This window comes from Halomonas sp. DP5Y7-2 (genome assembly GCF_019802025.1).
Taxonomy (GTDB): domain Bacteria; phylum Pseudomonadota; class Gammaproteobacteria; order Pseudomonadales; family Halomonadaceae; genus Halomonas; species Halomonas litopenaei_A.
In genome coordinates this window covers 514,882-628,426 of the sequence record NZ_JAHVHY010000003.1, presented here as the reverse complement: position 1 = coordinate 628,426, position 113,545 = coordinate 514,882, and the positions used below count along the sequence as shown (strand labels likewise).

The following is a 113,545-nucleotide window of genomic DNA, read 5'->3' as shown; positions in this document are numbered from 1 at the left end:
TTCAGGGTGATGCCCCCGCGCCGGCAGCGCTCGAGTTCTGCGGCACCCTGGCGCTACCCGGCGAATGGCAGCCGCTTGATGATGTCGCGCCGGTGCCCCTCGGCGGGCTGTCCGCCATGGCCTGGGACAACGATGAACAGCGCCTGTATCTGCTATCGGATCGTGGACGCCTGCACCAGGCGATTCCCGTATTTCGTAATGGCAGGCTGGTTGACCTCACGGCGCTATCGAGCCACCGACTGACGGACCGAGACGGTCGCCGCCTGGAAGGCAAGGCGGCAGACGCCGAGTCCCTGGTCCTGATAAATGATCGCGACAACGTTGCAGGCAATACGCAGCTGCTGGTGGGCTTTGAACAGGATCACCGTGTCGAAGGCTTCACCACCACGGGGGTATCAAGCGGACGGATCATACGCTCCCCTTTGACGGCCAGCGCTGCTGACAACCAGAGCCTGGAGGCGCTTGCCTGGGTGCCCGGCCTTGGTCTGGTCGCGGGACTGGAAGCCCCACCGACCGACATGCCACAGCCTCCCTCCGACGACGTCTCAAGCCGCCATACGCTGCTGTTCAGCCTGCCCGGCGACGACACACCGGTCACCCGCTGGCACTACCCCTTGGCATCGGCACCTGGCAGCGCACTGACAGAGCTACTGACACTCGAAGACGCTGCCAGCACTCGCTCGCCCCGTCTGCTGGCCCTGGAGCGGGCGTTCTCCCCACCACACCCTCTGACCATCACCCTGAGCCTGGTCGAACTGCACCAACCCCCAACCGTCGACGTCACACGTCTTGCCAGCCTGTCTGCAGGAGACGGCTGGCGAATCGACAACATGGAAGGACTGGCAAGCCTGCCAGAAGGCAGCATCCTGATGGTCAGCGACGACAACTTCAGTGCACTTCAGCGCAATCTGCTGAGCTGCTTCCGCCTGCGGCAGGACCTCGCTGACACACCCCTTCCAGCGGGACCACCAATGTCTAGCGACGGGCCACCAGCAGGTGATGATTGAAGCCCTCTGGCCCCCACAACCAAGCTGACTCGGCATCAGGAAATCGCAACGGCTCGCGCCGGACCTGCGAAAAGCCCACGCGTTGCAGCGTTTCGACCACGGTTCTGCCGGGAATGGCTACATGGTCCACCGGCAACCAGGCAGACCCCGAGCGCACCTGACCCGCCACGCGACTCCAGGGAGCCGGACGCTGCCCCGGCGCCACCCCAGGGTCATAGCGATAGCTGGTCAAGGCTTCCAGCCGCGCCATTCGCTCTGGATCGAACACATAGTCATGGGTGATATCCAGCCACACCAGCAGGCCGCCAGGCTTCAGCGCCTCGAAGAGATTGCGACACGCACGAGCCAACTGCTCTGGATCCTGAATGAAATGAAAGGCAAAGACGCTGACCAGGGTATCGAAGGGCGCCTCGGGCAGGGCTAGCGGCTGATAGGCATCCTCCACACGGAACGTCGTGCCGAGCCCACCATGGCGCTGTCTGGCCAGGGCTATCTGCGCGGGGCTGATATCGACGCCCACCACCTCACTCGCACCCTGACGACGCATATCTGCCGCCAGGTCGCCGTTGCCACACCCCACATCGAGCACCCGCTTGCCGACAACCCCTTCCTCCAGCCCCAGGTAGTGCAGCACCGACCCGGTAAAAATACAGTAGCGGGGATCTTGAGCCAGCTGGTCGTAGCGCTCGGCCAAGGCGTCGGAAAAACCGTCGCCAGATGACGCCATGGCTAGCCCACCCGCATCAGCCACGGAAGAAGAGGGTGCAAATGACTCTGAGTCAGTGGCTGGGCCTTGCTCTGGCTGTCGGTTTTTAAAGGAAGAAGAACAAATACCTGACATGACGAGCTCCATGGCCAAAACCGCCGATGAGCCACCTTTTACCGCCCGCCAGAGATAACGTCACGTCACATTTAGATACACAGAAACACAAAAGCTAGATTTGCGCATTACCGCACAATAATCGAAGTGTACTTACCCCATTCGACATCCCGGCTCCGCATCCGTCCTGGGCACTGCGTGGCGCCGTTGGCGCATGTCCCGCCGCAACAGCAGCACAATGGCGGCAACGACCAGCACACTCCCAGGCAACCACAGCCAGGATATGCGCGTCGGCATCTGCACGAATAGCAGCCACATCGAGACAAACGGCACGAGATAGCCATAGGCAGTGACCCCTGCTGGAGTCAGCGTGGCCGTAGCATACTGCTGCAGCCAGAACGTCATGCCACTGGAGAACAGACCAAGATACACCAAGATCCCGAGATCTCTGGAGGTCATCTTTAGCAAGGCGGTCGAATCCCCGGCCGCGACACCCAGCATGCCGATCAGCAGCGCCCCCAGCACCAGGCTCCACAGCGTTCGCACCCCCGCATGGGGCGACAGCCAACCTCTGGCCAAGCCCAGTTTCGACAGCACCGGATACAGCGCAGAGGCGATGCAGCCCAGGAAGAAGACCAGCTCCCCCGTGCCTAGGCGCATATTGGCAAAGGCCCCCCCTGCCTCGGCCCACGCCAGCGCGATGGCGCCTGCCGCCCCCAGCAGCAGCAGCCCCAGCAGCGATAGCGCAGGATCCTCGACGCCGACCAGTCGCCCGAGGGTGTACGCCAGCAGCGGCACGCTCACGAACAAGGTGGCCATGGACAGGGCACTGGTCAGGTGCGCCACCCAGAACATGGCGCCGAAGAAACCTGCCAGACACAGCCCCATCAGCCCATACAGCAGCAGCCCGGGACGACTGGGGCAAAGGCCTGGCGCCCGCCACACCAGCGGCAACACCGCAGCCGCTGCAATCACGAAGCGTAACGATGTCAGCGCAAGCGGCGGCAGTCCTTGACTGAGCAACCCGACGGCCGGGAATGACAGCCCCACCAGCAAGGCCCACAACACCATGCCAAGATGGGCAGGCAAGGCGCCAGCCCTCCAGGAAGACCGGGCTAGCGAGCTCATTGGCGCTCCTCCAATGTCAGCAACAGTTGACGCAGCCCATTGGCCAGGGCATCTGCTTGCTCATCAGCGAGCCCTGAGCGCATCTGTGCCAGCGACTCCAGGTAGGCATCGAGCAGGCCGGGGATCATAGCTCTACCCGCCTCGCTCAGCCTCACCAGCACGCTTCGGCGATCGCTGGGATGCGCCACCCGCTCCACCAACCCCCGCTCCACCAGGCGGTCGAGGCGATGTGTCATGGCCCCTGAGGTCAGCACCACAGCCTCGCACAGCTCATTGGGTGTCAAACCGTCAGGAGCATCACGTCGATACAGAGTGGCGAGCAGGTCGAACTCACCCTCTTTCAGGCCGTGCTCGCGAAACACCGCATTCACTCGTCGATCCACGTGCTTCAGCACTCGGTAAAGGCGCGTAAAAATCCCCATATCCACGGGATCCTGGGCAGGTAGCGCGCGTCGCCACTCGTCCTGAAGACGGTCTATGGCATCTTTTTCGCCCGCAACACCAATGTTGGCCGAACCTGCCGCTGGACCGATGCCTCTGTTGCCACCTGATGGCCCTGTCTTTGTCTCAGCCTCTGTCATGACCGCTCTCCCTCGCCGCTCGAACAGCTATCTTTATACAAAGTATCTTTATATAAAGATAGATAGTCCAAGCCGTTTTGCCAAGGGACCGTCACCACGTTGTTGTGCCTCGCACTGCAAAGACGGATGACCAGCGACAGCACCAGCTACCTTTTCAGCAACGACATCTCGATCGCACGGGGGAGGTAGCCATGATCATCAACTGCGTAGCCTATGAAGAGGGGCGTCGGCTCTGCGACATTGATGCCAGTGAGGTGGCCGTCCACCTTGCCCACCCCCATCGCTTCGTGTGGGTCGCCCTGCATGATCCGGACGCAGACGAACTGGCCACCTTCCAGGAGGTATTCGGGCTTCACGAACTGGCGGTGGAAGATGCCCTGGCAGGCCACCAGCGCCCCAAGGTGGAAGAGTATGGAGATGCCTTGTTCGTGGTGACCCAGATGATGTCGGCGCTACAGGAGGAGATCCAGTTCGGCCAGCTGGCCATCTTCGCGGGACCTGGCTATGTGCTGTCGGTGCGCCAGCACCACCATCGCGGTTTTACCGATGTCAGGCACCGGTGCGAGCGAGAGCCAGAACTCCTCAAACAGGGGCCGGCCTTCGTGCTGTACGCGTTGATGGATGTGGTGGTCGACCGCTATTTTCCGATTCTCGAGAGCCTGGAGGCAGAGCTTGAAAGCATCGAGGAACAGATGTTCGTCAAAGGCAACGCAAGAACCAGCCTGAAACGTCTCTATCAGCTCAAGCGCAGCATCATGTGCGTCAAGCATGCGGTGAACCCGCTGGCCGAAGCCAGTGCCCATCTATTTGGCGGACGCGTGCCCGCGCTCTGCAAAGGCACCCAGGATTACTTTCGTGACGTCTACGACCACTTGCATCGCATTGAGGCTGCCGTCGACACCATCCGCGAGACAATCACCACCGCCATTCAGGTCAACCTGGCCATGATTGCCATCGACGAAGGAGAGGTGCAGAAACGCCTGGCGTCCTGGGCGGCCATTTTCGCCGTGGCGACCATTCTTGCGGGCGTCTGGGGAATGAACTTCACGCATATGCCAGAACTGGACTGGCGCATGGGCTATCCCATGGCACTGGGGGCCATGGGACTATGCTGCGGCGCGCTTTATCGTCACTTTCGACGAGCCGGCTGGCTATGACACCTTACTGCCAGTGAATGCTCAGCGTCTCCTTGCTGGCCATACGCTCCAGGTGGCTGGCCACCACACCCTGCAAGCGTGCCAGCTGCTCCGCGTCCTGCGCCTCAAGGTCCACCTTGAGCTGCGTCTCTGACGCGCTCATCAGGCACTCGCCACCAGGGAAGACCACTCGCCCCGACGCCGCATCCACCTCGAGCTTGTGCGCCCAGTGCTTGCACAACCGATTGATCAAGCGCTGCCCGGATGACGTCTCGACGATAGCCTGGGAATCCACCATACTGTTCACCGTTTTTACGAATACGAATACGTCGCAGTAGAATAGCGCCGACTCACGCGCCACGTCAGGCAACGCAGCGTTGCCTTTTCTGCGACGGAAGACACCTGGATCGCCCCAAGCCATGTATGCAGGGCACTCGGCCGTCCTTCACCACCTGAGAACCCAGTCTCGATGAAACCTTTCATGATGTTTGGCCTAGCGGCCCTGTCCCCGTTCGCGGCTGCGGCCGCCATGGCCGATACCACTACTGTCACGGATGTGGCCGGACGCCAGGTCACCCTCGAGACCCCGGTTGAGCGAGTCATTCTTGGCGAAGGCCGCCAGATCTATCTGCTGGGCGCACTTCAGCCCGACGCTCCCTTTGCAGGCGTGGTGGGATGGCGTGAAGACTTCTCCCAGGCCGACCCGGACAGCTACTCCCGCTACGCCGAGAAGTTTCCCGAGTTGCTGGAGCTGCCGACGTTCGGCGGCTTCAAGGACGGCACCTTTGACGTCGAGCAGGCCGCCTCGCTGTCTCCCGACGTGGTCCTGATGAACCTGGAAGCTCGCGCCGCTACGGAAGACGCAGGCTACGATGACAAGCTGGCAGAGCTCGACATTCCGATCGTCTACGTGGACTTCCGCGAGGATCCGCTGGCGCATACGATCCCCTCCATGCGCCTGATGGGCGAGCTGCTCGGCAAGCAGCAACAGGCCGAGGCCTTCATCGACTTCTCGGAAGAACAGCTGGCCAAAGTGACCGATGTGATCGCGGAAGCGGATCCCGAGCGGCCCAGCGTGTTCATCGATCGCGCCGGTGGCTACTCGGATGACTGCTGCATGAGCTTCGGGCCCGGCAACTTCGGTGAATACGTCGAACTGGCGGGGGGCAGCAACATCGCCGACGGCATCATCCCCACCACCTTCGGCACCCTCAACCCGGAGCAGATCATTGCCGCCAATCCTGACCACGTGGTGGTCACCGGTGGCAACTGGGATGCCTATGTGCCTGGCGGCAACTGGGTTGGCATGGGCCCTGGCGCTGACATGGACGCGGCTCGCACCAAGCTGGAACGGCTGACGCAGCGCACTGCAATGACCGGCATCACTGCCGTGGAGCAGGGTCAGTTCCACGCCATCTGGCACCAGTTCTACAACAGTCCCTACTACTTTGTGGCAGTACAGCAACTGGCCAAGTGGCTCCACCCCGAACTGTTCGAGGACCTGGACCCCGAGGCGACCTTCCAGGAGCTGCACGAGCGCTTCCTGCCCACCGACTACGAGCCCGGCTACTGGATCACTCTGGATGAGCAATGACAGTACGGCGGTCGTCGATCACAGCGGTCGCGACGCCTATCGTTCACTGGTCCTGCGCCGCCAGATCATTCTGGCGGCGCTGGTGGCAGCCCTGGCACTCAGCCTATGTATCGACCTGGCACTGGGGCCAGCCCGCTTCACGCTCGCCGAGGTGGTCGCGGCTCTGCTGACGCCTGACCAGGTCGAGGCACAGGCGCGGGTCATCGTCTGGGAAATACGCATGCCTGTCGCGCTGATGGCCCTGGTCGTCGGTGCCAGCCTGTCCATTGCCGGCGCCCAGATGCAGACCATCCTCAGCAATCCTCTGGCCAGCCCCTTCACCCTGGGTATCTCTGCCGGTGCCAGCTTTGGCGCGGCCCTGGCGCTGGCCTTCGGCGTTGCCATCATCCCGGCAGCACTGGACTACGTCATCCCCATCAACGCCTTTGTCATGGCCATGCTCACGGCGTTCCTCATTCATGCGCTTAGCCTCAAGCGTGGCGTCACTATCGAGACCATCGTGCTGCTAGGCATCGCCATGGTCTTCATCTTCAACTCCCTGATGGCGCTGATTCAGTTCTTTGCCAGCCAGCAAGCGGTATCTGCCGTCGTCTTCTGGACCATGGGCAGCCTGACCAAGGCCACCTGGCCCAAGCTATGGATCGCCCTCGGCGTCTTGCTGCTGGTGGTGCCGCTGCTGGCCCGTCACGGCTGGGCGCTGACGGCGATGCGTCTGGGCGACACCAAGGCGGAAAGCATGGGGCTGAAGCCTCGGCGGCTGCGCCTCGAAGTGCTGGTGCTGGTATCCCTGCTGGCAGCGGTCTCCGTCGCCTTTGTCGGTACCATCGGCTTTATCGGTCTGGTCGGGCCCCACATCGCCCGCCTGCTGGTCGGTGAGGATCAACGCTTCTTCCTGCCAGGATCCGCCTTGTGTGGCGCCCTGATCCTGTCCATTGGCTCAGTGCTGTCCAAGGTGATCCTGCCAGGCACGGTCATACCCATCGGTATCATCACCTCGTTGGTGGGAATCCCCTTCTTCCTGTTTCTCGTGCTCAACCATAAGAAGGCCTCATGGTAAGCCTACGTCTTGATCGTCTTTCGGCGCGCTACGGTCGGCGCCAGATTCTTGCCGAGATCACTACCCCGACCTTCCATGGCGGCCAGGTCGTGGCGCTGCTGGGCCCTAACGCCGCTGGCAAGTCGACCCTGTTTCGTCGCGTCTTCGGCGTACTTAAGGGATCCGGACAGGCCATTGTGGAAGGCGCGCGGCAAGATCGCCCGATGGCCTACATGACCCAGGACAACGGCGCCAGCGCAGTGCTGACCGTCTATGAAGCGGTGTTGCTGGCTCGCATGCAAGGGCGCGGCATGAAGGTGCAGCCACAGGACCTGACCCAGGTCGAACGAGCCCTGGCGGAGCTCGGCATCGCCGACCTGAGTGAGCGGGATATCGGGGATTTGAGCGGTGGCCAACGCCAGATGGTCAATGCGGCACAAGCCTTGGTGCAGGAACCCGAGGTGCTGCTGCTGGATGAACCCACCTCTGCGCTGGACCTGCATCGCCAGGTCGGGCTTCTGACCATCCTGCGGCGTCTGGCCAGTGAGCGCGAGATGCTCATTCTCGTGGCCATTCACGACCTGGGACAGGCACTACGCTTCACCGACCAGGCCATGCTGCTGGAACAGGGCCGTCTGGTCGCATGTGGTGCCACCAAAGACGTTGTCACCAGCGAGCTGGTGGAGCGGGTCTACCGCGTCAGAGCCAGGGTTGAACCCTGCTCCATGGGGGTACCGCAACTGATTGTCGAAGACGCTATCTAGGGAAGTGCTAGATTCGCCCGGCTAGCCTACTTCAACGTGTCAGGGCGCCTGCGGCGAAAGCCTAGGCGGCGCCCTTCCATCGCCGCCAGAGCCGCCCCGCCCAGCATCAGAGGCAGCGCCAGCAGAAAGCCCGACGATAGCGGCTGGCCAAATAGCCAGACGTCTGCCAACACGGGCCAGATCAGCGCAATGTATTCAAAGGGCGCCAGTCGCGACACTTCCGCGAAACGCAGCGCCAGGGTCATGCAGATATGGGCCGCGCCACCGAACAGTCCCGACAGGATCAATAGCGTCAACGTTTCCGTCGGCAGCGCCACCCAACCCAATGGCCACGTCGCCAGTCCCGCCAGGGTGCACGCCAGCACGAAATAGAACGCGATGGCACCAGCGCCTTCAGTGCGCGAGATACGTCGCACCGTCACCAGCGCAGCAGCCGTCAACGACGCCCCCAACACGCCTAACGCATAACCGGATAGCTGGCCGGCCTTGTGGCTGTCACCGATATCCGGGACAACCAGCACGGCGACCCCAGCGACAGCCAGCATCAGCGACAAGGCCCGCGGAAGGGTGAAGCGCTCCCCCAGCATCACGACACCGCCGATGGCCATCAGCACGGGGGCGAGCTGTGCCAACAAGGTTGCCTCTGCCACCGGTAATCTGGCCAAGGCAGCGAAGGTGGCAAACATCGACGCAGCGCCAAGACTGGAACGCAGCAGGTGTCCACCAGGGCGGCGAGTGGCCAGTCCTTTAGGAAATTCGTGACGCCAGGCCAGGAACACCACGATAGGCAGTAGCGCGAAGGCGGAGCGGAAGAACACCACCTGTCCCAGCGGCACGTCGTCACTCACCCATTTCACGCAAATCAGCATCGCCGCAAACAGCAGGCCGGAGCCAATCCGCAGCACAATGCCCGCAAGCGGCCGGTCCTGATTACCCATGGCTTATGCCTTGGTGAATGCGCAGGCTCATGCCCTGTTTTAAGCGCTGGTTTAAGCCCTGATTCAGGCCCTGGCTCATGTCCTGGTCCATGTGTCCCCACGTCCTTTTGTGCCTGTCTGACAAACGCCAACCCCCAGCGCATGGCGCCGGGGGTTGGCGGGTCACATCAGCCCGGGTAGTCCCGGGTCGCTGGCCAGCAGCGACTTACAGCTTCATATCTTCAAAGAACTTCTTCACACCGTCGAAGAAGCTCGACTTCTTCGGCGAATGCTGGGCATTGCTGCCACCGAGGCTGTCCTGGAAGCTGCGGAGCAGGTCTTTCTGCTCTTCGCTGAGATTAACCGGTGTTTCCACCACCACGCGGCACAACAGGTCACCCGCGGGGCCTCCGCGAACCGGCTTGACCCCCTTGCCACGCAACCGGAACAGCTTGCCTGTCTGGGTTTCTGCCGGAATCTTCAGCTTGACGCGCCCATCCAGAGTGGGCACTTCCAGCTCTCCACCAAGGGCCGCATCAACAAAGTTGATCGGCACTTCACACTGCAGGTGACGGCCATCCCGTTCGAAGATATGGTGCGGCTTGATCGCCACCTGCACGTACAGATCGCCAGGCGGGCCACCGTTGACCCCAGCCTCGCCCTCACCGTTGAGGCGAATGCGATCACCGGAATCGACGCCAGCCGGAATCTTGACCGACAGGGTGCGGGTCTCGCGCACGCGCCCTTCGCCATGGCACTTGTGGCACGGCACCTTGATGTGCTGGCCGCTGCCATGACAGGTCGGACACGTCTGCTGCACGGCAAAGAAGCCCTGCTGCATGCGTACCTGACCATGACCGTGACAGGTGGGGCAGGTCTCCTTGGTGGAGCCGGGCTCCGCACCATCACCGTCACAGCGCTCACACTCGACGTGGCGAGGCACGCGAATGTCCACACTGGTACCGGCCACGGCACTTTCGAGGTCGAGCTCCAGGTTGTAGCGCAGATCGCTGCCGCGCTGCGGGGCGTTGGGGTTGCGACGACCGCCGCCACCGCCAAAGATGTCACCGAAGACATCCCCGAAGATATCGCTGAAGCCGCCAGCCCCGGCGCCGCCGAAGCCACCACCGCCCTGACCGTCGACGCCGGCATGGCCGAACTGGTCATAGGCCGCGCGCTTCTCGCTGTCGGTCAGTACCTCGTAGGCCTCGGACACTTCACGGAATTTCTCCGCCGAGGTGTCATCGTCCGGGTTGCGGTCCGGGTGGTACTTCTGTGCCAGCCGCCGATAGGCCTTCTTGATGTCCTTCTGATCGGCACCGCGCTCGACACCCAGTACCTCGTAGTAGTCTCGCTTGGACATGGGTCTGTCCGCCTCCGTAGCGATCCTCAGCAACACCAACGCGGGAGGCAGGCTCCCGCGCTGGTGTCATCCGAGGTTCAGATGTCGTGGTTACTGCTTTTTCTGGTCGTCGTTGACTTCTTCATACTCGGCGTCGACCACGTCATCTTCCTTCTTGGCGCCAGCGCCTGCCTCGGCGTCGCCCGCCTGCTGGCCGGCATCTGCCTGCTCGGCGTACATCTTCTGCGCCAGGTTGCCGGAGGCCTCGGTCAAGGCATCAAGCTTGGCCTGGATGGCGTCCTTGTCATCGCCTTGCAGGGCTTCTTCGAGTTCCTTGATGGCGCTCTCGATAGCCTGCTTCTCTTCCTCGGACGCCTTGTCACCGGCTTCCTCGAGGGTCTTGCGCGAGGCGTGGATCATGCCATCGGCCTGGTTGCGCAGTGCGACCAGTTCTTCGAACTTCTTGTCCTCATCGGCATGGGCCTCCGCATCGCGGACCATCTGCTCGATCTCGTCATCGGACAGGCCGCTGGAGGCCTTGATGACGATGGACTGCTCCTTGCCGGTCGCCTTGTCCTTGGCGGACACATTGAGGATACCGTTGGCATCCAGGTCGAAGGCGACTTCGATCTGCGGTACGCCACGCGGTGCCGGCGGAATATCGGACAGGTCGAAGCGGCCGAGTGACTTGTTGCCGCTGGACTGCTTGCGCTCACCCTGCAGCACGTGAATGGTCACGGCTGTCTGGTTGTCATCGGCAGTCGAGAACACCTGGGTCTTCTTGGTCGGAATGGTGGTGTTCTTCTCGATCAGCGCCGTCATCACGCCACCCAGGGTCTCGATGCCCAGGGTCAGCGGCGTCACGTCGAGCAGCAGCACGTCCTTGACGTCACCGCCAAGCACGCCACCCTGAATCGCAGCACCCACGGCCACGGCCTCGTCCGGGTTGACGTCCTTGCGAGCGTCCTTGCCAAAGAACTCGGCCACCTTGGACTGCACCATCGGCATGCGGGTCTGGCCACCGACCAGGATCACGTCGTCGATCTCGGAGGCAGACAGGCCAGCGTCCGACAGAGCGGTCTTGCACGGTGCCAGCGAACGGCTGACCAGCTCTTCCACCAGTGACTCGAGCTTGGCGCGGGTCACCTTGACGTTGAGGTGCTTCGGGCCAGTGTTGTCAGCGGTGATGTAAGGCAGGTTGACGTCTGTCTGCTGCGCGCTGGACAGCTCGATCTTGGCCTTCTCGGCAGCTTCCTTCAGGCGCTGCATCGCCAGGTTGTCCCCGGACAGGTCGATACCGCTGTCGGCCTTGAACTGATCGACCAGGTAGTTGATCAGCTTGAGGTCAAAGTCCTCACCACCCAGGAAGGTATCGCCGTTGGTGGCGAGCACTTCGAACTGGGTTTCGCCGTCGACGTCAGCCACTTCGATGATGGAGATATCGAAGGTACCGCCACCCAGGTCATAGACCGCGATGGTCTTGTCACCGCGCGACTTGTCCATGCCGTAGGCCAGGGCAGCAGCGGTCGGCTCGTTGATGATGCGCTTCACTTCCAGACCGGCAATGCGGCCGGCGTCCTTGGTAGCCTGACGCTGGCTGTCATTGAAGTAGGCCGGCACGGTGATGACCGCCTCGGTCACGGCTTCGCCCAGATAGTCCTCGGCGGTCTTCTTCATCTTCTTCAGCACTTCAGCGCTGACCTGGGGCGGCGCAAGCTTCTTGCCCTTCACCTCGACCCAGGCGTCACCGTTGTCGGCTTCGGCGATGGTGTACGGCACCATCTTAATGTCCTTCTGGACAACGTCGTCCTTGAAACGACGGCCAATCAGACGCTTGATCGCGTACAGGGTGTTTTCCGGGTTGGTCACCGCCTGACGCTTGGCCGCCTGCCCCACCAGAGTCTCGCCATCATCGGTGTAGGCGATGATGGACGGAGTGGTGCGTGCGCCTTCTGCGTTTTCGATTACCTTGGCGCTGTCGCCGTCGAGCACGGCCACACAAGAGTTAGTGGTACCAAGGTCAATGCCGATGATGCGTCCCATAGGAAATCCTCGAATTCGTGTATTGCGTAACTAAAGTTCGTGTTGCGGCGTTAACCGCGGGGTTGCCGACTATCTGGGGGGCGTTATCGCCGTTTTCAAGTCCCCATCCGCTTTCCGGCGCGACAACCCTTAACGTTTTCGGGCGTCCGGCTTAGCCGGCGGCCTGGCTGACGACCACCATGGCCGGGCGCACCAGTCTGCCGTTGAGCACATACCCCTTTTGCATCACGTCCATGACGGTGTTGGGCTCAAGTTCGGGGTTGGGCACCATGGCCATGGCCTCGTGGAACTGCGGATCAAACGGCTCGCCATGGGGTTCGACAATGTCGACACCAAACTTGCCCAGCACGTCGAGCTGCATCTTGAGGGTCATGGAAACCCCTTCGCGATGCGCTTCAGAGGCATCTTCGCCCATGGCCTCAAGGGCTTTCTCGAGACTATCTACCACCGGCAGAAGGTCCTTGATGAACTTCTCCAGCGCGAACTTGCGGGCCTTTTCAGCCTCGGCTTCTGCACGGCGGCGAACGTTCTGCGCCTCTGCCGCTGCACGCAGCGCCTGATCCTTGGCATCGGCCACGCTCTGCTCGAGCTCTTCGACCCGTGCGGCCAGCACCTCAGCCTCAGGATTGTCACTGCCTTCCACGGCGTCGCCCTGGGCGTCATCCTCAGCCAAGTCGATGATGTCATCCAACTCGCCTTCGATCGCTTCGGCAGTCTCTGCAGACTGCTGCGGATCGCCTTCCTGTTCCTGGCGTGCGAGTTCGTCATCCAGCGGGGTCTGGGGATCTTTGGCCATGTGCAGCCTCCTGAAGCATTCCAACAATCGCGGTGGCACCGCCTGTAAAGTGATTGACCGCAAGGAAGCGTGACATCGCCTGCTTCCCTCGGCCGCAAACTGCAGGGATATATGGGGCTGGCCAGGACAATCTCAAGGGCCCCGAAGGCTGATCTGACTCACACGAACAGCCATTTGCCGATGACGGCGCCGACATCGGCACGTCGGCGTGCATTGTCGGCGTGCCTCAACTACTGTATAAAACACCAAGTCATGGATAGATAACCAGTACCCGTCTACCGCCCTCCCGGCACGGATGCGTCCATCCTTCCATCCTCACCGGGATCAAGCATTGAGCACCTACCGCTACCTGCTCCAGGTAGCGTCACCCGGAGGCCCGCATGCTGACCGAACTCTCGATCCAGGATTTTGCCATCGTCGACCACCTCGAGCTTGAGCTTGACGGTGGCATGACCGCTATTACCGGGGAAACCGGTGCAGGCAAGTCCATCCTGCTCGGCGCCCTCGGGCTCTGCCTGGGTGAGCGTGGCGACGCGGGCAGCGTCCGTCACGGGCAATCTCGCGCCGACCTGAGCGCACGCTTCGATATCAGCGGCCTACCCAATGCACGCACCTGGCTGGAGAGCCGAGAGCTGTCTGCCGATGACTGCCTGCTGCGTCGTGTCGTGACCAAGAGCGGTCGCTCCAAGGCCTGGATCAATGGTCAGCCGGCCACCATCGCCGACCTGAAGTCCCTGGGCGAGACCTTGATCGAGATCCATGGTCAGCATGCCCATCAGGCGCTGCTGGCAGAGGACACCCACCTCAGGCTGCTGGATGACCTGGCCGGCCACCGCGAGTCGGTGGCACGCCTGGCCGAGCTCTACCGTGAGTGGCAGGCCACCCGCCGCCAGCTCAAGCGCCTGGCCGACGACAGCGACGACATTCGTGCGCGTCGGCAGCTGTTGCGCTACCAGGTGGAAGAGCTCGACCAGCTGGGCCTGGGCGAGGAGGAGCTCGACAGCCTGGAACAGGAACAGGAACTGCTCGCCCACGCTGAAACGCGCTTGGCAGAGACCCAGTTTGCACTGGATTGCTGTGACAATGACGAGGGTGGCGCACTGCCGTTGCTGCACCAGGCCACCCAGCGCCTTGCGGCCTTGCCGGGCAGCAACCAGGGGGCACTGGCTAACGCTCTGGCGCTGCTGGGGGATGCCAGCATCCAACTGGAAGAGGCTGGAAGAGAGCTTCACCAGGTCATGGCAAGTGTCGAACTCGACCCTGAGCGCCTGGCATGGGTCGAGCAACGACTGGCTGAAACCCACCGAATCGCCCGCAAGCATCACGTGTTGCCAGAGGAGATCGTCACCCTGCATCAGCGCCTGTCCACCGAGCTGGAAGGCCTTGAGGGTGGCGACGAGGACCTGGAAGCACTGACCGAAAAGGCCGATGCCCTCAAGGCAGAGTGGCGACAGTTGGCGGAAAAGGTCAGCGGTGAACGCCACAAGGCGGCGAAGCGCTTTGGCAAGGAGGTTCAGCAGCAGCTGGCCTTCCTGGCCATGGGCAAGGCGCGCTTCGAGGTAGAAGTCAGCCAGCGAGATGCCGCCGCCCCCGAAGGCATGGACAGGGTGCGCTTCTTGATTGCAGCCAACCCCGGCCAGCCACCCAGGCCCCTGGCCAAGGTCGCCTCTGGGGGTGAGCTGTCACGCATCAGCCTGGCGATTCAGGTCATCGCGGCACAGCACTCGACCATTCCTTGCCTGGTGTTCGATGAAGTGGATGTCGGGGTATCAGGCGCCACGGCCGAGATCGTGGGGCAGCTACTCAAGCGTCTTGGCGAAGGTGGCCAGGTATTGACGGTCACACACCTGCCACAGGTCGCCGCACAGGCGCACCACCATCTGCATATCGAGAAGAAGGCCCGCAAGGACAGCACCTCGACGCATATGGCGCTACTGGACGAGGCCGGACGAGTTGGCGAGCTGGCTCGCATGCTGGGAGGGGTCAAGCTATCCGATCAGACGCTCGCCCATGCCCGCGAGATGCTCGACGCCAGCCAGCGCGCCCACCATTGACCGACGGACACACTGCACACATCCGTCGACAAAAAACAGGCAGACACAACAAAGCCTCCACCCTAGGGCGGAGGCTTGTACACCTAAGCTCAGGCAAGGAGCGCCAATCTTAACGCTTGGCGATACCTTCCTGACGAGTGGCCTTGGAGCCTTTCGGTCTGACGTAGAGGACCAGCGCATGGTCCACGAGCTCAAAACCGTGCTCTTCCGCAATTTCTTGCTGGCGACGCTCGATGGTTTCATCGAAGAACTCGATGATTTCGCCACTTTCCAGGCACACCATGTGGTCATGATGCTCTTCCTGAGAGAGCTCAAAGACCGCATGGCCACCGTCGAAATTGTGTCGTATCACCAGGCCCGCTGACTCGAACTGAGTCAGGACACGATATACCGTGGCCAGGCCTACATCTTCGCCAGCTTCGAGCAACGTCTTGTACACGTCCTCGGCACTCAGGTGGTGCTGATCGGTGGCAGATTCGAGGATCTGCAGGATCTTAACGCGCGGCAGGGTGACTTTCAGTCCGGCCTTGCGCAATTCATGGTTCTTGTCGGCCATGGTTGCTCTTCGCAGTATCAGGTAGGGTCGGGTATGATCGACCGACCCCACGATAGTGAAGAACAGGCGCAAATGCAAAAGCTGACCGGAATTGTCACCCTTTCACTGGCCCTGGCACTGACCAGTGGCTGCACCTATTTCAGCGTGTACAAGCGCGACCTGGCCCAGGGCAACCTGGTGACCAACAATATGGTCGAACAGCTGCGCCCAGGCATGTCACGCCAGGAGGTCATCAACCTGATGGGCTCTCCGCTGCTGGAGGCGCCGTTTAACGCCGAGCAGTGGGACTATGTCTATCGACTGGATGAAGCCTACGGAGATGTGATGCAACGACGCGTCACGCTGACCTTTGCTGGCAACAACTTGGTCAACATCGAGCGCGATGGCGACTTCAGCATGGACCCGGACGTCGCCGGCAAGCATAGCTACGGTGTCGGACCGACCAGCGGCGGGGCCGATGACAACCCCGACGGCGAGGCCAACATCGAACCTATCTACAACCGCACCGTCGATCCCGAGCGGGAGTAAGCCCTCGAAAGGATCGGCTGCAGCCCCGACGCACAGGCCCGCGACCGCTGATCATCTCAGCGGTCGCGGGCTGCGCGCTGCGCGCGGGCCTGTTTCGGATCAATCTTCAGCGGGCGATAGACTTCGACACGGTCTCCGTTACGCAGCACGTGCTGCGACGGGTCACGCAGCGTCTTGCCAAAGATGCCAAGGCTGGCATCGGTGAAGGTGTCTGCAGGCAATTCAGGAAACAGCGCCGGCAGATGTGCCGCCGCCACGGCTTGAGTGGCCGTCGTCCCAACCGGAAGTCGCAGCGCCACCAGCCTCTGCTTGTGCGGCAAGGCAAAGGCGACCTCGACCGTGATGCGCTCCTGTGCCGTCGCGGGAGCGTCAGCGTCCATACAGCTCATCAGCACGACGAGTGAAGGCATCTACCTGCTGGCCGGCAATCTGCTGAAAGACCTTGCCGAACGCCATGCCCAACAGCCGACTGGAAAACTCGAAGTCCATTTCCAGGCTCACCTTGCACACGTTGTCGCCCATAGCAGTGAACTTCCAGCGCCCGCTCATGCGCTTGAACGGCCCTTTTACCAACGACAGCTCAATCCGCTCCGGCTCGTGAAGGTCATTACGGGTCACAATGGTCTGCTCGATCCCGGCCCTGCCCAGGGTCATCTCCCCCACCAGGTGTGAAGGCTCTTCCTCCACCAGGCGGGCACGGCGACATCCCGGCAGGAACTCAGGATAGCTTTCGAAATCGTTCACCAGATCGAACATCTGCTTGGGAGTGTGCCGCACCATGGCGGATCGATTGACGGTTGGCATTGACCTCTCCGCTGACTTCCAGAAGCCCAGGGCGTATCATGAGCGGTTGTTTCGGCCTTGAATGGTATCACGCTTCCACCGCCGGACTGGACTCCCTCTTCGAGGAGCAATGCCGAGGAGTCATCCAGCCACCAGGCTCGACGGTGCCGTCGTCGCCTTGCTGCAGCGGCAGGAATGGACAGATGCATCAGAGGCCACCCCGATGACGATAACGTCCTCGGGACCGACTCAGAGATCAAAGAGGTTCCATGGCCAGCAAGAAGGGAAAGGACAAGGGTCCTGGCAACAACACCATCGCCCAGAACAAGAAGGCACGCTTCGAGTACCACATCGATGAGACCTTCGAGGCCGGCCTGGCGCTGGCGGGGTGGGAAGTCAAAAGCCTGCGCGCCGGCAAGGCCCAGCTCACCGACACTTACATCCTGGTCAAGAATGGTGAGGCATGGCTGTTGGGCAGCCATATCATGCCGCTGAACACGGCCAGCACCCACGAAGTGGCAGACCCCACACGAACACGGAAGCTACTGCTGCACCGCAAGGAGATCGCCAAGATCTTTTCGCGCACCCAGGACAAGGGCCACACCTGCGTCCCACTCAAGCTGTACTGGAAAGGCAGCCGGGTGAAATGCGAGCTTGCGCTGGTAACGGGCAAGAAGCTGCATGACAAGCGCGCTACCGAGAAAGACCGGGACTGGCAGCGGCAGAAAGGTCGCGTAATGAGGGAACAAAATCGCGCCTGAAGCGTCAGATCTGGCACTTCCCGCAGTATCTTTGGTACACTGGCGGGGCGTTACGGGGGCGACATGGTTTCGACGCCGATGACAACCCCTGAGGTGCATGCCGAGAGCGTGATGTATCTCGTAAATCCAACATCACGATTAAATAGTCGCAAACGACGAAAACTACGCTCAGGGCGCGCTGGCAGCTTAAAACCTGTTAGCTTCTTGTCCTACCCGGCGGCGACGCGCTCATCCGTTGCCAATGGGCTATGAGCCAAGATAGGTGAGATCGCGGTTGGCGCTGTCCTCTCGTCAATCGCTAAACTTACGAGGAATCGCGTTTCAGGATCCTGCCCGTCGGAGCCTGAGGCGTTAAACAAAATGACGGAACTAAGCATGTAGAGCCAATGGGCGAGTGTCGGCGGACGCGGGTTCGATTCCCGCCGCCTCCACCAACACCGACGAAAGAACCTCCCACCGGGAGGTTTTTTTGTATCTACGAGCATCAGAGACAGACCCCAGGGCGAGTGTCGGCGCTTTCTACACACCCCGGGCTCGATTCCCGCCGCTTCCACCAGCACCGACGAAAAAACCACCTCATCAGCAGGTGGCTTTTTTGTGTCTGTAGGTATCAAAGACCGCCCCCTGGGCGAGTGTCGGCGCTTTCTACACACCCCGGGTTCGATTCCCGCCGCCTCCACCAACACCGACGAAAAAACCACCTCATCAGCAGGTGGCTTTTTTGTGCCTGCAGGTACCAGAGGCAGACCCCAGGGCGAGTGTCGGCGCTTTCTACACACCCCGGGCTCGATTCCCGCCGCCTCCACCAACACCGACGAAAGAACCTCCCACCGGGAGGTTTTTTTTGTATCTGCAAGGCGAGTGTCGGCGCTTTCTACACACCCGGGCTCGATTCCCGCCGCCTCCACCAGCACCGACGAAAAAGCCACCTCATCAGCAGGTGGCTTTTTTGTGCCTACAGGTACCAGAGGCAGACCCCAGGGCGAGTGTCGGCGCTTTCTACACACCCCGGGTTCGATTCCCGCCGCCTCCGCCTCCACCAACACCGACGAAAGAACTTCCCCCAGGGGGGGGCTGCAGGCATCAGAGACAGGCCGAGGGAGAATGTCGGCACGTACACGCCCCTTCCTATGCCCTGAGTTCGTCTGTCAGCGCTTCTGCCAGGCATTACACAGGGCCCCGCTTGTGTGGCAATGCCAAGATCTGCAGAATCTCGCTTTATTTCCCATCATCAGGAGCCTACCGATGGACCGCCTTTTTATTTACGGCACGCTGGGCCCAGGGCGCCCCAACGAACATGTGATGCAGCGGATTGGCGGGCAATGGGTGGCTGGCACTACCCGCGGACGGCTGCTGGAAGCCGGCTGGGGAGCCGCCATGGGCTCTCCCGGCATGGTGCCGGACGCACAAGGTGAGCTGATCAGCGGTCATGTCTTCGAATCAGACAATTTGCAGCACCACTGGCAGGAGCTCGATGAGTTCGAGGGACCTGAGTACCAACGCGTACTGGTCACCGTCACTCAGCAAGACGGCAGCCAGGTTGACGCCTACATCTACGCACTTCGCGACCACGACTAAGTCATCCCGAAGCCTGCCTCTTTAGACCTCTACACCATTGACGGATAGCGAGCGCTCCCCAATGGAGCTCGCGTGGAAAGATTTGCAATGAGACACCTGTCCCCAGGTCAATAGATGGCCAAAACTTAAGACTGCCTTAAGGCCACCTCCGTCATACTGACGACGTTGGCGACGTGCCGGGCGAGGATCTGGGGTATGCGAGCATTATTGGTGGAAGACGACCCGTTGCTGGGTGACGGCATCAAGGTCGCGCTGGAGCGTGAGGGCTACGCCGTGGACTGGTTTACCCAGGGCTCTCAGGCGCTCCGGGCCATGGCGTGCGAACCCTTTTCGGTCATGGTTCTGGACCTGGGTCTACCGGACTGCGATGGGGTCGATCTACTGCGTCGCCTGCGCCTTACCAGCTCTCTGCCCGTTCTTATCTTGACCGCTCGAGATGCCATCGAGGACCGCATTCAAGGACTGGACGCCGGTGCCGATGACTACGTGCTCAAGCCATTTGACCTGCAGGAGCTGCTGGCCCGCCTGCGTGTCATCACGCGGCGCGCCGCCGGGCGCGCCAGCTCGACCGTCGACATTGGTTGCCTGTCCATCGATGAAGCTCGACACCTTGTGGACTGGCAGGGACACCAGGTCACCCTGAGCCGACGCGAATTTGCCCTGCTGTCTGAACTTGCCAGGCACCCTGGCCAGGTGCTGTCGCGGCCCCGGCTGGAAGGACTGCTGTATGGCTGGGGCGAGGAGCTCGAATCCAATGCACTTGAAGTGCATGTCCACCACCTTCGCAAGAAGCTTCACAAGGAAATGATCACCACAGTGCGCGGCATCGGATACCGCCTCAACACCGATTTCCTGGCGCCTTCCCCATGATGTCGATTCGTCGCTACCTGTTCAGAACCCTGGCGCTGACGCTGACCCTGGTGACCATTCTTTCGGTCATCGCCGCCTGGCTGATCTCGCAGAACGAGCTGGAAGAAATTCTTGATGCGCAGCTGGCCATCACCGGTCGCGGGTTGATGAGCATGCTCCCCGCCGAACCTGAAGCGGAAGATTACGAGCGCCTGGCACAGTGGATGGATCAACGTAAAGCAAGCACCAGGCTCTACGCCGAAAGCGGTGCGGTGCGCAGCCTCGACCAGGCTGACGGACAGATCTTTCACCATGAAGAACGCAAGGTCGGCTTTGGCCTGTGGAACGATGCCGGCAAGCCCCTGCTGATCGGCCCAGGCTGGCATGATGCCAAGGCTCAGATGACCGCGCCCGTCGAGCAAGGCTTCCGCTGGCGCTCGCTGGAGGAATCGCGTTGGCGAGTGTTCGCCCTGCACGATGACTCCCGTGGGCTATGGTTGCAGATCGGCATCGAGCGGGAGTTTTTCTCCGATATCATCGAGAGAATTGCCCTTAACCAGCTGTGGCCGATGGTCTTGCTGATGCCCCTTTGCCTATTGCTGGTGCTGCGCCATATTCGCCGCGGCCTGACGCCGATCCGTCGCTTGTCCGAGCAAGTCGAGCACCGTGATTCCGGCGACCTGGGCGAAATCCTGCTCGACGTACCCGATGAATTAAAAGGCTTGAGGGGCGCCCTGAATGACTTTCTGAAACGCCTGAAGGCCGCCCTGGAGAAGGAGCGACGGTTCACCGCCGATGCGGCGCACGAGCTACGCACCCCGTTGGCCGCCATGAAGATCCACCTGGACAATGCCATCGCTGGCGAGAGCAACGCCCTGCCCAAGGCACGTCAGGGCGTCGAGCGCCTGCAGCGCGTGGTCGAGCAGCTACTGGTGCTCGCCAGGGTCGATCGACACTCGAGTGCAGCACATGAGCAGGTGGATCTCCGCGCCCTGCTGCAGGACCTGGCCGCGGAGCTCTGGCCGCTGGCCCAGGCCCGGAATCAAATCATCGAGCTGGTCGATCTGCCCCACGTCTTCGTTGCCGGTAACGCCACAGAGATTGGCATCATGGTGCGCAACCTGATGGACAATGCGTTGCGCTATTCTCGCGACAACAGCACCGTTCATGTGACCCTGGAATCGGCGTCCTCCGGCCCGATACTGTGCATTCTCGATAGTGGTCCAGGCATCGCCGAGAGCCACCTCAATCGCGTGAGCGAACGCTTCCACCGTGCCAGCGACTCATCGGTGACCGGCAGTGGTCTTGGGCTCTCCATCGTCACCGCCATGGCACGTCAACAGGGCGTGAGCCTGTCACTCTCCAATCGGTCCCAGGGCGGCTTGTGCGCTCGCCTGGCGTGGTCTTAGGTCAGCACAGGGGCGCACCATGGCGCCCCCGTCCCAACGGATAACACCGCACTATTAGACGGTGAAGTATGTAAGGCATTCCTCCCTTCTTGAGCGGCACACAGCGCCCGTTTTCTACAAAAATGTGCACGATCCCCGCCTCTCCTGGCACGTCCTTCGCTCAACAAGTCTTTGCCCTACGCGCCAGGCCATGCTAATCAATGAGGGTGTGTTCGAAGGCTTTCCTACAAGAGACCGCCTCTACCTCATGCCTCCCCTTTTCATCAGCTACCCACAGGTAGCCCAGGCCATCCAGGGTGAACATATTCCCTGGCTTGTGGTGCTGTCTTGCCTGGTGGCGCTGGTGTCGGTCTACTCTGCCATGGCCGTGGCAGAAAGGGTCAATGCCTCCCGCTGGAAGCACCGCCGTCAGATCTGGTGGCTTGCCGGGGGCACCATGATGGGACTTGGCATCTGGAGCATGCACTTCACCGGCATGCTGGCCTATCGCCTGCCCTTTCCTGCCCATCATAGCCTGGGCCTGACCCTGGTCTCTCTGCTGCCCGCTATAGCAGCAGGGCTCATTGCGGTTGCTGCCATGGCACGCAAGGGACTTTCCACCGCTCACAAGGTGGTCGCAGGCTGCATTCTCAGCGCGGGAATTGCCACCATGCATTACACCGGCATGGCGGCCATGCAGCTACCTGCGAGCATGCGCTTTTCGCCGACTCCGCTGATCTTGTCTCTGCTGATTTCTCTGCCGTTCGGCATCGCCAGTATTCATTGCTTTCACGCCGCGAGAGACCTGCCCCGCTTTCATGGCATTCGTCTCGGCAGCCTCATCGCGGCAACCTTGGCATCGCTGGCCATTTGCAGCATGCACTACTCGGCCATGATGGCCGTGCACTTCTTGCCCGAACCAGGCTGGGAGGCGATTCCCCACAGTGCTGGCCATGACGCTATCGTGGCGATCGCCGTTATCGTGCTTGCCTCATTGTTCGCATTGACGGCGCTGGCGTCGGTGCTGGTCGATCGCAAACTCCAGGACAGCGCCGCCCGCATGCAGGTGTCCCGGCGTCAGCTGGTGGATGTCATCGAGTCGATGCACGATGGCGTCGTGCTGCTCGACCAGCGCGCACGTATGGTGATGTGCAACCACGCCTTCGAGACGTTGACCGGGGTGCCGCACACCGATCTCCAGGGCCACTCGCTGCTGCGCCTCAATACCCTGCTGCGCTTCGATCACTATCGCGGCAACATTCTGCGTTCGCTGAAAGAGAACGGCGCCTGGATCGGCGATGTGGAGGTTCGTCATCGTGCCGGCCATCGCTTTCCCGCACGCCTGAGCATCAACCGCGTGCGCGCCGAAGAAGACAGCGCAGGCCACTTCGTGGCGACGCTAAGTGATACCACGGCGCACCACAATGCCCAGCAGCGCATCCGCTATCAGGCCTATCACGATGCCCTGACGACACTGCCCAACCGCAGTTCGCTGCAAGAACGCATCCATGCGCTGCAGCTGGCCAGTGATGTCAGCGGGCGCCATATCATGCTGCTGCTTGTCGATATCGATAACTTCAAGGGCATCAACGACGCCCTGGGGCAGGCCACCGGCGATCGCCTGCTCAAGGCCCTGGCCGCCAGGCTGAAGCCCTGGGCCAGACAGCCGAGCGATCTGGCACGCCTTTCCAGCAACGAATTCGCCCTGCTCTATGACGGACTGTCGGTGACGCCAGAGAGTGCCATGGACCAAGCCCGCAGCAAGGCCCGGCAGGTGCTGGAAAGCCTCAACGGCGACTACTCCCTCGCCGGAGAGCGTCACAGTTGCCACGTCAGCGGGGGCTTCCTGCTGTTTCGCGGGGGAGAGCTTGGCGTCGGCGAGCTGCTCAAGCGGGCAGGACTGGCGCTTCTTGAAAGCAAGTGCGAAGGGGTACAGCGCCCCTGTGCCTTTGAAGCCTGCATGGTTGAACGACTGGACGCCCGCCTCAGGCTGGAGCGACAGCTCAAGACCGCCGTCGAGGAAGATCAGCTACGACTTCACATGCAGCCACAGGTGGATGATCTGGGCAACATCCTCGGCGCCGAGATGCTGCTGCGCTGGGAACACCCCGAACGCGGCCTGATCTCCCCCAGCACCTTCATCAGCCTGGCGGAGGAAACCGGCCAGATTGTCGAGCTGGGCAACTGGGTGCTGCACCAGACCTGCCAGCTGCTGGCCGAGTGGCAGCAGCATGAGCGCCGACGACATTGGACCCTGTCGGTCAATGTCAGCGCGAGAGAGTTTCAACGCGCTGATTTTGTCTCCGGGGTCAAGGCAGCCTTGGCCAAGACCGGTGCCCCCGCCCGCCAGCTCACCCTGGAGCTCACCGAATCGCTGATGCTGGGAGAGGCCTATCCGGTGATCGATACTCTGGGCCAGCTGCGTGATCTCGGAGTGCGCTTCGCCATCGATGACTTCGGCACCGGATACTCTTCTCTGGCGTATCTCAAGCGGCTTCCCCTGGATACGCTCAAGATCGACGTTGCGTTTGTTCGCGACCTGACCGAAGACCCTACCGCAGCCCCCATCGCCCAGACCATTATCGCCCTCGCCCAGACCCTCAAGCTGGGCGTCATTGCGGAAGGCGTCGAGACCATTGCACAACAGGAGCGACTGCTGGAGCTTGGCTGTCGCTCCTTTCAGGGCTACCTTTACTCGGTCCCGCTTCCGCTCAAGCAGTTCCTGGCACTCGCGACACGCCCCTGCTTGCCGATGACCGAACCCGCGCCAAGTCAACAATAGGGCAGCCTAACTGGCATCACGGCAGCGCCAAACTTGCAATACTGTCACCAATTGGCAAGATGGACACCTTGACCCGAGGCGATACCATCCCCCATGAACGACCCCCTCAACCACGACGAACGCGCATCGCTGATCTCTCCTGAAAGCCACGTCGAGGGGTTTCGCAAGGCAAGGGATGCTCGCCGCACCGAGCTCATCGAAGACTATGTCGAGTTGATCTCAGATCTGATCACCGACGGCGGTGAAGCGCGTCAGACGGATATCGCCCGTCGCCTGGGCGTGGCCCAGCCCACGGTGGCCAAGATGCTCAAGCGCCTCGACGAGGAAGGCCTGATCATCAAGCGGCCCTATCGCGGCATCTTCCTCACCGAGAAGGGGCAGGCCCTGGCGGATGCCAGTCGCGAACGCCACCAGATCGTCGAAGCGGTGCTGATCAAACTCGGCATCACTCCCGAAACCGCCAGGGTCGACGCCGAAGGCATTGAACATCACGTCAGCGCAGAAACGCTGGCGGCCTTCGAGCGCTTCCTCGAGCCCTGACAGTCTTCAACGCTGCCAAACCCTGCGCCCACGCCTGGCGTCGGCCCAAATATAGTCAACGTCCATTGATGCGATTGAGGCGCGCCTCTTGACGATTGCCCTGTATCTCGCCAAAACTTAGCCTTGTCTATAAATGATAGCCAAATGGCACGTTGGCGCGATACTCGCGCTTGCCCATCATCAAGGGAGTCCTGTTCATGCATCGTTCGGCCCTTCTGCTTCCGCTGCTGACGGCTACCAGCCTGTCGAGTATCGGCCTTGCCCATGCTCAGGATGACACCGCTGGGGAGGTATCGCCCCTCGCCACCGTCGTGACCATCGGGATGCTCAGTGATCTGGTCGAGCAGGTGGGCGGAGACTGTGTTGCGGTCAATACCATGATGGGTCCGGGCATCGATCCACATCTCTACCAGGCGAGCGCCCGGGACGTGCACGATCTCGATGAGGCTGAGCTGATTCTTTACAGCGGCTTTTCGCTGGAGGGTCAGCTGGGCAAGGTCTTCGAGCGATTCTCGCGCATCAAGCCCACCGCTGCCGTCAGTGAGCAGGCGATTACCGACGATCAGGTTATCCACACCCAGGACGCCTACGGCGTGGACCCCCACCTGTGGATGGATGCAGCGCTCTGGGCCCAGAACATCCCGACCATTGCCGCCCTGCTCAGCGAGCAGCGCCCTGACTGCGCTGCGGCGATCGATGCGCGTGCAGAGGCCTACCAGGCATCGCTGCTCGCGCTCGATGAGTGGATCCAGGCCAGTATCGACAGTATCCCAGCCGATCAACGCATCCTGCTGACCGCCCACGATGCGTTTGGCTATTACGGCCGCGCCTATGGCATCGAGGTTGCCGGCATTCAGGGGCTTTCCACCGCCACCGAGACCGGTGTCGCCGATATTCGGCGCATGGCAGACAAGGTCGTGGCCCAGGGGGTACCCGCCATGTTTGTGGAGAGCACCATCAACCCACGTACGGTGCAGGCGGTCATCGATGCGGCTGCCGACCAGGGTCACCGTATCGCTATCGGCGGGCAGCTTTACTCTGATGCCATGGGCGACGAGAACACCCCGGAAGGGACCTATATCGGCATGCTGAAGAGTAATACCGAGCAGATTGTCGCGGCACTCGGTGGCCACACCGTTGCCTGGCCAGACAGCCTCGCCGACTGGACCGAGCGAGTGGCACAAGCCACCCAGATGCCCAGCGAACCTTAAGTATGTAGCGCGCGTCGCCCTGCCAGACGGGGCGACGGCGACAGGAGCGACCCCATGAGCCAGCAGCTGCACGAACCGAACCTTGCCCTGCACGTAGAGGACCTGACCGTCAGCTACCACGGCAAGCCCGTATTGTGGGACATCGACTTTGACGTGCCGCCCGGCGTGATGGCCGCCATTGTCGGGCCCAACGGCGCCGGCAAGAGCACGCTGATCAAGAGCATCCTCGGCCTGGTCCCGAGCATCGCTGGCCACGTCACCCTGCACGGCCATCCCTACCGCCAGGCCCGGCGCCGCGTCGGGTATGTGCCGCAGCGCTCGACGGTGGACTGGGACTTTCCCACCACGGCGCTGGACGTCGTCACCATGGGACTTTACGGACGCCTGGGATGGCTCAGGCGTCCGGGGCGACGCGAGCGACGTGAGGCCATGGCGGCGCTCGAGATGGTGGGCATGGAACGCTTTGCCGAGCGCCAGATCAGCCAGCTCTCCGGCGGCCAGCAGCAGCGGGTGTTCCTTGCCCGTGCTCTGGTGCAGAACGCCGATGTCTATTTCCTTGATGAGCCCATGGCCGGCGTCGACGCGACCACGGAGCGCGCCATCGTCGATATCCTCAGGCGCCTGCGCGATCAGGGGAAGACGGTCATCGTGGTGCATCACGATCTGCAGACGGTTCGCAGCTACTTCGACTGGATGCTGATGCTCAATGTCAGAGTGATCGCCCAAGGTCCGGTGGACGAGGTCTACACCGCCGACAACCTGCGGCGTGCCTATGGGGGCCAGATTGCCCTGCTTGACGATGTCACCAGTGCCATCCCCGGCCCACGCGCCCCGGCCAATTCTGAGGAGGTGCCGGGATGAGCCTGGCCAGCCTCCTCGGTGACTACACCCTGCAGAATGTGGTGCTCGGTGCTGCCATGCTGGGACTGGTGAGCGGCGTGCTGGGCTCTTTTGCGGTGCTGCGCAAGCAGAGCCTGCTCGGCGATACCCTGTCCCATGCAGCGCTGCCAGGGGTCTGCCTGGGCTTCATCATCGCCGGGGGTCGTGAAATGGGCAGCATTCTTGCTGGCGCGCTATTTACTGGCTCCCTGGCTGCCCTGGTGATGCTGCTGCTGACCCGCATGAGTCGGCTCAAGACCGACGCCGCCCTGGGCATCTCGCTGAGCGTCTTCTTCGCTATCGGCGTAGTGCTGCTGACGTACATTCAAGGCACGGGCAACGCCTCCCAGGGCGGCCTGGATGCCTTTCTGTTCGGCCAGGCGGCGGCCACGCTGAGAAGCGACCTGTGGATCATGGCTGCCGTGGGCGGCGTGGCCCTGGCCTTGGTCGCCGGCCTGTGGAAAGAGTTCAAGCTGGTGTCCTTCGATGCCCAGTTTGCCGCGACCCAAGGCATGCCAGTGTCGCTGCTGGATGGGTTGATGACGATCATGATCGCCCTGGCGGTGGTCATTGGCCTGCAGATGGTCGGCGTGGTGCTGATGGCTGCCATGGTCATCGCCCCTGCCGTTGCCGCCCGTCAGTGGGCCAACCGGCTCGAGTCGATGGTGGCATTGTCGGCGCTGTTCGGCATTCTCGGCGGTGTCGTGGGCGCCGTCATCAGCGCCACGGGCCCCGGCCTTGCGACGGGTCCGCTGATCATCCTGAGCCTTTCCAGCGTGGTCCTGGTGTCCCTGCTATTCGCCCCCAGACGTGGCTTCTTGTGGGAGATCCTCAAGCTGCGACGTGACCGACGCCAGCTCCGCTACCAGCGCGTGCTGACCACGCTTTACCAGCTGGCAAGCCACCACGCAGACCGCCACTATCGCTCAGAAAAACGCATGCTGGACACCTATCTGGGCGCAGATAGCCGCAGGGCTCTTGCCCGCCTGATGGCTCGCGGACTGATCATCGAGCAGGATCCTCCCCCCCATGAGCCCGGCAACAACAAACGCTGGGTACTGACGCCAGCAGGCTGCCAGGAGGCAGAACGCATTCTGGCGACGCTCGGGCAGGAGCAAGCACACTAATGGCCACCCTATTCGACAACATCCCACTGATGATCATGCTGGTCGGGGCGCTGGTGGGCATCGCCTCTAGTCTGGTCGGCACCTTTCTGGTGCTGCGCGGGACCAGCATGCTGTCAGACGCCATCGGTCACTCTATCGTGCTTGGCATCGTGGTCGTCTGGCTGGCGACCCATCAGGCCAACGGCCCGGTGCAGATCATCGGCGCAGCGCTGACCGGCATCCTTACCGTCTTCTTGACCGAACTGCTGGTCTCGACGCAAAGGGTCAAGAAGGATGCCGCCATTGGTCTGGTGTTTCCCGTGCTGTTTTCGCTGGGCGTGCTGCTGATCAACCTTTACGCCAGCGACGTGCATATTGACGCCCATACGGTGCTGCTGGGGGAAATCGGCTTCGTCTGGCTCGATACCCTGACCATCGGAGGCGCGGAGGTGCCCCGCGCGCTGATCTCCATGGGCGCCATGACCTTGCTCAACCTGCTGTTTGTGGCGGCCTTTTACAAGGAGCTGAAGCTCGCCACCTTCGATGAGGCCCTGGCCAAGGCATTAGGCTTCGCCCCCACGGCACTGTTCTATGCCTTGCTGATGTTGACCAGCGGTACCGCCGTCGCAGCCTTCGATGCTGTGGGTGCGGTGCTGTTCGTGGCATTCGTCATTGTTCCGCCATCCGCGGCGTATCTGCTCACCGACCGGCTATGGAAGATCTTTGTCTATGCCTCGCTGATCGCGGCCGCCTCCAGCGTCTCCGGCTATATGCTGGCGGTGGCATGGGACGTGTCGATTGGCGGCATGATGGCCGTCATGACCGGCGTCTTCCTGGCTCTGGCCTTTCTGCTCGGTCCGCGCTATGGCCTGTGCGCCCAGTGGCTGAGCCGTCGCCGCCAGCGAGACCTCAACGAAAGCCGTACCCTGATGGTGCACCTCTATCACCACGAAGATGGCCCCGAAAAGGCGGTGGAAAACGTAACCCAGGCGCTGCGCGAGCATCTGATGTGGACACCTGCCAGGGCGCGTCGCGCGGTTGAGTTATCCCGCCAGCGCCAGCTTGTCGTGCAGGAGGGTGAGCGCTTGCACCTCACCCAGGCGGGCCGGCACATGGCGCGAGAGATTCTGGAGCCAGGCGCCAAGGACGGCAGCTGATACCAGGCAACGACGTCAACGGGGCAGCCAGAGGCTGCCCCGTTGACGTTAAACTGGCAGAAGCACAGCTCTTGCCTCAGATCTTGATATCGTAGTCCACGTACTTGTGCATCAGCTCGTCGTAGGTGCCGTCTTCCTTGATCTCGGCCAGGGCCTGATTGAACTGTGCGGCCAGGTCTTCGTCGCGAGGACGAAACGCCACCGCCACACCGTGGCCAAAGTAGGACTTGGGCTCACGGATCAGCTCGGAGCTGACCACTACCTCGCTGTCGGCCTCGTCCACCTGCAGGTTGGCCAGCGCCAGCGGGTAGTACATGAAGGCACTGTCCAGGCGTCCGGTCTTGACGTCCAGCGCCAGGTCCTCGGCGGTGGCATAGCGACGCACTTCCATGATGTCGCCGTAGGTATCGGTGATGAAGCGATCACGAATGGTGCCGCGCTGCACGCCAACGGTCAGGCCCTCCAGGCTCGCACGGTTGTCGGGATCCACTTCACTGCCGCGCAGCGTCACCCAGACGCTGGGGTTGGAATAGTAGGGCTCGGAGAACAACACCTGCTGGCGACGCTCTTCAGTGATCGCCATGGACGACATGATGGCGTCGTACTTGCGGGCCATCAGCCCCGGGATGATGCCATCCCAGCTTTGCTCGACCCATTCACATTGACGCTGGATGCGCCGACACACTTCTTCCCCAAGCTCTACCTCGAAGCCCGTCAGGGTGCCATCAGGCAAGCGGTACTCGAAGGGCTCGAACGGGATATCCACCCCCAGCTTGAGCGGCTCGTCGGCCTGGGCCGTTGTCACCAGGGTCGAAGCCGACAAAGCGGTGAGCCCCAGCAGGGCACTCAATAGCACAGGACGAGAAAACGATCGCATCCGTAAGTTCCTTTTTGCGTTATGGTTATTGGTCTATGCCTTGTGGGCACAAAGAGTCTGCCACTCTCTGTCACCCTCGCCAAGTTGCCTGCGACATGCTGACAACCACCGGTCATCATCGATAAGGAACGACAATGCTCAACGGCCGCGCTCTGGCGTATCTGTGCGAAGTACAGCGACGTGGTTCCCTGCGGGGCGCAGCCATCCACCTGAATGTGGACGTCTCCGCCATCAGTCGCTTGATCCGTCGCCAGGAAGAAGAGCTTTCGATCCCATTGCTGACCCGCCACCCAGATGGCGTCACCCTGACCGAAGCCGGCCGCCTGCTGGTGGAACACCATCGCGCTCGATGCGATGCCGAAACGGCAACGCTGTCGCGTCTGAGCGCGCTTCAGAGCCTGGATAGCGGTGAGGTCAGAGTGGCCGTCGGCGAGGGCTTTATCGCTGATCTGGTCAATGCCCCCTTGCAGACCTTCATGACGGCGCATGCTGGCATCGACATTGTGGTGGTCATGGCCGGCGTCAACGAGGCCATGGCGTTGGTCCGTGACCGCGAGGTGGATCTGGCCCTGCTGTACGCGCCACCCATGGACCCGCTGCTGCGTTGTCATGTGGAGCGCCGCCACCCTCTGGATCTGATCGTGCCTGCCGACCATCCACTGACTCGGCGCCAGGCACCATTGACCCTGGCCGAAATCAGCGATTGGCCACTGGGGCTGATGGACAGCCCCTTTGGCATGCGCCAGATGGTCGACCAGGTCGCCCATCAGGAGCGCCTCCATCTGCGTTCACGGCTGCATACCAACTCGGTCACCGTCCTGAGGAATTTCGTCAGGTCCGGTAGCGGCGTCACCTTTATGCCCGAGTTGACCGTCGCCGATGACATCGCCCAGGGGTTGATTCAGGTGCTGCCGCTGGCACATCCGGTGCTCAACGGGGCCCGCGCTCAGATCGTCAGTCGTCAAGGCCGGCCATTGCCGGTGGCGGCAGAGGCCTGCCTGGCGCATCTGCGTCGCGGCATGCGCTTCTTTGCCGATGATGCGCCACGCCTGCTGGCCCCACATCGCCAGAGCGGCGTTGCCTGAGGGCCCGTCCGACGTGCTGCCAAACGCCAGACCATGCTGGCGTTGCGAAAAGATCAACGCCTTGGGGTTTGATTAGTCAACGCGACAACGCCTAGTCTCGTTATCGATAGACAGCGTTGCCGCACAATAACACCACAACACCGGAGTCCTTCATGAGCCTGTTTCGTCCACTGCCCCTGCTTGCTGCCCTGACCACCGCCACGACAATGGGGTTGACCGCCGCCTCAGCGCTGGCTGCAACCACCGTCAACCTGAGCTATAACGGCGCTCCCGACCCGGACAAGAACGCGGTGCACGTGTTCGCCACCAACTTGAAGGAACTGGTCGAGGAGAAGACCGGAGGCGAGCTTGAGCTCAAGCTGTACCCCAACAGCATGCTGGGTGAAGAGCAGGAACGCATGGAGCAGACCATGGCGTCGCCGAGCCTGAACATTGCGTCCTTCGCCGGCATGTCGCCCATCGTCCCCGAAGTGTTCGTCAGCGCGATCCCCTTCCTGTTCCAGGATTTCGATGACGCTCGCCAGTTCTTCGACGAAGGCAGCTACTGGAAAGCGGTTCAGGAAGACCTGGAGGGCCGCGCCGGACTGGAACTGCTGGCGGTAGTCGAGGAAGGCGGCTTCCTGGCCTTCACCAACGACAAGACGCCAATCGCCGAACCGGCGGACTTCGAAGGGCTGCGCTTCCGCGCCATGGACCCCAGCCAGGTCGCACTTTATGAGGCCTTCGGCGCGTCCGGCACGCCCATTCCCTGGACCGAAGTCTACATGGCGCTGAAAACCGGCGTCGCTGACGGCCAGATGAACCCGCCGATGTATATCATCCTCGGCAGCCTCTATGAGGTTCAGGACTACCTGACGCTAGCCAACATCCAGTACTCCGACCAGTTCCTGGTGGGCAACACCAGCATGATCAATGGCTGGGACGAGGCGACCCAGACTGCCTTCCGTGAGGCGGTCGCCGAAGCCAACCAGCTTGCTCGCGAACAGAACCAGGCCAAGGTCGATGAGCGCATTGCCTACCTGGAAGAGCAAGGCATGGAGGTCATTCGTCCTAACCCAGAGCAGCTGGAAGCCTTCCGCCAGCAGGGCCAGCCGGCTTATCTTGAGTGGCTGAAGGACCAGAACATCGAACAGCGCTATATCGACATGGCGCTCGACGACGCCGGACTTCAACTCAGCGCCCAGTAGCCCTGAGCACTTAGTACTGAACACCGGGCAGCGTCGACGACCGTCTGGCTGCCCGGCACACAGTGCACTGACCCAGACTCTCTTAACACGTGCTCTGAACAAGTGCTCTGAATAGGTGCTCTGAACAAGCGCTCTGATATTAGCGGCTCAACGTTAAGCGCTCTGATATCGGTATGGCGACATGAGTGCTCTGACGTGAGTGCGCAGGCCTGAGCGCAAGACGAAGAATGCTCCAGCACGTACAACGGCCTCCGCTCCAGGAGGCCGGTTCATCCTGTTTCACCAACCTGTGGGAGAGCCTCCCCATGTCCTGGTCCCTTGCCCAAAGCCGGCCCGTCATGGCGCTGCGGCGACTATCGCTATGGAGCGCGAGTGCACTGCTGCTCATTGATCTGCTGGCCATGCTGTATGGTGTGGCCGCGCGTTATCTAGCCGGCGGGGCCCCCATCTGGACCGATGAGCTGGCCCGCTACCTGATCATCGGCGCGGTCATGCTGGCCCTTGGCAGCGTCTGGATCGAAGGCGGTCATATGCGGGTCGCGCTGATCGAGCGGCTGATTCCACGCACCCTGGGGCGCATCCTCTCTGTCTACCAGTGGCTATTGACCCTGGCACTTGCCGCTGGCGGAGCCTGGTTCAGCTTTCACTACGCGCAATCAGTGGCGATGTTCCAGAGCCAAGGCCTGGGCATTAGTCGGGCCGTGCCGGTTATGTCCGTGCCGCTCGGCTTTGCGCTGCTGACGCTGATGGCGCTGTGCCATGGTCCATTCCCGCTACCGACCCAGGACGGCGACGCCGACGCCGCTCAGCACGACCGGGGGGCCACATCATGACGCTTGCCATGCTGGCGGTCTTTGTCGTCCATGTGCTGCTGGGCCTGCCTCTGTTCATCTCGCTGCTGGCCACCGCCGTGGTCGGTTTCGCCTTCGTCGACCTGTCGATGATTCCCCGCATGATGCCCCAGCAGTTCTTTGGCGGCATCGATGCCTTCTCATTGATGGCCATCCCACTGTTCATCCTCGCCGGCAACCTGATGAACGCCTCGAAGCTGACCGACCGGCTGATGGCGCTGGCGCGTCTGTTGGTCGGCCATCTGCGCGGCGGCATGGGCCACGTCAATGTGGTGTCCAGCGTGTTCTTTGCGGGGGTCAATGGATCGGCGGTCGCCGATACCTCGGCACTGGGCTCTCTGCTGGTCCCTGCGATGCGCAAGGAAGGCTATTCGACGGCCTTCGCCGCTGGCCTGACGGCGGGCAGCTCACTGATCGGGCCGATCATCCCGCCCAGCATCTTCATGATCCTCTATGCCTCGCTGACCAACACCTCGGTGGGCGATCTGTTCCTTGCCGGCGTGATTCCCGGGCTGTTGCTGGGTGCCGCCTTCATGGCCATGAATGCTGTCTACGCGCGTCGCAAGGGGCTGCCCAAGGGTGATGGCTGGCCCGGTGCGCGCCAGCTGGGGGTGGCTGCCCTTGGCGCCTTGCCTGCCCTGATGGCCCCCTTCCTGATTGTCGCCGGCATCGTCATGGGATTGGTCACACCCACGGAATCAGGAGCGCTGACCGTGGCCTACGTGGCCCTCTATGGGGTGCTGGCTGGCAACCTGAATCTATTGGCGCTGTGGCGTGCGTTTGTCGACACGACCCGCCTTACCGCCGCCATCTTCGTCATCATGGCCGCCTCCAGCACGGTCAGCTGGCTGCTGTCCTACGCCCAGGTGCCCTACCAGTTCGTCGAGCTGTTGACCCCCTACGTCGATAGTCCGGTGATCATTCTGCTGTTGCTCAGCCTGATCACCTTCATCACCGGCATGTTCATGGAAGAGGTCTCGGCGCTGATGCTGCTGACACCGATCTTTGCGCCGGTGGCCATGATGGCAGGCATCGACCCGGTCCACCTGGGTATCATCATCACCCTCAACATCACCATCGCGCTGATCACGCCGCCGATGGGCGCCTGCGTATTCGTCGCCGCTGCCGTCAGCCGGCTGGAGATCACCGCGCTGTTTCGTACCATCTGGCCCTTCGTGGTCATCGCCCTGCTGGTCCTGGTGGCACTGATCCTGGTGCCCTCCCTGACCCTATGGCTTCCGACCGCTCTGGGATGAGAACCTCCATGACCTCCAACGAAGGCTGCAACGAGAGCTGCAACAACGGCATCAATAACAGCGGTGACGACCGTCATCCCTGTGCACATCCCGAGACCCCAGCCATGGCGATTCCTCTATCCGCTGAGCCTTCCTGGGCCCAACTGCGCCAGATTCCCATTCAGGGGCTGGATGAGCCCCTGGTGCCCATGAGCCTGGCCCCATCACCGGTCAAGGTATTTCCCGCCTACGCCCGCCTGGGAATTCCTGGCGCCATCAACGAGTGCTATCTGCGTGAAGGCGTCTATCGCCGCGTGCTGGCGGCGGCGCGCTCGCTGCCTGACGGCGTAGGTCTGATCGTGCTGGACGGCTGGCGTCCGTGGCGAGTTCAGCAGTACCTGTTCGACACCTTGATGGAAGCCATTCGCGGCAACCATCCAGACATTGATGAGGCTGAGCTGCTAAACCGTACCCGTGAGTTTGTGGCCGAACCCAGCACCCGTGCCGATGCGCCGAGCCCGCACCTGAGCGGCGGCGCCGTCGACGTGACCCTGTGCGATGCCGATGGCCTGCCGCTGCCCATGGGCACCTTGTTCGACGAAGCGTTGCCGGCCTCCCACACCGCCTTTCTGGAACACAAGGCCACACTGACCGATGACGAGCGCGCGGCGCGGGACAACCGTCGCCTGCTGTACCACGCCATGACCGCTCAGGGATTCACCAACCTGCCGAGCGAATGGTGGCACTTCGACTTCGGCGACCAGCTGTGGGCCCACTACGGCGGCCACGACCAGGCGCTGTACGGACCCGCCGAACTGGACACCATCGAGAATCGCTGGCGGCGGCAGTTGTAGCGAAAAGCGGTAAGGGAAAGGGAGAGTGGGCAGGAGAAAGGAAAACGTTGAGGGGCAACACGGGATAACTGGCTGCGCTGGACATCTCGAACTGTGGCGCTGACGATGCGCTACTTCAGCGGCTCAGCCGCCCCTCATCATCGATCACCCTGACCTTGGTCGGACGAGAGCGAGACCATTTCCAGAACACCAGGTTGACGTCACGGGCACCGGCCCCCGTCGCCTGCGACGGTACTCGTATGCCGACAATGCCTTGCCGAATCAGCTCGTCGGCAATCTCCCAGGCGAGCACGCTTTGACGTGCGAGCCTCTGCGCCAGCCAGGCCTCGTGCACCCAGCTGTCCACGTCGGGATGGACGAGGGCACAGACATCCCGATCACATAGGTCAAGCAGCGGACCACAGTCGACCTCATAGGTACACAGCGTCAGCGGCTGTGTCTTGAAGGGCATTCCCTGTTGCGCTTCCAGCCAGGCGGTCTCGAACCGCGCTGAGGTGTAGAGTGCGGGCTGGCCAACACGGTTCCAGCGCCCGCCATTCAGCGCCGCCCCATCTCCGGATTCAGGTGCGTGCTGCCAGAGAGGGTTGTGCCCTCGATACACCAGCCCGTTGAAGTGAAAGCCGTGACTCCGCAGGCTCACGCATAGCCCCCCTCGGCGATATGCGACAGATACGCGCGTACATCATCGGCTCGACCTCGCCTGACCAGTTCTTCCGCCGTCATATCGCCCAGGGCCGCAATCGGGTAGCTGCGAAACCACGACCAGGCTGCGCTGATCGAGCCAGCCCAGGGCTCGATGCGTTTGAGTATTTCATAGGCCTGGCGCAACCGCTGTTGCGTCGAGACGGCCTGCAGTCGCTCCTTGCGAACGATGGCGCTCTGGCTGAGCCCGATGGCGCGAGCAAATTCGCTTTTCGTTATATGAAGCGCCTTGGGCAAGGCATCGGCGCTGATATAGCCCTCGGCATTCACCGCTTCACGAATCTCAAAGGACATATCTGACACCCATTACGACATAGATATATGTCAATTTAGGTGACAAACAGGGAAGCGTCAAAACCCGCCTGCGTTCTCCCCGGCCACCCGCATTGAGCTCGCGTCTCGCCGACGCCATCGCCCGCTACACCGCCAGCACCAGGCTGACGTCGTGAATCAGCTGGACGTCATTGAAGGGACCTGCCGGGCTTTCCTCGGGGATCAGCCGAAACGCGCGCTGCTCCTCCCGCGGCAGCCCCTGGTACTCGGCGATAACCTGAAACAGCCAGATTTCCTGATCCCATTCGAGCTCGCTATCGGCCAGGTACTCAAGGGCACTGACATCTCCTGGCCTCCCGTCTGGCGCGGCACCGCGGTCCACCACGTCCAGGTAGAAGCGCTCTACATCCTGCTTCAGCGCCTGCTGGCGGGCCTCTACCAGACTTGGTTCCTCCACCTGGGCGGGGCCGGCGGCCTCGACGATCTCGGGGCGGTGAACCGCAACCGGCAAGGCGTGCAGCAGGCTGGCGATCGTGTCGCTGTCGTGATGGTGGTCCAGGGCCACCGAACCCGCTGCCTGCAAGGGGCTTGCCCGATTGAACAGCTCTGGCACCTCGCTTCTGCGGGTGTAGTTGCCGGGAATAAACCCCGGATGCTCGCGCAGGAAGGCGGCCATACCGGCCACCAGTCGGCTCTGCTGCTGCTGCTGGCGAAAGCGCGCCATCAGCTCGATCAGCCGCCCCTGCACCTCACGCAGGTTGGTGTAATGCAGACTCAGCTGCTGTTGCAGCTGGCTGATCAGCAGCTTGCGCAACGACCCATCACTGCCCACCAGTTCGATCAGCTCTTCGAAGTCGATCAACGCCATGCCGTCGAGCAGACGCACGATCTGCTTCTGGGCACGGTCGTTCTCGCGGATCTTGTCGTTAAGGCGGCTGACAAAGCCAAAGTCGCTGTTGAGGCGCTGCCATAGACTGTCGATGGCGTCGGCGAAGCGACCGTTGAGGTCGTCCACCTCCTGGCGCAAGCGCAGCATCAGGGGCCCTTGCTGGTAGTGCTCACCGCGATTGACCGCTTCACGATAGCTCTGCACCAGGTTGCGAATCTGCTCAAGGGTCTCACCGACGTCGGCGTTGACGTGGCGGCGGGTCTCATCGGCCAGCATCTCGGCGATCAGCTCGCGCACCTTGGGGGTCAGCTTGACCGCTCCGTGTTCGTCTGGGCGCCACAGGATGCGCGCCGCCAGCAGCTTGCGCAGGGCGCCGTCAGTCAGCGGCTCCAGCGGCACCTCGTCACGGGAGTAGCCCTGCATCAGGACGTCGGCGTAGCGTCCCAGCAAGGAGAGACGCTCGGTGCCGGTGGCCATCAACCGGCTTTCGAGCGTGTGTTCCTCGCTCATAGCAGGGACTCCTGACGGGCCGGTGCCTCATCATCCACCGGCAGGCTTTCTTCGTCGCGAATGAAGCGTACCAGCTCGACCAGATAATCGATCTTGCCGGTGACCAGATAGACCTGACGATCGGCGTGGGGCTGCAGCAGGTAGCCGTGTTCCTTGAGTCGCTTGAACACCTGCTTCATCTGGGCGTCGAGCTGCTCGCTCTGGGAACCGAAAAAAGGATCGGTGGCAAGGCGCTCCAGGCGTTCGCGCAGGCTCTGGTTGTCCTCGCAGCGAGCGCTGAACTCCGCCGGCTTGAGCACATCGCCAGGCGCCGCCAGGGCATCCTGGCCCAGCGCTTCCTGTACCAGTTGCAGCCACTCCAGCAGCGGCAGCAGGCTGTTGACGGTATCGCCCAGCTGGCGCGACAGCTGCTCACGGGCGTCTTCGTTAAGCTGCCGCCAGGCCAGGAAGTGGACGCTGCGGTCCTCGTTGCTGGCCAGACGACGATTGAGCGGACGCAGGTAGGTGTCGATCTGCTCGCGAACGTCGTCGTCTTCAAGTTTGCGAAAGGCGCTCTCGTCGCTGATCGCGCAGATGAATTCGCCGGCCAAGAGGCGCTCCAGCAGGGGGCCGTGTTCGATCATAGGGTGAGCTCCTCTTCACTGCGCTGCTTGAGTCGCTGGGCCAGCTTGCTGAGCCGGGGTTCGATGCGCTTGAGTCGACGGCGGCGAGGATCACTGGCGTCACGGTCGATGAGGTAGCGGTTGTGGAACAGCAGCAGCACATCGGACTCCGGGTTGGGGAAGGCGCCGACGATGTGAATGTGATTGCTGTCACAGGCCTCGAACAGTTTTTCGACGTTGTGATAGGCCAGGGTGCCGATCTCGTCGATGGGCCAGTGCACGCTGATCTCGGCCTGGCCGCGCAGCAGGCGGGTGAAGGCCAGCAGGAACTTGCACAAGATCAGGTAGGCCATGCCGTGGCTCGACGACTCGAGCAGCTGGCGGTCGTTCTTGATCACCAGGTCGGTGCCGCCTTCATTAAGGTGCAGCTCTAGGCGCAGCAGACTCTCGAAGCTGTACTGCTGGTCGCTGCGCAGCAGGTCGACCACATCGGCCAGGGCATTGAGGTAGTCGTCTCCGGGCAGGCCACCGGCGTCCTGCCAGTCACGATAGTCTTGGGCGAAGCGCTTGAGCGGCTCCCAGAAACCCAGCTCGTCGATGGTGGACTGGATCTTGACCTCGGCCTTGGTGATGCCTTCCAGGCGCAGGTCGTCGGCCACCTCCTCGGATAGCCGCCGGCTCTGTGCGCTGATGCGTCGGTTGAGGTCACGAAAGACGGTGAAGAACTTGTCGAGGTCCGCCCCCAGGTTGCGTCCCTGCTGCACCAGCTGCTGTTGCTGGTCTTCGAGCAGGGTAAGCATCCCGCGCAGCAGCGGCAACAGCTGCCGAGGACCGACGTCGGCGCTACCCTGGAGCTCATCGCGGAGCTTGTCGCGCTCGGCGCTCAGGGTATCGATAAAGCCAGCGCTGGCGCCCTTGATCAGCTCCCCCTCGACCTGCTCGCACCCCTTGCGCAGGGCATCCATTTCGGTGGCACGCTCGCTTAGCGCTCGGTGGGCTCGCTCGATACGCTCGTGCACATCCCCGGGTGCCTGACTCTGGGGCGCCGGAGCGGGGTCCAGCGGCAGCTGCTCGACCTGCACCAGCAGCGGCTTGAGGGCGTCGATGATGCCGCTCTCGGTGCTGCGCCGGGTGGACAACTCCGCCAGCGCCTGCTGGTGGGCGCTGCGGGCAGACTGGAACTCGGCCTTGCGCTGCTCGCGCTCGCGCTCGGCGGTCTCCTTGTCACGAATCAGACGGGTTTCCTTCTCCACCAGTTGCGGCTTGCGCTGCCCCCAGTCCAGGCGCATGAAGCGGCGATAGTCCTCCAGCTGCTCCTGACGGCCGGCGGTGTCGCGGATGCGCTGATCCAAGGCGGCAAGCCGCGCCTTGGTATCCCTGAGTGAGTCCAGGTCCACGCCCTGCTCCTGCAGCTCACGATCGAAGGCGGCCTCGAGCTCCTGGCGCTGGCGCTGGTGCTCCTGCTTCTGGTCGCTCAGGTACTGCTTGTGCTGGCGGATCTGGTCGTCGATGCCATCCAGGCGGCTCTGGGCATCGGCCTTCACCTCCAGTAGCTGCGCCTGATGGGTCTTGGCCAGAGTGTCGAGGGCATCACCTTTTTCCTGCTTGAGGTCATCATGACTCGCCTGCTGAGCGGCCAGTGACTCCTCCAGCGCCTGACGCCGAGTCTTCTGCTGGCGCGCATGGCGCTCCTGCAGCTGGCTGCGCGCATCCCGGGCGTAGTCCACCTCCGACTCGGCACGCTTGACCTCCATACGCGCTCGCCGCACGGCATCCTCGGCAGACTGTACCCGCTCGTTGCAGGCCTTCATCTGACGCTCGGCGGCCTGTTCGGCGTTCTCGGCGCGCACCAGCGCGGCCTCGGCCTGCTCGATGGCGACGACCAGGCTCGCCTCATCCTGGGCGTACTCCGGCACGTCCACCGCGGCCAGGTCGAGCCCGACGCCGAACAGCTCATCGTGGTCGTGTTCGCCGACCTTGGGTGACAGGTCGCGACGCTCCAGCAGCTCAGGCGCGATCACCTTGCCCAGACGTTGTTCCCAGCCCGGTCGGTGGTAGCGCAGGAAGTGGCGCAGCGTGCCTTGCGCGGGATCACGCTGCTGGTGCAACGCGTGGCAGTGTGCCTCGGCCTTGGCCAGCTGGTGACGGGCGTCGTTGAGCTCCTGCTCCGCCTGGTCTCGACTGCGCTTGAGCGTGTCGTACTCTTCGCGCAAGGCACTCAGGGTTTCCCCGCTGGCGTCACGATCGCTCTGGGCCTGGTCGAGGCGCGCCTGGGCGAGCTCCGCTTCCTGCATCTCTTCTGCTGTGGCGGCACTGGCCGACAGCTGCGCCTTCAGTTCGGCTACCCGCTGAAGCCCTGCGTCGAGGCGTTCACGGTAGCTGTCATCGAGCTCCTGGCGCTGGGACTGGTAGCGTTGCTCCAGCTCGCTTTGCTGCTGCCACTGCTGATTGCGCAGCTCTTCCCTGGTCTCGCCCAACTCGTCGATGCGGGCCTGGGCCTCCTCCTGCTGGCGGGCCAGCTCATCGGCCAGCTCGCGCAGCCGGCCCTCAAGCCGTGACTGGTGCTCCTGAAAGGCGGACTGCATCACCGCCAGGTGCTCGCGCAATTGCTGACTCTGGTCGCGCCACTGGGGCAGCGACTGGACGTCTCGCTCAAGCGCCGGCATGTCGGCTTCTTCGAAGGCCTCGAAGGTATCCTGCAGATCCGACAGCTCCCGCTGAGTCTGCTCGAGCTCGCTGGTCATCTCGCTAAGGCGGTCATTCAAGGCGTCGCGCAGGTGGCCATATTCCGCTTCACGCTCCTGAAACTCCTGCTTGCGGCGAGCGATCTCCGCCTCGGTGTCGGCCAAGGTGCGCTCGGAGCGGTGGCGGTCAGCCTCAAGCTGAGGCTTCAACTGCCACAAGATGGTCTCGCGCTCGGCAACCTCATGGTCCAGCTCATCCAGCTTCGCCAATGCCCGCTCCAGCGGCTCCAGGCGTTTGGACTGACGCATCTGAGCGATCCACTCCCGCGCCTTGGTGCTGCGGATGCGCGTCACCGGCAGTTCGACGCCGTCCTCCTCGAAAATCGCCGCCAGCATGGTCTTGAGGGTGTCCATCTTGCCCTCTTTGGCGTGCACCGCACTGATCAACTTCTCCATATGGCGGATACGACGCTCAGGCTTGACCAGGCTGAACTGGGCGGCCATCTGGCGCAGTCGCAGACTGTCCTTGCGGTTGCCCTGCTGATGGGTGAAGTCGTTCTGGATGACGGCGCGGTACTCCGAGGTGGCCGTCAACTTGGCGGACATCGGCACGTTATCTCGCCTCAACTGGCTGGCCCAATCGCTGTAGCCGAGTGCTGTCACGCCACCGTTGGCTTCCACCAGATAATGACCGGGCTGATACGGCGCGCCGATAAAGCGGTACTCGATGCCGCCATCGGACTTGCGCGTCAGCACCGCCTGACAGACATTGCCGGCCTCGCGACGATACTCGTAGATCAGGTAGCTGTTGCCGTGGGGTAGATAGAAGGCGTCGAACTTCTTGCGGGTCTTGGGTACCACCTTATTGGGCAGCTCACCGTAGAACACCGGCACCAGACGCTGGAGCGTGGTCTTGCCCGAGGCATTGGTGCCACAGATATTGGTGTGACCATCGACATCCAGTTCGACCACCCCTTCCAGGTGGCCGTGGATCATCACGATGCGCAGCAGGTGAGCCATGGAGTTTCCTTGTTCGCTTGTCCGTCAGGGGGAGTATTCTGCCAGAGACCGCCCGCCCTGACAGTTCGACCAGAGTTGCCCCGGAGCAAGCTTTCGCCTAAAAGAAGTACCCCCACTATCGTCTGCCCACTACCGGAGCCCCCATGAACTTCGCCACCCTCGGCCCTGAAGACAGCAACCACGCCTTGATCCTGGCCCGCTATCTTGAGCTCCGGCGTCAGGATCTTGGCGGTAAAGACAGCCCACTCTCGCCGACCGTCCAGCTGGTAAACGACTTCCCCCAGGCCTTTCAGGACCTGGTGGACGGGCATCACGACTATGTGTTGCAGGTCAGCGCCCATTTCAGTCACGCCGACTGCGTCGGACGCTTCATGCACCGCGCCTTTCCCGTGGATAGCTTCATTGCCCCAAGCCGGCCCTTGGCACTGGTCGCGCGCAAGGACGTCGCCAACCCTACAAGCGTCCTGCGTCAACCGGCGACCCGTCACTACACCGACCTAACGGGACTGGAGCAACGCGACGCCCCCACCATCGTCGCCGCCCTGGAAGGCCTGCTCGACGGCCAAGCCGACGCCGCCATCGTCGCCGAACAGGCCCTGGCCCTCTACCCAGATCAACTGCGACTGTTGCGCCCTCTGGGACCAGCACTGGACACCTGGATTCTGTACGCCAACCGACCGCTCATGGATGAGGTGCAGCAAGAGCCGGCATTGGGAAACAGTGGCGCCCTACGGGAGCATTTCAGAACGACGTTTGCGCGAAAAAAACCGGCATGATGCATCAACCTCGATAACGTAAGCGGTGTGGCAGGTACTTGCTGCCGCTTTCCCGATGGAAGCGCTGACGTCATCAGCCGAGCGGAGCCAGACGCCCACAGCGCAGAACCCGGAGCCTATGCGGTATAGGTGAGGAGTTCGAGCAGCGCGCAACGCAGCGAATCGGCGGCGCAAGCATTTATTCAGTGTTTCCTTATGGTGGAGAGTCACACAGGGGAAGGGCCCGCTTCACCACTACCATCCTCCGAACTCCCAAGCCCCGTCGTTGAGTTAGAACTCCTTCAGGCCACCGATACGTGTCGACGCTTAGTCCCCACTTGTCCCCACCTGACCAGCCATGACGCCCCCCTAGGAGATAGGGGAACCCACAGATCGGAATAATTTGTGGGAAATCGCTCACAAGGCACTGTCAGGCCGAATGGTAAGCTTACTTTGCGCACACCTTTGTCGCACAAGTATCGTAATGGAGCCAAACCATGGAAAGGTTTTATCGACTCAGCATACCCATTATTGCTTGCGTCGTGATGACCGGGTGTGACGGAAGTGCTTCAAAGGAAGAAGCCGCAGGCCTCAAGGATGCCGACTCACCGGTCAACCAAGAGGCCGTTATGGCGCTCATCCAGAAAACCATGGACAACATGATCTTTGTTGAAGGCGGCAACTTCCAGATGGGAGATTTTGGGCCGATTGACCCCAAGGCCGAAGGCCTGTTTTACACAGCGGACACTGACGATGAGCCAGTACACGAAGTGACGCTAGACAGTTACTCCATCTCTGCAGTCCAGGTGTCCTACGCCGACTACGATATCTATACAGAGGCGACAGGGCTGCCAAAGATCAACGTCGAAGGTAGAAACGTCGAATATCGGGCGCCCGATGTTCCTGCCGGTGTGGACTGGTTCCAGGCAAGAGACTACTGCGAATGGCTCGGCGAACAGACAGGGCTTCCCTTTTCACTTCCTACCGAGGCGCAGTGGGAATACGCCGCACGATCCCGGGGGCAATTTCTTCCTTTTGCGACCAATAATGGTTATATAACAATAGGTGAAAACTTTCCTACCCGGGAAGAAATTATTGCAAGTACTCCTTCCCCCCTATTAGGGCCGCAGAAAATTGGACTTATTCCGCCAAACCCTTTAGGAATATATCAAATGGGACTGAATGGCTTCGAATGGGTTAGTGATTGGTATGATGGAAGATATTATATAAAATCCGCTAATATCAACCCAGAGGGGCCAGCATCCGGAGAAGAAAAGGTGATTCGAGGTAGTGAATTTGGAGAGGGAAATCGGTCGAACCTGGTCATAAATCGCAGTAAAACCCCACCTGATTTGGCGTACGAAAAACCTAGAGGGAGTCTGACACACAGATCTCCGACTATTTATACATTCCGTTGCACCCACGACCAAAAATAAGACCATAGAACTTAATAAAACATCTAGAGCGCGCTGCCCAAGGCGTTTTCCTCCAACCATGCTCCATCAATAAACTACGCAATCGGACATGTTTTCGCACGGCTTTCGAAAATTACTTGAAACACTTGCTTGAGTAAAATAATCCCGACTATCATTTCTATAAACTTCAGTACCGATAGAAGCATTCTCGCGCAATCTGGCTCGAAGATATAAAAAATCACTTTCGTAATGACTAGATAGAGGTGGAGGTAAATTTTTCTCACCCTTTGCAAGAAACGCTTCGACAATACGCTGACCTTCCCGCAAATCAATCACTTCTCCTACTCTTGGCACTACCCTCTTCATTACGCTCCTTAATTCGCTTTTCGACTGTATCAAGCGAAGAACATTCATCACAGCTTCCTTTCGGTCATTCATGAATCCAAAAAGACTTGGGCTTTCCCACCATCCCTCTAGATCACGATTACCAGGATACATTCTATCAAATGCATTAGTTTGCATTAGCCAGTAAATAATCATCCCTTTGGCATCGGGCGTTGTATGTTTCAATATCATCAAATCTTCATTAATTTTTTCCGAGAAATCTCCCCTTCGTGCGGCTAAATTTGCACCATCAACTATTCCATAGAAATATTCCTGAACAACATCTGATACTTCCTTAACTCTGTCTTCAAGGTAGTTCCAAACTGCCTCACCACTAACAGATGAAGCCGCTACTATATTTGATAAAGCGTAGTACGCGCCATCGTCTATAAAAATCAATTTGCCATAATCAATGTTCTTTAGTTGGTACACCACCCACTTAACAAACTCCATCAACAAATCTGTATCGACCTCGAAGTCGATCTTCCCCTTACTGCCAAAACCTAAGCACGCCCCTGCCCTAGCGGAGATGCGAAATTTCCCCTCTTCATAGCGAACGTGGAAGTCTACGGTAAAACCAGCCCCGGCCAAGACCCCTCGACCAGCCACAGCCTTGGCGAACGGTTGGAAGGTATTGCCTTCTTCGGGGCTCTTCCACTCGAGCTGAACGCCCATTGAGGCATCCATTTTTCCTCCGGCAAAGGCTTCCATGCCAACAGATACCTCGTTATTAGCGGCATGATTGCTGTCATTTTCTCGGAGTATTACGCGCTGCTCCCCAGGAAGGCCGAAGCTTACCAATTCACCAGGCACGCCATTGGCCTGCAGCCGTTCCTCGCTCACTTCAATGTTAAGATTAAGTTCAGCGGCGATACTCGCTCCGACACCGCCTGCACCGGCGATTAAGGTTCGACATCTGATCATGCCCAGGTCCATGACCTGCCCACCCGGCAGTTCGCAGGCCAACATCAGGCCGCCAACGGGTGTATAGAAATCCACCGTTGCCTTGGCCTGTGCCAGTACCAGTTCGGCCTTAGCATCGGCTTTAAGAAATGCCGTGCCTTCAAAGGGATTGATCTCGCCAGACAGCCCGCTAGCCCCCGATGTCCAGCGCATCAACTGGGCTTCGGCAGATAGCTCAACACGATAGCTATCACGATCATGTTCCTCGCCACTGACAATGCTATGGCTGTACTTCAAGTTTTCGTTTAGCGCCTTGGACCATTTGAACAGGTCAATGGTCGTCTCTTCCTTTTTCAGCCAGTCATCGAACCAGGGAAAATCGATCTGTATCTTGCCGGTCGTAGCAAATTCTTCCAGCTGAGATCTCAGCTTTTCCCAGTCAACAAGACCATCTGTCATAACGCTTTCACTGGCGTCGACGTTCCCCCTTGGGAGAAGGATCTCTTCGGCAAAGGCCATGATGATGTGCGAGCGTACATAGGCCAGGCGAAAATATTCGGCGCTTGACTCCCCTCGACGAATGGGTATCAGCTCCATGACCTTGTTGGTATCGCTACTGAGGTTGGTCAAAGGCTCAATTACGCTCTTGAGTACTCGGTTCTTGTCCTCCACCTTGTGCTGCGCCTGTACTATTGCAGTCTGAAGAAGTTGTTTGTCCATCAGAAAACGATGATCACGGCGGGCCGACATCATCAGCGCCACATAGTTGCTGTTGGCCGCTGAAAGTTCGGCAAGGGCACTCTGGTGGTCCTCTACGACCATCTCCATTAACCGGCACTCCTCAATAAAGTGCGCAGCTCCCTCGGGTGACACGCTCACCAACTTATCTCGCCCCACCGCATAGAACAGCAGCGGCGAGCCTCCAATCGCAACATCACGTCCTTGCGGCATCAGGCGGGTTTGGGCATTACCATCTTCCGTATCAGCGGGTAGTGTCGAAGCCTCTGTCATGTCACACGCCTCCCTGCGCATCAAAAATGTCATCCAGGTCATCAAGCCGGTCTAGAACCGTGATGCTCAGGCGCTCTGGTTGACGGGTAACTACCTTCTGCGTCCGCCCCTCTTCGTCACTACGACCCTCGATAGCCCTGCCCTCTGCAGTCACGATCCGGTACTTTGCGAAACGCAGGGGCAAATTCGTCTTCTTGTCACGCAGAACGAAAAACTCGGAAAATATTCCTTGAGGCTCGGGCAATGAAGCCAGCAACTGCTGCAAGCTTGTCGGCCCCGCAAAGCTATGCTGCGCGCCCTTCAGGTCCACCAGTCCCGGCCCGTGGATCTGAATATCCCCATCCTTGAGGCGGATATAGCCTCCGCCGCTGGTCAGCAGGATTTCCTCTTCGGCAGCGATGTGTACGCTGTCCTCGGTGGAGGTGATGGTCAGCTGCTTCTCGGCGGTCAGGGCCATCTCATCTGACTGGGCCTGGATATCGACCTTGCCTTGGGCGGCGAACAGCTTGATGCCGGCGCGCTGCACGAACAGCGAGAGCGCCTCCGATATCGCACCCAGCAGGCTCCTGCCCGTGGCCAGGTTGATGTCCTCACCGCTAGTGACACTCAGCGACTTACCCTGGACAAAATGGGTCGACTGCGGGGTGCTCGCGGCGATGCCCGCAGGAGACGCCAGGTGCAACCAGGACTGCTTCAAACTCCCGGCCTGGCCGCGTCCGCCAAGGCTTGCCGTGCGTGCGCTGCCGCCGTCGAACGCGTTGGCCTGGGAGGCCTCCCCCGCCACGCCCTGGGTGTCGTCGGCGGCTTGCTTCAGGTTGGCGCGGGCGGCCAAGGCGTCGGCATGGTGCTCCTCCGCACTCTGGCTAAGGCTGTCGGTGAGTTGCCAGGCGCTGGCGAGCTCTTGATACGCCGGGGCCAGGGCGAGCTGTTCACCGCTCGCGCCCAGTTGCCCCCAGGTCGTCAGCAGCAGTCCCTGATGGGCGCGTACAGCGCCAAAGGCGTCGCTTCTCAGCTCGAAGCCGGTACCGCGAAAGTCGCCGCGGGTGTTGCCCTGCTGGTGGATCAGGTAGCCCAGGTTCAGCTGAGTCTTGGCGTGCTCGGAATTAAGACGAACCCGCTCCTGGTCGGTGGCGTCATCGAATACCAGCTCGTTGTACGTGTTACCCCGGTAGGTCTTGGACTTGAAGCCGGATAGCAGACCGTTGGAATGCCACTCGGGCTGTTCATCACCGTTATAGACGCGCCCGGTGATCAGCGGGCGGTCCGGGTCTCCTTCGAGGAAGTTGACGATCACTTCCTGGCCGATACGCGGGACAAAGACACCGCCCCAACCGGCGCTGGCGTTGGCCTCGCTGACTCGCAGCCAGCAGCTCGACTGGGAATCCCGCTGCCCCAGCCGATCCCAATGGAACTGCACTTTCACCCGGTTGAGCCAGTCGGTGTGGATTTCCTCACCCTCGGGTCCCACCACGATGGCGGTGTGGGGCCCCCCCATGACAGGTCGAGGATGATCCAGCGCCGAGCGGTAGGGCTGGGTCAGGCGCTGGGCCTCCAGGTCCATCAGGTAGTGGCCGATACCGGCACGCTGGTAGTCGTCACGATGAAGACTGTCGTCATCAAGTCCGTGGGCCCGGCGGGCATCCAGCAATTCCTGTTGCAGGCTGCCGGGCAAGGTGTGGAGGTGGGCCGAGACCGGCAGGGCATTCTCGGCGAACAGGCTGAGGCCCAACACCAGGAATTCGCGTTCGGTAGTCTCGCCGCGGTCATGTTGAGCGTGCTGGGTCAGTTCGAAGAAGCGACCGACCTGAAGCTGGCGGGCGCCGCCACTGCCAAAGAAGCGCTTGGCGCGAGATTCCAGGGCCGCGAGCCGATGCTCGGTCAGCCGCTCGCCGTGATAGTGGTCATGGTAGTAGTACTCGCCGGGGGCGTCGTAAACCTCCTCGTCCGAGAGGTTACCCTGCTTGTCGCGGGACAGCAGGTCAGTGCGCTTGACCAGGCGAGGCTGCTTGTAGTCGTAGGTGGCAAGGCTGACCCTTGTCGCCTGCTGCTGGCGACGTCCGCCCCATTGGGTAAGCGCGTCTTCGGTCTCGGTGGCGGCCTGGCGATGAAAGCGAATCTGGCGCGGCGCGACCGCCTGGCAGGTGGCCACATCGTCGGTGATCACCAGACGGTGAAGAGCGGTCTCACCGCTTGGGCTACCGGCGTTCTGGCTGTTGTTGAGGCTGCTGTTGTGGCTATCGTTGTGGCCAATGTGCTGGCCATCGCCCTGAGAATGCTCGAAGTAGTAGAACAGGCCTTCCTGTTCCATCAGGCGGTTGACGAAATGGTAGTCGCTCTCGCGGTATTGCACGCAGTAGCTGCGCGCCAGGTAGTCGCGACGTACGTCGATGCGCCAGCCGCCCCGGGCGATATCATGGCCAGAAAAGACGTCTTCGATGATCTCAAGGATGCTCTTGTCCTGAAAGATGCGGCTGTCGCGTCCCAGGTTCAGCATCGCAAGCCAAGGCACCAGGGTCAGCTGGTAGTAGAAGACGCCGCCATCCTCGCCCAATAGCGCCGCGGTCTCGACCAGACCGGACAGCGACCGGTAGCGCCCGTCGGCCTGACGAATCGCGATGGTGGCGGGCTGGGCCATCAAGGACTTGAGCTCGATATCGCCTCGCTGGGCGATCACATCGAGGCGATAGCAGAACGGGCGTGACATCTGCTCCTGCCCGACCAGACGGTGGGGGATCAGGGCTGGGCCCGCTAACGTGGCACCGTGCAGTTCAAGCTGGAGCAGCCGCTCGTTCTGTAACAGCGGAATATCGAAAGAGGCGCGTAGCGCCTTCCACCAGGAGGGATCGCTCATAAATGCCAGCCTTGCTGGCATCGGCACAGCGTTCGATGGCAGGCCATCGACAAGGGATCAATATCCAATCTAGCGCACGTAATGGGCATGAAAGATCCTCTCCTGGCAACATCCATGTAGTCACAGGAGAATCCTACCCAAGCCCTCGACGTGAGCCATCACATCGCAATGACTTTCCGATAAAGCGACAATTTTTTATTAGAAGAACCTACAAACTTAACAATAAAACGCACGGAATAGCCGCTCATGAAAAGCAGCTATTTATCCTTTTTTGCGCTCCCGTCGCTCACTCATCATCACATCATCGATGCAGGAATTATCGTCTAACGACCACCGTTTTTTCGATGGCCTTGCCCCCGTCGTAACAGCCAGAGAACGGCTCAGAGTACAGACCAGAGCACCGGACAGAGTACAGACCAGAGCTCCGGTAAGAACACCGGTCAGAGCACAGGCCAGGGCACGAAGATCACGCCAAGCCCCAACGCCACCAGCACCAGCCTGACCCACCAGCGGAAGCGTCCGATCAGTCCGTAGGACGTCATCCCAAGGCCAAGCAGCACGCCAAGGGTCGTGCCCAGGGCAAGGACAATCCCACCGCCAAGATCCAAAAGCGCCGGATGCGCCACCATGGCCAACGGGATCAGGTACAGACCGACCCCCAGCGCCATGGCCTTGGCCGCGACCTTGAGCCAGTTTTCATCGGCCATGCCAGCAGCGATGAACACCGCCCCGCACACCGGCGGGGTGATGGTGGAGAGCAGCGCGAACCAGAACACGAACAGGTGAGCCGTCAGCAATGGCAACCCCAGCTCGGTCAGCGCGGGGCCAGCCACCGACACACAGATGACATAGGCCGCAGTGGTCGGCACTTCCATACCCAGTACCAGGCAGGCAAGCGCGGTCAGCAGCAGCGCCGGCCATAGCTGCCCACCGGACAGCGACAGAATGGCAGAGGTCACCTTGACCCCCAGCCCGGTGAGCGCCAGCACACCAATGACCAGGGAGGCGCACAGAATTATGGCGCCGATGACCGCAATCTGGCGACCAGCCGTCAGCGCAGCCTGGGCCAGGCGAGCGCGGAATTCTCTCCCGGACACCTTGAGCTCGGCATTCATGGCCAACAGGGCAAGCCCTGCGAAGATCGCCACGCTGGCAGCATACTGGGGCGTGTTGCCGCCGTGAAAGATACGTTCCAGCAGGATCGCGAAGGGCACCGCAAAGAACAGTGCCGTCGTGACCACCTCACGCAGCGCCGGGCGATCTTCCGCAGCCACAGGTTTCAAGTCATGGCGAGTCGCGAAGGCATTGATACCGATCCACACGGTGGCGAAGTAGAGAAACGCCGGCAGCAGCGCCGCGCCCATGATCTCGGTGTAGGGAGTCCCGGTCAGCTCGACCATGACGAAGGCGCCAGCCCCCATCAACGGCGGCATGATCTGGCCACCGGACGAAGCTACCGCTTCGACCGCACCGGCCAGCGAGCGCGGGTAGCCAAGCCGGGCCATGGAAGGAATCGTGATGGCGCCGGTGGAGGCCACATTGGCCGAGGCCGAGCCCGAGATCGACCCCATCAAGGCGCTCGAGATCACCGATACCTTGGCGCCACCTCCGGTCAGACGACCCGCCGCGGCACCTGCGAGGTTCATGAATCCTCGACCCGCGTCACCGGCATTCAGCACCGCGCCGAAGATCACGAAGATGGCGACCACCGACACGCTGACCCCGGTCAGCTTGCCCCACAGGCCACCCTCAGCAATGGTCAGCGAGCCCACTAGGCTTGCCATGGGCAGCCCCGGATGACCGAACTCACCGGGTAGATACTGGCCCAGGGCCGCGTAGCCCAGCGCCAACGCCGTCACCAGTGGCAATGGCCAGCCGATCGCACGCCGCGCGGCTTCCAGCGCGACGACGATCAACAGCACGCCCACCGCCATCTGCAACGGGGTATCGATAAAGCCATACTGGCCGCTCAGGGCATCCTCGTTGATGACGATGAACAGACAGGCAGCGACACCCAGCGCCGTCAGTGCTAGGCCGCTGGCATGCTGCCAGCGAGTGCGGGCGGAAAACACCAGTACCCATGGCAGCACCAGCGCCATGTGCAGAGGGCGACTGATCAGCGCCGGAGTCAGGCCATGGAAGATCAGGCCAAGGTGGAACACCACCGACAGGGTACCCAGGCCCACCCACACAGGCGTGAGGGTGCGTCGGGCGTCGTTGTCGGTGGCCGAGCGGGCGGCATCGCTTGAACTCATGACATCACTATTTCAGCAGGGACGGTGCCATTACCCGAAGTGATCTTCGCGGCAGTGGCCAGGCCAGTTTTACGGAAAGACGATAAAGAGGAGCCAGGAAAACGCGTATTCGCCACGCAGCCGGGAATGGCATTCATGGCGAATACTCTGTCAGCTCAAGGAATGATCAGCGCTGAGCGTCAGGAATCTGAACGCCGGATTCCTCGTAGTAGCGAAGCGCTCCGGGATGCAGAGGTCCCTCGAGGTTAGCCAGCATCTGAGGAGAAATGGCCTGCCACCAGGGGGACGTCTTGGCCATAGCCTCTCGCCGTTCCCAGAAGGTCTTGGTGAGGGTGTAGGCGGTCTCTTCATCCATCGCGCTGGTGGTATAGGCCACCACCGGTAGTGACGTGGTCAGCACGTCTTCATCCACACCCGCATAGGTACCGGCGGGAATGATCTGAGGCGCAGCTCCGGTTGCCTCCACCTCGGCCTCGCTGAAGGACACCAGTCCGACATCGTGGCTCGCCGCTGTCTCGATCACATTGGGCGCGGGGAAAGAACTCGCGGTGGCAAAGGCGTCGATCTGGCCATTCTTGAGCGCGTCGGGAGCGCTGCCCACGTCGGCGTCGTCGACCTCGACCTGGTCGGCAAGCTCGAACAGGTCCAGATAGCGCGCAGCCTCTCTGGCGCCGAAGGAGCCCTGGCCGATCAACAGGTGCTTGCCAGCCAGTTCATCCAGCGACAGGGTGTCCTGCTCGCCGGCCACCACAAAATGCATGGTCAGTGATGGAATCGGGAACAGCGCGCGAATCTCCTGGAAGCGCGGATGGTTGCGGTTCTCGAACGGGCCGCTGGATTCGCGTGCCTTGCTGACCAGGCCCGGGGGCGAGGTGAAGACATAATTACCGGGCCGCGCCATCACTTCCATGACGTTCTGCACCGATCCCTGGCTTTCTTCCAAGGTGAGGGTGACCTCACCCTCGGTACCGGCCTTGATGGCTTCGGATAGCTCGACCCCCATCTGGTAATAGGCGGTGCCGGCAGACGCCGACTTGTAGGTCAGGCGAGTCTGCGCACTGGCGGTGCCAGCCGCTAGACCGCTCAGCAGAAAGGTACCGGCCAGCACGGCCGTCAAGGCCCTGGAGCCTCGGCTACGAAGATGACGCATGGGGTGGTGTCTCCAGTCGACAATGGGCGGGGCCAGCACCTCTTCTTTCCTTTATAGTGCCGCGCCAGGTACACACCTGCCGGGCTTGGCCGGCCAACAGCATATTCGACTGACGCCCTTCTCGCCATGGCAGGGCCAAAATGCCGACCACGCCTGACTAAGAGACACCTCTGAATCACGAATGAGCGAGACACCCTACGGAAACGCGCATCAGAGCTTTTTGCAGAATCAGGCATGTCGAGTAAGCCTGCTATCGCTCACCAGACTTAAGCAGGTCTCTCTCTTTCCCCCACCTCGGTGGGGTTTTTTTTGCATGTCATCGATGAGCCTAGCCGGATTTCCTGGAAGTCCTCGCGCAGCGCCAGCCCACCACCTGCCTCGCCCATAAGGCGCCGCTGGTGGCCAACGCTGCCGCTACGGCAAGGCTGAAGGCGGTCGTGGGGGGAAGAGTATCGGCACTGAGTGCGAGGACGGCGCTGAAGGCCACCAGGCTCAACATGCCCAGCTGGGTGCTGGCCAGGGTGGCACGCGCTGCCGCTGCTCCGTAGCGCTGGTGCAGGGTCAGGGCGATGGTAAGCATACCGATCGGGAAGCTCAGGACCATGCCCGATACCGCGGGTGCCCAGGTGCCGACCAACAGCGTGGCGAGACACACGATGGCGCCCGCCAGAGAACCCCGAAGCAGTAGATCGACCCAGCGTACCGGCGCCGATACCGACACCGATGCCAGGTGAAGCGAGCGCAGCCGTCGCATGGCCATGGCCAGACAGGCAAGAAACACGATCAGTGCCAGTCCCACACCACCGGGTAGCGCATTGGCGACCGCTGCTGCCACCCACCACAGGCCCGCGGAAATACCGGCGCTGGCCCAGGCTCCAAAGCGACCCGACGCCAGCACAAAAGCCAGACAGAAGGCCAGGGTGGCCAGCATGGCGTGCAATGACCCCAGCGCGGCATCTGCGACCAAGCCACCTGGCTGCTCACGCAGCATGAAGAAGTAACCTGGTCCCAGCACGATCGGGGTGCCGGCCAGTACCCCGCCAATCCCGGGGCCCAGGCGGACGGCGGCCAACGAGACACCGATCACCACTGACGCGGTCGCCAGCCACTTGATCAGCAGCAGAGTCACCATGAAGGGGCTCCCGTGGACGATGGCTACATCACGTCGCCACTGTTGGGCCCAAGCGTCTGGCCAAGATACAGATCACCGTCCGGCGACGCCGCCAGCATCAGCGCCGAAGGCGCCACCTCCTCGGCTCTGCCGAAACGCCCGAGGGGCAATTCGGCTTCCTTGTCGGCGATCCATTCCGGGCTCAGCCCTTCCAGCATCGGGGTCAGGATAGGGCCAGGGGCAATCGCATTGGTCAGCACGTTGTAGGGAGCAAGGTCCCGGGCCATGGACTTGGTCAGCCCCAGCACCCCGGCCTTGGCCGCGCAGTAGTGGGACAGCCCCGTGCCGCCCTTGAGCGCCAGCTGTGAAGCCACATTGATGATGCGTCCGTTCCTGCGCTCCACCATGTGTGGCGCCACGGCTCGGCTGACCAGAAAGACCCCGCGCAGGTTGATGCCAATCATGCGGTCAAAGGTGTCCGCACTCATCTCCAGAAACGGCGTTTCGTCGAGTATTCCGGCGCTGTTGACCAGCACGTCGATGCGTTGATGGCGGCCGATCACCTCATCGACCATGGCCGCCACCGAGGCCTCGTCGGAGACATCCACGCGGTGGACGCTGGCCCGCGCATCGAGCTCATCGGCCAGCTGAGCGCAGGCATCGGCGTTACGATCCGCCAGCGCAACGACGGCGCCCTCGGCGTGAAACAGCGAGGCAATGGCGCGACCGATACCGCTGCCACCTCCCACCACCAGAGCCACCTTGCCTTCAAGCTTGAGTGTCATGCAACGATCCTCCTCTGGGGAAAGTCGGGGGTGAGCTGGCCCACCCCCGCAAGGGTGTCAGCTGGGCCAGCGCACGGTCAGGCCGCCGTCGACAATCAGCTGCTGTCCGGTGACGTAAGAGGCGTCATCGCTGGTCAGAAAGCGCACCGTGCGGGCGACCTCATCGGCGTGCCCAACACGTCCAGCGGGAATCACCTTGCCTGCCGCCGCCAGGCCTTCCGGCCCCAGGGAGTTGACCGGGTCCAATGACTGCGGGGTCTCGATCAATCCGGGAATCAGGGTGTTGACGCGAATACCTCGTGGGGCGAGCTCCACCGCCAGAGACTTCACCAGCCCCACCAGGCCACTCTTGGCGGCGGCATAGTGGGCATGGTCATCCCAGCCATACACGCCCCCGGCGATGGAGGACACCGCGACCATGGCGCCAGGCCCGGTCATCACCCTGGCGGCGGAGCGGAAGATCCGCATGACCCCGGTCAGGTCCACCGACAGCATGTCATTCCAGGCATCGTCGGTGAGGTCTTCCAGCGCGGCCTGGCGCAGGATTCCCGCGCCTGCAACCGCAATATCCAGTCGCCCAAAGTGCTCGACGGCGGCCTGGGCGAGCGCATCACACTGCTCGCCATCACGTACGTCCACCGCCACCGCCAGGCACTCGCCGCCGGCTTCTCGCACCGCGGCAACGGTGGTCTCGACATCATGGGGGTCGCCCGGATAATAGCCAGCAACCACCTTGACCCCCGCCTTGGCATAACTGACCGCCAGGGCTTGCCCGATGCCACTGGCCGCACCAGAGATCATGGCGACCTTGCCTTCCAGTCCATCGTCACGAATCAAGCGACTCATGCTGCCACCTCCTTGAGAACATCCTCTTCGCGGTGATCGACCTGACGCGTACCGAACATCAATAGACCACTAAGCAGCAGCGGCAGTGAGCCGGCCAGAATCGCCGCCCAGGTCATGCTGACACCAGCGGTCAGCAGCAGTGACACCAGCCCGGAACCGATGATCGCTCCCACCGGCGCCATGACGTGGGCGACGTTGGCGCCGGTGCCACGCACGTGAGCCGGAAAGGACTCCCCCATGTAGAACAGGATGGCGGCGAACGGGCCGAGCAGGAAGAACAGGGTGACCGCGTACATGGCATAGACGAAGCCATCGGTCGCCGGCCCCAGCAGCATCAGCATGCTGGCGATGCCCCCGAGCAGAAAGCCCAGCAACACGGTATTGCGACGCCCGATACGATCACCTACCCAGCCATGACTGAGGTAGCCGACAAAGCCCACCGCGTTCGCCAGGATCAGGACATACAGGGAACTCTCGAAGCTGACACCCTTGGCCTCGACCAGCACTGTGGTACCCAACACCGCAAACACCTGGATCGCCATCCAGCTGAACAGCCAGACCAGCGAAAGGGAGATGGTGTGGCGACGCAGCTCTGGCGAGAACACGCCCTTGAGTCCCAGGTTCTCGCCATTGTTGACCTCGATGTCGTGTTCGGCCGCAAGGCTCGCCGCCCCGCTGTCGTCACCCGCCTTGCGCCGGCGCTCGACTTCCTTGATGGCGGCAAAGACAGGGGATTCCGGCAGCTTGATCGCCATCACGATGACAATGATCGAGGCACAGGCGGCCACGAAGAAGCTGCCGCGCCAGCCGACGATCGGCAGCAGTAGCGAGGTCATGCCGGCGGCCAGCAGGGCACCGACCGGCCAGCCACTCTGCACCAGGCTGTACATGAAGCCACGGCCCTTGGCCTTCTTGTAGATCTCGTTCAGGTAGACGGCATTGACCACCTCTTCAGAGACCGCAAAGCCAGAGAAGGCGCGGATGATCACCATGGACGCTGCACCGATGGCGATCCCCGACAGACCCGAGCTCACCGCGCCCCCGATCACCAGAAAGATCAGGGTCTTCTTGCGACCGAAGCGATCGAGCATCGTGCCGACCACCAGCGAGACCAGAAAGACCCCGATGGTGGCCCAAGTATTGACGGCAGTGGCCTTGGCGGTGGTCCAACCGAAGTCCTCGGCGATCACCGGCAGCAAGGTGCCAAACAGGGTGTAGTCGTAGACCGACGCCACCCAGGCGATAAAGCAGACCAGAGAGGCATAGCCAATCTGTTTCTTGGTTATGACCGCGTTCCAGGGGGCTTCTGCGTCGGCGGGAGCCGTGCCAGGGGCACTGGAGGACACAGTGGAGGTTGGTTCAGTCATCGACGTCACCCTTTGTTCGTTATCGTTGTGGTGTGAAGGTCAGGCGGGGCGAAACGTGAAGGCTTGGTGGCTCGCCCGGCAACGGCGCCGAGCGAGAGCATCCCTTCGGTTCGTTCAGGTTCTGGGGTGGCGCTTGGCGAAGTCGTCGGCGATTTCGTCGAAGGTGCAGAAGCGCACGCCCTCGTGGCTCTGCATGTGCTCGATCAGTCGCTCGAGCATCATCAGCACCTGAGGACGGCCGGAGACGTCGGGGTGAATGGTCATGGTGAATACTGCGTAGTCATTCTCGCGGTAGACCCAGTCAAACTGGTCCTGCCACATCTCGCCCAGCTGCCGCGGGCTGACAAAGCCGTGGCTGTTGGGAGACTTCTTGATGAACATCATCGGCGGCAGGTCATCGAGGTACCAATTGGCGGGAATCTCGATCAGATCCGTTTCCTCACCCCGCTCAAGGGGCTTCATCCACTCCTTGGCGGACTTGGAGTAATCGATCTTGGTCCAGGAGTCGCCTACACGCACGTAGTACGGATGAAAGTCATTGTGCATCAGGCTGTGGTCGTACTTGATGCCCCGCTCGAGCAACAGCTCGTTGGTCACCGGACTGAACTCCCACCATGGAGCGACATAGCCAGTGGGGCGCTTGCCGGACAGCTTGGTCACCAGCTCGATGCTGTGATCAAGGACATCGCGCTCCTGCTCGCGGGTCATGGCGATGGGGTTCTCGTGGCTGTAGCCGTGCACGCCGACTTCATGACCCGCGTCGACCACTGCCTTCATCTGCTCGGGGAAGGTCTCGATGCTGTGGCCGGGAATGAACCAGGTGGTCTTGAGGTTGTAGCGTTCGAACAGCTTGAGCAGTCGGGGGGCGCCGACCTCGCCAGCGAACAGCCCGCGGGAGATATCGTCCGGTGAATCTTCGCCGCCATAGGAGCCGAGCCAGCCGGCCACGGCATCCACGTCGACACCAAACGCACAGAGAATTTCTTTCTTGGCCATCGTGTAAACCTCGTCTTGTCACTTGGAGTTATTGAGATCTGTTGGCGAAACCGGCCACGCCATGGGCATCTGGACACGGGATAGAGCGCAGCTCACCTCTCCAGAACATCGCCTTTCAATTGAAGACTGGATACAAAGGTCATTTTTGTCAAGACAGTGGCTTTCCGCTTGAGAGGCTTAAGGGATCCATCGAAAGACGCTCTCATCCACCGCAAAGAACGCACTAACGCCTTTTTTCTCAACAAAATAGAAACAACAGGAAAGAAGCACCGGGAATCTTGGGACTCGCAAGAAATACAACTAAAGTCGAAAAAAGAGAAAGCGCAGGAACGGATAAAAACGCAGAACGTCATTTTTTTGATCATCGCATTCCGATGACATTTTTCAGTGCCCCAGCATGACGCAGCCGCGGCAAGCATCAGTGGAAGCAGAAGGGGGATAGAGGGAGAGGGAAAAGAGAGAGGGAAAGCCACAGGGGCTGAGCCACAGCCCCAGAAGCGCCAGCGCCAGCGACAGCGACAGCGACAGCGACAGCAGAACGAGAGGTCAGCGGCTGCCGGTCATGCTAGAGAGATAGCGACGCCGGAGACCCGACGTCAGCAGCAACAGGGGAGATCGCCACCGCCAGGGATCATACGATGCGCTGCAGGTAAGGCGGCAGTTCAGGTTCAGGAAACACTGACAGCACCTTGAGGCGACGCCGGGTACGCTCAGCGGCGGCCTGGAGGTGTGATTGCAGGCTGGAGGCGGCAGCATCGAAGGCGCCATATAGCAGGTGATCGATGACAAGCTTGTGCTCTACCAGCAGCGGCTCATCGCTTGGCACCCCCAACACCTGGAAGAACATGCGATTGACCATCACCGGCAGCTGGCTCTGGGCAATCATCTCGCCGGCCTTGCGATTGCGGTAGTGACGCAGGCAGTGCTGATGCAGATCCTGCTCCAGCCGCGCAAGGGTCGCAGCGCTCTGTTGTTCAGGCGCATCGATCAGCTGCTGCACCCGTGCCTGCATGGCCTCGAGCTCGTCACGCGCCAGATGCGGCCCCGAAGCCTTCAGTGCCGCCGGCTCAAGCAGGATCCTGATCTCGTAGTCCTCGGCCACGGCCTGTGCCGTCAGCGGGCCTGCCAACCAGTGCGAGTGGCGATCCTTCTCGATCAGTCGCTGGCTACGCAGCCGCCCCAGCACCTCGCGTGCCACCGTCCTGCTGACCCCATAGTGCTCGCTGAGGGTGGTTTCCACGATGCGAAAATGGCCAAAGGCGAGGCACGTCGCCACCGCCTCTTCCACTGCAGCGTAAATCCGCTCAGCCGCGGGCCTTGTGTCTACCACCGGCGCCTGGTCGTCACACAGCCCCAAGCGCTCAGCCGTCAACGGCTCCCGGGCGGGGGACACGGCCCCAGGGTGCGGCGTTGCCACAAAGCCACGCCCTTCAAAGCGGCTGATCACCCCTTGTTCGTGCAGCAGCTCCAGCGCCTTGCGTACCGGCCCGCGACTGGTCCCGAACAACCGTGCCAGCGGTCCTTCCAACAACACCTGATTGGGCGCGACACGGCCTGAACGTATGGCGTCCCGCAGCGAATCCTGAATCATTGCATAGCGCGGCGGGCGCCCCCCACCGTGCGTGCTGGTCTTTTCTGCCGTATTCAGACGTCGCCCTCCCTGTCATTGGCGATCCACCCTGCCGCAAGGCAGCCCCATAGTCTGGCAGCTCATGCCACCCCTTTCGACCCGCTCAAAATGACACCTGTCGACGAAAGCAGCCCGGCCATCCACGCCCGATCCCATCTGGAGCGCTCGCGCCGGGGCTCTACTATGCCGAAAAAACAGCCTATTGCATTTACTTTCCGTACCAAATGCGGCTTAAGGCTAGAGGCAAAGCTTGTCAAAAAATGGTTTTTGTATCCATACTGCATTTACGCGACCTTGAGAGATCTCCTCCCCTCTCCGGCGCTATCGCTCCCAACAACAACCTTTCACACCCAGGTGCGATACCATGACAAGCACTCAACACACATCGCCGCCCCCTGCCCCTTCGACGCGCTCCGGTACGTCATCTCAAGCGACGACGCCCTCCTCGGCCAACGCCAGCGATCATCTGCTGGAGGCGGCGATCCTGCCGGTATGGCTCAATCAGCGCACCATCGGCTTTCTGGGCTTCATCTGGCTCTGGATCGGCATGGCCGTCATCATCGCCACCTTCCAGCTAGGCGCTGGCGGTGTCGCTGGCCTGCCACTGGTCCAGGTGGTCGCCATCATCTTCCTGGCCAACCTGGTCCTGGGCGTGGTGATGAGCCTGACGGCCGATATCGGGACCGAGCACGGCCTGTCGTTCGCGGTCTATCTGCGCGCTCCCTTCGGCCTCAAGGGCACCCACCTGCCCGCCGTATCACGCGGCATCGTCGCGGCTATCTGGTTCGGCGTCCAAACGTACCTGGGGGCGCTGGCCCTCAACGGCATCGTCGAATACCTGTGGGGCCTCGACAACTGGGTGCTCTGGTACCTGCTGTTCGCCGTCGTGCAGATCGTCAATACCGCCCTCGGTATCCGCGCGGTAGAGCTGCTGGCGTCGATCGCCGCGCCCTGCATCGTGGCCATCTCGGTATGGATGTACTTCACCCTGGACGTACTGGCCGAGACCCAAGGCATCAACATCTGGACCTTTGCCGGCGATCAGGACGTGGCGGCGCTGGGACTGTTCTTCGCCAACATGGCTTTCTGGTCGGCGCTCGCCGTCGATATCCCCAACCTCACCCGCTTTCTGAAGACCGAGGCGGGTGCCAGAAGCTTCTTCCAGCGCAACCGCAACGTCTTCGTGGCGCAGTTCCTGGCGCTGCCCGCCACACAAGCCTGGATTGCACTGATCGGCGGCGTCTCCTTTATTGCGGCGGGCGACTGGAACCCGGTCACCGTCATCCAGGGCCAAGGCGGCGGCTTCACCCTGATTGCGCTGCTGGCCATGGTGATCCTGGCCCAATGGTCGACCAACAATGCTGCCAACCTGATTCCGGCGGCCCTGACCTTCGTCAATGCCGGGGCGCCAAGGGTCAGCTATCCGGTCGCGCTGGTCATCGCGGGGGTGGTCGGCACCGCGTCAATGCCATGGCTGATTCTCGATAACCTGTTCACCTTTCTGAGCTACTACGGCGCCGTGCTGTCTGCCGTCGGGGGCATCATGGTGGCTGACTACTATCTGCTGCGCCGGCGTCGCCTCAATGTACCCGCGCTGTTTGATCCTGCAGGGCAGTTCCGTTTCTGTGGTGGCTTCAATCCCGCAGGGCTGATTGCCTGGCTCGCCGGTGGCACTCTCGCGCTGATCTTTCTCGAGTATGCCTACGCCGTGGGTTTCGTCACCGCCCTGGTGGTCTATGTGGTACTGATGAAGGCCTGGATCCTGCGCCGGTACCCTCAGGAGGAGATCCGCTCAGGCTTTGATGACCGCTTCCTGGCCACCTCGGTGGGACGCAACTGGGTCTATACCGAGCAGGGACGCTTCGAACGCCTGGAAACCGGTGACATCCCCGACTCCGCGCTCAAGCGCGAGGATCGCTGAGTCGTCGTCTGGTGCCGCCCGCGGCGGCGCCCACCAACCGCAACAGGAGACGTGCATGCCTGCCTCCCCCTTCACCGCCCTGGCCATCGGCGAGGCCATCCGACGCGGCGAACTCGATCCGGTCGCGCTGACCCGCCAATGCCTGACCCGGGCCGCCGACAGTGACGCCGTCTTTATCTCGCTGACCGAGCAACGCGCTCTGGTGGAGGCCGAGGCCTGTGCCCAGCGTCAGCGCTCGGGCACCCTGCGCGGACCGCTCGACGGTGTGCCGCTGGCCTGGAAGGATCTGTTCGATATCGTCGGCACCGCCACCACCGCCGGCGGCAAGGTGCTGGGCAAGACGCCGGCCGCGCGCGACGCCGAGGCGGTACGCCACACAGCCGGCGCGGGCATGGTCGGCATCGGCAAGACCAACCTCACCGAGATCGCCTACTCGGGGCTGGGCCTGAACCCGCACTTTGGCACACCGCACCATACGCCAGCCGGCGCCGAGCCACGGGCGCCCGGCGGCTCGAGCTCAGGCTCTGCGGTGGCGGTCGCGGCAGGCATCGTGCCCGCCGCCATCGGCACCGACACCGCGGGCTCATTGCGCGTCCCGGCGGCCTTCAATGGGCTGGTGTCCTATCGCCCCTCCCAGGCCCGCCACTCGCGCCAGGGCGTGACACCGCTGGCCGACAGCCTGGACACCATCGGCGTCATCGCCACCACCCTCGAGGACTGCCTGGCCATCGACGACACGATGCGCGGAAGCGCGCCGCTGGCCCGCGCCGCCGCCGCGCCCGAACAGTCGGTGATCGTGCTCGATACAGGCTGCCTCGACGACCCGAGGGTATCCCGCGCCGTGGGCGACAATCTGGAGGCCTGCGCCAGCCGCCTTGAGGACGCCGGCTTCCACATCATCCGTCGCCGCGTGGCCAGCGTCGCCGGCACCCTGGAGGCCATCGCCCGCCACGGCTGGCTGGGGGCGGCGGAGGCCTACACCGAGTATCGCGCCTTGCTGGAAGGCCCCGATGCCGAGGCCATGGACCCTCGGGTACGCAAGCGCCTGGCGGCCGCCCGCCAGATGCCCCCGGACAGCGTGGTCAGCCTGTACCGCCTGCGCCAGGCGCTCAAGACTCGGCTGCGCGAGGAGCTTGCCGGCGCGACCCTGCTGACGCCCACGGTGGCGCATGTGGCGCCCTTGCTCGCGCCGCTGGAAGCCGACCCCGAGCACTTCGCCGAGGTCAATCTGGCGACGCTGCGCCTGAGCATGGTGGCAAGCCTGCTCGACTCGCCAGCGGTGGCGCTGCCCAGCGGACGTGACGACGACCGCCAGCACACCAGTCTGCAGCTGAGCGGACCCTGCGGCGAGGACGAAGCACTGCTGCGGGTGGCCCTTGCCGCCAGCTCGGCGCTGACGGCCTAAATCACATTCATTCGGCGCCGACGGCGCCATCGGAGGTTGGCATGTGCGGACTGTGCGGACTGTGCGGTGCATTCGGCGGCGAAAGCCACTGGAGCACCACCATCGAGGACCCCGAGCAGGCCCACTTCGCGCGCAGGCGCGCCCGTGCCTACCGGGTCACCCTGATCAATCGGGTACTTGCGCCGAGTCGTATTACCATCGAGGACTTCCAGGCGGCCAGCTTCGTGTTGGCAAGCGCCACCGGCAAGCGCGATATCGTGCAGGACCTGGGTGGCGTCTGGCAGCAGGCCGAGCAGATGTGCGGTCGCCAGCTGGACCCGTTGGATGCCGATTTTCTGGCGTCTCTTGCCTGACACCATCGCGCGACACGAGACTCCCTTATGAGCGAGAACACTCCCCTGCTCCCCGTCCATGTGATCTCCGGATTTCTCGGTGCAGGCAAGACCACCCTGCTGAAGTCGGTCCTGGCCAGTGAGGCATTTGGCGATAGCGCAGTGCTGATCAACGAATTCGGAGACGTGGGGCTCGACGACCGGCTGATCGGTGATATTGCCGAAGATGCCGTACTGCTCTCCAGTGGCTGCGTCTGCTGCACCATCCGCGGCGAGCTGTCCGAGGCGCTCAGGCGCTTGCTGACTCGACGCCAGGACGGCGACATACCACCGTTCAAACGAATCATCCTGGAGACCACGGGCCTGGCCGATCCTGGTCCGATCGCCTCCACCATTACCGCCGATCCGGTCTTGCGACACCACCTGCGTCCCGGCACCAACCTGACGCTGGTGGATGCCGTCAATGCCGTCGACAGCCGCGCCGCTCACCCGGTCTGGGAGGCTCAGGTCGCCGTGGCCGACAAGCTGGTGATCAGCAAGACCGACCTGGTGGAGCACCATGCGCTGACACAGCTCGAATCACTGCTGGAGGCGCTCAACCCCGCTGCTCAACGGATGGGCAGGGAAGCCCTCGATCAGCCTAGTGATAGCCTGTTTGCCAGCGGCCCACACCTTCAGCGGTTCACCCCTGGGCAGGTCAAGGACTGGCTGGGGCCATGGCGCAACCCCGTCCGGCATGACCCCGACCACCTTGGCAACATCCGCTCCTTTCGACTGGGCCTGGAAGGCGACGTGGACTGGACGTGCCTCGGTATCTGGCTGTCCATGCTGCTTAATCGCCATGGCAGTGACATCCTCAGAGTCAAGGGGGTGCTTCACGTGCACGGCGATGACCGCCCGGTCGTGCTGCATGGCGTCCAACACACGATTCATCCGCCTGAGCATGTCGAGACGTGGCCGGCGCACGACCGTCACTCGGAGCTGATCTTCATTACCCGCGACATCGATGCCGAGCGCGTGACACAATCGCTGACGACCTTCATGGAGCGCATCAGCGATCACCCCAGCCCAAGGATTCAGCATGCCTGACACCCAGCACGACGCCCCCTATGTGCAACGTGGCCCCGTGACCCTGCGTGTGCTTGGCACCTCAGTGACGCTGCTCGAGAGTATTCGCGAGCGCGCCCGAGAAGATCTCGGTCTGCGCCTGGAGTTCACGGTGATGGACGGCGTAGCCGCCCAGAGAGCCGGCGTGCTGGCCCCCGACAGCTTTGATATCTACGATCAGTGGTTCCACAACGTCGACTTCGTATGGCCCGCGGGCGCCATTCAACCGATCGAGCTGAGCCGTCTGGAACACTGGGAGTCCATCAACGACCTGCCCAAGACCGGCCGCCTGACGCCCCATGCCCCAAGAGGTGCCGGTGGCAATCCGGTGGACCGCCTCTACGTCCAGCCCGACGGCAGCTGTGGCCCACGGCCGACGGAACACATCACCATGTTGCCCGTCAGTCACAACGTCGACAGCTTTGGCTACCGTCTAGACATGCTGCCGGAGGGGCTCTCCGACGCAGAAGAGAGCTGGGCCTGGCTGCTGGACCCGCGCTGGCGCGGCATGGTCAGCCTGCAGAACGATAGCGCCATCGGCGCCATTGACGCGGCTCTGGCCGCCCAGGCAGCGGGCTTGGTGACCTTCGAGGATCTGGGCAACCTGAGCGTCAATGACATCGATACGCTGATTGACTGCCTGATCACCCTCAAGGGAAAGCAGCACTTTCGCACCTTCTGGAGCAACCAGGATCAGGCCTCCTCGGATATGGTGCGCGGCCGCGTCGGCATCGAGAGCCTGTGGTCGCCAGCGATGACGGCGCTAAAACAGCGCCAGATCAAGGTGCGCATGGCAGCGCCACGGGAGGGGTACCGCGCCTGGTACGGCGGTATGTCGCTATCTCGAGGTGTCACGGGCAGAACCCTGGACGCCGCCTACGACTACATGAACTGGTGGCTCTCTGGCTGGCCCGGCGCGGTGATGGCCCGTCAGGGCTACTATATTTCCACGCCGGAGCTGACACGTCCTCACCTGACCACCGCCGAGTGGGACTTCTGGTATGCGGGCAAGCCGGCGGCAGAGGAGCTCGCGGGCCCTTCAGGGCCGTGCGGCATGATTCACAAGGGCGAGGTCCGCGACGGCGGAGATTATCTGACCCGCATGAGCCGTATCGCCGTCTGGAACACGGTCATGGACGAACACAACTACCTGGTCAGACGCTGGAACGACTTTATGTCGGCGTGAGCCCACAACAGCCCGTCGCCAGGCGCTGCCCGAAAAGTCGACGAGCGAAGGTTAGACAAGGCAAAAATCGGTGAGAAAGCGCAGTTTACGGGGTGTAAATGAGCATTTCGGTCCGGTTTTTAACGCCGTATTACCGAGCGCAGGCACTTTTCAAACAAGCCCTAGCCCAGCGCCTTGACGATCAACTGAACCCCCACCACCGCCATGGCTAGCACCACCAGGCGATAGAACAGCCGCTCGTTGACCCGATGCTGCAACCACAGACCGCTCTTGATGCCGAACCAGGCCACGGGCACCAGCGCCAGCGACGCCCAGATGCTGGTGAGGTTGATCTCGCCCAGCCACAGGTAGGGTGGCAGTTTCATGGTGTTGACGGCGGCGAACACCAGAGTGGTGGTGGCGATGAAGGTGGTCTTGGGCAGTCGCCTGGGCACCAGGTAGAGGTTCATCGGCGGCGCCCCGGCATGGGCAATAAAGCTGGTGATGCCGGTGGCAATGCCCGCAGGCCAGGCCCAAAGGGGGGCGATCGGCTTGGAAGCCGCCGGCTTGAGCACCATGTAGACCACGAACAGCAAGGAAATCACCCCGAGCAGCAGCCTGACGTGATCCTCATCGAGACGGCCCGCCACCAGGGTCGCCACTACCACGCCGATCGCCATGCCGGGTATCAGCCGCTTCACCTCGGCCATATCCTGGTGTCCCCACCAGGCCTTGACCGCCAGCCCATCCATCACCAGCAGCAGGGGCAACAACAGGCCGGCAGCAGCGATGGGGTCGATGGCCAAGGCCATCAGCGGTACCGACAGGGTGCCGAACCCTCCGGCAAAGCCGCCCTTGGAAATACCGGTCAAATAGGTGGACAGGATGATCAGGCCCCAGGCGAGCCAGGAGTAATCGGGAAGCATAGCGATCCTTGCGCACGACGACGCCGAAGCAAGCCTGCTTCGGCGTCTTTATCAGGGGTCGGGGTAACCATGCACCCCAGGCCCCAGCATGCCACACCATGCTCACCTATGGCAGCGGGCAGCGGCGTTTCGCTTGCTGGCTGAGCTGCGAGGCGCTTGCCTGCTGGCGTTACTTGGCGGCCTGCATCGCCAGGGCGGTATCCAGCATGCGGTTGGAGAAGCCCCACTCGTTGTCGTACCAGGCCATGACCTTGACCAGGCGGCCGTTGACGCGGGTGTGGTTGGCGTCAAAGGTCGAGGAGGCTGGATCGTGGTTGAAGTCGATCGACACCAGCGGCTGGGCGTTGACGTTAAGTACCGGAGAATTGGCCGCCGCCTTGGCGACGATCTCGTTGATCTCTTCCTTGGTGGTGTCGCGTGAGGCAGTGAACACCAGGTCGACCAGCGACACATTGATGACCGGCACCCGCACCGCCAGGCCATCCAGCTTGCCATTCAGCTCCGGCAGCACCTTGCCCACCGCCGCCGCGGCGCCGGTCTTGGTCGGGATCATGGAGTGGGTAGCACTGCGCGCGCGGTAGGGGTCCGTGTGGTACACGTCGGACAGGTTCTGATCGTTGGTGTAGGCGTGAACGGTGGTCATCAGACCGTTCTCGATGCCCACGGCATCATTCAACGCCTTGGCCACCGGCGCCAGGCAGTTGGTGGTGCACGAGCCATTGGAGACGATGATGTCGCTGGCCTTGAGCACGCTGTCATTCACGCCGAAGACAATGGTGGCGTCGCCATCGGGGCTAGGCGCCGACACCAGCACCTTGGCGGCACCAGCGTCAATGTGCTTGCCGGCATCGGCACGCTTGGTGAACAGCCCCGTGCACTCCATCACGATGTCCACGCCAAGGGTTGACCAGGGAAGGCTGGCGGGATCACGTTCGGACAGGATAGCGATACGATCGCCGTCGACGCTCAAGCTTTCCTCGTCATGTTCTACCTTGAAAGGAAAGTGTCCATGGGCCGTATCATGACGCAGCAAGTGGGCGTTGAGGGACGGATCGCCCAGGTCGTTGATGGCCACGACCTCGATACGATCCCGGTAGCCGTTCTCGTAGAGCGCGCGAAGCACATTGCGGCCGATGCGACCAAATCCGTTGATGGCAACCTTGAGAGTCATAGCGAAAATCCCCCTGAGCGGCGAAAAACAATCTTGCGTGAAGGCCATAGAGCTCGACGGTAGGCGGGATTGATGAAGTTGCACATCCCCCGCAAGGACGTCGTCAGTGGGCACCAATGTGGTACAGACAGCGCCGGGACTCAAGCACTATTTTGCTAAACTTACAACATTTTCAGCAGAACATTGATAGAGGACACTCTAATAGTTCCCGTAATTCGCCAACTTGCTTGCGATTCAGCTCTGGAGCCTTAGCGGTTCATACCTTAGTCGCACGGCATCTTCGTAGTAATATTACCTTCAACACTCTATGGTATCCCTGAACATGGTGACACCATTCACCCCGCCTTTCATCGGAGGCCTCGCATGTCTCAGCCCGTCAAGGAAGTCAGCCGTGTACTCCCGGCTCGTAAACGCATCGCTCTGGTCGCCCACGATGGCAAGAAGCAGGAGCTGATGGACTGGGCCTCACGCTGGAAGGACACCTTGACGGCGCACCAGCTGGTCGGCACCGGGACCACGGCCGCCCGTCTCAGCCACACCCTGGGACTGGACGTGGAAGGGTTGATGAGCGGTCCGCTGGGCGGTGACCAGCAGATTGGCGCCAGGATCACCGAACAGGCGTTAGACCTGCTGATCTTTTTCTGGGATCCGTTCTCGCCGCAGCCCCACGACCCTGACGTCAAGGCGCTGCTGCGCCTTGCTGCCCTGTGGAACGTGCCGGTGGCCTGCAATCCCTCCAGCGCCGACTTCATGATGAGCTCCCCCTGGCTCGGCCAGGACTACGAGATGAGGATACCCGACGCCCAGGCGTGGATTTCTTCTCGTAGTGACAACAACTAATTCGTATCGAGGATTCATCCGTGTTCCAACTGACCCGAAGCGTGACCTGGCAATCGCTGCTGAAGCTGCGTGAAGAAACCGCCAACGACCGCATCCGTGACTACTTTGCCGCTGATCCCAAGCGATTCGACAAGATGAGCCTGCGCGTGGGTGGGCTCTTTCTCGACTACTCCAAGCATCAGATCTCCGACAAGGTGCTCGACAAGCTGATGGAGCTGGCAGAACACTCTGCCCTGGTGCAGCGGCGCGCGCAGATGTTCTCCGGCGATATCATCAACGTCACCGAGGACCGGCCGGTCCTGCATACCGCATTACGCAACCTGGGCGACACGCCGGTCATTGCCGACGGCAAGGATGTGATGCCCGAAATCCACGCCACTCGCGAGCAGATCAAGCGCTTCTCCGAGGAAGTGCGCAGTGGCGCCTGGAAGGGCTACAGCGGCGAGCGTATCCGCGACATCGTCAACATCGGCATCGGCGGCTCGGACCTGGGGCCCAACATGGCCAGCCGCGCGCTGCTCAAGTACCGACAGGCGGACCTGAACTTCCATTTCGTCTCCAACGTCGATGGCGCTCATATTCAGAAGGTACTGAGAAGCCTTGATCCGGCGACCACCTTGTTCATCGTCTCCACCAAGACCTTCTCGACCCAGGAAACCCTGCTCAACGCGCGTACTGCCCGTCGCTGGTTCATCGAGAATGCGGGTGATGATGCCGACATCGGCGCTCACTTCATCGCTGCCTCGACCAACCGTAAAGCGGCCATGGAATTCGGCATCCGCGAAGAGAATGTCTTTGAGTTCTGGGCCTGGGTCGGCGGACGCTACTCGATGTGGTCGTCGATCGGCCTGCCTATCGCGCTGGCTATCGGCTACGACGGCTTCATCGAGATGCTCGAAGGCGCCTACGAGATGGACCAGCATTTCCTGTCCGCGCCGCTGTCCGACAACATGCCGGTGCTGATGGCGCTGATCGGCATCTGGTACATCAACTTTGTCGGCGCCGAAACCCAGGCCATCGTGCCCTACGACCAGGCGTTGCATCAGCTGCCCGCCTTCCTGCAGCAGCTCGACATGGAATCCAACGGCAAGTCGGTGGATATCTTCGGGCGTCCCGTGGACTACAAGACCGGGCCCATTGTCTGGGGTCAGACCGGCTCCAACGGCCAGCATGCCTTCTTCCAGCTGCTGCACCAGGGCACTCGCTATGTGCCCATCGACTTTATCGCGTCGCTCAAGCCGGAACCCGGCGTCGAGGACCACCACTTCGCCCTGCTGACCAACATGCTGGCTCAGGCCAACGCCTTCATGGAAGGCAGTAGCCAGGGCGGCGACCTGGATCCTTACAGCTGTCCAGGTAACCGACCCTCCAGTGTGCTGCTGCTCGATGAATTGACGCCGCGCAACCTGGGCGCCTTGATCGCTCTTTACGAGCACAAGGTGTTCGTCCAGGGAGTGATCTGGAACATCAATTCCTTTGACCAGTGGGGCGTCCAGCTCGGCAAGCGGATTGCCGGTGAGATCAGCGAGAAGATCGACGAGCGCAGCCAGGACTTCGACGCCTCGACCCAGGGACTGCTGGGTCTGGTAAGAGAACACTTCAGCGCGGCAGAAACACCCAGGAACAAGCACGCTGACAAAGCGACCAAGACGTCCCGCAAGGGCGCATCGTCCAAGCACGACGCAGCAACAAAACCCTGACGACAGCTGACCTTCAAGCTCGCTCCAGACCCCCTGTGGGGCGAGCTTGGCTGCGTTCAGTCTTCGCCGCGCTTCGCGCCAACCGCCGCCGTGCGTCGGGCCAATACGCTGCGTGCACGGGCATCTCCTGCCCAGGCCGCCCCAAGCCACAGTGGAACACTCACCGTCAGGTAGGCCAAGGCCAGGCCGGGGCGCCCTGCGATGACCAGTTCAGCCACTTCCAGGCTGAACAGGGAAAAGGTAGTAAAGCCACCACAGAAGCCTGCCACCGCCCAAGGGTGCAGACGCGCCAGACGCCGGCTGCCACTCAGACCCGCGTGGGTGGCAAAGCGGGCGATCAGCCAAGATCCCAGCACATTGACCAGCAGGGTCGCCCAGGGAAACGGAGAAGCGACAAGCCCTGCCACCATCATGCCGACGCTGAGGCGACACACCGCGCCCAGGGCGCTCCCCATCCCGACGGCCAGATACAGCCATGCCACTTCGCGTCGGATCCTCATGGGAGCGCCTCCCGGCCCAACAGCAGGCCATCGATGAGGCTACCCAGCATCCATCCGGCGGCCACCGCCGACAAGCCGACGATCAAGGTCACGCCCACGTTTGCGATGGCCGCCATCAAGCGCCCTTCTCGCAACAAGTCGAGGGTTTGCAGGCTGAACGAAGAGACCGTGGTGAAGCCACCCATGACCCCAGTGAGCAGCATCAGCGCCAGCGTTGAACCGGCCTCCAGCAGGCTTGCCAGCAGACCTATCACCAGGGCACCGAGCAGATTGACCAGCATGGTGCCCCAGGGAAACCGGCTGCCCCAGGCCGAGGCTGCCCAGCGGCTGACGAACAGCCGCCCCATGCCACCCAAGGCTCCTCCCAGCGCCACACTGGTCAGCGTCCACCCATCCATCGCCTTGCGCTCCGACAAAAGCGTCATGGTAAGCCAGTGGCTGCCCTTTGTCGTGGCGACACACCAGCAGATCCGGGGAGCGATTTGCTACGCAAAACCGGCACGGCACAGAACGTTTCTGTCAAAGCAGGCTCTCAATGCAGGTGCCCGCCTGGCAGGGACGCGAAAAAAAACGCCGCCCGGGAGGGCGGCGAACTTGTGCTTGCCTAGCAGGGATGAAGCGCATGGGATGCGTTCACCGTCAATATGGCACAGAATTGGCAATACGTACAAGTTTTGTACATCATTGATGACGTACAAGCGCTGATCGAACATGTTAGCCTGCGCCAGAATCGCTCGATCATGCCCTCGCCTGTCCTCAGGCTCCATCAATTACAGGAGAAGGTTTGCGTGATGCCCTCACGACTCTGCTCTCGACTCTCACGCGTGCTGCTGCTCGCCCTGATATTGTTCGCTGGCCCAGCCTTTGCTCAGCAAGCGGATGGAGATGGCACCGCAAACGCTTCTGGCGACGGCCCAGCCTATTCGACCCTGGCTGACCTGCTGGAAAACGAGCAGTCTCGTAGCCAACTGATCCAACAGCTGCGCCAGATGGCGGAGAACGCCCCGGAACAGGCTCAAGCTGCCGGCGGCGCGGCCATCGATACCGCGGCCGATGCGACCTTGCCAAAACAGCTGGCCGATATGACCAGCCGCGTCGTCACCGAATTTGGCTTTCAGTTCGAGAACCTGGTCAATATCTTCGGAGCCATGGTGAATGGCGCCTTCTCGGAAGGTGAGCTCAACTACGAGCTCTTCACCGAAGCGGCCATCAATCTCGGACTGGTGATTCTGGCCACCTTCGTCATGTTCGTGGTCATCCGACGACTGGTCAGGCCGCTGTTCACCCGCCTGAGCCAGTATTCACAGAATGGTCAGACGCTGAATCCGACCATTCGGCTGGTGCTGTGTGTGGTCCTGGCCGTGATCGTCGACGCCGCTGTGGTCGGGCTTGCCTACGTGGGCGGCAACCTGGCCGCCACCTTCGCGATTGGTGAAACCGGAAGCCTGTCGACAAGGGCATCGCTGTTCCTGAACGCCTTCCTGGTCATTGAGCTGCTGAAGGCGGCTGTCCGGATGTTGTTCGCCTCCCGCTACGAGGGGCTACGCCTGCTGCCGATTTCCGCCGATAATGCGTCCTACTGGAACCGCTGGATCGCGCGCCTGATCGGGCTGACCGGCTACGGCCTGATGGTCGTGGTGCCGCTGATCAACACCTATCTTTCCTACAGTGTCGGCGAGGGCATTGGCGCCCTGATCATGATCGGTGCCTACCTGTATGCCATCACCGTGGTACTGATCAACCGCACCAAGCTGCGGGATGCGCTGTTCGATTCTGCGGTGCGTTCCAGCCTGGCCGCCTCCGGCGTGGCACTGCGTATGCTGGGTCGTACCTGGCACCTGTGGGCCATCATCTACTTCTCGGTGGTGCTGGTACTGACCCTGACACGTCCCGAGGACGCTCTGCCATTTGTCTTGATGGCCACGCTGAAGACCCTCGGCATCGTGCTGGCGGCCATGCTGATCTCGCGGCTGCTGGTACAGGCAGTAGGACGCCGCATTACCCTGTCCAGCGAGCTCAACAAGAAGCTGCCGCTGCTGGAAACCCGGCTTAACTCTTACGTGCCCACCCTGCTGCGCATCGTCAACGTATTGATCCTGATCGTTGCCGCCATGGCGCTGCTCAATGCCTGGGGCGTGTTCGACATGGCCACCTGGTACGCGTCAGAAGCCGGGCGCCTGCTGGTCAGCCAGGTCATCAATGTGGTCATTATCCTGGTGGTGGCTGCCGGCACCTGGATCGCTCTGGCCAGCTTCATCGAGCACAAGCTCAACCCCTCCACTGGCCGTGGCATGCCATCTGCCCGGGCCCAGACCTTGCTGTCGCTGTTCCGCAATGCCCTGGCGATTGCCATCGTCACCATGACGGCAATGATCGTGCTGTCGGAGATCGGCATCAATATCGGGCCATTGATCGCCGGTGCCGGTGTGCTGGGTCTGGCTATCGGTTTCGGTGCGCAGAAACTGGTTCAGGACATCATTACCGGTATCTTCATCCAGGTAGAGAACGCCATGAATACGGGTGACGTGGTGACCCTGGGCGGTATTACCGGTACCGCAGAAAAGCTCAGCATCCGTTCGGTGGGTATTCGTGACCTGCACGGCACCTATCACCTGGTTCCCTTCTCCAGTGTGGATGTGGTGTCCAACTACATGCGTGGCTTTGCCTACCATGTCGGCGAATACGGTGTGGCATACCGCGAAAACGTGGATGAAGCGATCGTTGCCCTGCGCAATGCCTTCGACGAGCTGTCGTCGGACGACCAGTGGAAGACGGAAATTCTCGAGCCTCTCGAGGTGGCGGGTGTCATCGCCCTGGCCGATAGCTCGGTCAACATTCGTGTCCGCATCAAGACCACACCAGGCAACCAGTGGGCCATCGGGCGCGCCTACAATCGCCTGGTCAAGATGCACCTGGACGAGGCGGGTATCGAGATTCCCTTCCCTCATACCACCGTCTATTTCGGCGAAGACAAGCAAGGCAAGGCACCTGCCGCCAACCTGCGTCTGGTCGAAAAGGACGTGGTATCCACCGGCAAGGAGAAAGATACCGCGCCACTACCTGGAGAAGAAGGCAGCGTCGACGCCCCTCGCGAGCACGAGACCCGCGAGTACGCTGAAACCAATGCCAAGTTCCGCGGTGACTATGACCCGGAAGGCAATTGACCTGATCTTCAGTAACAGCGAGGGCGGCCCATGGGCCGCCCTCTTTTATTCGCTGCTGGTAACGCCTACCCCACACACACCTCCCGGCATCTCCCACCCGGCGCCAGGCGGCTCGCCTGCCCCATACGGTTCCTGGCAGCACCTGGCTGCTCGCCTATCGCTGGAACCACTCCCATGCCGCTTCTGGCAGCGCTCATCCGGCACCTGAAGATGGCAGGCCTCCTGCCACGAGCTCGGGCGCCTTGTGTGACGCTCGGCCACGTTCAGCGCGACCGCCAAGGACCCACAAACGCCAGGGGCGGGGCCTATTGGCCCCGCCCCTGGCGGTCGTTCTGCGGCGTCGGTCGCAGTCCTGGGATCAGGCCTGCTGGGCGTCGCTAGGTTGCGGTAGTGACGGCAACGACTTGTCGAGAAGCTCGACGCTCTGACGATAGTAGAGCTGGCTCTTGTTGTGTTCACCCAGGTTGGCATAGAGCCGTGCGAGTTCTGCACAGACCACGCCGCTCGGCCGCTGACGCTGGCTCGCCTCGAAGTACTCCTGGGCCTTCCCCCAGTACGCATTGCGCAGGGCCAGTCGACCAAGGGTCAACAGCAGGTCCGGATCATTGGGGCGTTCCTGCAGCCATTTCTCGGCGGTGACCAGTTGGCGCGAGGCATCCACACCCAGCAAGCCGTAGCGCAGCACCAGACGGCTATCCCAGTTGGATTTGAGCGAATGACGCAGCAGTTTCTCGGCAATCACCTGCTCGTTGCAACGCACCAGCGTCTCGGTGTACAGCACCAGCAAGTCGACGTTGCTGCGCAGGTACTCCGGCATGTCGGACCACAGGTTGCGCACTCGCTCGATATCTTCGGGGTTGCGCGTTTCCTGGAGAATCAGCTCACGATAGGCCTGCAGCTCCAGTGCCTCACGCTCTTCCCGAGAGATCAGCTGCTGGTCAGCCAGGCGCGGCAGCAGGCGACGCAGGCCATCCCAGTCGCTGACGCTGATGTACGCGGCTTTCAGCTGCTTGAGTACCTGCGGGTGACGCGGCAGGTGCCGGTCGAGACGCGTCAGAATCGCCAGCGCCTCTTCGTACTGCTGACGGTCCAGCATCAGCTGAGCCTGCATCATACCTACCGCAGGATCGGCCCCATCGGTCGAAATATGTGCACGCTTGAGCAGCGTATCGGCCTGGTCGTAGCGTCCCTGGTAGTGAGCCGCCAGCGCCGCGGACAAATAGTTGACCAACGGCGTGCTGGAGTCGTCCGCCGCCTTGACCAGGGCCTTCTCGGCTCGCTTCCAGCGACCTTCCGCCAGCGCGACCAGCCCGCGCACGGTACGCTTCATGGCGGTGCGATTACGGGCCCGAGAATTCCACACCTTGAAACGGCTGACCGGGCGACTCATGCGCACCAGAACGCGCAAGGCAAAGTGCACAATGATGAACAGCGCCAACAGGATGACCAGGCCGAACCAGAAGGAGGTCTGGAAGGAGGTGTCCCCCACCCTGACCAACCAATAGCCAGGAACGGACATCATCAGCTGGCCGAACAGCGCCCCGACCGCAAGGCCAACGACGATGAGCAGGATCAGCTTTCTCATGCGTTACCTCCCTGGCCGGATGCACCCGCCTCGAAGCGCTGCTCGATAAACCTGGCCAGCGCTTGCTGGGAGGCACTGATGTCGGGAAGCTCGGGGCGAATGGCCTGGCTCTTCAGCTCACCCAGGCGTGCAATCACCGCCTGCACCGCCTCGTTGTCGCCATCGTAGTAGCCTTGAAGCAAGGTGATGGCCTTGTCGAGGCTCGCTTCGTACAGCCCGGTTTCTTCCTTCAGCAGCGCCAGCTGCGACTGCTCCAGGACCAGACGCAGGCTTTGACGCAGGTAGGATTCCTGCTCGGGGGTGATCAGCGCCTCGAGAGCCTGGTCATGATGACGGACCGTCACCAGCTCCTTGAGTTCTTCCCCGACCCGAGCGAGCTGCTCCTGCCAGGCCCCTGCCGGCGCCTCCTCGATGGTGGTATCCGCCGTGAATTCCTCGATGTCCTGGGCCAGCGGCAATCCGGCGATCTGCTCCTGCTGGGCGTTCAGGGCCAGGTAGAGCCCTGTGCGGTCCACCTTGGGCACCGACTGCAGCGCGGCAAGCTCTTCGGCAATGGCACGACGCACCGGCACCAGCGCCGGGTTATCAGCCTCTTCCAGGCGCGCGTCTGCGGTCCGCAGCAGGGCAGCGGCACCTTCCACGTCGCGCTCCAGCTGCAGGCGCTGGTTGGCCAGCCTCAGCAGATAGGCAGCCTCGGCATGAAGCCAGTCGCGCTCATCGGCATTCTGTTCCTTGGAGAGTTCCGCCAGCACACGGTCCAGCGTCTGATTGACGTCGGACTTGTAGTCCGCGAAATCACTCTTGATCCCGTCGACCGCCTGCCCCATGGTCTCGCGGCGCTCGTTGAGCCCGCTTTCCAGCTGTGATGACAGCTCCTGGACATCGCTCAGGCTCGGCGTGTTCTGCTTGAGCTGATCGATCCGGGCCGACATGGCCTGCTGAAGCTGCCACCCTTTGAAACCGACAAAGGCCACACCAGCGATCAACAGCAGCACCAACACCAGCGCAACGACACCGGCCTTGCCTCCACCGGAACCGCCCGAAGAGGTCGATGTGGCGCTGGTCGATGCCGCGCCTCCACCGCTATCGGCGGAGCCACCCTTGGCGCGGCCGCCGGACGAGCCAGTGGACGCAGAGGAAGTCGCACCCGTCGCGGCAGCCTTCGTCTTGGCTGAGTCCGATGCGCTTGAACTCGATGCACTAGAGCTAGAAGCAGACGTCTTGGAGCGGGAGTCGCTCGACTGGGTGGAGGCAGACGCGTCCGCGCTTTGCGGCTTGGCATCAGCGGCTGGCTTGGCTGCCGACGTGGTAGCACTGGAGGCCGCATCTTTCGACGCTGAGGTCGCCTTGTCGCCAGCGCTCGACGCGGCCGCATTGTCAGAAGAGCCACTCTTGCTGCTGGCCGACGCGGCGGTGGAAGACGGCGAGGCGGACCCGGTCGAGCTGCTGTTGTTCTTGTCGCGACGCCTCGAGCGCCGCTGGGCGCCTCCCCTGCCGGCACCACCCTTGGCGGGCTCCGTGCCTGAGGTCGCGGCCTGTGCTCCTTGCTTGCCGGAGGCGGACGCCGTCTGCTGCTCGTCCTGATCGTGCTGTTGGTTGCTCATCTGTCGCTAGCCCTTTTCGAGATCTTCATTCGCCATCCTCTGGGTCGCAGGTCCTTGCTACCGCAGCTGCCAGCGCCGCAGGAGACGCGCCAGACGCCACGACCGGGACGCGAAACCCCAGCGTTTTCGCCAGTGTAGCCAACCGCTGGCTGGAAACGACCAGCGGTCGTTGAAAGGCGGCCTCTGAACACCATCTTGCCAGATGTTCCAGGATTTCTCCGCTACTGACCACCAACGCCCCGTAGTCCCCTGCAGCCAGCCGCTGCGCGGCATCCTCTGCCAGCGGCAACAGACGGCGCCGATACACTTCTACCCGCGTCAACCGCGCCCCTCGCTGAGCAAGCGTCTCACCCAGCAACGACCGCCCTCCTTCACCTGCCACCAGCAACACTCGCTGCTGATCAAGCCGCTTGAGCGACGGAAGTGCCAGCAAGGCCTCACTGGTTTCTTCCCCGGCGGCCGCAGTGGGCAGACGCACCCTCACGCCCAAGGCCTGATACAGCAGCTCGGCCGTCGCCTGCCCCACGGCATACAGCTCGAGCCCTTGCGGCAGCTGCGGCCAATATCGGTCGAGCGCCTCGACCAAATGCTCGGCGGCGGCGGGGCTGATAACTATCACCTTATGAAAGTGATCGATGTCGAGCCAGGCCGACCTTGCATCCGCCGTCTCTGGCACAGTTTCCTGCCGCATCACCTCGAGCCGAAGCGTTGACAGCCCGAACGCAGCGACGGCTTCTGCCAACACCTGGCCGCGAGCGCCCGGTCGAGTCAGCAACACCGGTGCAGACATCAGCGCGGCCCGTACACCTCAGCCAGAATATCGCTGGCTCCCTGCTCGAGCAGCTGCTCGGCCACCCGAATACCCAACGCCTCCGGTTCGTCTACCGAGCCGCGACCCTCGGCCCGCAGCACTCGCGTGCCGTCCGGGGTACCCACCAAGGCACGCAGCCACAGCGTCCGGCCATCATCTTCGTAGATAGCGTGGCCGCCGATGGGGACCTGACAGCCCCCTTCAAGCCGCGTGTTCATAGCACGTTCGGCACGCACTCGCGTCGCCGTCTCGATATCATCAAGCGGCGCCAGCAATGACACCAGCTCGGTATCATGCATACGGCACTCGATCCCCAGGGCGCCTTGCCCACAGGCAGGCAAACACACCTCGGGGGGCAGCTCCTGGGCGATACGGTCTTCAAGGCCCAGGCGCTTTAGTCCGGATGTCGCCAGCAGAATGGCGTCAAACTCACCGCCGTCAAGCTTGGCCAGGCGGGTCTGCACATTGCCACGCAGGCTGATCACCTCCAGATCGGGGCGCGCTTCGCGCATCTGCAGCCCGCGCCTCAGGCTGGATGTGCCCAGTCGAGCCCCCTCGGGAAGGTCCTCGAGGCAACCGTAGTCGTTGGACACAAAGGCGTCGGTGGGCTCGGCCCCTTCGAGAATCACCGACAGACCCAGGCTTTCGGGGAACTGCATCGGGACATCCTTCATGGAGTGCACGGCAATGTCCGCTCGTCCGTCGAGCATCGCCTCTTCCAGCTCCTTGACGAACAGTCCCTTGCCGCCGACCTTGGCCAGCGGGGTATCGAGGATCTTGTCCCCACGCGTCGACATGGGTACCAGCTCGACTTCAAGGTCAGGATGAATCGCCATCAGGCGATCGCGGACATGTTCGGCCTGCCACATGGCCAATTGGCTCTTACGCGTCGCGATACGCAGCCTGGACATCTGTTGCACGTTGCTACTCCCTGGTCGGGCTCGCGACCACATCGCCGCGTCCGCCATATTAAGTGAATGGCGTCATCATAAAGCACGGCCCCCGTCAGTAAAATCGACCTGAGCCAGCCTTGCCGTCCTTTTTGCCGCCATCTTCGCCTTCGCCCCGGTCTCAGCCCCCTGGGTCCGAGACTTTTGTTGTCGGGCTCGATATCGCCCTCGCTCGTTGGCCGACTTTCGTTACCGGGCCCGATACCGCCCTCGCCTCGTTGGCCGACTCTGGTACACTCTGGCCCATACCTCGACAGCGGCTCCCGACACTGTCCTCGCCTGCAGGCCCGACGTCGCGCCCGTCGCCATCGCATCGTCATTCAGGAAGTCCTTCAATGAGCCAGACCACCAATCAGTCCTGGGGCGGACGCTTCAGTGAACCCACCGATGCCTTTGTCGCCCGTTTCACCGCCTCGGTCGACTTCGATCAGCGCCTGGCACGCCACGACATTCAGGGCTCCATCGCTCATGCCACCATGCTGGCCCAGGTAGGGGTGCTGAGCGAACAAGAGCGTGACGCCATCGTGACCGGCCTCAAGGAGATCGAGACCGAGATTGCCGAAGGCAGTTTCGAGTGGTCGGTGGCACTGGAAGACGTGCACATGAATATCGAGGCGCGCCTGACGCAGAAGATCGGCATCACCGGCAAGAAGCTGCATACCGGCCGTTCGCGTAACGACCAGGTGGCGACAGATATTCGCCTCTACCTGCGCGAAGAAATCGATCTGGTCGCCAGCGAACTGGCACGGCTGCGTGCCGGGCTGATCGAGCTGGCCGACGGCGAAGCAGATACCATCATGCCGGGCTTCACGCACCTGCAGACGGCCCAGCCGGTCACCTTTGGTCATCACCTGCTGGCCTGGCAGGAAATGCTGGCGAGGGATCATGAGCGCCTGCTGGATTGCCGCAAGCGGGTCAATATACTGCCCCTGGGCGCCGCCGCGCTGGCGGGTACCACCTACCCCATCGATCGCCACCTGACCGCTCAGCTGCTGGGCTTCGAGCGCCCCGCCGAGAACAGCCTGGACGCCGTCAGCGATCGTGACTTCGCCATTGAATTCACCGCCTTCGCCAGCTTGCTGCTGATGCACCTGTCGCGCATGAGTGAAGAGCTGGTGCTGTGGACCAGCGCCCAGTTCGACTTCATCGACCTGCCGGACCGTTTCTGCACCGGCTCGTCGATCATGCCGCAGAAAAAGAACCCCGACGTGCCTGAGCTGGTGCGCGGCAAGACCGGCCGTGTCTATGGTCATCTGATGGGCCTGCTGACGCTGATGAAGTCTCAGCCGCTGGCCTACAACAAGGACAATCAGGAAGACAAGGAGCCGCTGCTCGACACCCTGGACACCGTCAAGGGCTGCTTGCGCGCCTTTGCCGACATGGTGCCGGCCATCGAGTCCAAGGGCGATTCCATGCGCGAGGCTGCACGCAAGGGCTTCTCGACCGCCACCGACCTGGCCGACTACCTGGTACGCAAGGGCGTCGCCTTCCGCGACGCCCACGAAATCGTGGGTCAATCGGTCGCCTATGGCATCGAGAGCGGCAAGGACCTGTCGGACATGAGCCTCGACGAACTGCGCCAGTTCTCCGATACCATCGGCGACGATGTCTTTGATGTGCTGACGCTGGAAGGCTCGGTAGCAGCCCGCAACCATATCGGAGGCACCGCCCCCGACCAGGTCCGCGCCGCTGCCCAGCGGGCTCGCGATGCGCTGAAGGCCATCGCCACTGACCAAGGAGCCCGCCAATGAGCCGCGCTACCTCTGCACTGCTGCTGATACTGCTGCTGGCGATGACCAGCTTGGCCGGCTGCGGACAAAAGGGCCCGCTGTACCTGCCAGGCGACGAGGAGGCCGCAGAGCGCTACGGCCCTCGCGACAGCGTGGACCAGGACGACCAGGGTGAAGATGGCAACGCCCAGGGCCAAGGTCAGGATCAAGACGGCAACACTGAAGGGAGCGACGGCTGAGCATGGATCACTTCAACTATCGCGAGGGCGAGCTCCACGCGGAAGCGGTCCCCCTTGCGCGCATCGCTGACCAGGTGGGCACCCCCTGCTACGTCTATTCACGGGCCACCCTGGAGCGCCACTTCAAGGCCTATCAGGAAGCCCTTGGTGATCATCCACACCTGATCTGCTATGCCGTGAAGGCCAACAGCAACCTGGCCGTACTCAACGTTCTGGCACGCCAGGGAGCCGGTTTCGACATCGTCTCCGAGGGCGAGCTAGAGCGCGTCCTGGCGGCGGGCGGGAACCCCGCCAAGATCGTGTTTTCCGGGGTTGCCAAGCAACCTGGCGAAATGGCTCGCGCCCTTGAGGTCGGCATCAAGTGCTTCAATGTCGAGTCCCGTCCGGAACTCGAGGTCCTCAACCAGGTGGCCGGTCGTCTCGGCAAGGTCGCCCCGGTCTCGCTGCGGGTGAACCCGGACGTGGACGCCGGAACCCATCCCTACATTTCTACCGGCCTCAAGGACAACAAGTTCGGCATCGCCGTCGACGACGCCCTTGAGGTCTATCGTCTGGCGGCGACGCTGCCTAACCTGCGCATCGAAGGCCTCGACTGCCATATCGGTTCACAGTTGACCGAGATCGCCCCCTTCCTGGACGCCCTGGAACGCCTGCTGGTGCTGCTCGACCGTCTGCGCGAAGAAGGCATCGAGGTGTCCCACCTGGACCTGGGCGGTGGCCTTGGCGTGCCCTACCGTGACGAGACGCCCCCGGCGCCCTTCGACTATGCCTCGAAGTTGCTGGAGCGCCTGTCTCGCTGGGAAGGTGGTGAACGCCTGACGCTGCTGTTCGAGCCTGGTCGCTCGATCGCCGCCAATGCCGGCGTGATGCTGACCCGCCTGACCTATCTCAAGCCAGGTGAAACCAAGAACTTCGCCATTGTCGATGCGGCAATGAACGACCTCATTCGACCGTCGCTGTATCAGGCATGGCAGGCCATCATTGAGGTCGATACGCGCCAGCAGCGCGACAGCGATATCTATGATGTGGTCGGCCCGGTATGTGAAACCGGCGACTTCCTGGGCAAGGAACGTCGTCTCGCCGTGGCGCCGGGAGACCTGCTGGCGGTGCGTTCGGCCGGTGCCTACGGCTTCGTCATGGCCTCCAACTACAACAGCCGGCCGCGCCCCGCGGAAGTGCTGGTGGATGGAGACAGCTGGCAGGTCGTGCGGCAGCGAGAACGCATTGAAGACCTGTGGGCAGGTGAATCACTGCCCGACGCCGCCGGAGAGTCGCGCTGATGCTGCTGCACTTCACCAAGATGCATGGCCTGGGCAATGACTTCATGGTCATCGACCTGGTCACCCAGCGCGCGCGTATCGAGACGGAAGACATTCGCCGCCTCGCCGATCGCCGCTTCGGCATTGGCTTTGATCAACTGCTGGTGGTGGAACCGCCGCGAGATCCCGACATGGACTTTCGCTATCGGATCTACAACGCCGACGGTAGCGAAGTGGAAAACTGTGGCAACGGAGCGCGCTGTTTCGCCCGCTTTGTGCGCGACAAGCGCCTGACCCATAAACGCCAGATCCATGTCGAGACCGCCGGAGGGCCACTGGTCCTTGACGTGCACGACGATGAACAGGTCAGCGTGGACATGGGCGCACCGCGCTTTGCTCCTGCCGCGCTGCCCTTTGACGCCGACGCTGACCAGTTGCTGCATACGCTGGAGGTGGACGGAGAGACCCTGAACATCGCCGTCGCCTCCATGGGCAACCCTCATGCCGTCATCCGCGTCGATGATGTGGCCAGCGCCCCGGTGGAGCGCCTGGGCCCGCTGATTGAGCATCATCCGCGCTTTCCGCGCCGGGTGAATGTCGGCTTCATGCAGATTCTGTCGCGCCAGAGCATCCGTCTGCGGGTGTTCGAACGCGGCAGTGGCGAGACGCTGGCCTGCGGCACCGGCGCCTGCGCCGCAGTCGCCTGCGGTATTCGCCAGGGTCTGCTGGATAGCCCGGTATCGGTGGCGTTGCCTGGCGGCAACCTGAGCATACGCTGGGCCGGAGAAGACCAGCCGCTGATCATGACCGGGCCTGCCGAGCGAGTGTTTGATGGTCGCATCCCGCTACGTTGATCTCTTACGTATTGGACGCTCCCCGACTACGCTAAGCTGCCAGCATGGCTGACACTTTGACACCGACCGTTACACAGGGAGACGCGCATGCCCCAAGCCGCCCCAGAGCCTCGCAAGACGCTGGATCCGGACCGGGTCGCCGAATGGCTGGCGCGCCATCCGGACTTTTTCGTTGGCCGTGAAGGCTTGCTGCAAAGCCTGAAGGTGCCTCATCCGGAAACTCAGGGTGCGACCTCTCTGCTCGAGCGTCTGGTCTACGATCTGCGCAAACGCGCAGAGGGTGCTGAACTGCGCCTGGAACAATTGCTCGACTCGGCCCGACACAATGAAGCCCAGTACCGTCGAACCCGAGAACTGGTGCTGGCGCTGCTCGAGGCCCAGGACAACGATGCCCTGGGGCAGGCGCTGGCGACCCAGCTGAGCGAGCGTTTCCAGACTCCGGCAGTAGCAGTCTGGTGCCCCGCCAGCTTGACCGATCGCGACCCGCGCCCACCTCAGGCGCCGCGCCACGTCCTCGACGAGCACACGGGTCAGCGCTTGACCGCTTTGCTCGATGGCCGCGCTAGTCGTTGCACACGCCTGACGCCCACCGACTGGAAGCGACTGGTGCCCCATGCCAAGGCACCGACCAAGTCCGGTTCCTGCGCGATCGCCCGCATGACCCTCGGCGAACCCCAAGGCTTCGTGGTGTTGGCCAGCGCCGACCCGGACCACTTCCGCGCCAGCATGGACACTCTGTTCACCGAGTATCTGGCCGATGTGCTGGTACGGTTGAGCGTCCGACTGAGCGAGCATGATGGCGGCTGAGCCTCCGCTTGATCGTGCGGTGGCGGACTTCTTGAGCGAGCTTGCCCGCACGGCCAGCGGCGCCACGGTCGACGCCTACCGACGAGACCTGGCCGCCTATCTGGATTGGCGGGCACAGCAGAGCCTGTCAGCGCCTGAGGATGACCTCATCACGGCCAAGGAACTGCGTCGATTCCTGGCCTCCGAGCGCAGCCGAGGGCTGGCTGCACGCAGCCTCAAGCGCCGCCGTGCCGCACTGTCGCGGTTCTGTGGTCATCTGGTGGACAGCGGACAGCTGGCGTACAACCCGGTGGGCCTGAGTCAGGGCCCCAAGGCGCCCAACGACCTTCCTCGCCCCGTCGATGTGGACCTTCTTGCCCGCTTTCTCGACACCCCCCATGACGGCTCGGTGCTGTCGGTGCGCGATCAGGCCATGCTGGAGCTGCTTTACTCCAGTGGGTTGCGCTTGGCGGAGCTATCGGCGCTGGATCTGGGGGATGTGCATGGCGCCAGCGTCAGGGTCGTCGGCAAGGGCAACAAGCCGCGCAAGGTACCCGTGGGCTCCCGCGCCAGAGCCGCCATCGAGCAATGGCTGACATTGCGAGGATCGCTGGCTGCTGATGGCGAGCTGGCCATGTTCGTCGGACAGCACGGGAGACGCCTGGGTCATCGCGCCATTCAGGCGCGCCTGGTCACTCAAGCGCGCCGTCGCGGCCTCCCCGAGCACCTCCACCCCCATCGACTGCGTCACTCCTTTGCCAGCCATCTTCTCGAGTCCAGCCAGGACCTGCGTGCGGTCCAGGAACTGCTCGGCCACGCCAACCTGTCGACCACCCAGGTCTATACCCGCCTGGACTGGCAGCACCTGTCGGAGAGCTACGATCGCGCCCACCCCAGGGCTCGGCGCAGGCCGGCCAGCACCGCACCAGACCCTGATGACCCTGACCTTGTTGGAGAGACGCCGTGCTAGCGCCCGCAAACCTGTCTCGGCTGGAAGCCATCACCTTTGATCTGGACGATACGCTGTGGGACAACGCCGGCGTCATGCAGCGCACCGAGCACGGCCACGTCGACTGGCTGAATACCCAGCTTACGGCGTGGCAGGCCCGCCGAGGCGAGCCTGCCACCGACCCCATCGATCTTGAGCGCTATCTCGCGGCACGCCAGGCCATGGCTCGGCAGCACTGGTCCCGACGCGGCGACTTCAGTTGGCTGCGCGAGCACAGCCTGGTTCAGCTGCTGGTCGAAAACGGCCTGGATCAGGACAGCGCCGGCGAGTGGGCGGCACGGGCCATGCAGCAGTTCCATCAGCTGCGCATCGACGTCACGCCTTTCCCCGGGGCCGACGCCATGCTGGAACGTCTCGCCTCACGCTACCGGCTCGGCAGCATCACCAATGGCAATGTGGCCTTTGAGCGCCTGGCCATTGCACGGCATTTCCATGAACGCATCGCCGCTGGTGAAATGCTGGCCCCAAAGCCCGACCCACGCCCTTTCCTGGCCATGCTGGCGAGGTTGAACGTGCGCCCTGAACGAGCACTGCACGTGGGAGACTCATGGGAGGAGGACATCCTGCCTGCCAGACGGCTAGGCATGCAGGCCGCCTGGATCGCGCCGACACAGACGCAGGTAACGGACCTGCCTGCCGGCGTCATTCACCTGGCCTGTGTCACCGAGCTAGAGGCCCTGCTGTCCTGAGGGGGCGTGTTCTCACACCGAGAGCTCTCGAACCGTGGCTGCTGAACCACCCCCCCCCGCAGGCTCAGTCCTGGTCGAGCCACCCATCCAGACGTCGATGGGCGTCTTCAACCCCCTGACGCTTGAGTGCCGAGAATAACTGGACGCTGACCAGGTCTTCCCACTCGCGCAGACGAGACCGCACCTGCTGCAACGCATTCTTGGCCGCGCCCTGCTTCAACTTGTCTGCCTTGGTCAGCAGGATATGGACCGGGAGATCTCGCTCGTCCGCCACATCCAGCAGCGCAAGGTCAAATTCGGTCAGCGGATGCCGCACATCCATCACCAGCACAAGGCCGCGCAGTGATTGGCGCTTCTGCAGGTACTCCGCCAGGTGACGCTGCCACTCCAACTTTACCTTTTCAGGCACCTTGGCGTAGCCGTATCCCGGCAGGTCCACCAGACGCCGGTCCACGTTGTCGCCCAGCGAAAAGACATTGATCAGCTGTGTGCGTCCCGGCGTCTTGGACGTCCTGGCGAGCGCTTTCTGCTGGGTTATCGCATTGATGGCACTAGATTTTCCCGCATTGGAACGACCCGCAAAGGCCACTTCCACGCCGCTGTCTTCAGGGCAGCGGGCAAGGGTAGGGGCGCTGGTAAGAAATCGGGCCAAGGAGTAATTGAAAGCCATGAGATGGAAGAAATCCTGACGGTGGTCAAAAGTAGGGGCGAGGGCCCTGGCATTCCCGCCCTCAGGGTGTTTGGTTATAGTAAGCTTTGAGGCGGCTGCGACCCGGAGACCCATCTTACCATTGTGCTGCTGTTGCCAGCGACCGGCCTCAGCGCGGGCGCTTCCTCCTGCAACTCGGGCATGCCTCAAGGCCACGCCCCGCAGGACCGTGAAAACATCATAACGGCATAAGTGAACTAGCGATGAGACAGTTACTGGCAAGCCTGGCAATCTCCATCGGCGTCGTTGGCGCCGCCCATGCCGATCTTCAGAGTGACGCAGACGCCGCCGCTGGACGCGACAAGGCAACCGCCTGTGCCGCGTGTCACGGCCAGACCGGCGCCAGCATCGCGCCAACCTTCCCCAATCTGGCAGGACAGCAGGCCTCCTATCTGGCCAAGCAGATCCTCGATATTCGTGATGGCCATCGTCTGGTACCCCAGATGGCGGGTCAGGTGGACAACTTCAGCGACCAGGACGCCTGGGACGTGGCCGCCTTCTTCGCCGGCCAGGAGCCGGTGGTGGGCCAGGCCAAGGACGACGAGGCCTTGCTGGAACGCGGAGAAGCCCTCTATCGCGCGGGCGATCTCGCCAAGGGCATACCCGCCTGCAGTGCCTGCCATAGCCCCACCGGCAGTGGCATAGGCTCCGCGGTCTATCCGGCACTGTCCGGACAGCACGCGGGGTATGTGGTCACTACGTTGAAGGCCTTCGCCTCCGGTGATCGTGCCAACAGTCCTGGCGGCATGATGTCGGATATCGCCGCCAAGATGAGCGACGCCGACATGGAAGCCGTGGCCAACTACGTGCAAGGACTGCACTGACCGTCTTTATGGCGGATCAGCGGGGCGGCTCTTGAGCCGCCCCGCTTGCGTTTGGCGACACTCAGCGGCAACCCCATGGCCATTCGGGATATTCGGGAACCCTTCTAACGTTGTAGACTCAAAACAGCGTTCGCTTTGTGGCTTCAGCCTCAGGGGAGCAGAACTGCTGCTCGCCGGTCGCGGAAGTACACCGTCTATTTCAAGGAGACATACTGACATGCTGAAGTCACTGATGATGGGCCTGGTAGGCCTGGGCCTGTCCACCATGGCTGCTGCTGCCCCGGTCACTGAAGGCAAGGACTACACCGTTGCACCCAACACCGTTCAGCTGGGCAGCGATGACAGCAAGATCAACGTGACCGAGGTGTTCTGGTATGGCTGCCCTCACTGCTACGCGCTGGAAGATCCGCTGAACGCCTGGGTGGCAGACCTGCCCGAAGACGTGGAATTCGAACGCATGCCGGCCACCCTGGGGGAAACCTGGGTCAAGCACGCTCGTGCCTTCTATGCTGCCCAACAGCTGGAGATTCTCGACGAGGTCCACGAGGATTTCTTTGACGCCATCCACCAGGAAGGCGAGCAGCTGACCGACCCGGACGATATTGCGGCCTTCTTCAGCGACTACGGCGTCAGCGAAGAGGATGCCCTCAAGGCCCTGGATGGATTCGGCGTCAAATCGCAGATCAACCGCGCCAGCGCGACCATGCGTAACCTGCAGCTGATGGGAGTTCCGGCACTGATCGTCGATGGCCGCTACATCGTATCGCCCAGCAACGCTGGCAGCCTCGACAATATGCCGCGCATCGCCGAAGCGCTGGTGGAGCAGGTTCGCGAAGAACGCGAGGCCGCGCAGTAATGAGCTCCCTGGCCGAGGAACATCACCCTACCCTCGAAGGAGGTCACCTGAGACTGGTGACCTTCAACCTTCAGGTGGGCATTCAAACCTCGGCCTACCACCATTATCTGACACGCAGCTGGCAGCACCTGTTGCCACATCCCCAGCGGCAACGTCGCCTGGACATGATGGCTGAGGTGCTGTCGCACTTTGACATGGTGGGACTGCAGGAGGTGGATGGGGGCAGCTTTCGCTCGAGCCAGGTGAATCAGCTGACCTACCTGGCACGGCAAGGAGGCTTCCCTCACCACTACCAGCAGCTGAACCGCAATCTCGGCCGTATCGCGCAACATAGCAACGGCCTGCTGTCGCGCCTGACACCTAGCCGTATCGAGGAACACCGACTACCGGGAACGCTTCCCGGCCGCGGTGCCATCCACGCTCGCTTCGGTGAGGGCCCCGAGGCGCTACACCTCTTTGTGGCACACCTGGCCCTAGGCCAGCGCACCCAGAACCTGCAGCTCGACTACTTGAGTGAATTGATCCAGCCCCTCAAGCATGTGGTGGTGATGGGCGATCTGAACTGCACACCAGAGCGCTTGCATGCCCATGATCGATTCTGCGCATCGTTGCCGCTGCATCCGGTGCATCCGCCGCTGAGCTACCCGTCCTGGCGCCCCAGTCGTGCGCTGGACCATATTCTGCTGTCGTCCTCTCTCGAGGCCGACGAGGTCGAGGTCCTCGACCGGCTGTTTTCCGACCATCTGCCCGTCGCGGTGGATATTCGCCTGCCAGATCCCTGCCTGAAGGCCATTCGCGCCTGCCATTCCCAACAACTCGCCTGAACCGAGCATCACACGACCGATACCGCGGCAAGGCTCGACTTTCGATGCCATGACAGTGCTACCTTGCCTGCCGTATAGTCAGCGTTGATGCGCGCCACCCTGTGCAACGGGTCCCGCGTGCAACACTATCCAAGACGCCAGGCCGCTCCGCGCTTCCCCGCGCGCGGATGCGCTGCCTGAAACAAGATCGCCCTGACACTATCTTGCGAGCTCACATGTCCACAACCTCCGGCTTGCCGGGGCCACTGGCGGCCCTCGACGCCTTGATCGAACGCCTGGGTAGAGGCCTCTCCTGGCTCATTCTGGCGATGATGATCATTCAGTTCCTGATCGTCATTCTGCGCTATGCCTTCAGCGTCAACAGCATTCCCATGCAGGAATCGGTGATGTACATGCATGCCACCGTCTTCATGCTGGCGGCGGCCTACACCCTGCGGCATGGCGGACATGTGCGCGTCGATATCTTTTACCGGGCCATGTCGGCACGTAAAAAAGCCCTGGTCGATCTGCTGGGCACGCTGTTCCTGTTACTTCCGGTGATGGTGTTCGTCATCGCCACCAGCCTTGGCTACGTCGGCAAATCCTGGGCCATTTTCGAGGGTTCCCCCGATGCCGGCGGCATCCCCGGCGTGTTCCTGCTGAAGACCCTGATACCGGCCTTTGCGCTACTGATGATCCTGCAGGGGATCGTTGAAATCTGCCGCAATTCTCTCATCCTTAGCGGGCGCCTGACCCCGGACGAAGCCCCCCACGATGCCAACGAGGAGCACCTGTAAATGCTGGAGTTCATGCCACTGGTGCTGTTCGCGGTCATCTGTACGGTCCTGATGTTCGGCTATCCGGTCGCGCTGTCGCTGGCCGGCACCGCGCTGGCCTTCGCCGGTCTTGGCTTCGGCCTCGAGTCCATCGGTATCGACGCCAATTTTGATGGCAGCTATCTCAACGCCTTCCCCAACCGACTCTACGGCATCATGACCAACACGACGCTGTTGGCGGTGCCGCTGTTTGTCTTGATGGGCGTGCTGCTGGAAAAGTCCCGGGTCGCCGAGACCCTGCTTGACGCCATGGCACTGCTGTTCGGCTCGCTGCGCGGGGGACTGGGCATCTCGGTGACCATCGTCGGCATGATGCTGGCGGCCTCCACCGGGATCGTCGGTGCCACCGTCGTCACCATGGGGTTGATGTCGCTTCCCACCATGCTGAAGCGTGGCTACAGCCAGTCCCTGGCCACCGGCACTATCTGCGCTACCGGCACGCTAGGACAGATCATTCCCCCTTCCATCGCCCTGGTCCTGCTGGGTGACGTGCTCTCCAGCGCCTATCAGCAGGCCCAGCTATCCATGGGTATCTTCAGTCCCAAGACGGTGTCCGTCGGCGACCTGTTCATGGGTGCGCTGGTGCCAGGCCTGATTCTGGTGCTGGTCTACATCGTTTACGTGAGCCTGGTGGCGATGTTCAAGCCCAGCGCAGCACCCGCGGCTGATCGCCAGGAGCTGATGGCGGAAATGGGCCATACCTCGGGCCTGGGTCTACTGTTGCTCAAGGGGCTCGTACCACCCATCGTGCTGATTGTCGCGGTACTGGGCTCTATCCTGACCGGCCTGGCGACCCCCACAGAAGCGTCCGCCGTTGGTGCCTTTGGTGCTTTCGTGCTGGCCCTGGCCTATCGTCGCCTCGACATGGCCACCCTCAAGGAAGTGCTGCGCTCCACCACCCATGTCACCACCATGGTCTTCCTCATTCTGATTGGGGCGGCCCTGTTCTCGCTGGTATTTCGTGCCTACGGGGGTGAGGAACTGGTGACTCACCTGTTCGAGAACATGCCTGGCGGCGTCGTCGGTGCCACCATCATCGTGATGCTGGTCATCTTCCTGCTCGGCTTCATTCTCGACTTCATCGAGATCACCTTTGTGGTCGTGCCGATCGTCGGCCCCATTCTGCTGGCCATGGGCCTCGACCCGATCTGGCTCGGTATCATGATCGCGATCAACCTGCAGACCTCGTTTCTGACCCCACCGTTTGGTTTCGCGCTGTTCTACCTGCGCGGGGTCGCTCCGGAATCCGTTCCGACGTCTGCCATCTATCGTGGTGTGATTCCGTTCATCGTACTGCAGCTGGGAATGCTGCTGGCGCTGGCGTTCTTCCCGGGCCTTGCCACCTGGCTGCCGGAGCAGTTCTAACTCGGGATATGCTGTTCAAGGAGGCCGGGAGAGCGCGGTCACAAGCGGCTCCCGGCTCTTTCCGGCGCTTTCAGACAGGAACATGGGGCATCATCATGGCCATGGGCGTGCGCATACCGCACGCAATGGCGCCCGCGTTGGCGATGCGTGGACGGCGCCAGTCACGTGCACCACGGCGCGGCATCTATAGTAGCTGCATCGCCATAGCGACCCTTGCCTACACGCTATATCAAAGGGCTATAGCCAAGAGCTATACCCAAGGGCTATACCCAAGGGCTATATCCAAGAGCCCTATCAAAGGGCTATATCAACAAGACGCATGACCGAGCATCATGACGCTGCCGACATCCCGGCAGCGCCATTCACCCGCTGGCCCTACCCCGGCCGGCAGGTCCCGACAACGCCAACACCATATAAAAGGGGACTTACATGCAACGCAGCTCAATCGCCAAGGCCATTACCCTCGCCAGTGCCACCGGCCTTATGCTGATCGGTGCCCAGGCACAGGCTCAGGACACCTTCGAGTGGAAACTGGTAACGTCCTGGCCCAAGAACTTTCCCGGCGTTGGCCAAGGCCCGGAGCGCCTGGCCAAGCTGGTGGAAGAAATGTCGGACGGTCGACTGACCATTGAAGTGTTCGGCGCCGGCCAGCTGGTTCCCGGCTTCGAGGTCTTCGACGCAGTAGCGGAAGGCACTGCGCAGATGGGCCATTCCGCGTCGTACTACTGGAAGGGCAAGGCACCCGCTGCCCAGTTCTTCGCTGCCGTTCCGTTTGGCATGAATGCTCAGGAAATGAACGCCTGGCTGCACTATGGCGGCGGCCTGGAGCTGTGGAACGAGCTCTACGACGACTTCGGGGTAGAAGTCATGGCGGCCGGCGCCTCCGGCGTGCAGATGGGCGGGTGGTACAACAAGGAGATCAACTCGGTCGCCGACCTGGACGGTCTCAAGATGCGTATGCCTGGCCTCGGTGGCGAGGTCATGAACCGCATGGGCGTGGCCATCGTCAACATGCCAGGCGGCGAAATCTTCACCTCGCTGCAATCCGGCGCCATCGATGCCACCGAGTGGATCGGCCCCTACAACGACCTGGCCTTTGGCCTTCACCAGGCCGCCGAATACTATTACTACCCGGGCTGGCATGAGCCCACGGTCATGTTCGAAGCCATCATCAACGATGACGCTCTGGCAGAACTGCCTGCCGACTTGCAGGCGATCCTGCGTAGCGCGGTTCGCGACGTCAACCAGGACGTACTCGACGAGTACACCGCACGTAATAACGACGCCCTGGCAACGCTGATCAACGAGCACGACGTTCAGCTGCGCAAGCTGCCTGATGATGTCCTTGCTCAGGCTCAGGAGATTTCCGCCGAGGTCGTGCAGGAACTCGCCGACTCCAGCGATATCGCCGGCCGCATCTACGAGTCCTATCGCGAGTTTCAGGACAAGGTCGTGAATTACCACGCCATTTCCGAACAGGCCTACTACAACGCCCGTAACCCGGACGGCGGCACCAGTCTCGGCCAGGAGTAATCCGCGTCGACCATCGCCGTCAGCGGTGATATCGACAGCAGAAGGGCTGCCATTCGGCAGCCCTTCTGCTATCCCCGGCTAGGCCGGGGCTTCCGTCAAGCCTGGGTTTGGCTAAAAGGCTTGGCTATAGGGCTTGGCTACAGTGCCCGGCTATAGGGCTTGGTGGTAGGTCCTGGTCCAGGCTCAGGCGCCACACGAGAAGTAGCTGTCCGCTAACCACAGTACCAGCGCATAGCGCCCCCCCTTGCTCACCAGAATCCACACCAACGCGCGCCACCAAGGTAGCCGCGCGATTCCCGCCAGCACGGTCAGTGGATCTCCTATTACCGGCACCCAGGCCAGCAGCAGACTGGCTTCTCCCCCCTTGCGATACCAGCGCTGCGCCCGCGCCAGTCCCTGCGGCGATGCCGGAAACCACCGCCGATCCACGTAGTGGGTGGCATAGCGCCCCAGACCCACGTTGATCAAGCTCCCCAAGGTGTTGCCCAGCGTCGCCACCCACCACAGTGCCAACGGCGACTCGCCACGGCACCACAGTGCCGTCAGCCACACCTCGGAGCCGCCCGGCAACAAGGTCGCACTGGCCATCGCTACCACAAACAGACTGAACATGGCTCCCTCGACCTGGTCTCTTGTATCCTGTGGGTCCTGCTGACTTTCCGGTGCCGTTCATGTCCCAGCTCACAGCCATCCCCCACACTCTGACCATTGCCGGCTCTGACCCGTCCGGTGGCGCAGGTCTGCAAGGTGACCTCAAGACGCTGTCGGCGCTAGGCACCTATGCCACCAATGTGATTACCGCGGTGATCGCGCAGAATACCTGTGGGGTCCGCGAGGTGCACCCGGTGACGGCCGCCAGCATCCGCGTTCAGCTCGACCACTTGCTCGATGATGTCCGCGTCGACGCGGTCAAGATCGGTATGGTGGCAAGCCGCGACGTCGCCGAGGTGCTGCGCGAAGCGCTTGAGGCCCGGCGTCCGCGCTGGATCGTGCTGGACCCGGTCATGGTCGCCAAGAGTGGCGATATTCTGGTCGACGAGGCGGGGATTAGCGCCGTACGCGACATTCTGGTGCCGCTGGCTGACGTCATCACGCCCAACCTGCCCGAGGCTGCCGTATTACTTGACCGGCCCATCCCCACCAGTGCAGATGACATGGAAGCCATGCTGCCAGCACTGACCGCGCTATCGGCGCCCTATGTCCTGCTCAAGGGAGGCCACCTCGACGGTGACAGCTGCCCTGACCTGCTCGCCTCGCCCACCGGGGAGCGGTGGCTACCTGCACCACGCATCGATACTCAAAACCTGCATGGCACAGGCTGCGCGCTGTCGTCTGCCATCACCGCCAAACTGGCCCACCTGCCGCACGACGCCCAGGAAGCCCAGATTATCGACGCCATCGGCGATGCCAAGCGCTGGCTGCACCAGGCACTGGATGCCAGTCGCCGGCTGTCCGTGGGGCACGGACGGGGCCCGGTTCACCACTTCCACGCCTGGTGGTAGCCGCTACCTTCTGTTGTCGTCCAGGCTTAGGGATCAGATCATCATGCGCTGACATCAGTGGTACCTTGGAGCGCTTGCGCGAATCGGCATGCCCACCCATGCTGAAGGTTCCTCCACTGGCGTTCTGAGGGCAGAGCCATGACTCGCTCCCTGCTGTTTGCCTGTGACCTGTCAGCCGAAAACCGCTCCGCCTTTGGCCGTGCCATTCGCCTGGCCAACGACATGGGCGCACGCCTGGACGTACTTCACGTCCTTGACCCCTATCTGCCACGGCGGGTGCTGCGTGACCTGGAAGGTGCCGTCGTCGATGACATCCATGCCATCGCCACGGATCTGCGTGAAGACTATGCGCTGAATGAACCGCCTCTGTTGGTGCAGACCGTGACCGGGGCTCCCTACGCCGAAATCATACGCGAGGCCCACGAGCGCAGCGCCGAGATGATCATTCTTGGCACTCACCGCAAGCGGGGTCACCCTGACCTGATCGGTGGCACCACCCTGGCCAGAGTGTTGCTCAGCGCACCCTGTCCGGTGCTGACCGTCAGCCAACCTCCTTCTGCGCCCTGGACTGACATCCTCGTGCCGGTCGACTTCTCGCTGACCTGCCGACGCACGCTACGCGAAACCCTGCGTCATTTCCCGGAGTCACGCCTCGAGCTTCTGCACGCCTGGGACGTGCCTGGCGAGCGCGAGCTGGGCTCCGACGCGGAGTTTGCCCAATGGCGCGACCGGGAAGTCATTCGCCTGCGACACCAGCTCGAACATGAAATTGATCAGCTGATGGCAGAGTTTGAACGAGTGCCTGAGCTGGAGCTGGTACTGGAGCAAGGTGATCCACTGGATGTACTGATCGCCCATCTCCGGCGCCAACCTCCTGACCTGCTGGCACTGGGCAACCGCAGTCAGGCTGGACGTCGCAGCCAGATCACCAAGCGCCTGCTGGCAGAGCCGCGCTGCGACATCATGCTGTGTCGAGCCTGGTAATCGCCGACGGGTAAGGCGCAGCAAGATATACAAAACCTGTACAAGCAACGCATCCTTTGCCATGATCTGTACAACATCGTGCCAGAGGACGTGTCTCATGCCCCCGCGCCAGCCCCAGCAACATCCGCTCACTCGACTGATTGCCGCCATCAGCCTCATGACGTGTCTGACACTGACCATGGCGCTGCCCCCCAAAGCCGAAGCCCAATCCACCACCGCGAACGCACCGCAGGTACAGGTCAAGGGCGCCAGCTTTGCGCGAACGATTGAAGGTGATCGGCGCTACGGCATGCTCGGTCATGGCCTGTTCACCTATATGGTGTGGGACGCCTACGCCGGCGCCTACTACCAGGCCGCAGGCTTTCCTCGACCGGCGCCGCTATCCGATGTCCCGAGACAGTTGGTGCTGCATTACTTCCATGCCATCGACGCCGAGGACTTCGCCGAGGCGACCACTCGCACGGTGCGCGAGCAGGTCAACGAGGTGAATTTCGACAGCGTGCGCTCAGAGCTATCTCGCCTGACAGACAGCTATCGCGACGTTCAGCCTGGGGATCGCTACGCCTTGCGCTGGAGCGGCGAGCAGCTCACCCTCTCGCTCAATGGAACGCCGCTGTTCCAGAGCCCCAACCTGGAACTGGCCATCGCCATGTTCGCCATCTGGTTGGGCAGCGATCCGTTGGACGATGGCTTCCGTGATGCGCTTCTCGGGCGCTGATCGGCGCCTTCTGCCTACCCTTACCTCTCCGTGCTAGGCTGATGCCCTTTTCAGCCAAGGCACTCGCATCATGAAAGCTCTGATTCAGCGCGTCAGACGCGCCAGCGTCGATGTCGACGATCGCACCATTGGCGCCATCGATCACGGCCTCCTGGCCCTTGTAGGCGTCGAGAAAGGCGACGACGAGGCGGCGGCCGAACGGCTACTGCACAAGCTGCTGCACTACCGTGTGTTCGGCGACGACGATGACAAGATGAATCTCAACCTCCAGCAGGCCGGCGGCGGGCTCCTGCTGGTGTCGCAATTCACCCTTGCGGCTGACACACGCAAGGGCCTGAGACCCAGTTTTTCCAGCGCAGCCCCTCCTGCGGAAGGCGAACGCCTCTTCCACTACCTGCTTGATCTGGCGAACCAGCGCCACAGCCCCGTCGCCTGTGGACAGTTCGGAGCCAACATGCAGGTAGCGCTGGTCAACGACGGTCCGGTGACCTTCCTGCTGGAAAGCTAGGGGTCGTGACACGTCGCAATACGCTGACATGACCGTCATCGAAAACGTCGCTTGATGTTCATGGAAACATTTACCACAATTATCTGTATACAATAACAACGGATGATAGTATCCATGACACACCAGCGACATGTCGCCAGCCGCTCGGTCTTCGACTTCCACGGCAGGCCCCCCATGAGCCGTGCCCTGCCGTTATCATTGCAGCACATCCTCGCCATGATCATGGGCACCATTACCGTGCCCATCATCGTGGCAGGCACCGTGGGTGCATCGGTGGCCCAAACACTGATGCTGATTCAGGTCTCCCTAATGGCGTCAGCGGTGTCCACGTTAATCCAGCTGTTTGGTGTCTGGCGCTTCGGCGCCCGCTTGCCGACCATCTTTGGCGTGGGCTTCGCCTATGTCCCCACCTTGACGGCGGTAGGCGCACAGTTTGGCCTGGAAGGTATCCTCGGCGCCCAGCTGTGTGGCGGGATCGCCATGCTGCTGGTGGGCATCGGCATTCGACCGCTGCGGCATCTCTTCCCGCCGGTGGTCGCCGGCGTGGTGGTGCTGGTCATCGGCCTATCCTTGTATGACATCGCCATCCACTACATGGCCGGAGGACGCAACAGCCCCGACTATGGAGGCGGACAGCAATGGCTGGTTGCCCTGGTCACGCTCGCCGTCGTATTGGGGGTGTCCCAATTCGGCCGAGGCTTTATCAAGCTGGCGGCGATCATCTGCGGCATCGTGGTCGGCTACGTTCTGGCACTGGCCCTTGGCATGGTCGATTTCACTGCCGTGAAGCAGGCCGCCTGGTTCAGCGCCCCACGCCTGCTACCGGTATCGCTCGACTTCGCCCCTGCCGCCATCCTGTCCATGGTGATCATCTGCGTGGTCAACTCGGTCCAGACCATTGGCGACCTGTCGGCAACCACCATCGGTGGCATGAACCGTGAGCTGGGTCATCGGGAACTCTCGGGAGGACTGCTTGGCAACGGGATCTGTACCCTGGTTGGCGCTCTGTTCGCCGCCCTGCCGACAGCGTCCTTCAGCCAAAACGTCGGCATTGTGGCCATGACCAAGGTCGTCAGCCGTTCCGTATTGGCACTGGCAGCGGTATTCATGCTGGCGGCGGGGCTGATTCCCAAGTTCGGCGCGCTGATGACCACCATTCCCTATCCCGTGCTGGGGGGCGCTACCATCACGGTATTCGGGATGATCACCATGACAGGCATCCAACTGCTGACGCGGGATGAGTTGTCAGGCCGCAACATGACCATCGCCAGCCTGTCCCTGGCACTGGGGCTCGGCCTGGCCGCCGCGCCTGAAGCGATGCAGGCCCTGCCGAGTACCTTGCAGCTCGCTCTGGGCAGCTCACCGATTGTGGTGGCGGCCCTCAGCGCCGTCACCCTCAACCTGGTGCTGCCGCAGACCAGCCTGGCAGACGAGCAGGCAGAACGGCAGCGCATGGCGGCGCGAATGGATGCACAAGATGCGGCCTCGCCCGGACACACCGAGGAGGTCCCCTCAGTCTCCGCTCGCTAGCGCGTCCTGCATCTCCTCGAGTGCCTCTTCGGCGGCCAGCCACTCGGCCTCAAGGTCGTCGAGGCGGGCCTTGAGCTCGCCCTGGCGACCCAGGCATTCGGTCAACTCCTGCTTGCGAGCGGTATCGGTGTACAGCGACGCGTCCCCCAGCCGTTCCTCGACCTCGGCGAGCTCAGCCTGCACACCCTCCATGGCCTTTTCCGCACGATCACGCTCGCGCTTCAGGGGCCTTAGCTTCTCTCTCAGCTCGGCGGCGGCTCGGCGGGAGGCCTTGCGATCTTCCTTGGGTGCTGCCTGCGCGGCGTCCGCCTTGTCGGCCTTCTCTTCCCGGGCGATGCGCCGGGCCGTCTCCAGGCGCGTCTTCAACCAGACGCGATAGTCCTCGAGGTCACCGTCGAAGGGCTCTACCCGATGATCCGCCACCTTCCAGAACTCGTCCACCGTGGCCTTGAGCAGATGGCGGTCGTGGGACACCACGATAACCGTGCCATCAAAGGACGCCAGCGCTTCCGTCAGCGCTTCGCGCATCTCGAGATCGAGGTGGTTGGTGGGCTCGTCCAACAGCAGCAGGTTGGGCTTCTGCCAGGCGATCAAGGCCAGTGCCAGGCGCGCTTTCTCGCCCCCGGAGAAGGTATCGACCTTGGCAAAGACATCGTCGCCTGGAAACCCGAAGCCTCCCAGGAACTGACGGATGTCGCTGTCAGCGGCCTTGGGCGACAGACGCTGGACGTGGGTGAACGGCGACGCCTGCAGATCGAGGCCTTCCAGCTGGTGCTGGGCAAAGTAGCCTACGGCGAGGTGTTCGCCGGGCACACGCCGCCCCTCCAGCAGGGGCAGGTCGCCGGTCAACGACTTGATCAGGGTGGACTTGCCTGCGCCATTGGGCCCAAGCAGACCAATACGCTGGCCCGGCAACAGCGTCAGCTTGACGTTGGACAGCTGAACGCGCTGACCGCCGTCCGCCTGCTGATAGCCTAACGCGGCATCGTCGATCACCAGCAGCGGGTGGGAGGTCTTCTCTGCCGCCGGCAGGGTGAAATGAAACGGAGAATCGACGTGAGCAAGGGCGATATCGCCCATGCGCTCGAGCATCTTCAAGCGGCTTTGCGCCTGCCGTGCCTTGGTCGCCTTGTAGCGAAAGCGAGCAACGAACTTTTCGATTTCCTCCCGCCTGGCCTGCTGTTTCTCGGCCTGGGCCTGCTGCAGCGCCAGCTTTTCGGCGCGGGTGCGCTCGAAGGTCGTGTAATTGCCCCGATACAGCACCAGCTGGCGACGATCGAAGTGAACGATGTGGTCACAGACGGCATCGAGAAAGTCGCGATCGTGAGAAATCAGCAGCAGAGTCCCCGGGTAACGCGTCAGCCACTGCTCCAGCCACAGCAGGGCATCCAGGTCCAGGTGGTTGGTAGGCTCATCCAGCAGCAGCACGTCAGAGGGCATGAACAGGGTGCGCGCCAGGTTGGCGCGCATTCTCCAGCCGCCGGAGAATGCCGACAGCGGCTTGTCCAGATCCTGCTGAGCGAAGCCAAGGCCCACCAGCAATTGGGCGGCACGGGCCGGCGCGCTGTAGCCATCCAGCGCCTCGATGGCCCCATGCAGCTCCGCCTCGCGATGATGGTCACCCTCCGTCTGGGCGGAGGCCAGAGCCGCTTCGGTGCGGCGCAGCTCGGCATCGCCATCCAGCACGTATTCCACGATGGGCCGGGTCAGCGCCTCGACCTCCTGGGCCATATGGGCGATGCGCTGACCGCCGCTCATTTCAATCGCGCCCTTGTCGGCGCCGATCTCGCCCAGGATCAGCCCGAACAGGCTCGACTTGCCGGCGCCATTGGGCCCCACAATACCGGCCTTGTGCCCCGCATGCAGGGTCAGGTCGGCACCTTCGAACAGTGGCTCGGCGCCACGTTGCAGGGTGACTTGGCGCAGTGCAATCATCATGGCTCCATCGAACTAGGCCCGTCGGGCCTGTTACCCGCGAGCATCTGACTGAAAATAAGGAAGGATGTCATCTTGCCCACCGATTCTACCGAATTCGCCGCGCAGCTGCGTCCCCGTCTAGCCTCAGACCCGCTATGGGAGTTTGCCCTGGCTCTCTATGCCAGGCCGGGGGTAGAGCCGTCGTGCCTGATCCTGCAGGACGAGCACGGCTGGGATGTGTGTGAGCTGATCTGGCGCTGCTGGCTGTTTCGCCATGGTGCCACGACAGGCCCGGTTCCAGCGGACGTCAGCGACTGGCAGCAAACGGTGACGGTTCCATTGCGCCAGCTTCGTCGCCAACTCAAGCGTGCCGCCCAGCACGAACCGAGCATCGCGAGTGTGCGCTCAAGCATCCAGCGCGCAGAACTCGAAGCGGAGCGTCAATGCCTCGAGATGCTCATGAAAATTAGCCTTGAGGGGCTTGCTTTTACCCCCTTGCCAGAGCCAAGACCACGCCTTGAAAAAGTTCTTCTTTCTTGCAGCGAACGACAGAAAAAAACGCAATTTACGGCCCTGAGAAGCATGGAAAGCCAGCTTGACCCTCTTCCTTCAGCGCGCTAGCCTGAACTTAACTGCATGAGAATTACTGCATTTTTTGCAGAATCTAACCCGCTGAAGCCAAAGCGGTGTAGCGCGTTGTTCAGTGCGCGCTCAACCTGCCCCTAGCTCCAACACCTGCAGAGGAACCACAAGAATGAAGGCAACACAATTGTTGACCACCGCCAGTATCGGCGCACTGATGCTGGGTCTTTCCTCCACTGCCATGGCTGACAACTGGCGCTACGCCCACGAGGAGTACGAGGGCGATGTCCAGGACGTCTTTGCTCAGGCGTTCAAGCAGTACGTTGAAGACAATTCCGACCATTCCGTCCAGGTCTATCGCTTTGGCGAGCTGGGCGAATCTGACGACATTATGGAGCAGACCCAGAACGGTATCCTGCAGTTCGTCAACCAGTCCCCCGGCTTCACCGGCGCCCTGATTCCAGAAGCCCAGATCTTCTTTATCCCCTACCTGCTGCCCACCGATGAAAGCACCGTTCTCACGTTTTTCGACGAGAGCAAGGCGATCAACGAGATGTTCCCCGAGCTCTACGCAGAGCATGGGCTAGAACTTCTGCAGATGTACCCGGAAGGGGAAATGGTGGTCACCGCCGACGAGCCGATCACTTCACCGGAAGACTTCGATAATAAGAAGATCCGGACCATGACCAACCCCTTGCTGGCGGAGACCTACGACGCCTTTGGCGCCACGCCGACCCCGCTGCCCTGGGGCGAGGTGTATGGCGGTCTGCAGACCGGCATCATCGACGGCCAGGAAAACCCGATCTTCTGGATCGAGTCTGGCGGTCTGTATGAGGTGTCTCCCAACCTGACCTTCACCGGACACGGCTGGTTCACCACCGCCATGATGGCCAACCAGGACTTCTACGAGGGCCTGTCAGACGAAGACAAGCAGCTGGTCCAGGATGCGACCGATGCTGCCTACGACACCACCATCGAGCACATCAAGGGGCTTGCCGAGGAGTCGCTGGCCAAGATCCAGGAAGCCTCCGACGAGGTCACCGTGACGCGTCTGGACGAAGAGCAGATCCAGGCCTTCCGTGATCGCGCTCCTCAGGTTGAGGAGAAGTTCATCGAGATGACCGGTGAAGGCGGTCAGACGCTGCTTGACCAGTTCAAGGCCGACCTCGAAGCGGTGCAGGGCAGCGAGGGTTAAACCTCGTCACCACGAGACCGCTCCCAAGGGGGCAGCCGCAGTCTGGCTGCCCCCTTTTGTTTGCACGACTGCCGGTCTGCGTACACATAGCGTTGGAGGCGCTATCGGCATCAGCGCCTCGCGGCCACTACGCTGCTGGCAGGGCTACAGTGAAGACCCGTGTCTCTCACCCGGTACCCCCCGACCAAGGATTGCCACATGACCGACGAAGAATCCGAAAAGAATTATCACTCGGGGCTGCCTGGTTTTCTGGGCACCATCGACAACGCGATCAGCAAGCTGGAGGCCGCCATTCTAGCCGTCGGCGTGCTGCTGATGGCAGCTAACACCATCATCAACGTGATCGGGCGTTTTGTATTTGGCGAGAGCATCTTCTTCAGCGGTGAGCTCAACCGAATCCTGATCATCATGATCACCTTTGCCGGCATCGGCTACGCCGCGCGCCATGGCCGACACATCCGCATGTCTGCCATCTACGATGCCCTGCCGGTAGGTGGGCGCCGCGTCCTGATGGTGGTCATTGCCCTGTTCACGTCACTGGTGATGTTCTTTTTGCTCTACTACTCAGTGATCTACATCCTCGACCTCTACGACAAGGGGCGCATCCTCCCCGCGCTGGGAATTCCGATTTTCTGGATCTATCTGTGGGTCCCGCTGGGCTTCTTGATCACAGGCATCCAGTACCTGCTGACGGCCATCAAGAATCTGACGTCCCACGACGTCTACCTGTCGACAGGCGTAGTGGATGGCTACAAGGACACGGAGACCGAAGTATGAGTGATGTGACGGTAGCCGCAGGAGAAATGGCCCAATGACAACGATAATGGTCACAACCATGATTGCCCTGCTATTGCTGGGCTTTCCCATGATGATTCCGCTGATTACCGCCGCGGTGATCGGCTTCTTCATGATGTTCAACGGGCTGGATCAGATGGATACACTGATTCAGCAGATGATGGCCGGCATCAGACCAGCCTCACTGATCGCGGTGCCGATGTTCATCCTTGCCGCCGATATCATGACCCGCGGTCAGTCGGCGGAGCGACTGATCAATATGGTCATGGCCTTTATCGGCCATGTGAAAGGTGGACTGGCGGTGTCCACCGCCGCCTCCTGCACGCTATTCGGTGCAGTATCGGGCTCTACCCAGGCGACCGTGGTGGCCGTCGGCTCACCGCTGCGTCCACGCATGCTCAAGGCGGGATATTCCGACTCCTTCACCCTGGCCCTGATCATCAACGCCAGTGACATTGCTTTCCTGATCCCGCCGAGCATCGGCATGATCATCTATGGCGTCATTTCCGGAACATCCATCGGCGAACTGTTCATCGCAGGCATTGGTCCTGGTCTGCTGATTCTACTGATGTTCTCTCTCTACTGCGTGGCCTACGCGGTGATTCGCGATGTACCGACAGAACCCAAGGCGTCATGGGGCGAGAGACTGGCGTCCGTCAGACAGGCGCTATGGCCCCTGGGCTTCCCGGTCATCATTGTCGGCGGTATCTACGGCGGCATTTTCAGCCCCACCGAAGCGGCGGCTGCCTGCGTACTGTACGCGGTGTTGCTCGAGTTCGTGGTGTTCCGTTCGCTGAAGATGGGCGATATCTATGCGATCGCCAAATCCACGGGGCTGATCACCGCCGTGGTGTTCATTCTGGTGGCCGTAGGCAATGGTTTCTCATGGATCATCTCCTTCGCCCAGATCCCCCAGGCCTTGCTGGAGGCAGCGGGTATCAATGAGGCGGGGCCCACCGGCGTGCTGATCGCGATCTGCGTGGCCTTCTTTGTGGCCTGCATGTTCGTGGATCCGATCGTGGTGATCCTGGTGCTCACGCCCATTTTTGCGCCAGCCATCGAGGCGACCGGCCTGGATCCCGTGCTGGTCGGCATCCTGATCACCTTGCAGGTGGCCATAGGGTCGGCCACGCCACCGTTTGGCTGCGACATATTTACCGCCATCGCGATCTTCAAGCGCCCCTATCTGGACGTGATCAAAGGCACGCCACCGTTCGTGTTCCTGCTGATCCTGGCAGCAGCGCTGTTGATCATGTTCCCGCAGATTGCGCTGTTCCTGCGTGATATTGCCTTCCGATAGCACAGCTACGGCTCAAGGAGAAACCGATGTTCAATCGTATCCTGGTGGCGGTAGATGGCTCCAAAGGCGCCATGAAAGCACTGGAAAAGGGCGTGGGTCTGCAGTACCTGACCGGCGCTGAGCTTTATATTCTGTGCGTTTTCAAGCATCACAGCCTGCTCGAGGCCTCGCTGTCGATGGTCCGTCCCGACAAGCTGGACCTGCCAGACGACGCGCTCAAGGAATATGCGTCCGAAATCGCCGTTCATGCCAAGAACCATGCGGTAGAACTGGGGGTGCCGCTGGAAAAGGTGCGTGCCTTCGTCAAGGGTGGCCGCCCCTCACGCACCATCGTGCGCTTTGCTCGCAAGCGAGACTGCGATCTGATCGTCATTGGGGCCCAGGGCACCAACGGCGATGCCAGCCTGATCCTCGGTAGCGTCGCACAGCGCGTTTCCGGCTCCGCCCAGTGTCCTACCCTGGTCGTCTAGTCGGTCATCAGACGGCAAGCCAAGCACGACAAACAAGACCCGGATCCCTGATCCGGGTCTTGTTCGTATGGAGTAGACTGCGACGGATGCGGAACCCTTTGCCGCCTGATACAGTCACACCAACGACATTCACACTGCGGCCGACGCCGCCAGACAAGGATTTCCATGAAGACACTGCTGACTTCCGCTTCGCTGATCGCCCTGCTGGGTGCCGCTCCGCTGGCCTTCTCTGCACCGGAAAGCGACCAGGAGAAACTCAGCTACAGCCTGGGTGTGACCTTGGGCCAGAGCATCAAGCAGGACGTGGAAGACCTCGATACCGACGCCTTCAGTGACGCCATCAACGATGTGTTCGCCGGCGGCGACCTGGACATGACCGACGAGGAAATTGCGGCGGCGTTGACCAAGTTCCAGGAGGACGCCATGGCCAAGCGCGCGGAGGAGCAGCAGAAACGCGCCGAAGAAATGGCTGAACAGGCAGACGCCAACCAGGAAGAAGGCGCGGCCTACATGGCTGACAACGCCGAGAAAGACGGCGTGACCACCACCGATTCCGGCCTTCAGTACAAGGAACTGGAAGAAGGCGACGGTGAGTCACCTGAAGCGGGTGACACTGTCCAGGTCAACTACGAAGGCAAGCTGATCGACGGGACTGTCTTCGACAGCTCCTACGAGCGTGGCGAGCCCGTCTCCTTCCAGGTCGGCCAGGTCATTGAAGGGTGGCAGGAAGCCCTGCAGATGATGAACGTGGGCGATACCTGGGAAGTCGTCATTCCGCCGGAGCTTGGCTACGGCGCCCGTGGACAGGGACCGATTGGCCCGAACGAGACCTTGATCTTCAAGGTCGAGCTGCTGGATATCAATCCCAGTGATGAAGGCTGAGGCAGTGCGCCCAGCTCGCCGGACCAACGCCAGCCTCCTCGGGGGGCTGGCGTTTTTTTTGGCGATGCCAGCGCTGGCACAGCCCCCAGCGCTCCCGGCGCTCGGTCTATCAGCCGAGCATACCGCCACCATTGGCGTGTCTTCCGGGGGTTACATGGCGGAGCAGCTGGCAGTGGCCTGGCCCTCACGCTTCGAGGCCCTGGGCCTGGTCGCCAGCGGACCGTGGGGATGCGCCCTGGGTGAGCTGGGGGTGGCCCTCGGTCAGTGCATGGGACAACGGCACGGTACAGCGGACTTGGCAGCCATTGATCGGCGCCTGCAGGGCTATCGTGAGCAATCGCGGGTAGGGGACGCAGACGATCTTGCCGAGCTGCGAGTGTACCTGTGGCACGGCGACAAGGACGGCACCATCGACCCCGCGGTAGGCCACGCAGCCGTTACTCAGTGGCAAGGCTGGCTGACTGACGAACGTCAGCTTCAGGCCGTCTTTCATCCCGACGCCGGACATGGGTGGCCCACCACCGTGGAGAGCGACATCCCTCTGGCAGACTGCAGCGAAGGAGGCCCCCCTTACCTGCTGGACTGCCATACCGATCTGGCCGGAGACTACCTCACCTGGTGGCTTGGCGCGCTCCAGCCAGCTGAGTCAGCCGAGCCACCTGAGTCAGCCGAGTCAGCCGAGTCAGCCGAGTCAGCCGAGCCAGCCGAGTCAGCCGAGCCAGCCGAGCCAGCCGAGCCAGCCGAGTTTGCGGGGTTTGCGAGCGACGCGCGACTTATCGCCTTCGATCAGCGCGAGTTCGACGCCAAGGGCCTGGCGGATACCGGTTTTCTGTACCTGCCCGAGGCCTGTGAACAGCAGCAGAACACGTGCAAGCTCGTGGTCGCCTTCCACGGCTGTGAGATGGCGGTGGACGACACCGACGACGAGGCGATCCAGCCGCCCGCCTTCGCCAAGGCCAGCGGTTTGAATCGCTATGCCGAGCGCCTCGGCCTGGTCGTGCTGTATCCCCAGGCGGAAGCAAGCTTGGCCAACCCGAAAGGGTGCTGGGATTGGTGGGGTTTCAGCGAAAGCACCTGGCAACAGGACCCGCTGCATGACAGCCGCGATGGCCGACAGGTCAGCGCGCTGATGAGCATGATCGATCGACTGCAGCAACGCCCTTGATGCGACGATGTTCATGGAACGATGAGGCGCGCTGGCTTACTCGGCCAGCGCTCGATCAAGGGCTGCCTGTAGCGGGCCTGGAGTCGGTGAATGCAGGACACGCTCAAGGATCGTACCGTCTGGCTTGACCAGGTACAGGGAGGCGGTGTGATCCACGGCGTATTCCATCTGCGAGTCTGGTGTCTCGACCTTGCGCCAGACAACGCCATAGCGCTCGCCAATGTCCGCTAGTTCGGCGGCACTCCCTGTGGCTCCGACCATGTCGTCACCGAAGGCGGCGAGATACTCCTCCAGTCGCTCCAGCGTATCGCGTTCGGGGTCTACCGAGATCATGACCGGCACCACTCGACGGCGTAGCTGAGGGGGAAGCGATAGGCGCGCCTGACGCACGACGGCGAGGCTGATGGGGCAGACATCAGGGCACCAGCTGTAGCCAAAGAACAGCACGGCGACCTGGTCATCCTGCAATGCTGACAGCGAAAACGTGCCGGTGGTGGCAGGAAGTTCGATGTTGCCGCCGACAGGCCCCGACGGCGGCGTCACCTGCCAGGGTCTGAAGCTCCAGAGCAAGGCTGCCGCCACCACCAGGCCCCCCGCCAGCCCCAAGGCCCAGCGACGCCGCGCAGAAATTCGGGAGGTCATGGCAGGCTACGCTCGACTTCCAGGTCGAAAAAACTGCCTACGCGCCCTCGTGGCGTATCGAAGCTGACCCGGGCACGCCAGACCATGGTCTCGCGCGTACAGATGCCCAGCTGCCCCTCACCGGTGAACTGACTCACGCCGTTCTCGTCTGGTGGCTCGGCGGACAGCGTAAAACGGTGCTCGCCCATGTCCATATCGACCCCTTCGAATGACACCCTCACGTTCTCAGCAGCTACACCGTCGATGCGAACCGCCAGAGGCAGCGCGACGAGAGGCTGAATACTGCTGTCAGGCGCGATGGCAAGAGAGACGCTTTCCCCCTCTCCGAGGCTGGCCGAACAGGGCCCCTGGTGCAGATCGCACCCTGGGGCTGCGGGGTACCAGACCGTCTCCTGATGATCGCCAAGTTCGTAGCGCAACAGGTACCATAGGGCAACCAGCAGCGTGACCACGGTAACGGTGATCAGCATGCGCAGTCGTGGACGACGTGCGCCACGCGAGGCTGAGGACTGGCGCGAATCCATGTTGGAGGACGACCTCCAGAGCAGAATGGGTGTCACCTTAGCTTATCAGCAAAATCCCGAAGCCCCCTGCGCGACAATGTCGCAGTTATCAACGCGCTGGACTGACAACAACGCATCACCACGTCGCCTCGGGCGTCATTCGAACAAGGATCGTACATGGCCTCCATCACCGCGGCCCTTGGCCCTCTCTTCCTGCTGATATTGCTGGGTGCTCTGCTCGGGCTTGCACGTTTCCCCGGTGGCGACTTCTGGGCACGCATGGAACGGCTGATCTACTTTCTGCTGTTTCCTGCCATGCTGGTCGCGACTCTGGCACGCGCAGATATCAGCCAGGTACCGGTGGTTCGGCTGGCCGTGGTCCTGCTCGGCACCATGCTTGCCCTATCCTTGCTGCTCTGGTGGTGCAAGCCGCGCCTTGGCCTTGACGCCGCCGCCTTTACATCGGTCTTTCAAGGGGCTGTTCGCTTCAACACCTATGTCGGGGTGGCAGGGGCGGCCGCCTTGCACGGCAGCCAGGGCGCGACCGTCGCGGCGGTAGCGCTGGCGCTGATGATTCCGACCGTCAATGTCCTGTGTGTGCTGACCTTTATTGCCGCCGGAACCCTGGGACGTTCCGGGCTCTGGCGCTCGCTGTGGGCACTGGCCCAGAACCCTCTGATCCTGGCGTGCCTGATCGGCATTGGACTCAACCTGTCCGGCATCGGTCTGCCTGGCTGGTCGGCAGGTACGCTGGAACTGCTGGGTCGAGCTGCGCTTCCCCTTGGTCTGGTGGCTGTCGGCGTGGCACTTCGTCCCCAGGCACTGCTTCGCCGGGACCTGGGCCTGTGGGTCTCGAGTCTGGCCAAGCTCATCCTCATGCCAGCACTGGTCCTTGCACTTGGTTGGGTCTGCGGGCTCGATCCGGTCAGCCTGAATGTGGCGCTGTTGTTTGCTGCGCTGCCCACCGCCACCTCTGCCTATATTCTCGCGCGCCAACTCGGTGGCGACGCTGAGTTGATGGCCGGGCTGATCACGGCGCAGACCCTGGCCGCGATGCTGACGCTGCCACTGTGGATGCAGCTGACCTGAGCCGCACAGGCCCCATATAAAAAAGATTCTCGTTTGTGTTGACGAAGCGAATGAGAATGAATTACGCTTACTTCGTCGGCGTTGATGAGTCGCCGACACCAGATACAGGCATTGCCAGTCGCTATCTGGTTTCTCCTCCTCATTGCTAGTCACGGTCCTTTCGCCGCTTCCCCTTGGAAGCGGCTTTTTCTATTGTGACCTGTGGCCTGTGGCCATTCAGCGATCGGCCAGGCCAACGCGATGGCATCAGCAGCGCTGGCCGCCGCCTTAAATAAAAAATATTCTTGTTTGTATTGACGCGATAAATGAGAATGATTTACGCTTACCTTGTTGGCGTTGATGAGCCGCCGACACCAGATACCAGGCGTTGTTCGTCGCTATCTGGTTTCTCCTCCTCATTGCTAGTCACGGTCCTTCGCCGCTCCCCCTTGGGAGCGGCTTTTTCATTTCCCCTTTTTGTTTCCCCCTTTCCAGACCAACGCAGACCAACGACAGCCAGCCAGAGATCAACGACGCTCAGAAGGCATGAATAAAAAGAATTCTCGTTACGCTTGACGGGGAAAATGAGAATGATTTACGCTGATGTTGTCAGTGTTGATGAGCCACTGACACCAGATACAGACTCTGCCAGTCGCTATCTGGTTTCTCCTCCTCATTGCTAGTCACGGTCCTTTCACCGCTCCCCCTGGAGCGGTTTTCTTTTGTGCTCCGCCTACCCTCGAGACGCTCTCCGTCAGCTACCCGCGTTCATCTGTCGTGACTCGCGACCATGGGCAGGCCAGGGCCCGGCACCCGACAGGCGCTGTCGCAGCAAGGTCGCCAGGGCGTCTACGGCTGGCCATGACGCCGCCGCAATCCGCCTGCTGAAGTACAGACACGCGTGTGAGTGACTCAGCTCAGGAAGCCCGTCTCGCTCATCCAGCACCCGCATTCTGGGCGTCAGCCGCTGACGGTCGAGAATGCTCACGGCCAAGCCGACTTCTACGGCCTTCTCGACGGCATGGATACTGGTACTGGTAAAGACGGCGTACCAATCACGCCCCTGGCTGTCGAGGGCCTCTACCCCGAGAGAGCGGAATGGGCAGTCCAGAGGGTGCAGAGCAAGCGGCAGCGGCGCGTCATCAGTGAGACGAAATTCACGCGACGCAGCCCACACCGGAGCGGTCTGCCACAGTGACTCTCCCGCTCCCAGCTGGTGGGGTCGGTCCAGCGCGACGGCCAGCGACAGCTCGCCGCGTTCCAGGCGACGCGCCAACTCTCCACTCGGCGCCGTCACCGCCTCCAGCAAGACATTGGGATGGCTGGCCAGGAAATCAGGCAGGATCTGCTCCACCAAATGCGGCGCATAGCCTTCAGGCATCCCGAAACGCACCCGACCACTCAGTCCCTGTCCTGTCAGCCTGGCCACCAGGCTATCGTGCTGGCGCAGCAGTTCACGCGCTTCTTGGAGCAAGGCTTCACCCGCCGGCGACGGCGATACGCCCCGTGGGCCGCGTATCAACAGCCGCGCGTCCAGGCGTTCCTCCAGGCGTTTGATCTGCATGCTCAAGGCACTGACAGTGCGATGACGCAGAGCCGCAGCACCCGCCAGACTGCCCTGCTGGGCCACCGTGACAAAGCTGCGCAATGCTTCAAGATCCAACGATGGGCCCTCTCCCATACCTCCTCCAGGGTTAAGCAACATTGAAGTCAGCGTGCAAAAGCTTTCGCTACTCGAAAGTCTAGCATCTGGGCAGACTAAGCCAACGCTGACTCATCCACCGATGCCTAGAGGAGGTAACGATGCAAAGACCCACCCTTTCGCTAAACGTCGGGCACCGCGGCCTTCTCACCGCCCCCAGCAAGACCGTCGGAGCCTGCTGTCTCGCGGCAGGTTTCGTGCTCTGCTGGAGCAGTGGCTTCGTAGGCAGTCGTCTGGCGGTGGAGCTGAACACTCCTGTGTTGGGCCTCTACAGCTACCGTTTCGCTCTGGCTGCGGCGCTGACCTGGGTCGTGGTGGCCTGTCTCAGGCGACGCCCCGGTTTGCGTCCGAATCGACAACAGGTTCAGCATGAACTGCTGACCGGCAGTCTGACCGTTGGTGTCTATCTGCTGGCGATGTTGATCGCCGTGGCGGAAGGGGTGAGTGCTTCGGTGGCTGCATTGATCGGAGCCCTGCAGCCATTGGCGGCTGCCTTGCTGGCCAAGCACCTGCTCCATGAGAAAAGTGAGAAGGCACAGTGGTGGGGCATGGGACTGGCCACCTTGGGCGCCGCTGCCATGATCACCGGTGACATGCAGAGTGCCGGTGGCGCGCCCTGGTGGGCCTATCTGCTACCGTTGCTCGCGGTGGCGGCGGTCTCTCTGGGCAGCGTGCTGACACCCCCTGACACCTCACGCCCGGGCTCCCAGCATGCGCGTCCTGAGCCACTCTCCCTGGTGCTGCGGCTAGCCCTGCAGCTGAGCGCTGCCACGCTGGTCTTTGTGGTCGCAGCACTGCTGTTGGAGCCAGGCGTGCCCACGCCTCCACCACTGACACTCGACAGCGGCGTGGCGCTGATCTGGCTGGTGCTGCTGTCGACCTTCGGAGGCTACGGCTTTTTCGTCGCCAGTCTCGGCCGCTTCGGGGTCACATCGACCTCGGCACTGATCGCGCTGACGCCCGCAGTGACACTGGCATTGAGTGTCGTCCTGCTCGGCGATCGTACCGACATGCTTGGCCTGAGTGGCCTGGTCGTGTCGTTGCTCGGTGCCCTGTGGGCGCTGGCTGCAGGGCGCCAGCGTCCAGGGCGAGGAGCCGATGCGCGGCTTACTCGGCGCGGCGGTAGATCAGGTCCCAGACACCGTGACCGAGCCGTTCGCCCCGCGCCTCAAACTTGGTCAACGGACGAAAGTCGGGACGCCGCACATAGGGTGTCGTCTCCTCGGTCGCCGTATTGACGTAGCCCGGCGCCTCATCCATGACCTCGGCCATCCACTCGGCGTAGGCCTCCCAGTCGGTCGCCATGTGCAGGGTGCCGCCCGGCTTGAGCCGCTGGCGCACCAGCTCCACAAAGGCTGGCTGAACGATACGCCGCTTGTGGTGCTTCTTCTTCGGCCAAGGGTCCGGGAAAAACAGCTGGAGGGTGGTCAGGCTGGCTTCCGGCAAGCATTGCTCGAGCACCGCCAGGGCATCCTCGCGATACACCCTGAGGTTGGTCAGCCCACGCTTGTCGGCTTCATCCAGCAACTTGCCGACTCCCGGCGCATGCACTTCAATGCCGATAAAGTCAGTATCCGGATGAGTTTCAGCCTGCTCGACCAGTGATGCCCCCATGCCAAAGCCGATTTCAACGACTCTAGGGGCGCTGCGTCCAAACAACGCGTCGAGGTCCTGGCGCCCTTGATCCAGCGTCAGACCAAGCTTCGGCCATACCTCTTCCAGCCCACGCGTCTGCGCCTGGGTCATGCGCCCGGCCCTCAGCACATAGCTCTTGATACCGCGACGATGCAGCGGTGCCTCGGGCCCTTCGGGGCCAGTATTCTTGCCCTCTTGCGGGCGGTCTTGATCGGTCATGATGGTGTCTGGCGGCGTAAAAAGTGACTGGTGAGCAGCGCTTCTGCGGAAAGCGCTGCCGCCACTGCTGCATTCGCAACATGACGACAGCGCGTTCCCTAGGCCGGCTTCACACGTTGATGCGTCCAGCGAAAGGTGAGGAGGCTTCAGCGTTGCGACGAGGCATGCGCCCGGCAAGAAACGCCTGGCGCCCGGCCTGTACCGCGTGCTTCATGGCTTCGGCCATCAATACCGGCTGGCGCGCGTGGGCAATGGCGGAATTCATCAGCACCCCGTCGCAGCCCAGCTCCATGGCTAACGCGGCTTCTGATGCGGTGCCAATGCCGGCATCCACCAGCACGGGCACCTTGGCCTGCTCGATGATCAACCGCACATTGTAGGGGTTTTGAATGCCTTGACCGGAGCCGATCAGCGAACCCAGGGGCATCACCGCGCAGCAGCCGATCGCCTCGAGCTCTCGGGCAACGATGGGGTCATCGCTGGTGTAGACCATGACGTCGAAACCATCGGCTACCAGGGTTTCAGCCGCCTTGAGGGTCTCCACCACGTTGGGATACAAGGTGTTGTCATCGCCCAGCACTTCAAGCTTGACCAGCTTGTGACCATCCAGCAGCTCACGGGCAAGGCGACAGGTGCGCACAGCGTCCTTGGCGTTGTAGCAACCTGCCGTATTGGGCAGCAGGGTGTAACGCTCAGGTGGGACGACGTCGAGCAGGTTCGGCTCGCCGGCTTCCTGGCCCAGATTGGTGCGGCGCACCGCAAAGGTGACAACATCCGCGCCACTGGCGGCGATGGCATCGCCGGTCTCGTCAAAGTCCTTGTACTTGCCGGTCCCGACCAGCAAGCGTGAAGAAAAGCTGTAGCCGGCGACCCGTAGCGGGCTGTCCTGAAAGATATCGGTCATGCTCTGGTCCTTACTCGCAAAGCGATTCTGGGCCGCCGTCGAGCGGCGCACCATGAGAGTGAAGCGGGATGGCTCGCCTCAACCACCTCCGATAGCGTGGACGATCTCGATCCTGTCGCCATCGGCCAGCGGCGTCTGCGCGTGCTGGCTGCGCGGCACGATATCCTCGTTGAGTTCGACGGCGATACGCCGACCACCCAGGCCGAGCGCGTCAATCAACTCTGCCACGGTCTGTTCGCGGTCGAGGGCGTGGGGCTCACCATTGAGCTGGATCTGCATGGCCACCTCATTTTCAAGATGTCGCGGGGCCCACATTGTAGCGACTCACAGCGTCTCGGGGTACGGTTGGGGGCAGATTCCTTGCAACTGTCCCGGCCGCCGGCAGACGCTTCACGCCTCACCCACAGAGAGACCCCCTAATGCCTGATCGCCACTGGTGGATCACCCTGGCCCTGTCCGGGGCCTGCGTCGTCGGCCTCGGGGCCTTCGCCGCCCATGGTCTGCACGACCGCTTGCCCGAGCGCCTGTCGGCGGCCTTTGTCACCGGCGTGCGCTACCAGGCATGGCACACCCTGGCCGCCATGGCCGTGCTGGCATGGCGGTCGCAGTTCCCGATCCCTGCTCAATTACTGGCCCTGAAACTGTGGCTCGTGGGGGTGCTGCTGTTCTCGGGGTCGCTCTACGCCATGGCCATGGCGGGACTGGCAGGTGCCGGGCTGGGCCCACTCGGGGTGATCACCCCCATCGGCGGTACGCTGTTGCTGCTGGGATGGCTGGCCCTCGCCTGGGGACTTTGGCGCCAGCCCCGCTGATCATCAGTCAGCGTCCGGCAGCACGTAGGTCGCCGTCACATGGGCCACCGGCGCCTCATCTCCATCAGAGAACAGCTCTACCTCCCCCACCGCCAGACGTCGCCCAAGCTTGATCAACCGGGCATTGGCGATAAGGTCGCGATCACCCCGCGCGCGACGCAGAAAATGGCAGTTGAGGTTACTAGTGACGGCCATGGGTTCTGGGCCTATCTGTGCCAGGATGGCCACGTACAGACACACGTCGGCCAGGCCCATCATGGTGGGACCCGACACAC

At 62.1% G+C, this 113,545-nt stretch carries 104 protein-coding genes, 1 other RNA gene and 2 pseudogenes (2 of these 107 running past the window's edge); 62 read left to right on the top strand and 45 right to left on the bottom strand.

All coding sequences use genetic code 11. From position 1 onward, the window contains the following. Positions 1-1,007, top strand: partial view of an esterase-like activity of phytase family protein gene (locus KUW18_RS06420; RefSeq protein WP_206942466.1) — the 3' portion only. The gene continues 100 nt to the left of window position 1, outside the view; 1,007 of the gene's 1,107 nt are visible here — the last part of the coding sequence; the start codon falls outside the window, past its left edge; it ends in the stop codon at positions 1,005-1,007. Here KUW18_RS06420 and KUW18_RS06415 read toward each other — a convergent pair. The 3 genes from KUW18_RS06415 to KUW18_RS06405 form a co-directional block, all read right to left on the bottom strand. Further along, positions 976-1,734, bottom strand: coding sequence for a class I SAM-dependent methyltransferase (locus KUW18_RS06415; protein ID WP_206942465.1), 759 nt, complete (start codon positions 1,732-1,734; stop codon positions 976-978). The genes KUW18_RS06420 and KUW18_RS06415 overlap by 32 nt on opposite strands. A 246-nt stretch (positions 1,735-1,980) precedes the next feature. Continuing rightward, complete coding sequence (locus tag KUW18_RS06410; protein WP_261396435.1) at positions 1,981-2,955, bottom strand: DMT family transporter; 975 nt, start codon at positions 2,953-2,955, stop codon at positions 1,981-1,983. Continuing rightward, the gene (locus KUW18_RS06405; RefSeq protein ID WP_222561013.1) at positions 2,952-3,377 is read right to left on the bottom strand and encodes a MarR family winged helix-turn-helix transcriptional regulator; all 426 of its coding nucleotides are present in this window, start codon (positions 3,375-3,377) and stop codon (positions 2,952-2,954) included. The genes KUW18_RS06410 and KUW18_RS06405 overlap by 4 nt, the downstream gene beginning before the upstream one ends. 350 nt (positions 3,378-3,727) lie before the next feature. On the opposite strand from KUW18_RS06405, the gene corA reads away from it, so the two are divergent. Beyond that, positions 3,728-4,693 carry a magnesium/cobalt transporter CorA gene (gene corA, locus KUW18_RS06400; RefSeq protein WP_222162150.1) on the top strand — a complete coding sequence of 322 codons (966 nt, stop codon included), beginning with the start codon at positions 3,728-3,730 and terminating at the stop codon, positions 4,691-4,693. Between the two features lie 4 nt (positions 4,694-4,697). Here corA and KUW18_RS06395 read toward each other — a convergent pair whose 3' ends face one another. Further along, entirely contained in the window at positions 4,698-4,970 is a 273-nt protein-coding gene (locus KUW18_RS06395; protein WP_206942460.1) for a DUF2218 domain-containing protein, read from the bottom strand. 183 nt (positions 4,971-5,153) lie between these two features. Between KUW18_RS06395 and KUW18_RS06390 the strand changes: the two genes are divergently transcribed. From KUW18_RS06390 to KUW18_RS06380, 3 genes are read left to right on the top strand one after another with little or no spacing between them, the layout of a single operon-like run. Further along, complete coding sequence (locus KUW18_RS06390; protein ID WP_409995512.1) at positions 5,154-6,266, top strand: ABC transporter substrate-binding protein; 1,113 nt, start codon at positions 5,154-5,156, stop codon at positions 6,264-6,266. Then, positions 6,256-7,323 carry a FecCD family ABC transporter permease gene (locus KUW18_RS06385; protein WP_206942458.1) on the top strand — a complete coding sequence of 356 codons (1,068 nt, stop codon included), beginning with the start codon at positions 6,256-6,258 and terminating at the stop codon, positions 7,321-7,323. The genes KUW18_RS06390 and KUW18_RS06385 overlap by 11 nt, the downstream gene beginning before the upstream one ends. Continuing rightward, positions 7,317-8,066 (top strand): ABC transporter ATP-binding protein, encoded by a 750-nt coding sequence (locus tag KUW18_RS06380; RefSeq protein ID WP_206942456.1) that lies wholly within the window; start codon positions 7,317-7,319, stop codon positions 8,064-8,066. The genes KUW18_RS06385 and KUW18_RS06380 overlap by 7 nt, the downstream gene beginning before the upstream one ends. A gap of 26 nt (positions 8,067-8,092) precedes the next feature. Here the strand turns inward: KUW18_RS06380 and KUW18_RS06375 are convergent, their stop codons facing one another. The 4 genes from KUW18_RS06375 to grpE form a co-directional block, all read right to left on the bottom strand. Next, entirely contained in the window at positions 8,093-9,004 is a 912-nt protein-coding gene (locus KUW18_RS06375) for a DMT family transporter (protein ID WP_222561012.1), read from the bottom strand. Between the two features lie 205 nt (positions 9,005-9,209). Further along, positions 9,210-10,346: a molecular chaperone DnaJ gene (gene dnaJ, locus KUW18_RS06370; protein ID WP_206942452.1), complete on the bottom strand. Its 1,137-nt coding sequence runs from the start codon at positions 10,344-10,346 to the stop codon at positions 9,210-9,212. A gap of 90 nt (positions 10,347-10,436) precedes the next feature. Beyond that, entirely contained in the window at positions 10,437-12,368 is a 1,932-nt protein-coding gene (gene dnaK / locus KUW18_RS06365) for a molecular chaperone DnaK (protein ID WP_206942450.1), read from the bottom strand. A gap of 151 nt (positions 12,369-12,519) precedes the next feature. Then, the gene (gene grpE, locus KUW18_RS06360; RefSeq protein ID WP_222162151.1) at positions 12,520-13,164 is read right to left on the bottom strand and encodes a nucleotide exchange factor GrpE; all 645 of its coding nucleotides are present in this window, start codon (positions 13,162-13,164) and stop codon (positions 12,520-12,522) included. A gap of 380 nt (positions 13,165-13,544) precedes the next feature. On the opposite strand from grpE, the gene recN reads away from it, so the two are divergent. After that, positions 13,545-15,218: a DNA repair protein RecN gene (gene recN, locus KUW18_RS06355; protein ID WP_222238012.1), complete on the top strand. Its 1,674-nt coding sequence runs from the start codon at positions 13,545-13,547 to the stop codon at positions 15,216-15,218. 109 nt (positions 15,219-15,327) lie between these two features. On the opposite strand, the gene fur is transcribed toward recN, so the two are convergent. Next, a complete protein-coding gene (gene fur, locus KUW18_RS06350; RefSeq protein WP_206942445.1) occupies positions 15,328-15,774 on the bottom strand; it encodes a ferric iron uptake transcriptional regulator in 447 nt (148 codons plus the stop codon). A gap of 33 nt (positions 15,775-15,807) precedes the next feature. On the opposite strand from fur, the gene KUW18_RS06345 reads away from it, so the two are divergent. Further along, positions 15,808-16,302: an outer membrane protein assembly factor BamE gene (locus KUW18_RS06345; RefSeq protein WP_308126691.1), complete on the top strand. Its 495-nt coding sequence runs from the start codon at positions 15,808-15,810 to the stop codon at positions 16,300-16,302. Between the two features lie 56 nt (positions 16,303-16,358). Here KUW18_RS06345 and KUW18_RS06340 read toward each other — a convergent pair whose 3' ends face one another. Together KUW18_RS06340 and KUW18_RS06335 are read right to left on the bottom strand one after the other, a co-directional pair. Further along, positions 16,359-16,682 (bottom strand): RnfH family protein, encoded by a 324-nt coding sequence (locus KUW18_RS06340; RefSeq protein ID WP_222162153.1) that lies wholly within the window; start codon positions 16,680-16,682, stop codon positions 16,359-16,361. Next, entirely contained in the window at positions 16,672-17,106 is a 435-nt protein-coding gene (locus tag KUW18_RS06335; RefSeq protein ID WP_206942443.1) for a type II toxin-antitoxin system RatA family toxin, read from the bottom strand. Before KUW18_RS06335 ends, KUW18_RS06340 begins: the two co-directional genes overlap by 11 nt. A 248-nt stretch (positions 17,107-17,354) precedes the next feature. On the opposite strand from KUW18_RS06335, the gene smpB reads away from it, so the two are divergent. The 11 genes from smpB to KUW18_RS06280 all read left to right on the top strand — a co-directional run bounded on the left by smpB (position 17,355) and on the right by KUW18_RS06280 (position 29,336). After that, entirely contained in the window at positions 17,355-17,846 is a 492-nt protein-coding gene (gene smpB / locus KUW18_RS06330) for an SsrA-binding protein SmpB (protein ID WP_206942442.1), read from the top strand. A gap of 54 nt (positions 17,847-17,900) precedes the next feature. Then, positions 17,901-18,280, top strand: a transfer-messenger RNA (tmRNA) gene (ssrA, locus tag KUW18_RS06325). A gap of 811 nt (positions 18,281-19,091) precedes the next feature. Next, a complete protein-coding gene (locus tag KUW18_RS06320; protein WP_206942404.1) occupies positions 19,092-19,424 on the top strand; it encodes a gamma-glutamylcyclotransferase in 333 nt (110 codons plus the stop codon). A gap of 195 nt (positions 19,425-19,619) precedes the next feature. Then, entirely contained in the window at positions 19,620-20,294 is a 675-nt protein-coding gene (locus KUW18_RS06315) for a response regulator transcription factor (protein ID WP_206942402.1), read from the top strand. Continuing rightward, entirely contained in the window at positions 20,291-21,682 is a 1,392-nt protein-coding gene (locus tag KUW18_RS06310; RefSeq protein WP_222561011.1) for an ATP-binding protein, read from the top strand. Before KUW18_RS06315 ends, KUW18_RS06310 begins: the two co-directional genes overlap by 4 nt. 247 nt (positions 21,683-21,929) lie before the next feature. Further along, positions 21,930-24,443 carry an EAL domain-containing protein gene (locus KUW18_RS06305; protein ID WP_222561010.1) on the top strand — a complete coding sequence of 838 codons (2,514 nt, stop codon included), beginning with the start codon at positions 21,930-21,932 and terminating at the stop codon, positions 24,441-24,443. A 93-nt stretch (positions 24,444-24,536) separates the two neighbouring features. After that, positions 24,537-24,983, top strand: a complete 447-nt coding sequence (gene mntR, locus KUW18_RS06300; protein ID WP_206942395.1) for a manganese-binding transcriptional regulator MntR — start codon at positions 24,537-24,539, stop codon at positions 24,981-24,983. Between the two features lie 197 nt (positions 24,984-25,180). After that, positions 25,181-26,194, top strand: a complete 1,014-nt coding sequence (locus KUW18_RS06295; protein ID WP_222162156.1) for a metal ABC transporter solute-binding protein, Zn/Mn family — start codon at positions 25,181-25,183, stop codon at positions 26,192-26,194. A gap of 54 nt (positions 26,195-26,248) precedes the next feature. Then, on the top strand, positions 26,249-27,055 hold the full coding sequence (locus KUW18_RS06290; RefSeq protein ID WP_206942391.1) for a metal ABC transporter ATP-binding protein: 807 nt from the start codon (positions 26,249-26,251) through the stop codon (positions 27,053-27,055). Further along, a complete protein-coding gene (locus KUW18_RS06285) occupies positions 27,052-28,200 on the top strand; it encodes a metal ABC transporter permease (protein WP_206942389.1) in 1,149 nt (382 codons plus the stop codon). The genes KUW18_RS06290 and KUW18_RS06285 overlap by 4 nt, the downstream gene beginning before the upstream one ends. Continuing rightward, complete coding sequence (locus KUW18_RS06280; RefSeq protein ID WP_222238007.1) at positions 28,200-29,336, top strand: metal ABC transporter permease; 1,137 nt, start codon at positions 28,200-28,202, stop codon at positions 29,334-29,336. Before KUW18_RS06285 ends, KUW18_RS06280 begins: the two co-directional genes overlap by 1 nt. A 76-nt stretch (positions 29,337-29,412) precedes the next feature. Here the strand turns inward: KUW18_RS06280 and KUW18_RS06275 are convergent, their stop codons facing one another. After that, positions 29,413-30,213, bottom strand: a complete 801-nt coding sequence (locus KUW18_RS06275) for a transporter substrate-binding domain-containing protein (protein WP_222561009.1) — start codon at positions 30,211-30,213, stop codon at positions 29,413-29,415. 134 nt (positions 30,214-30,347) lie between these two features. Between KUW18_RS06275 and KUW18_RS06270 the strand changes: the two genes are divergently transcribed. From KUW18_RS06270 to KUW18_RS06250, 5 genes are all read left to right on the top strand, one after another. Continuing rightward, positions 30,348-31,298 carry a LysR family transcriptional regulator gene (locus KUW18_RS06270; protein WP_206942383.1) on the top strand — a complete coding sequence of 317 codons (951 nt, stop codon included), beginning with the start codon at positions 30,348-30,350 and terminating at the stop codon, positions 31,296-31,298. Between the two features lie 152 nt (positions 31,299-31,450). After that, positions 31,451-32,485: a TRAP transporter substrate-binding protein DctP gene (gene dctP / locus KUW18_RS06265; protein WP_222162158.1), complete on the top strand. Its 1,035-nt coding sequence runs from the start codon at positions 31,451-31,453 to the stop codon at positions 32,483-32,485. 305 nt (positions 32,486-32,790) lie between these two features. Beyond that, the gene (locus tag KUW18_RS06260) at positions 32,791-33,318 is read left to right on the top strand and encodes a TRAP transporter small permease (protein ID WP_206942379.1); all 528 of its coding nucleotides are present in this window, start codon (positions 32,791-32,793) and stop codon (positions 33,316-33,318) included. Then, a complete protein-coding gene (locus KUW18_RS06255; RefSeq protein WP_206942377.1) occupies positions 33,315-34,592 on the top strand; it encodes a TRAP transporter large permease in 1,278 nt (425 codons plus the stop codon). Before KUW18_RS06260 ends, KUW18_RS06255 begins: the two co-directional genes overlap by 4 nt. A 104-nt stretch (positions 34,593-34,696) precedes the next feature. Then, positions 34,697-35,425 carry a M15 family metallopeptidase gene (locus KUW18_RS06250; protein ID WP_222162498.1) on the top strand — a complete coding sequence of 243 codons (729 nt, stop codon included), beginning with the start codon at positions 34,697-34,699 and terminating at the stop codon, positions 35,423-35,425. A gap of 115 nt (positions 35,426-35,540) precedes the next feature. Here KUW18_RS06250 and KUW18_RS06245 read toward each other — a convergent pair whose 3' ends face one another. From KUW18_RS06245 to KUW18_RS06225, 5 genes are all read right to left on the bottom strand, one after another. Next, entirely contained in the window at positions 35,541-36,065 is a 525-nt protein-coding gene (locus tag KUW18_RS06245) for an RES family NAD+ phosphorylase (RefSeq protein WP_222561008.1), read from the bottom strand. After that, complete coding sequence (locus KUW18_RS06240; RefSeq protein ID WP_222162160.1) at positions 36,062-36,421, bottom strand: XRE family transcriptional regulator; 360 nt, start codon at positions 36,419-36,421, stop codon at positions 36,062-36,064. The genes KUW18_RS06245 and KUW18_RS06240 overlap by 4 nt, the downstream gene beginning before the upstream one ends. 124 nt (positions 36,422-36,545) lie before the next feature. Then, positions 36,546-37,799 carry a hypothetical protein gene (locus KUW18_RS06235; protein WP_206942371.1) on the bottom strand — a complete coding sequence of 418 codons (1,254 nt, stop codon included), beginning with the start codon at positions 37,797-37,799 and terminating at the stop codon, positions 36,546-36,548. After that, positions 37,796-38,422, bottom strand: coding sequence for a condensin complex protein MksE (locus KUW18_RS06230; protein ID WP_222484372.1), 627 nt, complete (start codon positions 38,420-38,422; stop codon positions 37,796-37,798). Before KUW18_RS06230 ends, KUW18_RS06235 begins: the two co-directional genes overlap by 4 nt. Beyond that, positions 38,419-42,105, bottom strand: a complete 3,687-nt coding sequence (locus KUW18_RS06225; protein WP_222561007.1) for an ATP-binding protein — start codon at positions 42,103-42,105, stop codon at positions 38,419-38,421. Before KUW18_RS06225 ends, KUW18_RS06230 begins: the two co-directional genes overlap by 4 nt. A gap of 143 nt (positions 42,106-42,248) precedes the next feature. Between KUW18_RS06225 and KUW18_RS06220 the strand changes: the two genes are divergently transcribed. Beyond that, the gene (locus KUW18_RS06220; RefSeq protein ID WP_261317404.1) at positions 42,249-42,881 is read left to right on the top strand and encodes a hypothetical protein; all 633 of its coding nucleotides are present in this window, start codon (positions 42,249-42,251) and stop codon (positions 42,879-42,881) included. 476 nt (positions 42,882-43,357) lie between these two features. Next, positions 43,358-44,296 carry a formylglycine-generating enzyme family protein gene (locus tag KUW18_RS06215; RefSeq protein ID WP_222561006.1) on the top strand — a complete coding sequence of 313 codons (939 nt, stop codon included), beginning with the start codon at positions 43,358-43,360 and terminating at the stop codon, positions 44,294-44,296. A 66-nt stretch (positions 44,297-44,362) separates the two neighbouring features. On the opposite strand, the gene KUW18_RS06210 is transcribed toward KUW18_RS06215, so the two are convergent. The 10 genes from KUW18_RS06210 to KUW18_RS06165 all read right to left on the bottom strand — a co-directional run bounded on the left by KUW18_RS06210 (position 44,363) and on the right by KUW18_RS06165 (position 59,525). Next, complete coding sequence (locus KUW18_RS06210; protein WP_222561005.1) at positions 44,363-46,573, bottom strand: hypothetical protein; 2,211 nt, start codon at positions 46,571-46,573, stop codon at positions 44,363-44,365. Between the two features lies 1 nt (position 46,574). Beyond that, positions 46,575-49,424 carry a type VI secretion system Vgr family protein gene (locus KUW18_RS06205; RefSeq protein WP_222561004.1) on the bottom strand — a complete coding sequence of 950 codons (2,850 nt, stop codon included), beginning with the start codon at positions 49,422-49,424 and terminating at the stop codon, positions 46,575-46,577. Positions 49,425-49,864: 440 nt separating this feature from the next. Then, positions 49,865-51,679 (bottom strand): TRAP transporter permease, encoded by a 1,815-nt coding sequence (locus KUW18_RS06200; RefSeq protein WP_206942341.1) that lies wholly within the window; start codon positions 51,677-51,679, stop codon positions 49,865-49,867. Positions 51,680-51,845: 166 nt separating this feature from the next. Beyond that, complete coding sequence (locus tag KUW18_RS06195) at positions 51,846-52,829, bottom strand: TAXI family TRAP transporter solute-binding subunit (RefSeq protein WP_206942338.1); 984 nt, start codon at positions 52,827-52,829, stop codon at positions 51,846-51,848. Positions 52,830-53,157: 328 nt separating this feature from the next. Beyond that, positions 53,158-53,961: a hypothetical protein gene (locus KUW18_RS06190; protein WP_206942336.1), complete on the bottom strand. Its 804-nt coding sequence runs from the start codon at positions 53,959-53,961 to the stop codon at positions 53,158-53,160. A 23-nt stretch (positions 53,962-53,984) separates the two neighbouring features. Beyond that, positions 53,985-54,725, bottom strand: coding sequence for an SDR family NAD(P)-dependent oxidoreductase (locus tag KUW18_RS06185; protein WP_206942334.1), 741 nt, complete (start codon positions 54,723-54,725; stop codon positions 53,985-53,987). A gap of 57 nt (positions 54,726-54,782) precedes the next feature. After that, the gene (locus KUW18_RS06180) at positions 54,783-55,571 is read right to left on the bottom strand and encodes an SDR family NAD(P)-dependent oxidoreductase (RefSeq protein ID WP_222561003.1); all 789 of its coding nucleotides are present in this window, start codon (positions 55,569-55,571) and stop codon (positions 54,783-54,785) included. Next, positions 55,568-56,938 carry an MFS transporter gene (locus KUW18_RS06175; RefSeq protein ID WP_206942330.1) on the bottom strand — a complete coding sequence of 457 codons (1,371 nt, stop codon included), beginning with the start codon at positions 56,936-56,938 and terminating at the stop codon, positions 55,568-55,570. Before KUW18_RS06175 ends, KUW18_RS06180 begins: the two co-directional genes overlap by 4 nt. A gap of 114 nt (positions 56,939-57,052) precedes the next feature. Beyond that, a complete protein-coding gene (locus tag KUW18_RS06170; protein ID WP_206942328.1) occupies positions 57,053-57,934 on the bottom strand; it encodes a polysaccharide deacetylase family protein in 882 nt (293 codons plus the stop codon). Between the two features lie 631 nt (positions 57,935-58,565). Then, on the bottom strand, positions 58,566-59,525 hold the full coding sequence (locus tag KUW18_RS06165) for a GntR family transcriptional regulator (RefSeq protein ID WP_222561002.1): 960 nt from the start codon (positions 59,523-59,525) through the stop codon (positions 58,566-58,568). A gap of 403 nt (positions 59,526-59,928) precedes the next feature. Between KUW18_RS06165 and KUW18_RS06160 the strand changes: the two genes are divergently transcribed. Genes KUW18_RS06160 through KUW18_RS06140 form a run of 5 tightly spaced genes read left to right on the top strand, consistent with a single transcriptional unit; the run spans position 59,929 to position 65,515 of the window. After that, positions 59,929-61,485, top strand: coding sequence for an NCS1 family transporter (locus KUW18_RS06160; protein ID WP_224907803.1), 1,557 nt, complete (start codon positions 59,929-59,931; stop codon positions 61,483-61,485). 55 nt (positions 61,486-61,540) lie between these two features. Beyond that, complete coding sequence (locus KUW18_RS06155) at positions 61,541-62,890, top strand: amidase family protein (RefSeq protein WP_222561001.1); 1,350 nt, start codon at positions 61,541-61,543, stop codon at positions 62,888-62,890. Between the two features lie 41 nt (positions 62,891-62,931). Further along, the gene (locus tag KUW18_RS06150; protein ID WP_222561000.1) at positions 62,932-63,243 is read left to right on the top strand and encodes a hypothetical protein; all 312 of its coding nucleotides are present in this window, start codon (positions 62,932-62,934) and stop codon (positions 63,241-63,243) included. Between the two features lie 27 nt (positions 63,244-63,270). After that, positions 63,271-64,311 (top strand): CobW family GTP-binding protein, encoded by a 1,041-nt coding sequence (locus KUW18_RS06145; protein ID WP_222162172.1) that lies wholly within the window; start codon positions 63,271-63,273, stop codon positions 64,309-64,311. Beyond that, complete coding sequence (locus KUW18_RS06140) at positions 64,304-65,515, top strand: PotD/PotF family extracellular solute-binding protein (RefSeq protein WP_261396104.1); 1,212 nt, start codon at positions 64,304-64,306, stop codon at positions 65,513-65,515. Before KUW18_RS06145 ends, KUW18_RS06140 begins: the two co-directional genes overlap by 8 nt. Before the next feature lie 161 nt (positions 65,516-65,676). On the opposite strand, the gene KUW18_RS06135 is transcribed toward KUW18_RS06140, so the two are convergent. Continuing rightward, complete coding sequence (locus KUW18_RS06135; protein ID WP_206942319.1) at positions 65,677-66,420, bottom strand: sulfite exporter TauE/SafE family protein; 744 nt, start codon at positions 66,418-66,420, stop codon at positions 65,677-65,679. Positions 66,421-66,589: 169 nt separating this feature from the next. Beyond that, on the bottom strand, positions 66,590-67,591 hold the full coding sequence (gene gap / locus KUW18_RS06130) for a type I glyceraldehyde-3-phosphate dehydrogenase (RefSeq protein ID WP_222484353.1): 1,002 nt from the start codon (positions 67,589-67,591) through the stop codon (positions 66,590-66,592). 363 nt (positions 67,592-67,954) lie between these two features. Here gap and KUW18_RS06125 point away from each other — a divergent pair, with 363 nt between their 5' ends. Beyond that, entirely contained in the window at positions 67,955-68,431 is a 477-nt protein-coding gene (locus KUW18_RS06125; protein ID WP_222162175.1) for a methylglyoxal synthase, read from the top strand. Positions 68,432-68,451: 20 nt separating this feature from the next. Further along, on the top strand, positions 68,452-70,131 hold the full coding sequence (gene pgi, locus KUW18_RS06120) for a glucose-6-phosphate isomerase (RefSeq protein ID WP_222560999.1): 1,680 nt from the start codon (positions 68,452-68,454) through the stop codon (positions 70,129-70,131). Positions 70,132-70,187: 56 nt separating this feature from the next. Here the strand turns inward: pgi and KUW18_RS06115 are convergent, their stop codons facing one another. Further along, complete coding sequence (locus KUW18_RS06115; protein ID WP_206942313.1) at positions 70,188-70,631, bottom strand: fluoride efflux transporter FluC; 444 nt, start codon at positions 70,629-70,631, stop codon at positions 70,188-70,190. Beyond that, positions 70,628-71,056: a fluoride efflux transporter CrcB gene (gene crcB, locus KUW18_RS06110; RefSeq protein ID WP_261396434.1), complete on the bottom strand. Its 429-nt coding sequence runs from the start codon at positions 71,054-71,056 to the stop codon at positions 70,628-70,630. The genes KUW18_RS06115 and crcB overlap by 4 nt, the downstream gene beginning before the upstream one ends. A 366-nt stretch (positions 71,057-71,422) precedes the next feature. Between crcB and ybiO the strand changes: the two genes are divergently transcribed. Continuing rightward, the gene (gene ybiO / locus KUW18_RS06105; protein WP_222560998.1) at positions 71,423-73,795 is read left to right on the top strand and encodes a mechanosensitive channel protein; all 2,373 of its coding nucleotides are present in this window, start codon (positions 71,423-71,425) and stop codon (positions 73,793-73,795) included. Positions 73,796-74,153: 358 nt separating this feature from the next. Here the strand turns inward: ybiO and KUW18_RS06100 are convergent, their stop codons facing one another. After that, a complete protein-coding gene (locus KUW18_RS06100; protein WP_206942309.1) occupies positions 74,154-75,380 on the bottom strand; it encodes a heme biosynthesis HemY N-terminal domain-containing protein in 1,227 nt (408 codons plus the stop codon). After that, positions 75,377-76,381, bottom strand: coding sequence for a uroporphyrinogen-III C-methyltransferase (locus KUW18_RS19735; RefSeq protein WP_224851901.1), 1,005 nt, complete (start codon positions 76,379-76,381; stop codon positions 75,377-75,379). The genes KUW18_RS06100 and KUW18_RS19735 overlap by 4 nt, the downstream gene beginning before the upstream one ends. Before the next feature lie 19 nt (positions 76,382-76,400). Between KUW18_RS19735 and KUW18_RS19730 the strand changes: the two genes are divergently transcribed. Then, positions 76,401-76,964 (top strand): hypothetical protein, encoded by a 564-nt coding sequence (locus tag KUW18_RS19730; RefSeq protein ID WP_261396433.1) that lies wholly within the window; start codon positions 76,401-76,403, stop codon positions 76,962-76,964. A 45-nt stretch (positions 76,965-77,009) separates the two neighbouring features. Here the strand turns inward: KUW18_RS19730 and KUW18_RS06090 are convergent, their stop codons facing one another. Beyond that, positions 77,010-77,774 carry a uroporphyrinogen-III synthase gene (locus KUW18_RS06090; protein ID WP_222560996.1) on the bottom strand — a complete coding sequence of 255 codons (765 nt, stop codon included), beginning with the start codon at positions 77,772-77,774 and terminating at the stop codon, positions 77,010-77,012. Further along, complete coding sequence (gene hemC / locus KUW18_RS06085; RefSeq protein WP_242520844.1) at positions 77,774-78,706, bottom strand: hydroxymethylbilane synthase; 933 nt, start codon at positions 78,704-78,706, stop codon at positions 77,774-77,776. The genes KUW18_RS06090 and hemC overlap by 1 nt, the downstream gene beginning before the upstream one ends. Positions 78,707-79,080: 374 nt before the next feature. Here hemC and argH point away from each other — a divergent pair, with 374 nt between their 5' ends. The 7 genes and pseudogenes from argH to KUW18_RS06050 all read left to right on the top strand — a co-directional run bounded on the left by argH (position 79,081) and on the right by KUW18_RS06050 (position 85,311). After that, complete coding sequence (gene argH / locus KUW18_RS06080; RefSeq protein WP_206942301.1) at positions 79,081-80,496, top strand: argininosuccinate lyase; 1,416 nt, start codon at positions 79,081-79,083, stop codon at positions 80,494-80,496. Then, positions 80,493-80,609 (top strand): annotated as a pseudogene (lptM, locus tag KUW18_RS19945) (LPS translocon maturation chaperone LptM); the annotation flags it as partial. The gene argH and the pseudogene lptM, both read left to right, overlap by 4 nt. A gap of 107 nt (positions 80,610-80,716) precedes the next feature. After that, on the top strand, positions 80,717-81,994 hold the full coding sequence (gene lysA, locus KUW18_RS06070) for a diaminopimelate decarboxylase (RefSeq protein WP_206942297.1): 1,278 nt from the start codon (positions 80,717-80,719) through the stop codon (positions 81,992-81,994). Then, on the top strand, positions 81,994-82,827 hold the full coding sequence (gene dapF / locus KUW18_RS06065) for a diaminopimelate epimerase (RefSeq protein WP_206942295.1): 834 nt from the start codon (positions 81,994-81,996) through the stop codon (positions 82,825-82,827). The genes lysA and dapF overlap by 1 nt, the downstream gene beginning before the upstream one ends. Before the next feature lie 87 nt (positions 82,828-82,914). Next, on the top strand, positions 82,915-83,634 hold the full coding sequence (locus KUW18_RS06060; RefSeq protein ID WP_206942293.1) for a DUF484 family protein: 720 nt from the start codon (positions 82,915-82,917) through the stop codon (positions 83,632-83,634). Further along, on the top strand, positions 83,624-84,583 hold the full coding sequence (locus tag KUW18_RS06055) for a tyrosine recombinase XerC (protein WP_222561057.1): 960 nt from the start codon (positions 83,624-83,626) through the stop codon (positions 84,581-84,583). The genes KUW18_RS06060 and KUW18_RS06055 overlap by 11 nt, the downstream gene beginning before the upstream one ends. Further along, complete coding sequence (locus KUW18_RS06050; RefSeq protein WP_315900650.1) at positions 84,577-85,311, top strand: HAD family hydrolase; 735 nt, start codon at positions 84,577-84,579, stop codon at positions 85,309-85,311. The genes KUW18_RS06055 and KUW18_RS06050 overlap by 7 nt, the downstream gene beginning before the upstream one ends. A 64-nt stretch (positions 85,312-85,375) precedes the next feature. Here KUW18_RS06050 and yihA read toward each other — a convergent pair whose 3' ends face one another. Beyond that, positions 85,376-85,981, bottom strand: a complete 606-nt coding sequence (gene yihA, locus KUW18_RS06045; RefSeq protein ID WP_206942291.1) for a ribosome biogenesis GTP-binding protein YihA/YsxC — start codon at positions 85,979-85,981, stop codon at positions 85,376-85,378. 242 nt (positions 85,982-86,223) lie between these two features. On the opposite strand from yihA, the gene KUW18_RS06040 reads away from it, so the two are divergent. The 6 genes from KUW18_RS06040 to KUW18_RS06015 all read left to right on the top strand — a co-directional run bounded on the left by KUW18_RS06040 (position 86,224) and on the right by KUW18_RS06015 (position 92,237). Beyond that, positions 86,224-86,844, top strand: a complete 621-nt coding sequence (locus KUW18_RS06040) for a c-type cytochrome (protein ID WP_206942289.1) — start codon at positions 86,224-86,226, stop codon at positions 86,842-86,844. Between the two features lie 217 nt (positions 86,845-87,061). Beyond that, a complete protein-coding gene (locus KUW18_RS06035) occupies positions 87,062-87,700 on the top strand; it encodes a thiol:disulfide interchange protein DsbA/DsbL (protein WP_222237982.1) in 639 nt (212 codons plus the stop codon). Continuing rightward, positions 87,700-88,524 (top strand): endonuclease/exonuclease/phosphatase family protein, encoded by an 825-nt coding sequence (locus KUW18_RS06030; protein WP_206942286.1) that lies wholly within the window; start codon positions 87,700-87,702, stop codon positions 88,522-88,524. The genes KUW18_RS06035 and KUW18_RS06030 overlap by 1 nt, the downstream gene beginning before the upstream one ends. A gap of 215 nt (positions 88,525-88,739) precedes the next feature. Next, positions 88,740-89,300, top strand: coding sequence for a TRAP transporter small permease subunit (locus KUW18_RS06025; protein ID WP_206942285.1), 561 nt, complete (start codon positions 88,740-88,742; stop codon positions 89,298-89,300). Continuing rightward, positions 89,301-90,704, top strand: coding sequence for a TRAP transporter large permease subunit (locus KUW18_RS06020; RefSeq protein WP_206942284.1), 1,404 nt, complete (start codon positions 89,301-89,303; stop codon positions 90,702-90,704). Between the two features lie 429 nt (positions 90,705-91,133). Further along, the gene (locus KUW18_RS06015; RefSeq protein ID WP_206942283.1) at positions 91,134-92,237 is read left to right on the top strand and encodes a TRAP transporter substrate-binding protein; all 1,104 of its coding nucleotides are present in this window, start codon (positions 91,134-91,136) and stop codon (positions 92,235-92,237) included. Positions 92,238-92,420: 183 nt separating this feature from the next. Here KUW18_RS06015 and KUW18_RS06010 read toward each other — a convergent pair whose 3' ends face one another. Then, entirely contained in the window at positions 92,421-92,849 is a 429-nt protein-coding gene (locus tag KUW18_RS06010; protein WP_206942282.1) for a YqaA family protein, read from the bottom strand. A 59-nt stretch (positions 92,850-92,908) separates the two neighbouring features. Here KUW18_RS06010 and thiD point away from each other — a divergent pair, with 59 nt between their 5' ends. The 5 genes from thiD (at position 92,909) to KUW18_RS05985 (ending at position 97,479) form a co-directional block, all read left to right on the top strand. After that, entirely contained in the window at positions 92,909-93,739 is an 831-nt protein-coding gene (gene thiD / locus KUW18_RS06005; RefSeq protein ID WP_206942281.1) for a bifunctional hydroxymethylpyrimidine kinase/phosphomethylpyrimidine kinase, read from the top strand. Positions 93,740-93,877: 138 nt separating this feature from the next. Continuing rightward, complete coding sequence (locus tag KUW18_RS06000; RefSeq protein WP_206942271.1) at positions 93,878-94,723, top strand: universal stress protein; 846 nt, start codon at positions 93,878-93,880, stop codon at positions 94,721-94,723. A gap of 97 nt (positions 94,724-94,820) precedes the next feature. Next, positions 94,821-95,441 carry a chalcone isomerase family protein gene (locus KUW18_RS05995; RefSeq protein WP_222560995.1) on the top strand — a complete coding sequence of 207 codons (621 nt, stop codon included), beginning with the start codon at positions 94,821-94,823 and terminating at the stop codon, positions 95,439-95,441. A gap of 70 nt (positions 95,442-95,511) precedes the next feature. After that, entirely contained in the window at positions 95,512-95,949 is a 438-nt protein-coding gene (gene dtd / locus KUW18_RS05990) for a D-aminoacyl-tRNA deacylase (protein WP_222237980.1), read from the top strand. Positions 95,950-96,063: 114 nt separating this feature from the next. Further along, entirely contained in the window at positions 96,064-97,479 is a 1,416-nt protein-coding gene (locus KUW18_RS05985) for a uracil-xanthine permease family protein (RefSeq protein WP_222560994.1), read from the top strand. Here KUW18_RS05985 and KUW18_RS05980 read toward each other — a convergent pair. After that, the gene (locus tag KUW18_RS05980) at positions 97,462-99,414 is read right to left on the bottom strand and encodes an ABC-F family ATP-binding cassette domain-containing protein (protein ID WP_222238059.1); all 1,953 of its coding nucleotides are present in this window, start codon (positions 99,412-99,414) and stop codon (positions 97,462-97,464) included. The two genes, KUW18_RS05985 and KUW18_RS05980, sit on opposite strands and share 18 nt — an antisense overlap. Positions 99,415-99,489: 75 nt before the next feature. Here KUW18_RS05980 and KUW18_RS05975 point away from each other — a divergent pair, with 75 nt between their 5' ends. The 7 genes from KUW18_RS05975 to KUW18_RS05945 all read left to right on the top strand — a co-directional run bounded on the left by KUW18_RS05975 (position 99,490) and on the right by KUW18_RS05945 (position 105,785). After that, a complete protein-coding gene (locus tag KUW18_RS05975; protein ID WP_206942266.1) occupies positions 99,490-100,017 on the top strand; it encodes a TIGR02444 family protein in 528 nt (175 codons plus the stop codon). A gap of 133 nt (positions 100,018-100,150) precedes the next feature. Continuing rightward, positions 100,151-101,173: a TRAP transporter substrate-binding protein DctP gene (gene dctP, locus KUW18_RS05970; protein ID WP_222486956.1), complete on the top strand. Its 1,023-nt coding sequence runs from the start codon at positions 100,151-100,153 to the stop codon at positions 101,171-101,173. 198 nt (positions 101,174-101,371) lie between these two features. After that, positions 101,372-101,950, top strand: coding sequence for a TRAP transporter small permease (locus tag KUW18_RS05965; RefSeq protein ID WP_206942264.1), 579 nt, complete (start codon positions 101,372-101,374; stop codon positions 101,948-101,950). A 34-nt stretch (positions 101,951-101,984) separates the two neighbouring features. After that, positions 101,985-103,268, top strand: a complete 1,284-nt coding sequence (locus KUW18_RS05960; protein ID WP_206942263.1) for a TRAP transporter large permease — start codon at positions 101,985-101,987, stop codon at positions 103,266-103,268. A gap of 26 nt (positions 103,269-103,294) precedes the next feature. After that, entirely contained in the window at positions 103,295-103,738 is a 444-nt protein-coding gene (locus KUW18_RS05955; protein ID WP_206942262.1) for a universal stress protein, read from the top strand. 165 nt (positions 103,739-103,903) lie between these two features. Next, a complete protein-coding gene (locus KUW18_RS05950) occupies positions 103,904-104,620 on the top strand; it encodes an FKBP-type peptidyl-prolyl cis-trans isomerase (RefSeq protein WP_206942260.1) in 717 nt (238 codons plus the stop codon). Between the two features lie 64 nt (positions 104,621-104,684). Continuing rightward, positions 104,685-105,785: an alpha/beta hydrolase gene (locus tag KUW18_RS05945; protein WP_261396432.1), complete on the top strand. Its 1,101-nt coding sequence runs from the start codon at positions 104,685-104,687 to the stop codon at positions 105,783-105,785. Between the two features lie 36 nt (positions 105,786-105,821). On the opposite strand, the gene KUW18_RS05940 is transcribed toward KUW18_RS05945, so the two are convergent. Beyond that, positions 105,822-106,427: an SCO family protein gene (locus KUW18_RS05940; protein ID WP_222162191.1), complete on the bottom strand. Its 606-nt coding sequence runs from the start codon at positions 106,425-106,427 to the stop codon at positions 105,822-105,824. Continuing rightward, positions 106,424-106,951 (bottom strand): hypothetical protein, encoded by a 528-nt coding sequence (locus tag KUW18_RS05935; RefSeq protein WP_222560993.1) that lies wholly within the window; start codon positions 106,949-106,951, stop codon positions 106,424-106,426. Before KUW18_RS05935 ends, KUW18_RS05940 begins: the two co-directional genes overlap by 4 nt. Before the next feature lie 156 nt (positions 106,952-107,107). Here KUW18_RS05935 and KUW18_RS05930 point away from each other — a divergent pair, with 156 nt between their 5' ends. Beyond that, positions 107,108-108,019, top strand: coding sequence for an AEC family transporter (locus KUW18_RS05930; RefSeq protein ID WP_206942255.1), 912 nt, complete (start codon positions 107,108-107,110; stop codon positions 108,017-108,019). A 733-nt stretch (positions 108,020-108,752) separates the two neighbouring features. Here the strand turns inward: KUW18_RS05930 and KUW18_RS05925 are convergent. After that, positions 108,753-109,679, bottom strand: a complete 927-nt coding sequence (locus KUW18_RS05925) for a LysR substrate-binding domain-containing protein (RefSeq protein WP_206942253.1) — start codon at positions 109,677-109,679, stop codon at positions 108,753-108,755. Positions 109,680-109,801: 122 nt separating this feature from the next. Between KUW18_RS05925 and KUW18_RS05920 the strand changes: the two are divergent. Next, a pseudogene (locus KUW18_RS05920) lies at positions 109,802-110,749 on the top strand (DMT family transporter); the annotation flags it as partial. A 58-nt stretch (positions 110,750-110,807) separates the two neighbouring features. Here KUW18_RS05920 and trmB read toward each other — a convergent pair. The 3 genes from trmB to thiS all read right to left on the bottom strand — a co-directional run bounded on the left by trmB (position 110,808) and on the right by thiS (position 112,737). Then, the gene (trmB, locus tag KUW18_RS19725) at positions 110,808-111,554 is read right to left on the bottom strand and encodes a tRNA (guanosine(46)-N7)-methyltransferase TrmB (RefSeq protein WP_261396431.1); all 747 of its coding nucleotides are present in this window, start codon (positions 111,552-111,554) and stop codon (positions 110,808-110,810) included. A 109-nt stretch (positions 111,555-111,663) separates the two neighbouring features. Next, positions 111,664-112,458, bottom strand: a complete 795-nt coding sequence (locus KUW18_RS05915; protein WP_206942249.1) for a thiazole synthase — start codon at positions 112,456-112,458, stop codon at positions 111,664-111,666. A gap of 78 nt (positions 112,459-112,536) precedes the next feature. Further along, the gene (gene thiS, locus KUW18_RS05910) at positions 112,537-112,737 is read right to left on the bottom strand and encodes a sulfur carrier protein ThiS (protein WP_206942247.1); all 201 of its coding nucleotides are present in this window, start codon (positions 112,735-112,737) and stop codon (positions 112,537-112,539) included. A gap of 140 nt (positions 112,738-112,877) precedes the next feature. Between thiS and KUW18_RS05905 the strand changes: the two genes are divergently transcribed. Continuing rightward, positions 112,878-113,270 carry a DUF423 domain-containing protein gene (locus KUW18_RS05905; protein WP_206942245.1) on the top strand — a complete coding sequence of 131 codons (393 nt, stop codon included), beginning with the start codon at positions 112,878-112,880 and terminating at the stop codon, positions 113,268-113,270. A gap of 3 nt (positions 113,271-113,273) precedes the next feature. Here KUW18_RS05905 and KUW18_RS05900 read toward each other — a convergent pair whose 3' ends face one another. Next, on the bottom strand, positions 113,274-113,545 hold the 3' portion of the coding sequence (locus tag KUW18_RS05900) for a PaaI family thioesterase (protein ID WP_206942244.1). 142 nt of this gene lie beyond the right edge of the window; only the last 272 of its 414 coding nucleotides appear in the window; its start codon lies off the right edge, out of view; the stop codon is at positions 113,274-113,276.

Excerpts from the sequence above, each read along its gene's own strand:
- KUW18_RS06415 (WP_206942465.1), bottom strand. The coding sequence starts at position 1,734 with ATGGCGTCATCTGGCGACGGTTTTTCCGACGCCTTGGCCGAGCGCTAC.
- KUW18_RS06410 (WP_261396435.1), bottom strand. The coding sequence starts at position 2,955 with ATGAGCTCGCTAGCCCGGTCTTCCTGGAGGGCTGGCGCCTTGCCTGCC.
- KUW18_RS06405 (WP_222561013.1), bottom strand. The coding sequence starts at position 3,377 with ATGGGGATTTTTACGCGCCTTTACCGAGTGCTGAAGCACGTGGATCGA.
- corA (WP_222162150.1), top strand. The coding sequence starts at position 3,728 with ATGATCATCAACTGCGTAGCCTATGAAGAGGGGCGTCGGCTCTGCGAC.
- KUW18_RS06395 (WP_206942460.1), bottom strand. The coding sequence starts at position 4,970 with ATGGTGGATTCCCAGGCTATCGTCGAGACGTCATCCGGGCAGCGCTTG.
- KUW18_RS06390 (WP_409995512.1), top strand. The coding sequence starts at position 5,154 with ATGATGTTTGGCCTAGCGGCCCTGTCCCCGTTCGCGGCTGCGGCCGCC.
- KUW18_RS06385 (WP_206942458.1), top strand. The coding sequence starts at position 6,256 with ATGAGCAATGACAGTACGGCGGTCGTCGATCACAGCGGTCGCGACGCC.
- KUW18_RS06380 (WP_206942456.1), top strand. The coding sequence starts at position 7,317 with ATGGTAAGCCTACGTCTTGATCGTCTTTCGGCGCGCTACGGTCGGCGC.
- KUW18_RS06375 (WP_222561012.1), bottom strand. The coding sequence starts at position 9,004 with ATGGGTAATCAGGACCGGCCGCTTGCGGGCATTGTGCTGCGGATTGGC.
- dnaJ (WP_206942452.1), bottom strand. The coding sequence starts at position 10,346 with ATGTCCAAGCGAGACTACTACGAGGTACTGGGTGTCGAGCGCGGTGCC.
- dnaK (WP_206942450.1), bottom strand. The coding sequence starts at position 12,368 with ATGGGACGCATCATCGGCATTGACCTTGGTACCACTAACTCTTGTGTG.
- grpE (WP_222162151.1), bottom strand. The coding sequence starts at position 13,164 with ATGGCCAAAGATCCCCAGACCCCGCTGGATGACGAACTCGCACGCCAG.
- recN (WP_222238012.1), top strand. The coding sequence starts at position 13,545 with ATGCTGACCGAACTCTCGATCCAGGATTTTGCCATCGTCGACCACCTC.
- fur (WP_206942445.1), bottom strand. The coding sequence starts at position 15,774 with ATGGCCGACAAGAACCATGAATTGCGCAAGGCCGGACTGAAAGTCACC.
- KUW18_RS06345 (WP_308126691.1), top strand. The coding sequence starts at position 15,808 with ATGATCGACCGACCCCACGATAGTGAAGAACAGGCGCAAATGCAAAAG.
- KUW18_RS06340 (WP_222162153.1), bottom strand. The coding sequence starts at position 16,682 with ATGGACGCTGACGCTCCCGCGACGGCACAGGAGCGCATCACGGTCGAG.
- KUW18_RS06335 (WP_206942443.1), bottom strand. The coding sequence starts at position 17,106 with ATGCCAACCGTCAATCGATCCGCCATGGTGCGGCACACTCCCAAGCAG.
- smpB (WP_206942442.1), top strand. The coding sequence starts at position 17,355 with ATGGCCAGCAAGAAGGGAAAGGACAAGGGTCCTGGCAACAACACCATC.
- KUW18_RS06320 (WP_206942404.1), top strand. The coding sequence starts at position 19,092 with ATGGACCGCCTTTTTATTTACGGCACGCTGGGCCCAGGGCGCCCCAAC.
- KUW18_RS06315 (WP_206942402.1), top strand. The coding sequence starts at position 19,620 with ATGCGAGCATTATTGGTGGAAGACGACCCGTTGCTGGGTGACGGCATC.
- KUW18_RS06310 (WP_222561011.1), top strand. The coding sequence starts at position 20,291 with ATGATGTCGATTCGTCGCTACCTGTTCAGAACCCTGGCGCTGACGCTG.
- KUW18_RS06305 (WP_222561010.1), top strand. The coding sequence starts at position 21,930 with ATGCCTCCCCTTTTCATCAGCTACCCACAGGTAGCCCAGGCCATCCAG.
- mntR (WP_206942395.1), top strand. The coding sequence starts at position 24,537 with ATGAACGACCCCCTCAACCACGACGAACGCGCATCGCTGATCTCTCCT.
- KUW18_RS06295 (WP_222162156.1), top strand. The coding sequence starts at position 25,181 with ATGCATCGTTCGGCCCTTCTGCTTCCGCTGCTGACGGCTACCAGCCTG.
- KUW18_RS06290 (WP_206942391.1), top strand. The coding sequence starts at position 26,249 with ATGAGCCAGCAGCTGCACGAACCGAACCTTGCCCTGCACGTAGAGGAC.
- KUW18_RS06285 (WP_206942389.1), top strand. The coding sequence starts at position 27,052 with ATGAGCCTGGCCAGCCTCCTCGGTGACTACACCCTGCAGAATGTGGTG.
- KUW18_RS06280 (WP_222238007.1), top strand. The coding sequence starts at position 28,200 with ATGGCCACCCTATTCGACAACATCCCACTGATGATCATGCTGGTCGGG.
- KUW18_RS06275 (WP_222561009.1), bottom strand. The coding sequence starts at position 30,213 with ATGCGATCGTTTTCTCGTCCTGTGCTATTGAGTGCCCTGCTGGGGCTC.
- KUW18_RS06270 (WP_206942383.1), top strand. The coding sequence starts at position 30,348 with ATGCTCAACGGCCGCGCTCTGGCGTATCTGTGCGAAGTACAGCGACGT.
- dctP (WP_222162158.1), top strand. The coding sequence starts at position 31,451 with ATGAGCCTGTTTCGTCCACTGCCCCTGCTTGCTGCCCTGACCACCGCC.
- KUW18_RS06260 (WP_206942379.1), top strand. The coding sequence starts at position 32,791 with ATGTCCTGGTCCCTTGCCCAAAGCCGGCCCGTCATGGCGCTGCGGCGA.
- KUW18_RS06255 (WP_206942377.1), top strand. The coding sequence starts at position 33,315 with ATGACGCTTGCCATGCTGGCGGTCTTTGTCGTCCATGTGCTGCTGGGC.
- KUW18_RS06250 (WP_222162498.1), top strand. The coding sequence starts at position 34,697 with ATGGCGATTCCTCTATCCGCTGAGCCTTCCTGGGCCCAACTGCGCCAG.
- KUW18_RS06240 (WP_222162160.1), bottom strand. The coding sequence starts at position 36,421 with ATGTCCTTTGAGATTCGTGAAGCGGTGAATGCCGAGGGCTATATCAGC.
- KUW18_RS06235 (WP_206942371.1), bottom strand. The coding sequence starts at position 37,799 with ATGAGCGAGGAACACACGCTCGAAAGCCGGTTGATGGCCACCGGCACC.
- KUW18_RS06230 (WP_222484372.1), bottom strand. The coding sequence starts at position 38,422 with ATGATCGAACACGGCCCCCTGCTGGAGCGCCTCTTGGCCGGCGAATTC.
- KUW18_RS06225 (WP_222561007.1), bottom strand. The coding sequence starts at position 42,105 with ATGGCTCACCTGCTGCGCATCGTGATGATCCACGGCCACCTGGAAGGG.
- KUW18_RS06220 (WP_261317404.1), top strand. The coding sequence starts at position 42,249 with ATGAACTTCGCCACCCTCGGCCCTGAAGACAGCAACCACGCCTTGATC.
- KUW18_RS06215 (WP_222561006.1), top strand. The coding sequence starts at position 43,358 with ATGGAAAGGTTTTATCGACTCAGCATACCCATTATTGCTTGCGTCGTG.
- KUW18_RS06210 (WP_222561005.1), bottom strand. The coding sequence starts at position 46,573 with ATGACAGAGGCTTCGACACTACCCGCTGATACGGAAGATGGTAATGCC.
- KUW18_RS06205 (WP_222561004.1), bottom strand. The coding sequence starts at position 49,424 with ATGAGCGATCCCTCCTGGTGGAAGGCGCTACGCGCCTCTTTCGATATT.
- KUW18_RS06200 (WP_206942341.1), bottom strand. The coding sequence starts at position 51,679 with ATGAGTTCAAGCGATGCCGCCCGCTCGGCCACCGACAACGACGCCCGA.
- KUW18_RS06195 (WP_206942338.1), bottom strand. The coding sequence starts at position 52,829 with ATGCGTCATCTTCGTAGCCGAGGCTCCAGGGCCTTGACGGCCGTGCTG.
- KUW18_RS06190 (WP_206942336.1), bottom strand. The coding sequence starts at position 53,961 with ATGGTGACTCTGCTGCTGATCAAGTGGCTGGCGACCGCGTCAGTGGTG.
- KUW18_RS06185 (WP_206942334.1), bottom strand. The coding sequence starts at position 54,725 with ATGACACTCAAGCTTGAAGGCAAGGTGGCTCTGGTGGTGGGAGGTGGC.
- KUW18_RS06180 (WP_222561003.1), bottom strand. The coding sequence starts at position 55,571 with ATGAGTCGCTTGATTCGTGACGATGGACTGGAAGGCAAGGTCGCCATG.
- KUW18_RS06175 (WP_206942330.1), bottom strand. The coding sequence starts at position 56,938 with ATGACTGAACCAACCTCCACTGTGTCCTCCAGTGCCCCTGGCACGGCT.
- KUW18_RS06170 (WP_206942328.1), bottom strand. The coding sequence starts at position 57,934 with ATGGCCAAGAAAGAAATTCTCTGTGCGTTTGGTGTCGACGTGGATGCC.
- KUW18_RS06165 (WP_222561002.1), bottom strand. The coding sequence starts at position 59,525 with ATGATTCAGGATTCGCTGCGGGACGCCATACGTTCAGGCCGTGTCGCG.
- KUW18_RS06160 (WP_224907803.1), top strand. The coding sequence starts at position 59,929 with ATGACAAGCACTCAACACACATCGCCGCCCCCTGCCCCTTCGACGCGC.
- KUW18_RS06155 (WP_222561001.1), top strand. The coding sequence starts at position 61,541 with ATGCCTGCCTCCCCCTTCACCGCCCTGGCCATCGGCGAGGCCATCCGA.
- KUW18_RS06150 (WP_222561000.1), top strand. The coding sequence starts at position 62,932 with ATGTGCGGACTGTGCGGACTGTGCGGTGCATTCGGCGGCGAAAGCCAC.
- KUW18_RS06145 (WP_222162172.1), top strand. The coding sequence starts at position 63,271 with ATGAGCGAGAACACTCCCCTGCTCCCCGTCCATGTGATCTCCGGATTT.
- KUW18_RS06140 (WP_261396104.1), top strand. The coding sequence starts at position 64,304 with ATGCCTGACACCCAGCACGACGCCCCCTATGTGCAACGTGGCCCCGTG.
- KUW18_RS06135 (WP_206942319.1), bottom strand. The coding sequence starts at position 66,420 with ATGCTTCCCGATTACTCCTGGCTCGCCTGGGGCCTGATCATCCTGTCC.
- gap (WP_222484353.1), bottom strand. The coding sequence starts at position 67,591 with ATGACTCTCAAGGTTGCCATCAACGGATTTGGTCGCATCGGCCGCAAT.
- KUW18_RS06125 (WP_222162175.1), top strand. The coding sequence starts at position 67,955 with ATGTCTCAGCCCGTCAAGGAAGTCAGCCGTGTACTCCCGGCTCGTAAA.
- KUW18_RS06115 (WP_206942313.1), bottom strand. The coding sequence starts at position 70,631 with ATGAGGATCCGACGCGAAGTGGCATGGCTGTATCTGGCCGTCGGGATG.
- crcB (WP_261396434.1), bottom strand. The coding sequence starts at position 71,056 with ATGACGCTTTTGTCGGAGCGCAAGGCGATGGATGGGTGGACGCTGACC.
- ybiO (WP_222560998.1), top strand. The coding sequence starts at position 71,423 with ATGCCCTCACGACTCTGCTCTCGACTCTCACGCGTGCTGCTGCTCGCC.
- KUW18_RS06100 (WP_206942309.1), bottom strand. The coding sequence starts at position 75,380 with ATGAGAAAGCTGATCCTGCTCATCGTCGTTGGCCTTGCGGTCGGGGCG.
- KUW18_RS06090 (WP_222560996.1), bottom strand. The coding sequence starts at position 77,774 with ATGTCTGCACCGGTGTTGCTGACTCGACCGGGCGCTCGCGGCCAGGTG.
- hemC (WP_242520844.1), bottom strand. The coding sequence starts at position 78,706 with ATGTCCAGGCTGCGTATCGCGACGCGTAAGAGCCAATTGGCCATGTGG.
- argH (WP_206942301.1), top strand. The coding sequence starts at position 79,081 with ATGAGCCAGACCACCAATCAGTCCTGGGGCGGACGCTTCAGTGAACCC.
- lysA (WP_206942297.1), top strand. The coding sequence starts at position 80,717 with ATGGATCACTTCAACTATCGCGAGGGCGAGCTCCACGCGGAAGCGGTC.
- dapF (WP_206942295.1), top strand. The coding sequence starts at position 81,994 with ATGCTGCTGCACTTCACCAAGATGCATGGCCTGGGCAATGACTTCATG.
- KUW18_RS06060 (WP_206942293.1), top strand. The coding sequence starts at position 82,915 with ATGCCCCAAGCCGCCCCAGAGCCTCGCAAGACGCTGGATCCGGACCGG.
- KUW18_RS06055 (WP_222561057.1), top strand. The coding sequence starts at position 83,624 with ATGGCGGCTGAGCCTCCGCTTGATCGTGCGGTGGCGGACTTCTTGAGC.
- yihA (WP_206942291.1), bottom strand. The coding sequence starts at position 85,981 with ATGGCTTTCAATTACTCCTTGGCCCGATTTCTTACCAGCGCCCCTACC.
- KUW18_RS06040 (WP_206942289.1), top strand. The coding sequence starts at position 86,224 with ATGAGACAGTTACTGGCAAGCCTGGCAATCTCCATCGGCGTCGTTGGC.
- KUW18_RS06035 (WP_222237982.1), top strand. The coding sequence starts at position 87,062 with ATGCTGAAGTCACTGATGATGGGCCTGGTAGGCCTGGGCCTGTCCACC.
- KUW18_RS06030 (WP_206942286.1), top strand. The coding sequence starts at position 87,700 with ATGAGCTCCCTGGCCGAGGAACATCACCCTACCCTCGAAGGAGGTCAC.
- KUW18_RS06025 (WP_206942285.1), top strand. The coding sequence starts at position 88,740 with ATGTCCACAACCTCCGGCTTGCCGGGGCCACTGGCGGCCCTCGACGCC.
- KUW18_RS06020 (WP_206942284.1), top strand. The coding sequence starts at position 89,301 with ATGCTGGAGTTCATGCCACTGGTGCTGTTCGCGGTCATCTGTACGGTC.
- KUW18_RS06015 (WP_206942283.1), top strand. The coding sequence starts at position 91,134 with ATGCAACGCAGCTCAATCGCCAAGGCCATTACCCTCGCCAGTGCCACC.
- KUW18_RS06010 (WP_206942282.1), bottom strand. The coding sequence starts at position 92,849 with ATGTTCAGTCTGTTTGTGGTAGCGATGGCCAGTGCGACCTTGTTGCCG.
- thiD (WP_206942281.1), top strand. The coding sequence starts at position 92,909 with ATGTCCCAGCTCACAGCCATCCCCCACACTCTGACCATTGCCGGCTCT.
- KUW18_RS06000 (WP_206942271.1), top strand. The coding sequence starts at position 93,878 with ATGACTCGCTCCCTGCTGTTTGCCTGTGACCTGTCAGCCGAAAACCGC.
- KUW18_RS05995 (WP_222560995.1), top strand. The coding sequence starts at position 94,821 with ATGCCCCCGCGCCAGCCCCAGCAACATCCGCTCACTCGACTGATTGCC.
- dtd (WP_222237980.1), top strand. The coding sequence starts at position 95,512 with ATGAAAGCTCTGATTCAGCGCGTCAGACGCGCCAGCGTCGATGTCGAC.
- KUW18_RS05985 (WP_222560994.1), top strand. The coding sequence starts at position 96,064 with ATGACACACCAGCGACATGTCGCCAGCCGCTCGGTCTTCGACTTCCAC.
- KUW18_RS05980 (WP_222238059.1), bottom strand. The coding sequence starts at position 99,414 with ATGATTGCACTGCGCCAAGTCACCCTGCAACGTGGCGCCGAGCCACTG.
- dctP (WP_222486956.1), top strand. The coding sequence starts at position 100,151 with ATGAAGGCAACACAATTGTTGACCACCGCCAGTATCGGCGCACTGATG.
- KUW18_RS05965 (WP_206942264.1), top strand. The coding sequence starts at position 101,372 with ATGACCGACGAAGAATCCGAAAAGAATTATCACTCGGGGCTGCCTGGT.
- KUW18_RS05960 (WP_206942263.1), top strand. The coding sequence starts at position 101,985 with ATGACAACGATAATGGTCACAACCATGATTGCCCTGCTATTGCTGGGC.
- KUW18_RS05955 (WP_206942262.1), top strand. The coding sequence starts at position 103,295 with ATGTTCAATCGTATCCTGGTGGCGGTAGATGGCTCCAAAGGCGCCATG.
- KUW18_RS05950 (WP_206942260.1), top strand. The coding sequence starts at position 103,904 with ATGAAGACACTGCTGACTTCCGCTTCGCTGATCGCCCTGCTGGGTGCC.
- KUW18_RS05945 (WP_261396432.1), top strand. The coding sequence starts at position 104,685 with ATGCCAGCGCTGGCACAGCCCCCAGCGCTCCCGGCGCTCGGTCTATCA.
- KUW18_RS05940 (WP_222162191.1), bottom strand. The coding sequence starts at position 106,427 with ATGACCTCCCGAATTTCTGCGCGGCGTCGCTGGGCCTTGGGGCTGGCG.
- KUW18_RS05935 (WP_222560993.1), bottom strand. The coding sequence starts at position 106,951 with ATGGATTCGCGCCAGTCCTCAGCCTCGCGTGGCGCACGTCGTCCACGA.
- KUW18_RS05930 (WP_206942255.1), top strand. The coding sequence starts at position 107,108 with ATGGCCTCCATCACCGCGGCCCTTGGCCCTCTCTTCCTGCTGATATTG.
- KUW18_RS05925 (WP_206942253.1), bottom strand. The coding sequence starts at position 109,679 with ATGGGAGAGGGCCCATCGTTGGATCTTGAAGCATTGCGCAGCTTTGTC.
- trmB (WP_261396431.1), bottom strand. The coding sequence starts at position 111,554 with ATGACCGATCAAGACCGCCCGCAAGAGGGCAAGAATACTGGCCCCGAA.
- KUW18_RS05915 (WP_206942249.1), bottom strand. The coding sequence starts at position 112,458 with ATGACCGATATCTTTCAGGACAGCCCGCTACGGGTCGCCGGCTACAGC.
- thiS (WP_206942247.1), bottom strand. The coding sequence starts at position 112,737 with ATGCAGATCCAGCTCAATGGTGAGCCCCACGCCCTCGACCGCGAACAG.
- KUW18_RS05905 (WP_206942245.1), top strand. The coding sequence starts at position 112,878 with ATGCCTGATCGCCACTGGTGGATCACCCTGGCCCTGTCCGGGGCCTGC.